General features: G+C 49.7%; 112 protein-coding genes and 4 tRNA genes (2 of these 116 cut by a window edge). 84 read left to right on the top strand and 32 right to left on the bottom strand.

What is annotated here, in order from left to right; all coding sequences use genetic code 11:
* The 4 genes from IDAT_RS07015 to mutY all read right to left on the bottom strand — a co-directional run.
* Positions 1-899, bottom strand: partial view of a glutamate-5-semialdehyde dehydrogenase gene (locus tag IDAT_RS07015; protein WP_034732233.1) — the 5' portion only. Its footprint begins 355 nt before the window's first position; the window shows 899 of its 1,254 coding nt (coding positions 1-899); the start codon lies at positions 897-899; the stop codon falls past the left edge of the window.
* Positions 896-2,008, bottom strand: coding sequence for a glutamate 5-kinase (proB, locus tag IDAT_RS07010; RefSeq protein ID WP_034732231.1), 1,113 nt, complete (start codon positions 2,006-2,008; stop codon positions 896-898). The genes IDAT_RS07015 and proB overlap by 4 nt, the downstream gene beginning before the upstream one ends.
* A gap of 197 nt (positions 2,009-2,205) precedes the next feature.
* Positions 2,206-2,478, bottom strand: coding sequence for an oxidative damage protection protein (locus IDAT_RS07005; protein WP_034732229.1), 273 nt, complete (start codon positions 2,476-2,478; stop codon positions 2,206-2,208).
* A gap of 40 nt (positions 2,479-2,518) precedes the next feature.
* Positions 2,519-3,565: an A/G-specific adenine glycosylase gene (mutY, locus tag IDAT_RS07000; RefSeq protein WP_051986635.1), complete on the bottom strand. Its 1,047-nt coding sequence runs from the start codon at positions 3,563-3,565 to the stop codon at positions 2,519-2,521.
* 145 nt (positions 3,566-3,710) lie between these two features.
* Between mutY and IDAT_RS06995 the strand changes: the two genes are divergently transcribed.
* Together IDAT_RS06995 and trmB are read left to right on the top strand one after the other, a co-directional pair.
* On the top strand, positions 3,711-4,766 hold the full coding sequence (locus IDAT_RS06995; RefSeq protein WP_034732227.1) for an OmpA family protein: 1,056 nt from the start codon (positions 3,711-3,713) through the stop codon (positions 4,764-4,766).
* Between the two features lie 79 nt (positions 4,767-4,845).
* Positions 4,846-5,595, top strand: a complete 750-nt coding sequence (trmB, locus tag IDAT_RS06990) for a tRNA (guanosine(46)-N7)-methyltransferase TrmB (protein WP_034732226.1) — start codon at positions 4,846-4,848, stop codon at positions 5,593-5,595.
* A 4-nt stretch (positions 5,596-5,599) separates the two neighbouring features.
* Here trmB and hemW read toward each other — a convergent pair whose 3' ends face one another.
* Positions 5,600-6,736 (bottom strand): radical SAM family heme chaperone HemW, encoded by a 1,137-nt coding sequence (hemW, locus tag IDAT_RS06985; protein ID WP_034732225.1) that lies wholly within the window; start codon positions 6,734-6,736, stop codon positions 5,600-5,602.
* The gene (rdgB, locus tag IDAT_RS06980) at positions 6,733-7,329 is read right to left on the bottom strand and encodes an RdgB/HAM1 family non-canonical purine NTP pyrophosphatase (protein WP_034732224.1); all 597 of its coding nucleotides are present in this window, start codon (positions 7,327-7,329) and stop codon (positions 6,733-6,735) included. Before rdgB ends, hemW begins: the two co-directional genes overlap by 4 nt.
* A 72-nt stretch (positions 7,330-7,401) precedes the next feature.
* On the opposite strand from rdgB, the gene IDAT_RS06975 reads away from it, so the two are divergent.
* Positions 7,402-9,129: a potassium/proton antiporter gene (locus IDAT_RS06975; protein ID WP_341871922.1), complete on the top strand. Its 1,728-nt coding sequence runs from the start codon at positions 7,402-7,404 to the stop codon at positions 9,127-9,129.
* Here IDAT_RS06975 and IDAT_RS06970 read toward each other — a convergent pair.
* From IDAT_RS06970 to IDAT_RS06955, 4 genes are read right to left on the bottom strand one after another with little or no spacing between them, the layout of a single operon-like run.
* Entirely contained in the window at positions 9,126-9,566 is a 441-nt protein-coding gene (locus IDAT_RS06970) for a DUF4426 domain-containing protein (protein WP_034732223.1), read from the bottom strand. The two genes, IDAT_RS06975 and IDAT_RS06970, sit on opposite strands and share 4 nt — an antisense overlap.
* Positions 9,567-9,581: 15 nt before the next feature.
* On the bottom strand, positions 9,582-10,106 hold the full coding sequence (locus IDAT_RS06965; RefSeq protein WP_034732222.1) for a YggT family protein: 525 nt from the start codon (positions 10,104-10,106) through the stop codon (positions 9,582-9,584).
* A gap of 12 nt (positions 10,107-10,118) precedes the next feature.
* Entirely contained in the window at positions 10,119-10,946 is an 828-nt protein-coding gene (proC, locus tag IDAT_RS06960) for a pyrroline-5-carboxylate reductase (RefSeq protein WP_034732220.1), read from the bottom strand.
* A 3-nt stretch (positions 10,947-10,949) separates the two neighbouring features.
* Complete coding sequence (locus IDAT_RS06955) at positions 10,950-11,648, bottom strand: YggS family pyridoxal phosphate-dependent enzyme (protein WP_034732219.1); 699 nt, start codon at positions 11,646-11,648, stop codon at positions 10,950-10,952.
* A gap of 51 nt (positions 11,649-11,699) precedes the next feature.
* Here IDAT_RS06955 and IDAT_RS06950 point away from each other — a divergent pair, with 51 nt between their 5' ends.
* The 3 genes from IDAT_RS06950 to tsaD are packed head-to-tail and all read left to right on the top strand — an operon-like array spanning position 11,700 to position 14,957.
* On the top strand, positions 11,700-12,737 hold the full coding sequence (locus IDAT_RS06950; RefSeq protein ID WP_034732218.1) for a type IV pilus twitching motility protein PilT: 1,038 nt from the start codon (positions 11,700-11,702) through the stop codon (positions 12,735-12,737).
* A gap of 2 nt (positions 12,738-12,739) precedes the next feature.
* Positions 12,740-13,882: a PilT/PilU family type 4a pilus ATPase gene (locus IDAT_RS06945; RefSeq protein ID WP_051986634.1), complete on the top strand. Its 1,143-nt coding sequence runs from the start codon at positions 12,740-12,742 to the stop codon at positions 13,880-13,882.
* Positions 13,883-13,931: 49 nt separating this feature from the next.
* Positions 13,932-14,957: a tRNA (adenosine(37)-N6)-threonylcarbamoyltransferase complex transferase subunit TsaD gene (gene tsaD, locus IDAT_RS06940; RefSeq protein ID WP_034732216.1), complete on the top strand. Its 1,026-nt coding sequence runs from the start codon at positions 13,932-13,934 to the stop codon at positions 14,955-14,957.
* On the opposite strand, the gene plsY is transcribed toward tsaD, so the two are convergent.
* Complete coding sequence (gene plsY, locus IDAT_RS06935) at positions 14,954-15,541, bottom strand: glycerol-3-phosphate 1-O-acyltransferase PlsY (protein ID WP_034732215.1); 588 nt, start codon at positions 15,539-15,541, stop codon at positions 14,954-14,956. The genes tsaD and plsY overlap by 4 nt on opposite strands.
* 98 nt (positions 15,542-15,639) lie before the next feature.
* On the opposite strand from plsY, the gene folB reads away from it, so the two are divergent.
* Genes folB through IDAT_RS06920 form a run of 3 tightly spaced genes read left to right on the top strand, consistent with a single transcriptional unit; the run spans position 15,640 to position 17,337 of the window.
* On the top strand, positions 15,640-15,993 hold the full coding sequence (gene folB, locus IDAT_RS06930; RefSeq protein ID WP_034732213.1) for a dihydroneopterin aldolase: 354 nt from the start codon (positions 15,640-15,642) through the stop codon (positions 15,991-15,993).
* Position 15,994: 1 nt separating this feature from the next.
* Positions 15,995-16,546: a 2-amino-4-hydroxy-6-hydroxymethyldihydropteridine diphosphokinase gene (folK, locus tag IDAT_RS06925; RefSeq protein ID WP_244441608.1), complete on the top strand. Its 552-nt coding sequence runs from the start codon at positions 15,995-15,997 to the stop codon at positions 16,544-16,546.
* Entirely contained in the window at positions 16,543-17,337 is a 795-nt protein-coding gene (locus tag IDAT_RS06920) for an undecaprenyl-diphosphate phosphatase (protein ID WP_034732212.1), read from the top strand. Before folK ends, IDAT_RS06920 begins: the two co-directional genes overlap by 4 nt.
* On the opposite strand, the gene IDAT_RS06915 is transcribed toward IDAT_RS06920, so the two are convergent.
* Positions 17,317-18,432 carry a tRNA nucleotidyltransferase/poly(A) polymerase-related protein gene (locus tag IDAT_RS06915; RefSeq protein ID WP_034732210.1) on the bottom strand — a complete coding sequence of 372 codons (1,116 nt, stop codon included), beginning with the start codon at positions 18,430-18,432 and terminating at the stop codon, positions 17,317-17,319. The two genes, IDAT_RS06920 and IDAT_RS06915, sit on opposite strands and share 21 nt — an antisense overlap.
* A gap of 103 nt (positions 18,433-18,535) precedes the next feature.
* Here IDAT_RS06915 and IDAT_RS13550 point away from each other — a divergent pair, with 103 nt between their 5' ends.
* The 3 genes from IDAT_RS13550 to IDAT_RS06900 are packed head-to-tail and all read left to right on the top strand — an operon-like array spanning position 18,536 to position 22,518.
* Positions 18,536-19,975: an ExeA family protein gene (locus IDAT_RS13550; RefSeq protein WP_034732209.1), complete on the top strand. Its 1,440-nt coding sequence runs from the start codon at positions 18,536-18,538 to the stop codon at positions 19,973-19,975.
* A gap of 2 nt (positions 19,976-19,977) precedes the next feature.
* Positions 19,978-20,685: a general secretion pathway protein GspB gene (locus IDAT_RS06905; RefSeq protein WP_034732207.1), complete on the top strand. Its 708-nt coding sequence runs from the start codon at positions 19,978-19,980 to the stop codon at positions 20,683-20,685.
* 57 nt (positions 20,686-20,742) lie between these two features.
* Positions 20,743-22,518, top strand: a complete 1,776-nt coding sequence (locus IDAT_RS06900; protein ID WP_034732205.1) for an acyl-CoA dehydrogenase C-terminal domain-containing protein — start codon at positions 20,743-20,745, stop codon at positions 22,516-22,518.
* On the opposite strand, the gene putA is transcribed toward IDAT_RS06900, so the two are convergent.
* Complete coding sequence (putA, locus tag IDAT_RS06895) at positions 22,515-25,682, bottom strand: bifunctional proline dehydrogenase/L-glutamate gamma-semialdehyde dehydrogenase PutA (RefSeq protein ID WP_034732204.1); 3,168 nt, start codon at positions 25,680-25,682, stop codon at positions 22,515-22,517. The genes IDAT_RS06900 and putA overlap by 4 nt on opposite strands.
* 230 nt (positions 25,683-25,912) lie before the next feature.
* Between putA and IDAT_RS06890 the strand changes: the two genes are divergently transcribed.
* Positions 25,913-27,406, top strand: a complete 1,494-nt coding sequence (locus IDAT_RS06890; RefSeq protein ID WP_034732203.1) for a CYTH domain-containing protein — start codon at positions 25,913-25,915, stop codon at positions 27,404-27,406.
* A gap of 1 nt (position 27,407) precedes the next feature.
* Positions 27,408-30,185 (top strand): bifunctional [glutamate--ammonia ligase]-adenylyl-L-tyrosine phosphorylase/[glutamate--ammonia-ligase] adenylyltransferase, encoded by a 2,778-nt coding sequence (glnE, locus tag IDAT_RS06885; RefSeq protein WP_034732201.1) that lies wholly within the window; start codon positions 27,408-27,410, stop codon positions 30,183-30,185.
* Here the strand turns inward: glnE and lpxL are convergent.
* Complete coding sequence (gene lpxL, locus IDAT_RS06880; protein ID WP_034732318.1) at positions 30,182-31,111, bottom strand: LpxL/LpxP family Kdo(2)-lipid IV(A) lauroyl/palmitoleoyl acyltransferase; 930 nt, start codon at positions 31,109-31,111, stop codon at positions 30,182-30,184. The two genes, glnE and lpxL, sit on opposite strands and share 4 nt — an antisense overlap.
* Entirely contained in the window at positions 31,104-32,462 is a 1,359-nt protein-coding gene (gene tolC, locus IDAT_RS06875; protein WP_034732200.1) for an outer membrane channel protein TolC, read from the bottom strand. Before tolC ends, lpxL begins: the two co-directional genes overlap by 8 nt.
* A gap of 239 nt (positions 32,463-32,701) precedes the next feature.
* On the opposite strand from tolC, the gene nudF reads away from it, so the two are divergent.
* From nudF to IDAT_RS06840, 7 genes are all read left to right on the top strand, one after another.
* Complete coding sequence (gene nudF / locus IDAT_RS06870; RefSeq protein ID WP_034732199.1) at positions 32,702-33,304, top strand: ADP-ribose diphosphatase; 603 nt, start codon at positions 32,702-32,704, stop codon at positions 33,302-33,304.
* A complete protein-coding gene (locus IDAT_RS06865) occupies positions 33,301-33,741 on the top strand; it encodes a DUF1249 domain-containing protein (protein ID WP_034732197.1) in 441 nt (146 codons plus the stop codon). The genes nudF and IDAT_RS06865 overlap by 4 nt, the downstream gene beginning before the upstream one ends.
* Before the next feature lie 76 nt (positions 33,742-33,817).
* Positions 33,818-35,710, top strand: coding sequence for a DNA topoisomerase IV subunit B (gene parE / locus IDAT_RS06860; RefSeq protein WP_034732195.1), 1,893 nt, complete (start codon positions 33,818-33,820; stop codon positions 35,708-35,710).
* A 14-nt stretch (positions 35,711-35,724) separates the two neighbouring features.
* Positions 35,725-37,971, top strand: a complete 2,247-nt coding sequence (parC, locus tag IDAT_RS06855) for a DNA topoisomerase IV subunit A (protein ID WP_211250588.1) — start codon at positions 35,725-35,727, stop codon at positions 37,969-37,971.
* A 60-nt stretch (positions 37,972-38,031) separates the two neighbouring features.
* Positions 38,032-38,763: a 1-acylglycerol-3-phosphate O-acyltransferase gene (locus tag IDAT_RS06850; protein ID WP_034732194.1), complete on the top strand. Its 732-nt coding sequence runs from the start codon at positions 38,032-38,034 to the stop codon at positions 38,761-38,763.
* Positions 38,763-39,122: a ribonuclease E inhibitor RraB gene (gene rraB, locus IDAT_RS06845; RefSeq protein WP_034732192.1), complete on the top strand. Its 360-nt coding sequence runs from the start codon at positions 38,763-38,765 to the stop codon at positions 39,120-39,122. The genes IDAT_RS06850 and rraB overlap by 1 nt, the downstream gene beginning before the upstream one ends.
* A 51-nt stretch (positions 39,123-39,173) precedes the next feature.
* Positions 39,174-40,532, top strand: coding sequence for a GntP family permease (locus IDAT_RS06840; protein WP_034732190.1), 1,359 nt, complete (start codon positions 39,174-39,176; stop codon positions 40,530-40,532).
* On the opposite strand, the gene IDAT_RS06835 is transcribed toward IDAT_RS06840, so the two are convergent.
* Genes IDAT_RS06835 through pepA form a run of 3 tightly spaced genes read right to left on the bottom strand, consistent with a single transcriptional unit; the run spans position 40,527 to position 45,360 of the window.
* Positions 40,527-43,379, bottom strand: a complete 2,853-nt coding sequence (locus tag IDAT_RS06835) for a valine--tRNA ligase (protein ID WP_034732188.1) — start codon at positions 43,377-43,379, stop codon at positions 40,527-40,529. The two genes, IDAT_RS06840 and IDAT_RS06835, sit on opposite strands and share 6 nt — an antisense overlap.
* Before the next feature lie 9 nt (positions 43,380-43,388).
* A complete protein-coding gene (locus IDAT_RS06830; RefSeq protein WP_051986633.1) occupies positions 43,389-43,850 on the bottom strand; it encodes a DNA polymerase III subunit chi in 462 nt (153 codons plus the stop codon).
* A 4-nt stretch (positions 43,851-43,854) separates the two neighbouring features.
* A complete protein-coding gene (gene pepA, locus IDAT_RS06825) occupies positions 43,855-45,360 on the bottom strand; it encodes a leucyl aminopeptidase (RefSeq protein WP_034732186.1) in 1,506 nt (501 codons plus the stop codon).
* 123 nt (positions 45,361-45,483) lie between these two features.
* Here pepA and lptF point away from each other — a divergent pair, with 123 nt between their 5' ends.
* Together lptF and lptG are read left to right on the top strand one after the other, a co-directional pair.
* A complete protein-coding gene (gene lptF / locus IDAT_RS06820) occupies positions 45,484-46,587 on the top strand; it encodes an LPS export ABC transporter permease LptF (RefSeq protein ID WP_034732184.1) in 1,104 nt (367 codons plus the stop codon).
* A 1-nt stretch (position 46,588) separates the two neighbouring features.
* A complete protein-coding gene (gene lptG, locus IDAT_RS06815; protein WP_034732183.1) occupies positions 46,589-47,665 on the top strand; it encodes an LPS export ABC transporter permease LptG in 1,077 nt (358 codons plus the stop codon).
* On the opposite strand, the gene IDAT_RS06810 is transcribed toward lptG, so the two are convergent.
* On the bottom strand, positions 47,662-48,180 hold the full coding sequence (locus IDAT_RS06810; RefSeq protein ID WP_034732182.1) for an RDD family protein: 519 nt from the start codon (positions 48,178-48,180) through the stop codon (positions 47,662-47,664). The two genes, lptG and IDAT_RS06810, sit on opposite strands and share 4 nt — an antisense overlap.
* 199 nt (positions 48,181-48,379) lie before the next feature.
* Between IDAT_RS06810 and IDAT_RS06805 the strand changes: the two genes are divergently transcribed.
* The 12 genes from IDAT_RS06805 to dnaB all read left to right on the top strand — a co-directional run bounded on the left by IDAT_RS06805 (position 48,380) and on the right by dnaB (position 57,514).
* Positions 48,380-48,466: transfer RNA gene (locus IDAT_RS06805), tRNA-Leu, on the top strand.
* A 202-nt stretch (positions 48,467-48,668) separates the two neighbouring features.
* A complete protein-coding gene (rnr, locus tag IDAT_RS06800) occupies positions 48,669-51,029 on the top strand; it encodes a ribonuclease R (protein ID WP_034732181.1) in 2,361 nt (786 codons plus the stop codon).
* A 9-nt stretch (positions 51,030-51,038) separates the two neighbouring features.
* Entirely contained in the window at positions 51,039-51,791 is a 753-nt protein-coding gene (rlmB, locus tag IDAT_RS06795) for a 23S rRNA (guanosine(2251)-2'-O)-methyltransferase RlmB (protein ID WP_034732180.1), read from the top strand.
* Positions 51,742-52,236, top strand: a complete 495-nt coding sequence (locus IDAT_RS06790) for a hypothetical protein (RefSeq protein WP_156099494.1) — start codon at positions 51,742-51,744, stop codon at positions 52,234-52,236. Before rlmB ends, IDAT_RS06790 begins: the two co-directional genes overlap by 50 nt.
* Positions 52,237-52,363: 127 nt before the next feature.
* Complete coding sequence (gene rpsF, locus IDAT_RS06785) at positions 52,364-52,735, top strand: 30S ribosomal protein S6 (RefSeq protein WP_034732178.1); 372 nt, start codon at positions 52,364-52,366, stop codon at positions 52,733-52,735.
* A 25-nt stretch (positions 52,736-52,760) separates the two neighbouring features.
* Positions 52,761-53,069 (top strand): primosomal replication protein N, encoded by a 309-nt coding sequence (priB, locus tag IDAT_RS06780; protein ID WP_425277392.1) that lies wholly within the window; start codon positions 52,761-52,763, stop codon positions 53,067-53,069.
* Positions 53,070-53,079: 10 nt separating this feature from the next.
* Entirely contained in the window at positions 53,080-53,307 is a 228-nt protein-coding gene (gene rpsR / locus IDAT_RS06775) for a 30S ribosomal protein S18 (RefSeq protein ID WP_006956988.1), read from the top strand.
* A 43-nt stretch (positions 53,308-53,350) separates the two neighbouring features.
* Positions 53,351-53,803 (top strand): 50S ribosomal protein L9, encoded by a 453-nt coding sequence (rplI, locus tag IDAT_RS06770; RefSeq protein WP_034732177.1) that lies wholly within the window; start codon positions 53,351-53,353, stop codon positions 53,801-53,803.
* Between the two features lie 136 nt (positions 53,804-53,939).
* Positions 53,940-54,494 carry an RNA polymerase sigma factor gene (locus IDAT_RS06765; RefSeq protein ID WP_034732176.1) on the top strand — a complete coding sequence of 185 codons (555 nt, stop codon included), beginning with the start codon at positions 53,940-53,942 and terminating at the stop codon, positions 54,492-54,494.
* Positions 54,487-55,017 (top strand): hypothetical protein, encoded by a 531-nt coding sequence (locus IDAT_RS06760; RefSeq protein ID WP_034732174.1) that lies wholly within the window; start codon positions 54,487-54,489, stop codon positions 55,015-55,017. Before IDAT_RS06765 ends, IDAT_RS06760 begins: the two co-directional genes overlap by 8 nt.
* A gap of 15 nt (positions 55,018-55,032) precedes the next feature.
* Positions 55,033-55,986 carry a DUF4097 family beta strand repeat-containing protein gene (locus IDAT_RS06755; protein ID WP_034732173.1) on the top strand — a complete coding sequence of 318 codons (954 nt, stop codon included), beginning with the start codon at positions 55,033-55,035 and terminating at the stop codon, positions 55,984-55,986.
* A 115-nt stretch (positions 55,987-56,101) separates the two neighbouring features.
* Positions 56,102-57,514, top strand: a complete 1,413-nt coding sequence (gene dnaB, locus IDAT_RS06750; protein WP_034732172.1) for a replicative DNA helicase — start codon at positions 56,102-56,104, stop codon at positions 57,512-57,514.
* A 9-nt stretch (positions 57,515-57,523) separates the two neighbouring features.
* Here the strand turns inward: dnaB and zur are convergent, their stop codons facing one another.
* Positions 57,524-57,964, bottom strand: coding sequence for a zinc uptake transcriptional repressor Zur (gene zur, locus IDAT_RS06745; protein WP_034732170.1), 441 nt, complete (start codon positions 57,962-57,964; stop codon positions 57,524-57,526).
* Positions 57,965-58,026: 62 nt separating this feature from the next.
* Here zur and IDAT_RS06740 point away from each other — a divergent pair, with 62 nt between their 5' ends.
* The 24 genes from IDAT_RS06740 to IDAT_RS06625 all read left to right on the top strand — a co-directional run bounded on the left by IDAT_RS06740 (position 58,027) and on the right by IDAT_RS06625 (position 78,279).
* Positions 58,027-59,619, top strand: coding sequence for an amidase (locus IDAT_RS06740; RefSeq protein WP_034732169.1), 1,593 nt, complete (start codon positions 58,027-58,029; stop codon positions 59,617-59,619).
* Positions 59,620-59,705: 86 nt separating this feature from the next.
* Positions 59,706-60,767, top strand: a complete 1,062-nt coding sequence (dusA, locus tag IDAT_RS06735) for a tRNA dihydrouridine(20/20a) synthase DusA (protein ID WP_081909782.1) — start codon at positions 59,706-59,708, stop codon at positions 60,765-60,767.
* Between the two features lie 156 nt (positions 60,768-60,923).
* A complete protein-coding gene (locus IDAT_RS06730; protein WP_156099493.1) occupies positions 60,924-61,199 on the top strand; it encodes a hypothetical protein in 276 nt (91 codons plus the stop codon).
* Positions 61,200-61,417: 218 nt separating this feature from the next.
* The gene (locus IDAT_RS06725; protein ID WP_034732311.1) at positions 61,418-62,608 is read left to right on the top strand and encodes a dipeptidase; all 1,191 of its coding nucleotides are present in this window, start codon (positions 61,418-61,420) and stop codon (positions 62,606-62,608) included.
* A 294-nt stretch (positions 62,609-62,902) separates the two neighbouring features.
* A complete protein-coding gene (gene rpsJ / locus IDAT_RS06720) occupies positions 62,903-63,214 on the top strand; it encodes a 30S ribosomal protein S10 (RefSeq protein WP_008488677.1) in 312 nt (103 codons plus the stop codon).
* A 38-nt stretch (positions 63,215-63,252) separates the two neighbouring features.
* A complete protein-coding gene (gene rplC, locus IDAT_RS06715; RefSeq protein WP_034732166.1) occupies positions 63,253-63,897 on the top strand; it encodes a 50S ribosomal protein L3 in 645 nt (214 codons plus the stop codon).
* 18 nt (positions 63,898-63,915) lie between these two features.
* The gene (rplD, locus tag IDAT_RS06710) at positions 63,916-64,521 is read left to right on the top strand and encodes a 50S ribosomal protein L4 (RefSeq protein ID WP_034732165.1); all 606 of its coding nucleotides are present in this window, start codon (positions 63,916-63,918) and stop codon (positions 64,519-64,521) included.
* Positions 64,518-64,820: a 50S ribosomal protein L23 gene (rplW, locus tag IDAT_RS06705; protein WP_034732164.1), complete on the top strand. Its 303-nt coding sequence runs from the start codon at positions 64,518-64,520 to the stop codon at positions 64,818-64,820. The genes rplD and rplW overlap by 4 nt, the downstream gene beginning before the upstream one ends.
* Before the next feature lie 14 nt (positions 64,821-64,834).
* Positions 64,835-65,659 carry a 50S ribosomal protein L2 gene (gene rplB / locus IDAT_RS06700; protein WP_034732163.1) on the top strand — a complete coding sequence of 275 codons (825 nt, stop codon included), beginning with the start codon at positions 64,835-64,837 and terminating at the stop codon, positions 65,657-65,659.
* Between the two features lie 16 nt (positions 65,660-65,675).
* Positions 65,676-65,954, top strand: a complete 279-nt coding sequence (rpsS, locus tag IDAT_RS06695; protein ID WP_026860408.1) for a 30S ribosomal protein S19 — start codon at positions 65,676-65,678, stop codon at positions 65,952-65,954.
* Positions 65,955-65,965: 11 nt separating this feature from the next.
* On the top strand, positions 65,966-66,298 hold the full coding sequence (rplV, locus tag IDAT_RS06690) for a 50S ribosomal protein L22 (RefSeq protein ID WP_026860407.1): 333 nt from the start codon (positions 65,966-65,968) through the stop codon (positions 66,296-66,298).
* Positions 66,299-66,308: 10 nt separating this feature from the next.
* A complete protein-coding gene (gene rpsC, locus IDAT_RS06685) occupies positions 66,309-66,995 on the top strand; it encodes a 30S ribosomal protein S3 (RefSeq protein WP_034732162.1) in 687 nt (228 codons plus the stop codon).
* Between the two features lie 11 nt (positions 66,996-67,006).
* Entirely contained in the window at positions 67,007-67,420 is a 414-nt protein-coding gene (rplP, locus tag IDAT_RS06680) for a 50S ribosomal protein L16 (protein ID WP_034732161.1), read from the top strand.
* A complete protein-coding gene (gene rpmC, locus IDAT_RS06675; protein WP_034732160.1) occupies positions 67,420-67,611 on the top strand; it encodes a 50S ribosomal protein L29 in 192 nt (63 codons plus the stop codon). Before rplP ends, rpmC begins: the two co-directional genes overlap by 1 nt.
* Entirely contained in the window at positions 67,611-67,874 is a 264-nt protein-coding gene (gene rpsQ / locus IDAT_RS06670; RefSeq protein WP_034732157.1) for a 30S ribosomal protein S17, read from the top strand. The genes rpmC and rpsQ overlap by 1 nt, the downstream gene beginning before the upstream one ends.
* 131 nt (positions 67,875-68,005) lie before the next feature.
* Positions 68,006-69,973, top strand: coding sequence for a BCCT family transporter (locus tag IDAT_RS06665; RefSeq protein ID WP_034732156.1), 1,968 nt, complete (start codon positions 68,006-68,008; stop codon positions 69,971-69,973).
* Between the two features lie 9 nt (positions 69,974-69,982).
* Positions 69,983-71,383, top strand: coding sequence for a porin family protein (locus IDAT_RS06660; protein ID WP_034732153.1), 1,401 nt, complete (start codon positions 69,983-69,985; stop codon positions 71,381-71,383).
* 94 nt (positions 71,384-71,477) lie between these two features.
* Complete coding sequence (locus IDAT_RS06655; RefSeq protein WP_081909781.1) at positions 71,478-73,499, top strand: NADPH-dependent 2,4-dienoyl-CoA reductase; 2,022 nt, start codon at positions 71,478-71,480, stop codon at positions 73,497-73,499.
* Complete coding sequence (locus tag IDAT_RS06650) at positions 73,496-74,329, top strand: PHP domain-containing protein (RefSeq protein WP_034732152.1); 834 nt, start codon at positions 73,496-73,498, stop codon at positions 74,327-74,329. The genes IDAT_RS06655 and IDAT_RS06650 overlap by 4 nt, the downstream gene beginning before the upstream one ends.
* Positions 74,330-74,347: 18 nt before the next feature.
* A complete protein-coding gene (locus tag IDAT_RS06645) occupies positions 74,348-74,977 on the top strand; it encodes an L-threonylcarbamoyladenylate synthase (protein ID WP_034732150.1) in 630 nt (209 codons plus the stop codon).
* A gap of 3 nt (positions 74,978-74,980) precedes the next feature.
* Positions 74,981-75,835, top strand: coding sequence for a segregation and condensation protein A (locus IDAT_RS06640; protein WP_051986632.1), 855 nt, complete (start codon positions 74,981-74,983; stop codon positions 75,833-75,835).
* On the top strand, positions 75,816-76,418 hold the full coding sequence (gene scpB / locus IDAT_RS06635) for an SMC-Scp complex subunit ScpB (RefSeq protein ID WP_081909780.1): 603 nt from the start codon (positions 75,816-75,818) through the stop codon (positions 76,416-76,418). The genes IDAT_RS06640 and scpB overlap by 20 nt, the downstream gene beginning before the upstream one ends.
* Complete coding sequence (gene rluB, locus IDAT_RS06630; protein ID WP_034732148.1) at positions 76,415-77,272, top strand: 23S rRNA pseudouridine(2605) synthase RluB; 858 nt, start codon at positions 76,415-76,417, stop codon at positions 77,270-77,272. The genes scpB and rluB overlap by 4 nt, the downstream gene beginning before the upstream one ends.
* The gene (locus IDAT_RS06625; RefSeq protein WP_034732139.1) at positions 77,269-78,279 is read left to right on the top strand and encodes an agmatine deiminase family protein; all 1,011 of its coding nucleotides are present in this window, start codon (positions 77,269-77,271) and stop codon (positions 78,277-78,279) included. The genes rluB and IDAT_RS06625 overlap by 4 nt, the downstream gene beginning before the upstream one ends.
* On the opposite strand, the gene IDAT_RS06620 is transcribed toward IDAT_RS06625, so the two are convergent.
* The gene (locus IDAT_RS06620; RefSeq protein WP_034732136.1) at positions 78,254-78,961 is read right to left on the bottom strand and encodes an SIMPL domain-containing protein; all 708 of its coding nucleotides are present in this window, start codon (positions 78,959-78,961) and stop codon (positions 78,254-78,256) included. The two genes, IDAT_RS06625 and IDAT_RS06620, sit on opposite strands and share 26 nt — an antisense overlap.
* 80 nt (positions 78,962-79,041) lie before the next feature.
* Between IDAT_RS06620 and IDAT_RS06615 the strand changes: the two genes are divergently transcribed.
* The 9 genes from IDAT_RS06615 (at position 79,042) to IDAT_RS06575 (ending at position 86,391) form a co-directional block, all read left to right on the top strand.
* On the top strand, positions 79,042-79,530 hold the full coding sequence (locus IDAT_RS06615) for a regulatory protein RecX (protein WP_051986631.1): 489 nt from the start codon (positions 79,042-79,044) through the stop codon (positions 79,528-79,530).
* A gap of 82 nt (positions 79,531-79,612) precedes the next feature.
* Positions 79,613-82,213, top strand: a complete 2,601-nt coding sequence (gene alaS, locus IDAT_RS06610) for an alanine--tRNA ligase (protein WP_034732135.1) — start codon at positions 79,613-79,615, stop codon at positions 82,211-82,213.
* Positions 82,214-82,399: 186 nt separating this feature from the next.
* A complete protein-coding gene (gene csrA, locus IDAT_RS06605) occupies positions 82,400-82,591 on the top strand; it encodes a carbon storage regulator CsrA (protein ID WP_034732133.1) in 192 nt (63 codons plus the stop codon).
* Between the two features lie 182 nt (positions 82,592-82,773).
* Positions 82,774-82,866, top strand: a tRNA-Ser gene (locus tag IDAT_RS06600).
* A 20-nt stretch (positions 82,867-82,886) separates the two neighbouring features.
* A tRNA-Arg gene (locus IDAT_RS06595) sits at positions 82,887-82,963 on the top strand.
* Positions 82,964-83,001: 38 nt separating this feature from the next.
* Positions 83,002-83,078, top strand: a tRNA-Arg gene (locus IDAT_RS06590).
* A gap of 111 nt (positions 83,079-83,189) precedes the next feature.
* Positions 83,190-83,444 (top strand): OadG family protein, encoded by a 255-nt coding sequence (locus IDAT_RS06585; RefSeq protein WP_034732131.1) that lies wholly within the window; start codon positions 83,190-83,192, stop codon positions 83,442-83,444.
* Positions 83,445-83,458: 14 nt separating this feature from the next.
* Positions 83,459-85,255, top strand: coding sequence for a sodium-extruding oxaloacetate decarboxylase subunit alpha (gene oadA, locus IDAT_RS06580; RefSeq protein ID WP_034732129.1), 1,797 nt, complete (start codon positions 83,459-83,461; stop codon positions 85,253-85,255).
* Positions 85,256-85,260: 5 nt separating this feature from the next.
* On the top strand, positions 85,261-86,391 hold the full coding sequence (locus IDAT_RS06575) for a sodium ion-translocating decarboxylase subunit beta (RefSeq protein WP_034732126.1): 1,131 nt from the start codon (positions 85,261-85,263) through the stop codon (positions 86,389-86,391).
* A gap of 172 nt (positions 86,392-86,563) precedes the next feature.
* Here IDAT_RS06575 and IDAT_RS06565 read toward each other — a convergent pair whose 3' ends face one another.
* Positions 86,564-88,591 (bottom strand): response regulator, encoded by a 2,028-nt coding sequence (locus tag IDAT_RS06565; protein WP_051986630.1) that lies wholly within the window; start codon positions 88,589-88,591, stop codon positions 86,564-86,566.
* 164 nt (positions 88,592-88,755) lie between these two features.
* On the opposite strand from IDAT_RS06565, the gene gshA reads away from it, so the two are divergent.
* Together gshA and IDAT_RS06555 are read left to right on the top strand one after the other, a co-directional pair.
* Positions 88,756-90,363, top strand: coding sequence for a glutamate--cysteine ligase (gene gshA / locus IDAT_RS06560; RefSeq protein ID WP_051986629.1), 1,608 nt, complete (start codon positions 88,756-88,758; stop codon positions 90,361-90,363).
* A gap of 2 nt (positions 90,364-90,365) precedes the next feature.
* The gene (locus IDAT_RS06555; RefSeq protein WP_034732114.1) at positions 90,366-90,986 is read left to right on the top strand and encodes a transglycosylase SLT domain-containing protein; all 621 of its coding nucleotides are present in this window, start codon (positions 90,366-90,368) and stop codon (positions 90,984-90,986) included.
* Between the two features lie 15 nt (positions 90,987-91,001).
* On the opposite strand, the gene IDAT_RS06550 is transcribed toward IDAT_RS06555, so the two are convergent.
* Both IDAT_RS06550 and IDAT_RS06545 read right to left on the bottom strand, forming a co-directional pair.
* Entirely contained in the window at positions 91,002-92,303 is a 1,302-nt protein-coding gene (locus tag IDAT_RS06550) for an HlyC/CorC family transporter (RefSeq protein ID WP_034732113.1), read from the bottom strand.
* A 95-nt stretch (positions 92,304-92,398) separates the two neighbouring features.
* Entirely contained in the window at positions 92,399-93,187 is a 789-nt protein-coding gene (locus IDAT_RS06545; protein ID WP_034732112.1) for a cytochrome C assembly family protein, read from the bottom strand.
* A gap of 154 nt (positions 93,188-93,341) precedes the next feature.
* Here IDAT_RS06545 and ffh point away from each other — a divergent pair, with 154 nt between their 5' ends.
* From ffh to tyrA, 6 genes are all read left to right on the top strand, one after another.
* Positions 93,342-94,715 carry a signal recognition particle protein gene (ffh, locus tag IDAT_RS06540; protein ID WP_034732111.1) on the top strand — a complete coding sequence of 458 codons (1,374 nt, stop codon included), beginning with the start codon at positions 93,342-93,344 and terminating at the stop codon, positions 94,713-94,715.
* 106 nt (positions 94,716-94,821) lie between these two features.
* A complete protein-coding gene (gene rpsP, locus IDAT_RS06535; RefSeq protein WP_034732110.1) occupies positions 94,822-95,070 on the top strand; it encodes a 30S ribosomal protein S16 in 249 nt (82 codons plus the stop codon).
* 21 nt (positions 95,071-95,091) lie between these two features.
* Positions 95,092-95,622, top strand: a complete 531-nt coding sequence (gene rimM, locus IDAT_RS06530) for a ribosome maturation factor RimM (RefSeq protein ID WP_034732109.1) — start codon at positions 95,092-95,094, stop codon at positions 95,620-95,622.
* Positions 95,622-96,392 carry a tRNA (guanosine(37)-N1)-methyltransferase TrmD gene (trmD, locus tag IDAT_RS06525; RefSeq protein WP_034732107.1) on the top strand — a complete coding sequence of 257 codons (771 nt, stop codon included), beginning with the start codon at positions 95,622-95,624 and terminating at the stop codon, positions 96,390-96,392. The genes rimM and trmD overlap by 1 nt, the downstream gene beginning before the upstream one ends.
* A 20-nt stretch (positions 96,393-96,412) precedes the next feature.
* The gene (gene rplS / locus IDAT_RS06520) at positions 96,413-96,772 is read left to right on the top strand and encodes a 50S ribosomal protein L19 (protein ID WP_034732104.1); all 360 of its coding nucleotides are present in this window, start codon (positions 96,413-96,415) and stop codon (positions 96,770-96,772) included.
* A 100-nt stretch (positions 96,773-96,872) separates the two neighbouring features.
* Complete coding sequence (gene tyrA, locus IDAT_RS06515; protein WP_034732103.1) at positions 96,873-98,018, top strand: bifunctional chorismate mutase/prephenate dehydrogenase; 1,146 nt, start codon at positions 96,873-96,875, stop codon at positions 98,016-98,018.
* Here tyrA and IDAT_RS06510 read toward each other — a convergent pair.
* The gene (locus IDAT_RS06510) at positions 97,968-98,348 is read right to left on the bottom strand and encodes a response regulator (protein WP_034732101.1); all 381 of its coding nucleotides are present in this window, start codon (positions 98,346-98,348) and stop codon (positions 97,968-97,970) included. The two genes, tyrA and IDAT_RS06510, sit on opposite strands and share 51 nt — an antisense overlap.
* A 91-nt stretch (positions 98,349-98,439) precedes the next feature.
* Here IDAT_RS06510 and IDAT_RS06505 point away from each other — a divergent pair, with 91 nt between their 5' ends.
* Positions 98,440-99,063 carry a cytochrome b/b6 domain-containing protein gene (locus tag IDAT_RS06505; RefSeq protein ID WP_034732099.1) on the top strand — a complete coding sequence of 208 codons (624 nt, stop codon included), beginning with the start codon at positions 98,440-98,442 and terminating at the stop codon, positions 99,061-99,063.
* 1 nt (position 99,064) lies between these two features.
* On the opposite strand, the gene IDAT_RS06500 is transcribed toward IDAT_RS06505, so the two are convergent.
* Positions 99,065-99,529, bottom strand: a complete 465-nt coding sequence (locus IDAT_RS06500) for a c-type cytochrome (RefSeq protein WP_034732096.1) — start codon at positions 99,527-99,529, stop codon at positions 99,065-99,067.
* Positions 99,530-99,693: 164 nt separating this feature from the next.
* Between IDAT_RS06500 and IDAT_RS06495 the strand changes: the two genes are divergently transcribed.
* The 4 genes from IDAT_RS06495 (at position 99,694) to IDAT_RS06480 (ending at position 106,199) form a co-directional block, all read left to right on the top strand.
* Positions 99,694-102,786, top strand: a complete 3,093-nt coding sequence (locus tag IDAT_RS06495) for an amidohydrolase family protein (protein ID WP_034732094.1) — start codon at positions 99,694-99,696, stop codon at positions 102,784-102,786.
* A gap of 2 nt (positions 102,787-102,788) precedes the next feature.
* Positions 102,789-104,072 (top strand): amidohydrolase family protein, encoded by a 1,284-nt coding sequence (locus tag IDAT_RS06490; RefSeq protein ID WP_034732092.1) that lies wholly within the window; start codon positions 102,789-102,791, stop codon positions 104,070-104,072.
* A gap of 152 nt (positions 104,073-104,224) precedes the next feature.
* Positions 104,225-104,530 (top strand): STAS domain-containing protein, encoded by a 306-nt coding sequence (locus tag IDAT_RS06485; RefSeq protein ID WP_034732091.1) that lies wholly within the window; start codon positions 104,225-104,227, stop codon positions 104,528-104,530.
* 22 nt (positions 104,531-104,552) lie between these two features.
* A complete protein-coding gene (locus IDAT_RS06480; RefSeq protein WP_051986628.1) occupies positions 104,553-106,199 on the top strand; it encodes an ATP-binding SpoIIE family protein phosphatase in 1,647 nt (548 codons plus the stop codon).
* Positions 106,200-106,203: 4 nt separating this feature from the next.
* Here the strand turns inward: IDAT_RS06480 and IDAT_RS06475 are convergent, their stop codons facing one another.
* Entirely contained in the window at positions 106,204-106,536 is a 333-nt protein-coding gene (locus tag IDAT_RS06475; RefSeq protein ID WP_034732088.1) for a translation initiation factor, read from the bottom strand.
* 94 nt (positions 106,537-106,630) lie between these two features.
* Here IDAT_RS06475 and cysB point away from each other — a divergent pair, with 94 nt between their 5' ends.
* Positions 106,631-107,605, top strand: coding sequence for an HTH-type transcriptional regulator CysB (gene cysB / locus IDAT_RS06470; RefSeq protein WP_034732084.1), 975 nt, complete (start codon positions 106,631-106,633; stop codon positions 107,603-107,605).
* 2 nt (positions 107,606-107,607) lie between these two features.
* On the opposite strand, the gene IDAT_RS06465 is transcribed toward cysB, so the two are convergent.
* The 3 genes from IDAT_RS06465 to pabB are packed head-to-tail and all read right to left on the bottom strand — an operon-like array spanning position 107,608 to position 110,913.
* A complete protein-coding gene (locus IDAT_RS06465) occupies positions 107,608-108,981 on the bottom strand; it encodes an L-serine ammonia-lyase (protein WP_034732082.1) in 1,374 nt (457 codons plus the stop codon).
* A 16-nt stretch (positions 108,982-108,997) separates the two neighbouring features.
* Positions 108,998-109,594: a CoA pyrophosphatase gene (locus IDAT_RS06460; protein WP_034732079.1), complete on the bottom strand. Its 597-nt coding sequence runs from the start codon at positions 109,592-109,594 to the stop codon at positions 108,998-109,000.
* Positions 109,591-110,913 carry an aminodeoxychorismate synthase component I gene (gene pabB, locus IDAT_RS06455; RefSeq protein ID WP_051986627.1) on the bottom strand — a complete coding sequence of 441 codons (1,323 nt, stop codon included), beginning with the start codon at positions 110,911-110,913 and terminating at the stop codon, positions 109,591-109,593. The genes IDAT_RS06460 and pabB overlap by 4 nt, the downstream gene beginning before the upstream one ends.
* 120 nt (positions 110,914-111,033) lie before the next feature.
* On the opposite strand from pabB, the gene IDAT_RS06450 reads away from it, so the two are divergent.
* Both IDAT_RS06450 and rmuC read left to right on the top strand, forming a co-directional pair.
* Positions 111,034-112,545 carry a fumarate hydratase gene (locus IDAT_RS06450; RefSeq protein WP_034732077.1) on the top strand — a complete coding sequence of 504 codons (1,512 nt, stop codon included), beginning with the start codon at positions 111,034-111,036 and terminating at the stop codon, positions 112,543-112,545.
* On the top strand, positions 112,538-113,818 hold the full coding sequence (gene rmuC, locus IDAT_RS06445; RefSeq protein WP_034732074.1) for a DNA recombination protein RmuC: 1,281 nt from the start codon (positions 112,538-112,540) through the stop codon (positions 113,816-113,818). The genes IDAT_RS06450 and rmuC overlap by 8 nt, the downstream gene beginning before the upstream one ends.
* 27 nt (positions 113,819-113,845) lie before the next feature.
* On the opposite strand, the gene rimO is transcribed toward rmuC, so the two are convergent.
* Together rimO and IDAT_RS06435 are read right to left on the bottom strand one after the other, a co-directional pair.
* Positions 113,846-115,201, bottom strand: coding sequence for a 30S ribosomal protein S12 methylthiotransferase RimO (rimO, locus tag IDAT_RS06440; protein WP_051986626.1), 1,356 nt, complete (start codon positions 115,199-115,201; stop codon positions 113,846-113,848).
* 4 nt (positions 115,202-115,205) lie between these two features.
* Positions 115,206-115,343, bottom strand: the 3' portion of a protein-coding gene (locus tag IDAT_RS06435) for a S1/P1 nuclease (protein ID WP_034732073.1). 684 nt of this gene lie beyond the right edge of the window; only the last 138 of its 822 coding nucleotides appear in the window; its start codon lies off the right edge, out of view — the gene reads right to left on this strand; it ends in the stop codon at positions 115,206-115,208.

Below are 115,343 nucleotides of genomic sequence, written 5' to 3'. Positions count from 1 at the left end.
TTATCGAAATAATCAGCAGACGCTTTATCACTATGAATTTTCACATGCTTTTCAGCCAGCGCTTGCGCGACTTTAGGCATGAATTCAGCGGCAATAGCTTGATGTACAAGTAAGCCTTCTAGTGCGTTACAAACACCCGTGCGTTGGGTTTTACCATTCAGCAAAATGGCCAGCGCTTTGTCTTGATCTGCAGCTTTATCCACGTATAAATGACAAACACCTTTATAGTGTTGAATTACTGGGATTTTGCTGTTGTCGCTGACAAAGTGAATGAGGCCTTCACCGCCGCGGGGAATCACCAAATCAACGTATTGATCTTGCTGCATTAAGTCCATCAGCAGTTCACGATCTGGGGTCGGTACTACAGTGATCACATCTTCTGGAAGATCGCTTTCGCGTAATGCCTGATGCAATGCTGCAGCGATAGCTTTACTACTCTCAATCGCTTCACGACCGCAGCGCAAAATGACCGCATTGCCCGATTTGAAACACAATGCGCCGGCGTCGGCGGTTACGTTTGGACGGGCTTCGTAAATCATGCAAATCACACCGAGCGGGATGCGCATTTTTTCTACTTTGATGCCATTCGGACGCTCATTAAAAGGCATTCTTTCGCCGACCGGATCTTGGAGTTCGATGATCTCTTCAATCGCGGTTGCCATACCTTCAATACGTTCAGGGTTAAGTTGTAGGCGATCAAGCATTGCTTCAGAGAGCTGCTTGTCACGGCCAGCCTCCATGTCTTTTTCGTTCACCGCTAAGATTTCATCGCGGTGGCTACGGATGGCATTGGCCATCTTTTGTAGAACAGCATTTTTTTCGGCAGTCGTTAAATTGGCGACTGCACGTGCCGCAGTTGCAGCACGTTTGGCAATTTCAGTAGCTACGGAGTTACTCATTCATCCTCCAATATCATTAAGTCGTTACTTTCGATGACTTCTGTAATCGGGCTGTAGCCATATTGCTCAGCAATACTGCTAGCTTCTTGTCCTTTGATATGTAACAGCTCATGCGAGCTGTACTGACAAATCCCTTTGGCAATAGCTTCGGCACTTTCGCCGTGGCGAATAACCACCGCATCACCGCGATTAAAGTCACCTTGAACATCAACAATACCTGTGGTTGTTAGCGGCGCGCCTTTAATTAAGGCTTGCGCAGTAGCTTCGCTCACCACAATCTCACCTTGTGAAATCAAGGTGTGACGCAACCAATGCTTCTTGTTGCTCATTGGGTCTTGCTGCCGCTTAAATAGGGTTCCGGGGTTCTCACCTTGTAATAGCAATTCGAAGGTTTCACCCTTGCGACCGTTCACAATATAGGTGTCGATACCATGCGAGGTAGCTTTCTCCGCTGCCTCAATTTTGGTACGCATACCGCCCGTCGCGATTTTGTTGGTGGTGCCTCCAGCCAGCGCAAAGATCTCTTCGGTAATCGTATCAACCTCGGGTATCTTTTTCGCATCTGGTTTGACCCGGGGGTCGGCATCAAAAAGACCATCAATGTCCGAGCAAATGAAGAGCGCATCGGCATCAACCAGTGTTGCCACCATCGCGGCAAGGTTGTCGTTATCGCCGACTTTCATTTCATCGGTTGCCAAGGCGTCATTCTCGTTCACGATTGGCAATACACTGTGTTCTAACAATGTGTGAAGTGTGTTACGAATACTGACGTAACGCGCACGATCGCGCAAGTCACCATGTGTCATCAATACTTGCGCACATGGAAAGTCAAAAAAGCGTGACCAGTTTGCCATCATGTCGTTTTGACCGACGGCCGCCATAGCTTTTTTCACGGTGACTGGAATCTTGTCGCTGTCGTAACTGATATGCTTGCGGCCGGCAGCAGCACTGCCTGATGATACCAGCACAACCTCTTGGCCGCGCTCGTGGCACTCGATAATAAATCGAGCTATCGCAAGTAAATATTTAGTGCTCGTTCCTGTGTCGTCTGGCGCAATCAACGCACTGCCTACTTTTACAACAGCCCGCTGCCAGGAAGGCATTTTCATAGTGGCTCCCTCTTGAAAAATTCGTTTGTATACTAACAGAATTGCGGAGGTGACTCCAGTTAACAGGTATAAGTTTAGCTTATGCTGATCATACGAAGGTTAAATTTAGGAAATATTAACGAGGATGTAAAAACAGTAGGGTTAAGCAGCGGCGTCAGTGCTGAGCCGCTGTTGGGCAGGAAAGCTCGTAAACTAAATTAATTACTAGGTGGCGTGTAACCTTCTATTTCGACGTCTTTACCCTCGAACAAGAAAGCCGTCATCTGTTGCTCGAGAAAAGCGCGATCGTTAGGGTCCATCATATTAAGACGTTTTTCGTTGATGAGCATGGTTTGCTTTTTCTGCCACTCACCCCACGCTTGCTTAGAGATATTCTCAAATATTTTTTGGCCTAACTCGCCAGGATAAAGTTGAAAGTCTAAACCTTCAGCCTCTTGCTTTAGATACTGACAGAATACGGTACGACTCATAACGACCTCATAATAGATAAACTTAGCGCCATTTTACGCGCTATTCAGAAGACTGACAAACTAGCTTACGCGCTTGGTTGTTGAGAAACTTCGCGATTGGTGCTGGTAATCCATATTGTTCAAGGTCTCGCCAAGCGATACGCTTGCCGCTGATGTTGCTATTTGCAGTTAGGTAGACTTGCGCAGCCAGTTTGTAATGCGTGAAGGTATGCTTGAACTCCGCCTGTGGTGCCTGCGCATTAGGTGCTGATGGCAGTTCTGGTAAACACCAGAGTGAGGGCCAAATGCCGGTTGCAGAGCGTTGCTCGAGTAAGACGCCATCAGCGTTCGCGTCAAGGACAAAGTAACCTGGTTTAGTTGGCGTCTTTTTACTCTCAGCTCGTTGCGGAAATCTCTCGGTTGCTTGATGAGCTCTCGCCAAGCACACATCAGCAAGCGGGCATTGTTCGCACAATGGGCGCTGGGGTTTACAAATAGTCGCGCCCAAATCCAGTAAACCTTGGGCGAAGCGTCGAGCAGAGGCTAGTGGCTTATAAACCTCAGCAAGTTGCCAAAAATGTTTATCATCAGTCGCCTTATTGACCAAAAACGGCAACATAAAGAGTCTGGCAAATAAGCGTTTTACGTTGCCATCAACGATAGCCGCCGGTTGGTCGAAGGCAAATGCTCGTATGGCACCGACCGTGTAGGGACCTATGCCGGGAATTTCGCGCAGCTCGTCAGCTTGGTGCGGCAATTGTCCTGCATACTGCGCAACGACGGTTTGCGCTGCAGCATGCAAATTACGGGCGCGACGATAGTAGCCAAGGCCTTGCCATAACTGCATGACAGTTTGTTCGTCGGCTGCCGCCAGGGCATGAAAACTGGGGAGTGCGTTGAGCCAACGCTGGAAATATGGAATGACCGTACTCACCTGGGTTTGCTGGAGCATCAATTCACTGACCAAAACATGATAGGGATCACCTGCTTGTTGCCATGGCAGATCGTTGCGCCCATGTTGCACTTGCCACCTTACAACCCGATCAGTGAATCTCTCGGGTTGGATACAAGCTTTTGCTTTCTCGATAAAACTTTCAGAATGAGTCATGATTATTGTTGCAATAGAGTTGTGCTTGAGGGAATTTTGTAAAAGTCATGTAAACCCCCAATAATTTGGGAAAAAACAAGGAAAAATCGCGCATTTCGTATATACTAAGCGTTAATTAATTCATAGGGAAATTAAGGAGCATCTCGTGAATCGTATCGCCGTAATTTCATTAGCAGTAGTCGCTGGCCTCTCAGCAGTCGTTCCTGCTTACGCTCAGGATACCAATGAAGGCCATTGGTGGGTCGGCCCGCGCTTGGGTCCTTTAGGTACTGATTCTGATCGTGTTGCGATCGACAACAATCAGTTACGTACGTTTGATGGCGGATTCGATAGTGCTTTTTATGGTGTAGAAGCAGGTTTCCAATTCACTCCAGAATGGGGCTACCGTGTTTACTACGATTACATTCGTGGTGACCTAGAAAACGCCGACACCGCTGACGGCCGTATTTTCGGTATCGACATGATGTATAACTTCACCAACAACGTGTACGGTACTTTAGGTATCAATAACACCGAAATCGGTGATGTGTCGAACCGTTTCTTACGTGTTGGAGCGGGTTACCGTGAACAGCTGAACAATGACTGGCAGTTGTTTGTTGAAGGTGGTGTGCAACAGAACGATGGTGATTTGACTGAATTCTTGTTGATGACTGGCGTACGTTACTTCTTTGGTAAAGCAGCACCAGCACCAGCTCCGACGCCAGAGCCTGAGCAAGCTGTGGTAGTTGATTCAGATGGTGATGGTGTGCCAGATAATCGCGACCGTTGCCCAAATACGCAGCCTACTTACAAGGTTGATGCGTACGGTTGTGTGATGTATCAAAACGAAACCATCACGCACGAGCTGATGATTAACTTTGCGTTCGATTCAGCGCAGATTCCAGCAGGTGAAAAAGATGAGCTGCAAGAGACTGCAGACTTCTTGAAAGAGTTCCCGCAGTTGGATATCCGCATCGAAGGTCACACTGACAGCGTGGGTACAGTGCAGTACAACCAAGGCTTGTCTGAGCGTCGTGCGAAATCTGTCGGTGATAGTCTGATTAAAGACTTTGGTATCGAGCAAGATCGTGTGAGCACTGTAGGTTACAGTGAAAACCGTCCACTGGTCCCAAATGATTCACCAGAGAATCGTGCGAAAAACCGTCGCATCGAAGCGAAAATGTCTGTCACCAAAGAAGTACCGGTGAAAGAAGACAATTAATTTTTCGTAGTGCTAAGAAAAGGCGCGCTAAGTTCAGCTTAGTTGCGCCTTTTTTGTCGTTTTAGAGACTTTAAAAGTTATGACAGACGAGAAGCAAGCCACTTACACTCAAGCGAACCTTGCAGAAGCTCAAGAAAAAGGTCGCTATATCCGTAAGATACGCAGTTTTGTTAAGCGCGAAGGTCGCTTAACTAAAGGCCAAGAAGCTGCATTGCAGCGTAGCTGGCCACTAATGGGACTGACCCATGAAGCCGGCGTAGTCAATTTCAATGAATGCTTTGGACGCGAAGCCGACACCATAGTCGAAATTGGCTTTGGGATGGGGCATTCGTTGGTCGCCATGGCAGCAGCGGCACCAGAAAAGAACTTTATCGGCATTGAAGTGCATCGTCCAGGTGTCGGTGCCTGTTTGATGGCTGCCGAAGCGCAGCAGCTGACGAATTTGCGCTTGTATGAACATGATGCCGTTGAGGTTTTTGACGATTGCTTTGTCGATAATTCCCTGGCGGGAGTGCAGGTATTCTTTCCTGATCCATGGCATAAAAAGCGTCACCATAAACGTCGACTTATTCAGCCTGAGTTTGTTGAGACGTTACGGAAAAAACTCCGTATTGGTGGTGTACTGCACTTAGCAACGGATTGGCAGAATTATGCAGAGCATATGTTGGAAGTAATGCAAGCAGCCGAAGCTGCTGGGCACTGGCAAAATCTATCGCCAACCAATGACTATGTGCCGCGTCCTGAAGAGCGCCCATTGACCAAGTTTGAACGCCGCGGCGAACGCTTGGGGCACGGTGTTTGGGATCTGAAGTTTGCGCGTAAAGCCTAAATACTCACACCATTTCGTCAAGAATCGAGTTTAAAAACCGCCGGCCTAGGTCGGTGGTTTTCCACGCTTCATTTTGCTCAACTACAAGTCCTTTTGATATGGCTGGCGCCAAAGCTTGCTGCGCAACTGACAACGCCAAGCCCGTGCGCTCGGTAAACAATTGCTTTTGCATCGGCTCATTGAGGCGCAGCAGGTTCATAAAGAACTCAAACGGGAGTTCACTGGCGGCAACCTCCCAAGTCCGATATCGCAGTGGGCGTGTAAGATCGAGATAGCCCTGCGGATGCTTGATCTTCTCGCAGCGCATAATCCGTTGTTCATCTGCTAGGGTGATTTTGCTATGAGCCCCACAACCAATACCGAGATAGTCACCAAATTGCCAGTAGTTGCGATTGTGGCGACTTTGATGCCCCGGCTTTGCGTAAGCGCTGACCTCATAGTTTTGATAGCCCGCGGCCGCTAATTTTTCATGCCCACGTTGGTAAATTTCCCATAAAACTTCGTCATCAGGAAGTCGTGGTGGGCGGCTGGCGAACGAGGTATTCGGCTCGATCGTCAGCTGGTACCAAGAGATGTGGGGTGGCTCAAGGGCTATGATGCCATCTAAATCTGCCATCGCAGCGGCAACCGTCTGTTCCGGCAGTCCGTGCATCAGATCTAAATTGAAGCTACGCAGCACCAGCGTGCGCGCATGTTGCGCTGCAGTGATCGCTTGTGCAGGATCGTGAATGCGGCCTAATTGCTGTAGCTGCGTGGCAGCTAAACTTTGTACTCCAATCGACAAGCGATTGACGCCAGCGGCTACAAAGCCGGCAAAACGCGCTTGTTCGAAGGTCCCCGGATTCGCCTCAAGCGTCACTTCGCAATCGTCGCTGAGTGTTAGCTGTGCCGCGATACCATCAAGTAGTCGCGCTATTGCTGCTGCGGAGAACAAACTTGGTGTGCCACCACCAATAAAAATACTAGTTATTGGGCGGGCTTGAGCCCACTCGAGATCGGCGCGCAAATCATCCAGCAGCCGGTTGACGTAAGCTTCTTCAGGGATGTCATGCTTCAATGCGTGCGAATTGAAATCACAATAGGGGCATTTTTGAATACACCAAGGTACGTGCACATAGAGCGCGAGCGGTGGTAGCTTCATGCGCCGTGTTCCAGGAGCTGCTGCAGTTGTCGTAGCGCCTGACCACGGTGCGAGAGCTCGCGCTTACGGTCCGCGCTAAGTTGCGCTGCGGTACAACCTTCGCTAGCGACGTAAAACAGTGGGTCGTAACCAAATCCTTTATCGCCACTAGGTACAGTGGTGATGATGCCACGCCAACGACCGTGACAAATGATCGGGGTGGGGTCTTCCGCATGTCGAAGAAATGCCAACACACAATGGAAACTTGCGCCGCGTTCGGCTTCGTCAACGCCCTGAAGCGCTGTGAGTAATGTGTCGATGTTGTCTTGATCTGACGCATTGGGGCCGGCATAACGCGCCGAATAAATCCCAGGCGCTCCGCCCAACGCGTCGACTGCTAATCCGGAATCGTCAGCCAAGGCTGGTAACCCAGTTATACGTGCCGCGTGACGTGCTTTTAAAATAGCATTTTCGATAAAAGTGAGGCCGGTTTCTTCAGCTTCTGCAAAATTCCATTCTGCCTGTGGCCGAACATGCCACTGAAAAGGCAGCAATAGTTCGGTAAACTCACGGATTTTTCCCGCATTTCCAGTTGCTAAGACAACTTCTTGCATGACAGCTTTACTCGTTTTAGGCACAATGGATGCATTATAAAGGATGCAGCGCCTCGACCAAAGGAGAAACCTGTGGCGGATTTGACCAGCGTGATGTTACTCATGGGCTCCTTGCTACTTGTCAGTATTCTGGCAGCAGTGGTCTCATCACGCTTGGGCGCGCCGTTACTCTTGGTATTCATGATTGTCGGCATGCTAGCCGGCGAAGAGGGCATCCTCGGGATCGAGTTTAATCAGCCGGAAATTGCATTCTTTATCGGCTCACTGGCGTTGGTCATCATTATTTTTGATGGCGGTATGCGTACTAAGAAAGAGCGCTTTCGGGTTGCCTTGTGGCCCGCTATTAGTCTTGCCACACTTGGCGTTGCCCTGACCTGCAGTTTAACTGCCGTCGGTATTGTCTACTTATTTGATATCCCTTGGCCCATGGCGTTGCTAATGGGCGCTATATTGAGTTCCACCGATGCCGCGGCGGTCTTCGGTATTTTCCAGTCACAAAACCTGAAGATCAAACAGCGGGTTGCCTCAACCCTTGAAATTGAATCGGGCACCAACGATCCGATGGCGGTCATTCTAACCATGACCATGACCAGCTTAATTGCGAGTGCCGAGGTATTCTCGTTTGCCGCTGTCAGTTTAGAGGTGCTGCAACAATTGCTAGGGGGCTTACTCGGAGGTTGGCTAGGCGGCAGAACTTTTGTCTGGATGGCACGCAAAATCACTGTGCAGTTTAGTTTCTTTCCTTTGCTGGCTGCTGCCAGCGCAGTAGTCGTTTTCGCACTGACCTCAACCCTTGGTGGTAGTGGCTTTTTAGCTGCTTATTTGATGGGGTATGTCATCGGTAATGCGCGATTACCGCAGCTGGTACATATTTTACAGGTACAAGATGGTTTAGCTTGGTTAAGTCAAATCATGATGTTTCTGATACTTGGCCTGCTGGTGACACCATCACATTTGATGGATAACTTGGTGTTGGCGCTAAGTGTCGCCGGGGTGATGATCTTCTTAGTGCGGCCGTTAGCAGTATTTTTGAGTTTGCTACCGTTTTCATTCCCAATTAAAGAGCAAGTTTTTATCAGTTGGGTAGGTTTGCGTGGTGCAGTGCCGATTATTCTCGCTCTCTATCCGTGGTTGAGTGGCCTGCCCGACCAAGAGTTATTCTTCGATATTGCCTTTGTCGTGGTACTGGTATCTTTGGTATTGCAAGGCTGGACTATTGTGCCGATGGCGCGTTGGTTGAAGCTTGAAGTTCCTGCTGAAGCTGAGCCTGATCGACGCATGCCGCTCGATCAAGTCGGCAGCGAAGAGCCTTTAGAGTTGTGGTCGTATCAAATTACCGAGCGTTCACCAGCTTGCGACCATGCCTGGCATGAGCTGCGTTGGTCAGTACCACTGGAGTTTGTGGGTCTAGTGCGAGCAGGGCAGTGGTTACGTCCCAGTGAACGTCCACAGTTACGCGAAGATGACAAGGTATTGGTCGTCGCGCAAGTAAAGCATATTGATGAAATCAGTCGGGTTCTTTCAGCCGGCGGGAAGGCGCGCTCGTTAAATGCGACAGACTTCTTCGGTGATTTCACTTTGAATGGTAATTTGTCATTGGCAGACATAGCTGCGTTCTATCCGCTTGGGGAGCTAGACGAAAAACTGCAAAGCAAAACGCTGCACGACTACTTTTCGTATAAATTCCATCGGCGCATGGTGGTAGGGGATCAGTTGGTGCTCGGTCAGGTCCAACTCACTATTCGTGAGTTGGACGAGCAAGATCAAATCGCTAAAGTTGGTGTGAAGCTGTTAGATTAATTGCGCCAAAATTCGTCAGAGAAACGCAGCTCTTGAGTTTCCCCATCTTTTTTGATGGTGATAAAAAAGCGTAAGGTTTCGAGGTTAGTGAAGCGAGTTTGCGCAATATAGTACACCGCAGCGCCCTCCACGACTTCTTGGAAGTCTAAGCGTTGCTGTACGCTTAGAGGATTCATTGCATAGCCTTCAAGCGATACCCGTTGCGCCGGCTTCCCTGCGGTTTCCGCTGCTAATACCGCAATATTGAGGGTGGCGAGTGTATCACTACGCTCAAGATTGTATTGTCGAGCAATCTCGGGCTGCAGGAAGGTAGAGTTAAAGGCATTGTAATGCACTTCCCACGGGCCTAAACGTTTGCTTTGTTCAGCCTGTGCGACATTAATTGTCGCACCAAGACAGAAGCTCACTAATAGGAATAACTTGGCTAAAGTACGCATGAGTACCCTCGATGATTAAACCCGAAACACGATCATCAGTGCCTGAATGACAATGATGAGTACCAACACCGAAAGGTCAAGCCCGCCCATTGGCGGAATAATACGACGAATCGGTGCTAAAAATGGCTCAGTTAACTGTGCTAACAAAGCTGTCATCGGATTATAGCCCTGCGCAAACCAGCTTAATAAAGCCCGAATCAAGACAATCCAAAACAACAACCAAAGGAACTGACCAATGGCGGACATCACTGCCAAGTACAGCAAGTCAATCCAAATGAACGGATAGCCATGGACTGCACTAAGGGTCACAAATTTTGCGAGGCTCACCACGAAGACCAGCAATAGGGTTGCTAAGTCCCAGACACCAACGGTGGGGATGATGCGACGTAACGGCTTAACCAGAGGGTCGGTGATGGTTACGACAAACTGACTCAGTGGGTTATAAAAGTCGGCGCGCGCTGCCTGTAACCAGACACGTAAAATTACCACCATCAAATACAGCTCGAAAATAGTGATAATGAGAAAGTTTATAAGCTCCATTCGCTTGTTCCTTTAAAACAATTCGGCCATTTCTTGATTGCGTTTTACTGCAGCTTTGACCGCATCTGCTGAGATTTTATCAATATCATAAGCTTGATATTGCTCAATACCTTTGGCGGTAGAGCCACCTTTACTGGTAACTTGTTTACGCAAATCTTCTAATTCCAGTTCGCTGTGAATTGCCATTTCCGCTGCACCAAGTGCCGTCTGTTGTACCATTTGTCGCGCTTTATCACGATCAAAACCAAGCGCAACTGCAGCTTTTTGTAAGCTCGCCATAAACTCAAAAAAGTAAGCTGGACCACTTCCGGCTACAGCGCCGAGAATATCCAGCTCGTCTTCATCACTAACCCAAAGGGTGGCACCGACACCATCAAAAGCGGTGGTGATAAAACTCTTATCACTGTCATCGACACGGTCATCGGCAACGAGGCCAGACATCCCTTTGCCTACTAAAGAGGGCGTATTCGGCATCACTCGAATCATCCGAATGTCATCGCCAAGATACTGGCGATATTTACTGATGCGAATTCCCGCGGCGATGGTAACGATGAGTTTATCGGCTAAATGAGCCACCTGTTCACGCAAAGCGGCACAGACATCAGCCATTAATTGCGGTTTTACCGCAAGCACTATTACGTCAGCTTTGTTAGCAACTTCGGCGTTATCTTGCGAAGTATGCACGCCAAGCTCAGCGGCGATTTTCTCGAGTTTACCCGGGCTAGGGTTACTGACAAAAATTGCGTCGGCAGGATAGCCACTTGCGACCATTCCACCGACGATGCTTTGCGTCATATTACCTGCACCGATAAAAGCGATAGTGCGATGCTGAGTTGTCATGAATTACTCCTTTTTGCTTGCTCGAGCGCCAAATAGTGCAGTACCTACGCGTACCATGGTTGAGCCCGCGCCGATAGCCGCGGTAATGTCTTGGCTCATGCCCATTGAAAGTGTATCAACACTTTCATATTGGGATGATAATGCAGAAAACAACCGCTGCATGGCGTTGAAGCTCTGTTGTTGTTGCGCTTCACTTGCATGCGCAGCCGGAATCGTCATGAGTCCGCGTAGCGTTAGGCGGTCGGCGGCGGCAATCTCCGCGGCTAAGGCCGCTACTTCATCTGGTGCAACGCCAGATTTACTTTGTTCATCGTCAATGTTGACCTGAATCAAAACTTGTAATGGCGGTAACTCTGCCGGTCGCTGTTCGTTGAGTCGGCGAATAATTTTGCTACGATCTACACTTTGTACCCAAGCAAAATGGGCGGCGATATCGCGGGTTTTATTGGACTGAATAGGGCCAATAAAATGCCAGACAAGGGCGTCAAGGTCGGTCAGCTGTTGCTGCTTTTCTAACGCTTCTTGTAAATAGTTTTCGCCAAAGTGTCGCTGTCCCACCTCATAGAGCTCACGGATTGCACTAGCAGGCTTGGTTTTGCTTACAGCTAACAATTGCACCGATTCTGGTCTACGATTGTGTTGATTGCAGGCGCTTTCGATCTGCTGGCGGACTTCTTTTAAGCGCTCAACTATGCTATTCATTGGACTCTGGCTCATTGCTAACACTCACTCATAATAAAAAAGAGAAAGCGTATGGATATTACTGAGTTACTGGGCTTCGCCGTTAAACATAACTCGTCGGACTTACATTTATCAGCGGATTCACCGCCTATGATACGTGTCGATGGGGACGTTCGTAAAATCAATATTCCATCTTTGTCACATAAACAGGTGCAAGAGTTGGTTTACGACATCATGAATGACCGACAACGGAAAGAATACGAGCAAAATTTGGAATGCGACTTCTCATTTGAAGTTCCTGATTTAGCGCGCTTTCGGGTCAATGTTTTTGTCCAAAATAGAGGCTGTGGTGCGGTATTACGTACCATCCCGAGTGAAGTTTTAACGCTAGAGCAGTTGGGTGCGCCTGAGATTTTTAAAACTATTGCCGATCAACCGCGAGGGTTGGTGTTAGTGACTGGGCCAACTGGCTCGGGTAAGTCAACCACGCTCGCCGCGATGGTAGATTTCATTAATGAAAGTAAGCATCATCACATACTGACCATCGAAGACCCGATCGAATTTGTGCACCGCAATAAGCAGAGCTTGGTTAACCAACGTGAAGTGCATCGTGATACCCACAGCTTTGCTAATGCACTGCGCTCGGCCCTGCGGGAAGACCCTGATGTAATTCTCGTTGGTGAGATGCGTGACCTTGAAACCATTCGCTTGGCGATGACAGCAGCTGAAACGGGCCACTTGGTGTTTGGTACATTGCACACCACCTCGGCACCAAAAACCATTGACCGTATTATCGATGTGTTCCCCGGTGACGAAAAACCTATGGTTCGTTCCATGCTTTCAGAATCCTTACGTGCGGTTATTTCACAAACACTGTTGAAGCGTGTTGGTGGCGGACGAGTTGCGGCCCACGAAATCATGATCGCGACCCCAGCGATCAAAAACCTTATTCGTGAAGATAAAGTCGCGCAGATGTACTCGTCAATTCAGACGGGTGCTGCGCACGGTATGCAGACACTTGACCAAGGTCTGCTAAACTTATTGAATCAAGGCTTAGTTTCGCGTCTCGAGGCGCGCGCAAAAGCTGCTAACAAAGAGGCGTTCAAGTAGTTATGGCGCAAGAGGATAAGCGAGGAACAACTATGTTGCTCAACAAACTACTGCAAATCATGATCGAAAAGAACGCTTCAGATTTGTTTATTTCGGCAAACCTGCCACCAAGCGCCAAAATCAATGGTGAACTACGTCATTTGACCGAGCAGAAACTTTCGGAAGAGGGCGCGTTGGACTTGGTGAAAGATGCGCTCGGTGAGAAACACCACGATGCGTATTTTAAAGATCATGAAGCGAACTTTGCGATATTCCGTGAGGGTATCGGCCGCTTCCGGGTCAGCGCATTCTGGCAACGGCAACGCGCCGGTATGGTTATTCGTCGTATCGTCACCGAAATACCCACCGTGGAAGAACTCAAGTTACCTGAAGTTCTTACCAAACTGATCATGGCAAAGCGCGGCCTCTTTCTGGTTGTGGGTGGCACGGGTACCGGTAAATCAACGAGCTTGGCAGCATTGCTGGGTTACCGAAATCAGCATTCGCGTGGCCATATTATTACCATCGAAGATCCGATTGAATTCGTGCATGAGCATGGCAAATCTATGGTCACCCAACGTGAAGTTGGAACCGATACGGAGAGTTTTGAAGCGGCGCTGAAAAGTTCATTACGACAAGCGCCGGACGTTATTTTAGTCGGTGAGATACGCTCGCAAGAAGTCATGGAATATGCACTCACCTTCGCTGAAACCGGTCACCTATGCGTGGCTACTTTGCACGCCAATAACGCGAACCAAGCGATAGAGCGGATCATGCACATGGTGCCAAAAGAGAAAATCGGCAAATTGATGTTCGACTTGTCGTTGAACTTGCGCGGTATTGTCGCACAGCAATTGATTCCGACCGTTGACGGTGGGCGCTTAGCTGCCATTGAGGTGTTGCTCAACAGCCCTATCGTGGCGGAGAAAATTGCCACCAACGATATGGGTGAAATCAAAGAGATCATGGCGAAGTCGCGAGAACTGGGTATGCAAACCTTCGACCAAGCTCTTTTTGACCTCTACAAAGCTCGCAAAATCACCTTTGAGGATGCATTGCGTCATGCTGATGCACCAAACGATTTGCGCTTGAAAATTAAACTTAGCGGCGAGAGTCGTCCCGGTGAAGAAGGCCCACTTAAAGGTGTGACTGTAGATTTCGAGTAACTTCGAGTAAACTATCGCTCTTTTATAAGTGCGGTAGTACGAGGTTTTCATGCGCGTTCTCGGAATCGAGACATCTTGTGACGAAACAGGCATTGCTATTTACGATACCGAGCAAGGCCTGTTAGCCCATCAGTTGTATTCCCAAGTCAAATTACATGCAGATTATGGCGGCGTGGTGCCAGAATTGGCATCGCGCGACCATGTGCGGAAAACCCTACCACTCATTCAAGCTGCTCTCAGCGAAGCTGAGCTAACGAGTGCCGATATTGATGCTGTTGCCTACACCGCGGGACCTGGTCTAGTTGGCGCCCTACTGGTTGGCGCCTGTATTGGCCGGAGCCTAGCTTTCGGCTGGCAGGTTCCGGCGATAGCCGTGCATCACATGGAAGGCCACTTGCTGGCGCCCATGCTCGAAGATAATCCTCCAGCATTTCCGTTTATCGCACTACTCGTTTCTGGTGGCCATACGCAATTGGTGCGCGTTGATGGCATCGGTAAGTATGAATTACTCGGTGAGTCTGTTGACGATGCTGCTGGCGAAGCGTTTGATAAAACTGCCAAATTGATGGGGCTCGATTATCCCGGTGGGCCGCGATTGGCCGCTCTGGCAGACGGTGGACAGCCCGGTGTTTATAAATTTCCGCGGCCGATGACTGATCGACCCGGTTTAGATTTTAGCTTTAGCGGCTTGAAAACCTTCGCGGCAAATACTATCGCCGCGGCCGATGCAAGTGAGCAAACGCGGGCGGATATTGCTCGAGCCTTCCAAGATGCAGTGGTGGATACTTTGGTGATTAAATGCCGACGCGCCCTAGAAGCGACCGGTTTAAAGCGTCTCGTGGTTGCCGGAGGGGTGAGTGCCAACAAAGCTTTGCGCGAGCAACTACAGGCGTTTACTCGGCAGATAGGCGGACAGGTGTACTTTCCGCGGCCTGAGTTTTGTACCGACAATGGGGCGATGATCGCATTTGCTGGCGCGCAACGCCTGCTTGCAGGTGAGCAAGTGGATATAGTGATTAGGACCTTTCCGCGTTGGCCATTAGAGCAGCTACAAACCCCAGCAAACGCCGATTAACGACGGCGCATGCGTTGCTCGTGACCCTGGCGCAGACGCGATATATTGGCTTGGTGGCGCCAGATGATAAGTATTGAAATCATAATCACAGGCACCGTGTATTGCGGCTTAATCCAATAGGCATAAAATGGTGCCAAAGATACGGTAATGATTGCGGCCAACGAGGAGACGCGGCTGATACGAAATACCACGAGCCAGGTGGCGATGAGTAATAGCGCCATTTCCCAAGCGACCGGAAACATTGCGCCTAAGGCGGTTGCAACGGCTTTTCCACCGCGAAAATGAAAATACAGCGGGAAAATGTGACCGAGGCAAGCAGCAACTGCGATCATGCCCAGGAATAAGGGTTCGATACCAAGAAAGTAGGAGCCCCAGACCGGCACCATACCTTTGAGAACATCAAAAAATAGCGTTAGAAATGCTGGGACTGCGCCACCCATACGATATACGTTGGTTGCACCTGGATTATTGGAGCCATGTTGGCGCGGATCGGGCAAGCGAAACAGTTTGCAGATAAGTACCGCACTGCTGATGGAGCCAAATAAGTAGGCGACAATGATGGCGAGAACAATTAATGCACCCATGAGGTTTTTTTTCCGGCGCGCTTTCCGTTACTATGCAAAGCCATAAGCATAAGCGCTTTGGCGTCAAATTTCTATGCTGATAAATAGAGTAGGGCAGAATGGATAAAGTGTTCGTAAAAGGCTTAAAGACCGCCGCCTATATTGGTGTGTACGAATGGGAGCACGAGCAGCCGCAACCATTGCTTTTTGATCTGACCATGCTGTGGGATCAACGTGCAGCTGCAGCCGCCGACGATATTCAACTTGCATTAGATTACGATAGCTTGAGTAAAGCCGTAGTGCAGTTGGTTGAAGCACGTCCACGGCAACTGATCGAAACCGTCGCAGAAGAAGTTGCTGAATTGATTCTGAGCGATTTTGCCGTCACTCAAGTGACAGTCACAGTTTATAAGCCGCAAGCGGTCGCTGCTGCTGAAACTGTTGGTGTTGAAATAACCCGACAGCGCAACTGATATGGCAATGACGCAGGTATTTCTTGGGCTTGGTAGTAATCGCCAACGTCGGCAGCACATGCAAGCTGGCCTTCGCGCTTTGCACGATCGTTTCGCCAGCCGTCAGCGACCGATGAAAGTTGCGCGCATGTATGAAAGCGCGGCGGTAGGTTTTGACGGCCATGATTTCTACAATACTGTAGTTGGATTTCATACCGATTTACCGCTTACTGCTCTGAGTGAAGTGTGCAAGCAAATTGAGCGAGCGAACGGTCATCCATCCTCTTTGCCCAAATACAGTCCGCGGACCCTCGATATTGACTTGTTGCTTTATGGCGACTTAGTTTGCGCCAAGCCGATTCAATTACCTCGCCCCGAGGTTTTGTTTAATGCTTTTGTGCTGTGGCCGCTAGCCGAACTAGCGCCAAGCTATAAGCATCCTGAAACTCAGCAAAGCTTTGCAGAAATTTGGCAGAATTTTAATAGCGAGCAGGTGTTAAAACCGATAGAATTTCGCTATCCAGCACTACCTTATTTGATCACCCCCGAGAGCGACAAGGAAGCGGCATTTTGAGTACGTTCGAAGCAATTATTTTAGCTTTAATACAAGGCCTTACCGAATTTCTTCCAATCTCAAGTTCCGCTCACTTGATCTTGCCGTCGCAATTGCTCGGTTGGCAAGATCAAGGTCTTGCCTTTGACGTCGCTGTACACGTGGGCACCTTGGCCGCGGTCATGTTTTACTATCGCAAAGAAGTCGGCGAATTGCTGGTGGGCTGGTTTGCTAGTTTTTGTGGTCGCCATTCGGCCGCTGGTCGTATGGCTTGGTTTTTGGTTTGGGCGACAGTGCCGGCTGGGCTTGCGGGGTTGTTCGGCAACGACATCATTGAAAATTATGGACGCTCGGCACTGGTCATTGCCAGTACCACGATTCTCTTTGGCGTACTACTGTGGTTTGCCGATAGCAGAGCCAGCGAGCGCTCATCACTTGACAAACTCACGTTGCGACAGGCATTGCTGATCGGCATCGCGCAGGCTGTTGCGCTGATCCCGGGCACTTCGCGTTCAGGTATTACTATGACCGCTGGTTTATTGCTGGGCCTAACGCGTTCGGATGCTGCAAGATTCTCATTTCTGTTATCGATACCAGTGATTCTGCTAGCGGGTGGTTACAAAGGCTTACAACTGGTGCAGCAGACGGCACCAGTTGCTTGGGACCTCGTCGCAATCGGCACTTTGGTCGCTTTTGTTTCAGCTTATGTGTGCATCAAACTGTTTTTACAAGTAATTGAGAAAATGGGCATGCTGCCATTTGTGATTTACCGTCTACTTCTTGGCGTTGTTTTACTCTGGATCTTCCTCTAACGCATTACTAATAGCAGCGGCTCTGGCGCGGCTGACCGCTGCGCCGATTGCTGGGCCTTGGAGAGTTTCACCACGCTGTGCTGCGGCCGCAATCACCTCACCGGCATGCACCGCAACGGCTGCTGCATAGGCTCGCTGCAAACGTTCTAGCGTCGCCTCGCTAACACCTTGCAGTTGCCACAACTGCCGCAGCTTTTGCCAACGTTCTGGACAGCGCCAACAATCTGCTTGGTGCAAACAGTTAGCGAACAAGTCACTCGCTGCAACATCGTGGTGCTGTGCATGACAACGCTGGGCGATAAGTGCTAATGCCCGCCATTCATTGGGGACGCGTAGACGCGCACAAAACTGCTCAATTTGTGTTTCAGTTAGTTCCGCCATGAGTAGTAAAAAGACTTGTTCAGACTGTTGTTCTGGCACTTCGGGATAGCGCGCTTCAAGCCTTTGCAATAATGTGTCGTCGGCAAGCTCTGGATACCACTGGGTCAGTGCGTCAACATTGGCTAATACGGAAAAATAGACCCAAGGACGTGACGTATTCAGCGCTTTTACGGTTTCATGCCAGACCCGTTCATTAGCTAAGCTCGCCAGCTCGCCATCGGCACTTATCTGCTGCATCAGTGCCAAGGTTTCACTGGCGATATAGAAACCATCCTTAGCGAAGCGAGCAGCGAAGCGTGCCACTCGCAACACCCGTAGTGGATCCTCAACAAACGCCGGCGAGACGTGACGCAGACAACGTTTCGCGAGATCCGAACGGCCACCATAAGGATCAATCAATTGACCATCACTGGCTTGGGCGATTGCGTTAATGGTGAGATCACGGCGCAGCAAGTCCTGTTCCAGCGTGACATCTGGCGCTGCATGCACGCTAAACCCGGTATAACCGACGCCCTGTTTGCGTTCGGTACGTGCCAGTGCATATTCTTCGCCAGTCTGCGGGTGTAAGAACACCGGGAAGTCTTTGCCAACTTGCTGAAATCCCTGCGAGAGCATTTCTTCGGCAGTGGCGCCTACGACCACATAATCACGTTCAGTGACCTGTTTGTTCAAGAGACTATCGCGAACTGCTCCACCAACAAGATATATTTGCATCGGTAAACCCTTTTAATTTTAGTTGATGATCGCGAATGACTAGCCCTGATGCAAGTCAATCGTTACACTGACTTTAGTTTCATTTAGCGAAGTTCAACAAATTATGTATCTGAATTACTTTGGATTACAGACAGAGCCTTTTTCGATTGCGCCTGATCCGCAATTTTTATACATGAGCGAGCGCCACCAAGAGGCCTTGGCACACCTCAGTTATGGCCTGCAAGGTAGCGGCGGTTTTATTTTATTAACCGGTGAAGTGGGGACTGGTAAAACTACCGTATCAAGGGCTTTACTTGAGCAGTTGCCGGAAGCAACTCGCACTGCGTTCATCCTCAATCCCATGCTGAATGAAACTGAATTATTGGCCACCTTGTGTGATGAATTTGGCATTCGCTACGCTAAACGTAATATCACTAACAAGAGACTCACCGACAAACTGCAAGAATTTTTGCTCACGGCTCATGCCGCGGGCGAACAGTGTGTAGTGTTGATTGATGAAGCTCAGCATCTACGCTCGCAAGTGCTTGAACAATTGCGCCTATTGACCAACCTTGAAACTAACCAGCATAAGTTGTTGCGGGTGATTCTGATCGGTCAACCTGAATTACAGGACTTGCTGCGTCGCCGTGAGTTACGGCAATTAGCCCAGCGCATCACCGCGCGTTATCATCTCTTACCGTTGCAAGCTGCTGACACCCAGCGTTACATCAACTATCGCTTGCAGGTAGCTGGCGCGCAGCGAGAGTTATTTGATAACGCAGCGTTAAAGCTGGTGCATTATTACAGTGAGGGCATTCCACGCCGGCTGAACTTGCTCTGCGATCGCGCGCTACTTGCCGCATACAACGATCAAGTACAAGTGGTTGGCAAAGCTCAGGTAAAAGCCGCTGCGCGCGAGCTCGACGTGAGTCCCAGCCAAACACCGCGGCGCATGTCCATCGCCTTAGTGACAACAATGGTGATTGCCTTAGTCGGAACCGCAGCCCTGAGTTGGTGGTTCAATAGTTCTGCAAACACGGCAACCACGCTTGCGGCGGCGCAGCCTGTATCCGCTGCAAGTACGCAACAACCCTTGCAGTCGCTGTTACGCGCTTGGCAGCTACCACAACCACCAGCTGACGTTGAACTCTGTCGTTGGCTCGAAGAATATCAACTCGGTTGTGTGCAAGGTCGATTGCGCTTCGATCGCATCAAGGCATTGAATTTGCCGGTGTTGTTGCAGCTGCAAGATGGCGGTTGGCAGGCGGTCACGAGTGAGAGTGCAACGCCTAATGCGAACTGGACCGGTGAATTTTTGGCCGTGTTTCCGTTGCCCCCTGGGTATCAGTTGCGCGCTGAAGATACCTATCAACGCTGGTTGGGTGAACAGTTACGGCAAACCACAGCGCAACAGCAAGATTCTTTGGCTGAACTCGTGACGGCGCTACAGCAACAACATGGCTTGCCGGTGTCAGGCGAACTTGATGGGCTTACCTTGGCGTGGTTGACCAGTCACCATACCGATTTTGGCCCGCGTCTAGCGATGCAGCAGGAGCAACAATAGCTATGTCTTCCGTGTTAAAAGCATTACGCCAACAACAGTCCAAATTCATTCCGCAACAGCAAGCGATTGCATTGGCACCCGCGCATCAACGTATTGCGCCGGTAACGCGTTGGATACCTTGGCTAGCGGTCCCGGTTGCGGCTTTGCTTGGCTGGTTTGCAGTGGGATGGTTTATGGCTCCGGCGACGCCGCTGGCAGAGCAACCACAAACAGCATCCGCACCAACTTGGCGACTCGGGGAACCGACTCGAATCCGTCAGGTAGAGCTAGCCACCGTAATCTCAACCGAGGTGGTAGAGGTTGATACGGATCGGCCTTTACCTAGCTCAACACCAGAGCCTGAGCCTTCACCAGTGAATGAGCGTGGCGTTGATCTTGAGCAAGTCCCCGCAGATTTGCTCGCGGCCTTTGATCAAGCGGTGGCAGCAACAGGGGGCGGTAACGAGACGCTTGCAGATAACTCGATCGTGCCGCAACTAAGTGCTCTGTCCCAGCAATTTCAGCGACAAATACCTTCCTTTAGTTACGATGCGCATCAGTACTCTTCACGCGCCGATAGTCGCTTCGTATCGCTTGCTGGGCAACGCTTATGGCAAGGTGATCAATGGCAGGGAATACAGGTGCTTACGATTGCTCCGAATCATGTCGTGCTGGCTTATGGCAACACAGCTTTCCGGCAACCGGCATTACAGGACTGGACAAGACCTTAGGAACTTGGTATTAAAACACCTGTTTAAATCTTCTGTTTGATTTAGTTGAGGTGTTGTATGGCTGATTACCGAGTTCCCCGTGAGGACATCCAGTTCTTATTGCAAGACGTTTTTCATGTTGACCAAGATTGGGCGCGTTTCTCACAACTTGCTGAAGTTGATATGGAAATGGCTTTGGCAATTGTCGATGAAGCAGCAAAACTCGCAGAAAACCAGATTGCGCCTAATGCGCGCGCCGCCGATGAAGAAGGCGTAAAGTTCGCTAACGGCCAGGTCACGACGCCACAAAACTACAAAGAAAACTTCAAACAGTTGGCCGAAGGCGGCTGGGTGGGCGTCACCGCAAACCCAGAATATGGTGGCATGGGTCTGCCCAAAGTCGTTTCAGCGCAGTACGAAGAGATCTTGTGCGCAGCCGATATTTCGTTTTCGCTCTATCCGGGCCTTACTGCCGGTGCCATTATCACCATCGATCAGTATGCCTCTGATGAACTGAAAGACCTTTATTTACCTCGCATGACGTCAGGTCAGTGGACTGGCACCATGTGCTTGACCGAACCTCATGCAGGTACTGATTTAGGTATTATCCGCAGCAAAGCCGAACCGCAAGCAGATGGGAGTTATGCTATTTCAGGCACCAAAATATTCATCACTGGTGGTGAACACGATCTGACCGAGAATATTGTCCATTTGGTGCTGGCGAAATTGCCGGACGCACCCGCTGGTAGCAAGGGCATTAGCTTGTTCTTAGTGCCTAAATTTTTGCCAGATGCTGATGGTAATGTCGGTGAGCGGAATCAAGTGCATTGTGGCTCAATTGAACACAAAATGGGGATCCATGCTTCTGCTACTTGTGTGATGAATTTTGACGGCGCTAAAGGTTGGCTCGTTGGTGAGCCACACCAAGGTTTACCAGCGATGTTCACCATGATGAACTATGAGCGTTTGGGTGTGGGTATTCAGGGACTTGGCGCTGCCGCGCGGTCGTACGTGAATGCGCTTGAATATGCACAAGATCGGATTCAAGGTCGTGGTGCCAAAGCAACCCGCCAGCCAGAAAAAGAGGCGGATCCTCTTATCGTGCATGGCGATATCCGTCGTATGTTGCTCACTATGAAAGCTTTTGTTGAGGGCGGTCGAGCGTTCTCGACCTATGTTGGGCAACAGCTGGATATCGCTAAGTACAGTGATCACCAGCAAGAGCGAGAACGGGCCGATGCTCTGGTCGCGTTGCTCACGCCGATTGCGAAAGCATTTATTACTGACACTGGGCTGGAAGCTACCATTCTTGGTCAGCAAATCTTTGGTGGGCACGGCTATGTGCGTGAATGGGGGCAAGAGCAACTGGTGCGCGATTGTCGGATTGCACAAATCTATGAAGGAACCAACGGTATCCAAGCACTAGACTTGTTGGGTCGTAAAGTTGCCGGCTCACGTGGTCAGCTATTGCAGCCGTTGCTCGAAGACATTCAAGCGTTGCTGGCAGAGCCGCAAGCTGAGCTTGCTAAAGAGTATGAGCAATTGGGTGAAGCAGTGAAGCTGGTCGCCAGCGTGACTGAGCAGGTACTGACCAAAGTCGCTGCGGATGAGAACATCGTCAATAGTGTTGCGGTCGAATACCTACATTTGATTGGTTATGTCACTTACGGCTATTTGTGGTTGCGTATGGCCAAAACTGCACAACCTTTGACTGCCGAGCGTCCGTATTTAGCAAGTAAAGTGAAAACTGCGAAGTTCTATATGGCGCGCCTGTTGCCGCGTATCCAAGGTTTGGCCGCCGCCATTAACGACGGCAGCCAATCATTGTACTTACATGAACTGGGTGATTTTTAATCACCCAGCGAAAGTAAGGTAGCGTTGCCACCAACAGCAGTGATGTTGTTGGTGCGCGTTTTCTCGGTAACGAAGCGCGGCAGATAGTGTGGTCCGCCCGCTTTTGGACCGGTTCCTGATAGACCACGACCACCAAATGGCTGTACGCCCACCACTGCACCTATTTGGTTACGGTTGATATAAACGTTACCAACATCAATCCGGCGAGCCACATCAGCAGCAAAGGTTTCATTGCGGCTGTGGATGCCAAAGGTCAAGCCAAAGCCTGTCGCGTTAATGCTATTGATCACTTCATCAATCTTATCTGCTGAATAACGGATCACGTGCAGAATTGGACCGAAGTTCTCTTTCACTAACTGATTAATGCTATCGATTTCAATCGCAGTAGGAGCCACGAATGTACCACCGTTGGTGTAATCTGGCATTGGTGCACGCGCGATCAAACGACCGGCCTGTGAAATATCGTTCACATGCTGTTCGAGACTGTGCTTCGCAGCGCCGTCGATGACTGGACCGACATCGGTTTCGTGCAACATGGGGTCGCCAACTTTTAACTCTGCCATGGCGCCTTTGAGCAGTTCAATGACACGATCCGCGATGTCATCTTGCACGAACAAGACGCGTAACGCTGAACAGCGTTGACCGGCACTCTTGAAGGCACTGGCGACAATATCCGTCACTGCCTGTTCAGGCAGGGCGGTTGAGTCGATGAGCATGGCGTTTTGGCCACCGGTTTCGGCAATCAACGGGGCGATGGTCGAAGTGCGTGCTGCGAGCGCGCGGTTAATTGCCTGTGCGGTGTAAGTAGAGCCAGTGAAGCATACACCACCAATATCTTCTTGGCTGGTCAAGAACGAGCCCACCTCGGCACCACTACCTGGCATGAAGTGTAATACATCACCTGGGATACCGGCGTCGAGCATGAGCTGGACGGCGCGGAACGCGATGAGGCCGGTTTGCTCTGCTGGCTTGGCGATGACACAGTTACCGGTGACCAGTGCTGCAACAACTTGACCAGTGAAAATGGCGAGAGGGAAGTTCCATGGGCTAATACAGATGAAGGTGCCGCGACCTTCAACTGATAACTCGTTGGTTTCACCTGTGGGTCCTGGCAACTTAATGCGCTCACCCATGAGCTTACGCGCCTCAACTGCGTAATAACGGCAGAAATCGACCGCTTCACGCACTTCGTCGATACCGTCCTGTAGGCTTTTACCAGCTTCCAAAGTACACAGCGCGATCAACTCTTCGCGATTAGCTTCCATTAAGTCAGCGAATTTCTCGAGCGCTTGGGCGCGGATTTCGACATCAGTATCACGCCAGCGACGATAAGCAGCATTCGCGCTGTTTAGCGCTTGCTCAGCTAAGGCTTTATCGCCCCAGCAAATGGTACCGATATTACGGCTAGTTTCCTGTGGGCTATGAATCGCTACTTGGTGATGTGCGGTGACCACATCGCCATTGACGATAGGACCGCCTTGCCACTGTTTGTCACGGTATTGCTGCACCGCAGCAATAAAGTCATCTGCTTGAGAATGAATGTTCATGTTCAATCCTAACGAGTTCTTCCGATCGCCAAAAATCTGCGTCGGTAGTGGAATTTTGGTGTTTGCTAAGGTTTCGTACTTAGCAATGGTGCGCATTGGGTGCTTGATCAGTTCGTCAACTGGCGTCGCTGGGTCGACCAGTTTGTGCACGAATGAGGTGTTCGCACCGTTTTCTAACAGACGTCGGACCAGGTACGGTAACAGGTCTTTGTGGGCGCCAACTGGCGCATAAATACGCACGGTCACGTTCGGGTCTTCTTGTAACAGCGTATCGTACAGGTCATCACCCATGCCATGGAGGCGTTGGAACTCGATGCGACGTTGATACTGCTCGTTGAGGTGACGAATCGCAACCACGGTTTGTGCGTTATGGGTGGCGAACTGTGGATAAATGGCACCGTCAGTTTGCTCGCACAACAAATAATGTGCGCAGGCGAGGTAACTTACGTCAGTGCTTGCTTTGCGGGTGAAGACCGGGTAACCGGTCAAGCCATTTATTTGGCACAGCTTGATTTCGCTGTCCCAATACGCACCTTTGACCAAGCGCACTGGAATTTCATCACCGCATTCTTTTGCTAACGCAGTCAGCCATACCAGGGTCGGCAATGCGCGTTTTGAATACGCCTGAACAACAAGACCGAAGCGTGGCCAGCCTTTACAGACACCACTGCGATAGACTTTCTCGAACAGTTCCAGCGAGAGTTCGTGGCGGTCAGCTTCTTCCGCATCGATGGTAACGCCAACATCGGCTTGTTTCGCTAACTTCACCAAGTCGGTCAAACTTGACGCCAGCTCGGTGAGTACGCGCTCGTGGTTGGCCGACTCATAGCGTGGGTGCAGCGCCGAGAGCTTGATCGAGATGGTCGGTCGTGGTGCTTTCGGGTTGTTAAACTTCTCTTTCGCGACCACTTGAATTGAGTTGACGTAATCATCGAAGTAGCGACGCGCATCTGCACCGGTAAGGGCCGCTTCGCCAAGCATATCGTAGGCATGAGTGTAGCCTTTATCGCGGTTGGCGCGGCTATTTTTCAGCGCTTCCTCAATGGTGCGGCCTAACACGAATTGTTTACCCATAATGCGCATCGCGGTATAGGTCGCTTTACGCACAATCGGCATACCCAAACGGCGCGTCAAGCGGCGGAACACACCGCGCGGCGTTTCCATGGGTTGACCGGTGGGATTGATCACTGCATTAGTAAGTGCCAGTCCCCAAGTGCCAGAGTTCACCAACCAAGATGAGCTCTCACCCATGTGCTTTTGCCAATCACCGCCAGACAGACGATCTTGAATCAATGCGTCAGCGGTGCGCGCATCAGGGATACGCAGCAGGGCCTCGGCCAAACACATCAGAATAATGCCTTCTTTGGTATCTAAACTGTACTCTTGTAAGAATGCATCGACACCACCACCGTCAGCGCGCTCGCGCACGGTTTTGACCAGTTGCGCGGAACGTTCGGTTACAGCGTCGAGGGTCGCATCATCACTCGGTACCAGTTGCATCAGCTCCTGCAAATACGCGTCTTCATCAACCAAATAGTTGTCGGTAATCGCGCGTTGCAAAGTGCCAAGGTCGGCACCGCTATACTGAGCCGTAAGTACTTCACTGGCTTTGAACATAGCATCTCCTGTAGGACTCAGCCATACGGCTAAATAGGGACATTTTTCGCGCGCCAGTATATGCCTTTTTTAGTGCGCGTAAAGCCCATACAATCAACTTTTTCTAAAGTTTCCTTAGGCCGCCACGGTGCAACTTTTGCGCAGCGCTGTCAAGCCTTGTCGAGTTGACCAACAGCCTACCTGCGAGTACCTTAGACAAGCGTAAAACAATCATTGTAAAGAGAGCCGTTGTGAGTCAAGAAATCGAACTAAAACTGTTAGTTGAAGAAGCATCTGCTGATAAAGTGATAGCGCTATGTCAGAGCCTAGCGAAACAAGTCGAGATGACCGAGATGCATCTCAGTAACAGTTACTTTGATACCGATGACTTACGCCTACGGCAGCATGATATGGGGCTGCGTATTCGTCAACGGGGCGAACAACGAGAGCAGACCATTAAATTAGCCGGTGAAGTGCTTGGCGGCATGCATAGCCGCCCTGAGTACAACGTTCCTACCGCGAGTGATAAACCCGATCTTACGCTGTTTGATGAAGCGATTTGGCCAGAGGACTTTCCATTTTTTGATATCAACCGCGACTTAAATGAACTCTTCACCACTGACTTTACCCGTTCCCGTTGGCGCATTCCCAGTGCCGATGGCGTGATAGAACTGGTCTACGATCGCGGCAGTATTCGTGCTGGTGATACAGCACAAGCCCTCGCTGAAGTCGAGATCGAAGTTCAAGAGGGAGCTGATGTAAACGACGCCTACAAACTGGCGCGTCGCTTTATCACCCGACTCAACGCCCGTTTAGGCAGTCTAAGCAAAGCCGCACGCGGCTATTTGTTGGCGGGCAAGTCAGTGTTGGAGCCCTTTACCCATGCGCATTTTGTGCAGCAACGTCCAGATGATGATGTTGGCACTGGACTCTATCGTGCGCTCGGCTATGCGTTGCAATATTGGCAACACAACGATGCGTGTTTAGCGGCGCAACCGAGTGTGCGGGCGGTCGCAGGTATTACTGATGGCATCCGCTTAAGTAAAGTCGTATTACAGCAATTGCAAATGCTCGAAATTGATGTCAGTGACCACATTATGCGCCTTGATCAGATGCTTGGACACTTGGGCTGGTTGAGTCGTTATGATGGCCTCATCGAGTTGACGGCGGAAGACGGGGCTTATCATCGGGCGTTGAATAATTATCCGAAACTGTATGAAGAGATTGTCGAGCAACAGCAGCACGCGGTGCAGTTAGAGCTCGTGCAAAGCCTCAGTATTCGCGATGATTATCAATTAACTTTGCTCGAGCTTGGCGCCTTATGTCACCAGCAGCCACGCCACGAACAGTTGATGCAATTGCCGCTCAAGCAATGGGCCGCGCAACGCTTACGTGAGGATTGGCAAAGCGTGGTGGATGCCTTTAGCCGCGATGGCGAATTGAAACCTGAGTACTACTTGAAGCAACTCTCGCTGCTGCAAGCGTCGCTGCAACTAGGCTACTGTGTTGGCTTTCTGTTCGATGCTGAAGATCGTGAAATGTTTCGCTCGCCTTGGCAGGATATGGCCCGCGGGATCCGCGAAATTATGGCGTTAAAACTGTTACGTGAAGCCATCAAGGATAACGATGACGCGCAACCGGAGAAGCTATTAAATTGGCAAGCCGTGCAGTTGGAGTCGTTGCTCTATGCACTCGAATTGTCACGCAAAGCGGCGTTAAAGCAAGAGCCGTATTGGTTGACCTAAGATGACAGAATCGCAGTTGTTGCAACGCATAGATACCATAAGTGCTTTTGTTGCTCGCGTACGTGAGCAACAACCTGATGCAGTCACATTCGATGCACAAGGGAAGATTCGCATTCCTACGGTCAGCTCCTATTTAAGAGAATTACAAAACTTAATGTCTGAAGCTGTGAATGAAGCGAGCGCTCAAAGTATTCTACGACGTACTCGCGAGCGTTGGTTTGCAACGCTTGCGGCCGCCGACCTTGGCGACCAGATTGAATTACCTACCATGCTCGAACACATTAGTGCCGCAGCCGATGCACTTATCACGGTCGCGCGTGATTGGGCAATGCAGTCGCTGGTCGAGCGCTACGGTACGCCACTCGATAGCAATGGCAATGCGCAGCAATTGATGATCATTGGAATGGGTAAGCTCGGTGGCCGAGAACTTAATTTTTCATCCGATATCGATCTGATTTTTTGCTATCCCGAACGAGGTGAGACTGACCATCCGCGCAAACCCGTTGAAACAGATGTGTTCTTTACCAAGCTAGTACAGGCTGTGGTGAATTTACTCGATACAGTCACCGGCGATGGGCGGGTATTTCGCGTCGATCTGCGGTTACGGCCGTTTGGCCAATCTGGGCCTGTGGTCACCAGTCTTGCGGCGCTTGAATATTACTACCAAGAGCAAGGCCGCGACTGGGAACGTTACGCCATGGTCAAAGCACGATTGATTGGCGCTACTGCGGCACAGCAGAAGCAGTTGCAACAACTGTTACGTCCCTTTGTTTATCGCCGCTACATAGATTTTTCAGCCATCGATGCCTTGCGTAAGATGAAAAACCTTATCACCCAAGAAACGCGACGCCAAGGCGTGCAGGACAATATTAAATTGGGGCCAGGTGGCATTCGCGAAGTCGAGTTTATTGCACAAACCTTCCAGCTCATTCGTGGTGGTCAAGAGCGGCAATTACAGACGCAAAGTCTGTATCAGGCCTATGCGGCGATTACCGAGTTAGAGCTCTTGCCAGCGGCTACGGTCAACACTTTGCTTGAGGGCTACGGATTCTTGCGTAAGCTTGAGCATGTGTTGCAGCAGCTTAACGATGAGCAAACACAGACATTGCCGACCGAAACGGATAAGCAAGCGCGCGTGGCGCTTGCCTTTGGCACGTCATGGTCCGAGTTATTGGCGAAAACAGAAGCGGTTATGGCGATTATTCATCAGCATTTTCGTGATGTGATCGGCGACAACGAGCAAGATGAAGACGATGCGGGGGCCTTGCAGTTGTTATGGCAAGACATGGTCGAGGAAACGACCGCCCTTGATGTATTGCTCGAAGCAGGCTTGAACAAGCAACGCGCGCAGCAAATTTGGCAAGCAGTCAGTGAACTGCGGATGGAGCTACGCAAGCGTGGTAGCGGCCCGCGTGGACGCAAAGCTATGGCGCGTTTGGTGCCTACCTTGCTCCAACGCGCCTTGCCGTTGGCTGATGCCGAAGTGGTGATTGAGCGAGTGTTTGGCGTGTTGCGGCAAATCATGACCCGCACTGCTTATGTCGAATTATTGGTTGAAAATCAGGGCGCGCGTGAGCAACTCATCAAACTATGCCGCGCCAGCTCTTGGCTAGCTAAACATCTAGCGAACTATCCGATTTTGTTGGATGAACTGATCGACCCTCGCCATCTTTATGAGCTGCCTGAGCTGACCGAATACCCAGCCATTGTGAATGAGTATTTGCTGCGCATTCCAGAACATGAAGAAGATCTGGAAGCACAAATGAATGGCTTGCGCCAAGCTCGGCAATCCTGTCAGTTAAAAATCGCGGCGGCTGACATTAGTGGTGCGTTGCCGTTAATGAAGGTCAGCGACCACTTGAGTTACTTGGCCGAAGCGATTATCGGTCATGTGGTGCGACTTGCCTGGCAGCAACTGACCCATAAATATGGTGCGCCCCCTGGGCGGAGTCTTGAAGATACCGGGCTAGCAGTGATTGCATACGGCAAACTAGGGGGGCTGGAACTTAGCTATAGCTCCGACCTCGATTTGGTTTTTGTGACCGATAGCGACTATCAAGGCGAGACGGATGGTGCTAAGCCAATCGAGGTTCAGCAGTTTTATTTGCGCTTGGCGCAACGAATTCTGCACTTGTTTACCACTCGTACCATGATTGGCATTTTGTACGATGTCGATATGCGTCTACGCCCCTCGGGCAAAGCCGGGCTTTTGGTAACGCGACTCGAAACCTATGAAGGCTATTTGCAGGATGAAGCATGGACCTGGGAATTGCAGGCTTTAGTGAGAGCGCGTGCGGTATTTGGTCAAGCATCATTACGTGAGGCATTCAGCACTATGCGCGCGCAACAGTTGTGCCGATCGCGCGATGCTAACAAGTTAGCTGAGCAGGTCGTGACCATGCGTGAAAAAATGCGCACACACAAGTTACAGCAAATTGAAGGTCAAGCTTTCGACTTAAAGCAAGGTGTTGGGGGAATCACTGACATTGAATTTTTGGTGCAGTTTCTAGTACTCCGTTATGCAGCAGAATACCCTGAACTCACCACCTGGACAGATAATGTACGTATTCTGGAACAAGTGGCAAAACTCGACTTGTTGCCTGCAGAGCAAGCGAATCAATTGATTGCAACTTATGTACGGTGTCGAGAATGGCTGCATCAACTCGCGCTCGATGACCGTGGTAATGTGACGCACCAGCCGGTAGTAAAAGAACGGAAAGTGGTCACCGAGGCTTGGCAGCATTGCTTCGCTGCCGTGCTCGAAGGTCACAAGGATTAACGGCGATAAAGGTCGGGGTCGCTCTCGTTAGGTCGTGTTTTGAAGCGTCTATGTACCCATAAATATTGCTCAGGGCATTGCATGACAGCGTACTCGACCATTTGATTGACGCGAGTAACATCGGCCACATCATCGCCCGTCGGAAAGTTCTCAAACTCAGGGTAGAACGTCATATCGTAGCCGCTACCGTCGTCACGACGAAAGCAAGTGACAGGCAATACCGCACAATTTTCATGCGCCGCAAATAACAGCGTACCGGTTGTGGTACTGGTCTGTTCAACGGCAAAAAAGGGGGCGAACACGGTGCGGCGTCGACCGTAATCTTGGTCCGGCAAATAACCAGCGATTTCACCCTGAGCGATAGCTTCCATCATACTGCGCACATCGGTACGTGGGATCATATATTTATTCGAACGCCCACGTCCGCGAGTTTGCAAAAACTCCATTACCGCATTGTTGTGTGGGCGGTAGAGGCCCACTGCGGGTTGCACAAAACCGTGCAAGCGCGCATGCACTTCAAGGCTTAGAAAATGAAACAGCAACAACAGCACACCTTTGCCTTCTTGCAAAGCTGCCTCGAGGTGCTCAACGCCGTGTACATGTAATTTGCGGCGAATGCGCCAGTCTGGCCACCACCAGGCCATGCCCGTTTCAAAAAATGCGACGCCAGTATTTTTCATATTTTTGGCAACGAGCTTTTCGACCTCAGCGGCCGTTTTATCAGGAAAGCACAGCTCAAGATTTCGCCGAGCGATATCTGCACGGCGCGGCACGAATTTGTAAAAGAGGTTACCAAGACCACGGCCCATAGCGAGCTGCCACCGATACGGTAACCAGGAGATCAAATAAAGAAGGCCGACCCCTAACCAGGTCAGCCAATACTTAGGAAGTAAAAACCTTGCTTCGAACTTCGGTTTCTCAATTATTTTCATTAATTAGACTTGCGTTAATTGCCATCAGATCTTGTTCACTGATCTTACCTGAAGCTTGCTGCAGTGTCAGTGATTGACGGATGTAATTATAACGCGCAGTCGAGAGATTACGACGAGCATTGTAGAGGTTACGGGTACTATCAAGTACATCTACGATGGTACGAGTACCGACTTCGAAACCAGTTTGCGTCGCTTTCAAGGCAGATTCTGCAGAAACGACAGCTTGTTCAAGTGCACGAATTGTTGAAATTGAAGCGACCACGTCATAAAAAGCGTTACGCACTTCACGCTCTACACTGCGGCGGGTAAATTCCAACTGTTGGCTGCTTGCAACATAGTTAGCACGTGCTTGCTCAGCTTGTGATGAAGTACGGAATCCACTGAAAATAGGGACATTCAAAGATAAACCAATCGATGAACTGTCCATTCGCGGAGTGTCGTTAGTGCGACCTAGTACCTCGCTTTCACTATCTGAAGTGCTGAAACTACCCGACAGTGAAACACGCGGGTAATGCCCGGCTAAGGCAAGATCAATTTGCTGGTCAGAAATTTCGACGGCGACGCGTTGGACCAGTAACTGTAGGTTTTTGTCTTCAGCCGTGGTGACCCAACTGTCAGCAGCTTCTGGCGATGGCGAGGTTGGCGAAAAGGACTCGGTATCAAGTCTTGCCAAGTCTTCGTGGTACCGACCGGTGATTTCACGTAGGCCTTCTTGTGCGATTTCGACAGCGTTACGAGCTTGAATTTCGCGCGCGACAGCTTGGTCGAACTGTGCTTGTGCTTCATGTACATCGGTGATGGCTGTAAGACCAACAGAGAAGCGTTGTTTGGTTTGCTCAAGCTGGCGTTCAATGGCGCGCTTTTCAGCTTCGGCAAATTCGAGGTCATCCATACGCTCAAGTACCGTGAAATAAGCGTTTACGACTCGGATCATGAGCTGTTGACGTTCATTCAAATAGTTGACTTCTGCTTGATATGCACGCTTTTCAGCGATTTGTGTTTGCTCCCAAGTGGCTTTGTTGAACACCGTTTGGCTTAGGTTTACTCCCGCGTTCCACCCAGTTGAGGCTACATCGTACAGAAAGATGTTACCGCCGCTATCAAAATTAAGCGTTTCGCGAGTAGAGCGGTTGTAGCCAGCCTCGAAGCCTAGTTGTGGCCACCAATCGGCCTCGGCGATATTGAGTCCTTGCCTAGCCGCTTCACGTTGCGCTTCGGCTTGTTTCAGTGTTGGATCATTTTGTAGGGCAAGTTGGAAAACTTGTGCGAGGTCATCAGCGTATACTACAGAGCTACCTGCAGCGAAGGTAAAGCCGATAACAGCAGAAAGAATCGTTTTTTTCATGAGTTCAGTGGTCCTGAATGGTTGTTCTGGCTCAAATGACCGTTGCTAATTTTGTTTGGTATTTTACATACACAATTGAATGATTACTAGCATACTCCGATGGCTTGTCGGATTCATGCTTTCAGTTGCAACAGAAATCGGTTAAATGTAACCAATTATGAGCAAATCGTGCGAATTTACTGTCGCTTATTTATTTTAGTAGATTCTAATATACGGAATCAAAAGACAAAAGGTTTACAGTGCAAAAATTTAATCATCAAGATTTTAAGATTATAGAACGTGAATCGATACGTGAGGGGTTTTTGAGTCTTTATCGCTACCGCATTCAGCATCGTTTGTTTGCCGGCGGTTGGTCAGCGGTTTTTGATCGCGAATTAATGGAGCGTGGGCATGCGGTAGTGGTTTTACCCTATGACGTGCAGCGCGATTGTTTGGTGTTACTAGAACAATTTCGCATTGGCGCACTTGAGCAACAAGACTCACCTTGGTTACTTGAATTTGTGGCCGGTATGATTGATCCAGGCGAGACCGCTGATAGTGTTGCCCATCGCGAACTCGAAGAAGAAGCCGGCTTGCAAAGCGCTAAAATGCACTATGCAATGACCTACTTGTCGACGCCTGGCGGCTGTAGTGAGAAAATTTCGGTTTATGTGGCAGAAGTGGATAGTAGCAAGGCCAGCCGTCACGGTGGCCTCGCCACCGAAAATGAGGATATTTTAGTGCATGTGTTACCGCGCAGCGAAGTCATTGCTTTGCTAGAGCAAGGAAAAATTAACAACGCTGCAAGTGTCATTGGTCTACAATGGTTACAACTTCATTTGGAGCAGCTCAAAGCAGCATGATTAAAGATGTCAAACGCCAACGCTATCAATTTGACTTAGCGGCCTTGCAACGCTTGGCCGCCGTCAACTATGCAGCACTGCTTAAAGTGGTTGCACAAATGAAGCAAGGCGGTGAGCGCTTGATCAAGGTAGGGCAGCATTTACATTTTCGCGTCGCGGTGTTGCAACGTGCTCCCTACACCACGGACATTCGCATTAAACAACAAGCTTTGAATAAACAGCTACCGGGGTTAGTGGAAGCTGAACTTGAAGTGCGTTTGTATCATGATGCGCAACTGGCCGAAGTAACTCGGAGTCAGCACGTGCAGCGTTTACAGCCTGTCTACCAACAACCCAACCCAGCTATGCATCAAAGTAATGAAAAATTTCAAGTGAATAAATTTCTGCAGGAATGGCTCGAACTTATTCGCGAACGCGGACTTGCCACCGAATACTAGCTTGAGTTTATGCTCGTCCTGTAACAGTATATGAGCATTCTATAACTACAATTCTTGTCACCGAAAAGAAGAGCGCATGTCAGACTATAAAGCAGATGCGATAGAGGTCCTCAATGGCCTCGAGCCGGTGCGACGCCGCCCCGGCATGTATACGGACACCACCCGTCCTAATCACCTTGGTCAAGAAGTCATCGACAACAGTGTCGATGAAGCGTTGGCGGGCCATGCTCAACAAATCATTGTAACTTTGCACCCCGATCAATCCTTGGAAGTTGAAGATGATGGTCGCGGTATGCCGGTCGACATCCACCCTGAAGAGGGAGTTCCCGGCGTTGAATTGATCATGACTAAATTGCATGCCGGCGGTAAGTTTTCGAATAAAAGCTACAACTTCTCTGGTGGTTTGCACGGCGTAGGTATTTCCGTGGTAAACGCTCTGTCAACGCGCGTCGATATCAAGGTTAAGCGCGACGGCCAAGTTTATGAGATGGCTTTCGAGCATGGCGATAAGGTCAGTGAGCTCACCGTTACTGGCACGGTTGGCAAGCGCAACACAGGTACCAGCGTGCATTTTTGGCCTGATGCCAGCTATTTCGACTCGGCTAAGTTCTCGGTAACCAAACTAACCTATTTGCTGCGCGCCAAGGCTGTTTTATGTCCCGGCCTGAAAATTATTTTCCGCAATTTAGTCGATAACAGTGAACAGAGCTGGCAATACGAGGACGGGTTACGTGACTACTTAGTTGAAGCCGTAGAAGAATTGCCGACCTTGCCAGAAGAGCCCTTTATTGGGAGCTTCAAAGGCAAAGAAGAAGCTGTCGATTGGGCTGTTACCTGGTTGCCTGAGGGAGGCGAGGGGATTGCTGAAAGCTACGTGAACTTAATTCCGACCCCACAAGGCGGTACTCACGTTAACGGCCTACGGCAGGGGCTGCTAGATGCGATGCGCGAGTTCTGCGAGTTTCGTAACTTACTCCCGCGTGGCGTGAAGCTAACGCCAGAAGATATTTGGGAACGTTGCTGCTTTATTCTGTCGGTGAAGATGCAAGACCCGCAGTTTGCTGGACAAACCAAAGAGCGTTTGTCCTCTCGGCAAACCGCAGCTTTTGTTTCGGGTGTAGTGAAAGATGCATTCAGCTTGTGGCTAAATGAACATACTGAACAAGCCGAACAACTTGCTGAACTGTGTATCAATAACGCCCAACGTCGTATGCGGGCGAGTAAAAAAGTAGTCCGTAAAAAAGTTACACAAGGTCCACCGTTGCCGGGTAAGCTCACGGACTGTGCAAGTCAAGATACTGCCCGTAGTGAGTTGTTTTTAGTGGAAGGTGATTCCGCCGGCGGCTCGGCGAAGCAAGCGCGGGACCGCGACTTTCAGGCCGTGATGCCACTGCGCGGTAAGATTTTGAATACCTGGGAAGTAGAATCCGATCAAATTCTTGGATCACAAGAAATCCATGATATTTCGGTTGCCCTTGGCGTCGACCCTGACTCTGACGATTTAGAAAAACTGCGTTATGGCAAAATCTGTATTCTTGCTGACGCGGACTCCGATGGCTTGCACATTGCCACGCTGCTCTGTGCCTTGTTCGTAAAACATTTTCGCGCCTTGGTTGACCATGGCCATATTTACGTGGCGATGCCGCCACTTTATCGAATCGACGTCGGTAAAGAAGTTCACTATGCACTCGATGAAGATGAGAAGCAGGGCATTCTGGATCGAATTGAGGCCGATAAACGCAAAGGCAAAGTCAACGTACAACGCTTTAAAGGGCTAGGTGAGATGAATCCGCTGCAGTTACGCGAAACCACAATGGATCCAAATACGCGACGCTTGGTGCAGTTAACTGTGGATGACGTAGAGGCAACCCAAGAATTGATGGATATGTTGCTCGCTAAGAAACGTTCTGGCGATCGCCGTGATTGGCTTGAGAGCAAGGGTAACCTTGTCGACTTGGCAGAGTTGTAAGGAGAAATACGAGCATGTCGATGGATACCAACATTGTCGAACGCATTCCGCTACGCCGTTTTACTGAAGACGCGTATCTAAACTATTCAATGTACGTCATTATGGACCGCGCCTTGCCACACATTGGTGACGGTCTGAAGCCGGTGCAACGGCGGATCATTTATGCCATGTCGGAGCTAGGGCTATCGGCGCTAGCGAAATATAAGAAATCAGCGCGTACGGTCGGTGACGTGCTCGGTAAATTTCACCCGCATGGTGACAGCGCTTGCTATGAAGCTATGGTGCTGATGGCGCAACCGTTTTCATATCGGTACCCGCTGGTTGACGGACAAGGTAACTGGGGCTCTCCCGATGATCCCAAATCCTTTGCTGCGATGCGCTACACCGAAGCGCGGTTATCGCGCTTTAGCGAGGTACTACTTAGCGAGTTAGGGCAGGGAACCTCAGATTGGGTGCCCAATTTTGATGGTACTATGAAAGAGCCGCGGATACTGCCGGCTCGTTTGCCTCACATTCTACTTAATGGCGTCACCGGTATTGCGGTTGGTATGGCGACGGATATTCCGCCGCATAATGCACGTGAGGTCGCTCATGCCTGTGCGTTGCTGCTGGAAAAACCAAGCGCTGATTTAACTGAGATCATGGAGCACTTGCGTGGTCCAGATTACCCGACTGATGCTGAAATCATCACGCCGCACGATGAAATCGTGAAGCTCTATGAGTCAGGTCGCGGAAGTATCCGGATGCGTGCCAAATATGCACTGGAAGACGGAGAAGTGGTGATTTATGCGTTGCCACATCAAGCATCGGGCGCCAAAGTGCTAGAGCAAATCGCCGGGCAAATGCAAGCGAAGAAATTGCCAATGGTATCGGATTTGCGTGATGAGTCCGACCATGAAAACCCTACGCGCTTGGTCATTGTACCGCGTTCCAATCGGGTTGATATTGAGCAAATGATGCAACACTTGTTTGCGACTACCGACCTCGAGAAACAATACCGCGTTAACTTGAACATGCTCGGCCTAGATGGTCGTCCACAAGTAAAACCGATTCTGAACGTTTTGCAAGAGTGGCTGCAGTACCGTCAACAAATAGTTGTGCGCCGCTTGCAGCATCGCCTAGATAAAGTGCTGGCACGCTTGCACATCTTAGAAGGTTTGCTGATTGCGTATCTGAATATTGATGAAGTGATTGCCATCATTCGTTATGAAGATGAGCCAAAAGCTGAGTTAATGAAGCGCTTCCAACTGACCGAAACCCAGGCTGAAGCAATTCTTGAGTTGAAATTACGGCACTTGGCGAAACTCGAAGAAATGAAGCTTAAAGGCGAACAAGACGAGTTAGAGAAAGAGCGCGAGCAGCTTGAATTATTATTAAGCTCTGATCGTCGTCTGAAAACGCTCATGCGCAAAGAAATTCTAGCTGACGCTGAGAAGTATGGTGATGATCGCCGTTCACCGCTCGTCGAGCGCGAAGAAGCCAAAGCACTCAGCGAGCGTGACTTGACACCTGCTGAACCGGTTACCGTGGTGCTGTCGCAAAAAGGTTGGGTCCGTGCCGCCAAAGGACACGATGTTGATGGTACTAGCCTCGCCTATAAATCTGGCGATAGTTTCTTAGCCAGTGCACAAGGCAAGAGTAATCAACAAGTGGTGTTCCTCGATAGCTCTGGTCGTAGCTTCTCCTGTGAAGCGCATTTGTTGCCTTCGGCACGCACGCAAGGTGAGCCATTAACTGGGCGTTTTAGCCTCGTTTCCGGTGAAACCATTGATCAGGTGATGATGGCTAAAGATGAGCAGCGTTATTTGTTAGCCTCTGATGCGGGCTACGGTTTTGTTTGTAAATTTGCTGATTTGGTGAGTCGTAATAAGAACGGTAAAGCTATCTTAAACCTGCCAACGGGGGCGAAAATTTTGCCACCGAACAAAGTTGAGTCACTTGAGAATGACATGTTGGTGGTCGTCTCTAATGAAGGTCGAATGCTAATCTTCCCAGTTGCCGATTTACCTGAATTAGCCAAAGGTAAGGGCAATAAGATGATAAGTATTCCGGCGCTGCGAGCACAATCTCGCGAAGAGTACGTAGTAGCAACCAATGTAGTGCCTGCAGACGCAGCGATTACCTTACTTGCGGGTAAGCGTAAGCTGACGTTGAAACCAGCAGACCTTGAGCATTATCGCGGTGAGCGCGGACGTCGTGGCAACAAGTTACCGCGCGGTTTACAGCGCGTCGATGCGATTGTGGTCGAAAGCCAAGACTGATCGGACGTTTTTTTAGTGTAAAACAGGTATACTAGCGAGCTGCAATCATAAGGAGACTGCATGCTCGCTGTTGTACGTATATTTTTATTAGGTCTGTTTATTGTTCTATCCGCTGTTATTGGCGTTATTGCCTGTGCTTTACGGCCATTTCATCCTAACAACACGCCGTTTTGGGCGCACTGGTACGGGCGCATGCACCGTATTTTGGGTGTTGAGCTCGAAATTCGTGAGCCTGAAGGGATCGAGGATAAAGGCCCATACGTCTACATCGCGAACCATCAAAATACCTATGATATTTTCACCCTCAGCCGAGCAATGCCCAAACGTTCGGTGAGTATCGGCAAGAAAAGCCTTAAATGGATCCCCTTTTTCGGTTGGTTGTATTGGCTGGCCGGTAACATTCTTATCGATCGCAAAAATACGGGTCGGGCGCGCGGCACCATTGATCAGGCAGCACAAGCGATTCGCCAGAAAAAGATCTCGGTGCTGTTGTTCCCAGAAGGAACACGAAGTTATGGTCGGGGATTACTGCCGTTTAAAACTGGCGCTTTCCGCACCGCACTGCAAGCGGAAGTACCAATCGTGCCGATCTGTGTGTCGAATCTACACGGGCGGATAAAACTGAATCGTTGGAATAACGGCAAAGTGATCATTGAGATGCTTCCCGCCATTGACACCTCAGGCTATTCTGGTGACAGTGTGCGCGCGCTGGTAGCAAAATGTCATGAAGCGATGCGTAGCAAAATTAGCGAACTTGACCATGAACTGGCGCTTGCCGAGGAGTCAAAGTAATGACTATGAGTAAAGAAGAAATTCAACAACAAACAGCCGAAACTATCGCTGCATTGTTAGACGATGGCGCGCCTGCAGATGCTGATTTTCCGATTGAGCATCACCTGGCGAGTCCGGACTTTACCAAGCTAGAGAAAGCCGCTGTAGAACTAGTTAAGGTTGGTTTCCACGTTGATGATGCCGACGAGTTCGAGCTCGACGATGGCACGCGGTGGTTCGCATTTGCGGCGCTTAGCGAATTGCCGTTGGATGAAGCGCAACTGATTGAACAAGCGCAACAAGTGAATGATATTGCCAAAGCTACCGGGGTCGAATACGATGGCTGGGGCACGTATTACGGTAACGACGAAGAAGAATAAAGCAGTCAGCACGTTGCCGAGCCCCCAATAACAATAACAAGGGGCGTAATCATGATTGCAGATTTAGGTCTTATTGCCGGCGTGGCGCTACTTATTTGGTTGGCGCTGCGCGGTGTCAACATCCTGCTCGCGGTGCTGCTGTCGATTTTATTGATCGGTCTTACCAACAGCATTCCCATCGCCGATGTTTTTCTTCAACACTTTCCATTTGGCGCTTCTGGCGCATTTAGCTTTGCTGGCAACTTCCTTCTTTTGTTTCTATGTGGCGGTTTGTTTGGACGCGTCATGGCCACTAGCCATGCGGCTCAAGGTGTCGCTATGGGCATTGCCCGACGGCTTGGTCAACGGCAAGCCTTGTGGATCGCGATGCTCGTTTGTGCATTGTTAACCTACGGCGGTGTAGTGGTTTTTGTCGTGATGTTTACCATGTATCCGATTGGCGTCACCTTGATGCGCACGGCAAACATTCCAAGACGCATCTATGCCGCTGCTATCGCGCTAGGTGCGGGCACTTTTACCATGACAGCGTTACCGGGAACGCCTTCTATTCACAACGTCATCGCGGCTCGTAGTTTGGGTACGGACCTCTTTGCCGGTGGTTGGCTAGGAATTGTTGCGGCCTTAGTGATGATGTTTGTCGGTATGTGGTATCTACAGTGGCAATGGCGTCGCGCTGTTGCCAATGGAGAAAACTATGTAGCCAACGATAAAGATCAACAAATGGCAGCGTTAGCGCCCAGCGATGATGCCAACCTACCGAGTCTAATGCGGTCAATTGCCCCTGTGGTAATTGTGTTAGCGACCATAGTGCTACCACGACTGCTGCAAAGCTTTGGTTTGACCTATGAATGGCAGAGCTTTGCCGCCGGTCAACCGGTATTATGGGCGAGTTTTGCCTTATTAGTCGGTAGCTTGAGCTGTTGGTTATTGTTTGCACCGTTGCGAGGACAGTTTGTCACTGCAGCAGGGCGCGGTGTCGATGATGCGATGCTGCCCTTGATCAATACCGCCGCGGTAATTGGCTTTGGTGGCGTAGTGATTCAAACTAGCGGTTTTCATGAGTTTGCCGGTTGGTTGCTTGGCTTAGAAATACCTTCGTTGTTGTCCGTTTTTGTTTCGGCCAACTTGATTTCCGGGGTGACTGCTTCGGCGTCTGGTGGCCTACAAATCTTTATGTCGAGCCTCGCTCCAGAATATCTAGCGGATGGGGTGGCGCCGGAGTTATTGCATCGGATTGCTAATCTAGCTGCGGGTGGCTTAGATTCGCTGCCGCACTCGGGGGCAGTGATTGCGCTGTTTACGCTGATGGGGTTGAGCCACAAAGAAGCCTATAAAGACATCTTTGTGGTCACCGTACTGATTCCAATGCTTGCTGCATTAGTGGCAGTGGTTGCGGCGCTGCTATTATAGCGCCGCAATTTTTGCCCGTTGTTGCTGTAATTGCTGCAGCGTTTCTTCGGCGTTTTGCAGCTTCTCGCGTTCTTTTGCGATAACCTCTGCTGGCGCTTTCGCAACGAAGTTTTCGTTACTTAACTTACGCGCAAACATAGCAACTTCTTTCTCTGCTTTTTCCAGTGCCTTATCGAGCCGCGCCAACTCGGCCGCGGTATCGATGAGACCCGCCATTGGAATATGAATCTCCATACGTCCAACTAGCGCGGTTGCTGAAGCCGGAGCATCGTCAACCGTCGCTAGAAACTCTAGTGACTCTAACTTTGCCAAAGCACTCAAGAAGTTGGCATTTTGCTCCAACCGCGCTCGTGCAGTGTCGTCGGCATTGGCAATCAATACCGGCAATGGTTTGCTTGGTGATAGATTCATTTCGCCGCGAATATTGCGGATCCCAACAATCACTTGCTTTAACCATTCCATATCGTCACGGGCATTCGCAAAGCGTTCAGGTTGTGGCTGTGGGTATGCCTGTAACATGATAGTGTCGCCGTTAGCGCCAGCAAGCGGGGCAACACGCTGCCAAATCTCTTCAGTGATAAATGGCAGCAGCGGGTGCAATAAGCGCAAAAGCTGCTCGAGAATAGTCACCAGAGTATTGCGCGTGCCACGTAACTCAGCTTCAGAGCCGTTAAACAGCACAGGTTTGGTCAGTTCCAGATACCAGTCGCAGAACTGATTCCAAGTGAACTCATAAGCAATCGCCGCAGCTTGGTCAAAACGATAGTTATCGAGCGCATGGCGGAACTGCTTCGCCGTATCGTTAAAACACTCAATGATCCACTGGTCGGCAAGCGAAAGTTGCAGTTCACCACCTTGCACCCCGCAATCTTGCTCTTCAGTGTTCATAAGCACGTAGCGACTTGCGTTCCAGAGCTTGTTACAGAAGTTCCGATAGCCTTCGAGGCGCTTCATGTCCCAGTTAATGTCGCGTCCAGTTGAAGCCAGTGCGGCAAGGGTAAAGCGCAACGCATCGGTACCATGCGCGGTGATGCCTTCAGGGAATTGTGCTTGAGTGCGTTTGGCAATTTTTGCTTCGAGCTGTGGCTGCATCATGTTGGCCGTGCGTTTCGCCACCAAGGTCTCGAGGTCGATACCGTCAATCATGTCGAGTGGATCCAGCACGTTGCCTTTCGACTTCGACATCTTTTGTCCTTCTTCGTCACGGATCAAACCGGTAACGTAGACGGTTTTGAACGGCACTTGCGGTTTGCCATTCTGGTCTTTCAAGAAGTGCATGGTCATCATGATCATGCGCGCCACCCAGAAGAAAATGATGTCAAAACCTGTAACTAGCACATCAGTCGGGTGGAAGGTGCGTAGGTCGTCTGTGTCTTCCGGCCAGCCCAAGGTAGAGAAGGTCCAAAGGGCTGACGAAAACCAAGTATCCAAAACGTCATCGTCTTGGCGCAAATTTACATTTGCATCCAAATTGTTTTCAGCGCGTACTTCTGCTTCATCACGGCCGACGTAAACGTTGCCATTATCATCGTACCAAGCAGGAATACGATGTCCCCACCACAGTTGGCGTGAAATACACCAGTCTTGGATATCGCGCATCCAAGCAAAATACATATTCTCGTATTGTTTTGGCACAAACTGGATGTCGCCGTCTTCTACTGCTTTAGTGGCGACTTCAGCAAGCGGGGCGACGCGCACATACCATTGATCGGTCAGATGTGGCTCAATTGGCACACCGCCACGGTCACCATATGGAACTTTGTTGGTATGCTGTTCGACTTTGTCGAGTAAGCCGGCAGCTTCAAAGTCAGCGACCACTTGTTTACGCGCATCGAAACGATCTAAGCCTTGATAGGCTGCTGGCAAGGTACCATCGAAGCCATCAATAGCATCAATAGCTTCACCGGTTGCAGTGTACAAACCTGCTTGCCGACGCACTTTGGCGTGATCATCAAGCACCGCAATCATCGCCATTTGATGTCGTTTGCCAATTTCATAGTCGTTAAAGTCATGGGCCGGGGTGATCTTCACGCAACCGGTACCAAACTCTTGATCGACATAGCTGTCGGCAATAATAGGAATGCGCCGATTCACCAGTGGCAACTCGATAAACTTACCTACTAAAGTTTGGTAGCGTTCATCGTCAGGGTGCACGGCGACACAGACGTCACCGAGCATGGTTTCAGGGCGTGTCGTCGCAACCACTAGGTAATCTTTACCATCCGCAGTTTGCGCGCCGTCCGCAAGTGGATAACGCAAATGCCAGATATGACCTTGTTGCTCTTTGTTCTCCACTTCGAGGTCAGAAATTGCGGTTTGCAACTTCGGATCCCAATTGACCAAACGCTTACCACGGTAAATTAAGTTCTCCTTGTGTAAGCGCACAAAGACTTCTTTAACCGCGTTCGATAATCCTTCGTCCATAGTGAAACGCTCACGGTCCCAGTCGACCGAGTCACCGAGGCGACGCATTTGGCTGGTGATAGTGCCACCGGACTGCGCTTTCCACTCCCACACTTTCTCGATAAAGTCATCCCGACTCATATCTGTGCGGTTGATGCCTTGTGCCGCCAACTGCCGCTCGACTACCATTTGGGTAGCGATACCAGCGTGGTCTGAGCCTACTTGCCAGAGCGTGTTGTGACCATCCATCCGCTTGTAGCGGGTGAGAGTGTCCATGATGGTATGCTGAAAAGCATGTCCCATATGTAAGCTGCCGGTCACGTTCGGCGGTGGAATCATAATGCAGTAGCTGCTGCCCTGGCCGGAGGGTTTGAAATAACCTGCCTGCTCCCATTTTTCATAGAGCGCTTGCTCAATAGCATGTGGCGAATACGTTTTGTCCATGCGAAACCTTCACGACGTTAATGAATTGGTTGTTGCTAATTCTACCGCGTTTACGGTACTCAGGTTAACGCCTTGCTGGCGATACCATTTAAATCTTTCACGCGCTAATTGACGCTGCGCGTCAGCACTAGGTACTTGATCGATGATCAACTGTGCCCCGGCAAATTGCGGGGCGGTTGGCATTAAGTTGACAATGACTTTGCAGCGTCGCGTCGCAACCGCTGCCTCAGGCCAACAGAGCTCAACCGGTGCGCCTTGCGGTGGTCCTTCGCCGGCTAGGTTGTGTGGGATAAAAGCATCTGCAGGGCGTTGCCAGAGTAATTCATCCAGCGCTTCAGCTTGCGCTTTATCGGCGCACCATACGCGCACGCTTCCAAGCTCACGCCAACGTTCGGCGATTACTTGGCACAATAACGGCAGTTGCTGCTGTTCGGCAACGCCATCCATGACGTAGAAAATGCCGTGTACCATAGGCTTAATCCTGCTGCCCAGAACCAGCGCGGTTCAAGAGAAATTGCGTTAACAGCGGCACCGGACGCCCAGTTGCGCCTTTTTTCGCGCCGCTGCGCCAGGCGGTACCCGCAATATCCAGATGCGCCCAATGATACTTCTTGGTAAACCTTGATAAGAAGCAAGCAGCGGTAATAGTGCCGGCGTCACGCCCACCGAGGTTAGCCATATCGGCAAACGGGCTCTCCAGTGCTTCTTGATATTCATCCCATAGCGGTAAGCGCCATGCCCGATCACCACTTTGTTCCGCCGCGCTCAGTAATTCATGAGCTAACGGGTTGTGACTACTCATGAGACCACTGGCATGGTGACCAAGGGCAATGATACAAGCCCCAGTTAAGGTCGCAATATCAACCACAGTGTCTGGATTGAAACGCTCAACGTAAGTGAGTGTATCGCACAGCACGAGACGACCTTCCGCGTCGGTATTCAGCACCTCTACGGTTTGTCCGCTCATGGTCGTTAGCACATCACCAGGACGATAGGCTTTACCGTCAGGCATGTTTTCACAGCCGGCGATAGCGCCGATGACATTGATCGGCAGATTCAGCTCCGCTAAGGTCTGCATCGCACCCAAAACAGAGGCTGCGCCACCCATGTCGTATTTCATTTCGTCCATGTTGGCTGACGGTTTGATAGAAATACCACCGGCATCAAAGGTGAGACCCTTGCCGACTAACACGATCGGCGCTACGTCAGCTGCCGCGCCTTGGTAGTGCAATAACGTGAGCACTGACTCATGTTCTGAACCGCGCCCGACCGCAAGATACGCATTCATGCCAAGCTCCGCCATCTGCGCTTCGTCGACGGCGCTGAATGACAGCTTGTCGTAATGCTCCGCCATTTGTTCGGCTTGCTCGGCTAAGTAGCGTGGCGTACAGATGTTCGGTGGCATATTGGCAACGTCGCGACAGACATTCATGCCTTTACTTACGGCCAAACCGTGTTGAATTGCTTTTTCGCCCACTGGGAGTTCGCGCCTTGTTGGGACGTTAAATACCAGCTTGCGCAATGGCCGACGTGGCTCTTCCTTGCGCGTTTTTAAATGGTTAAAAGTGTATAAACCAGCTTGTGCTGCTTCGACCGCTTGACGGACTTTCCAGTAGGTATCACGACCTTTAACATGCAGCTCACTGAGAAAACAAACCGCTTCCATTGAACCTGTTTCATTCAAAGTATGAATGGTTTTCTCGATAATTTGTTTATACTGACGTTCATCGAGTTCACGTTCTTTCCCACAGCCGACGAGCAAAACGCGCTCGCTGAGAATGTTAGGAACGTGGTGGAGCAGTAAAACCTGTCCGGCTTTGCCTTCGAGATCACCGCGACGAAGAAGGTTGCTGAGATAGCCTTCACTGACTGCGTCGAGTTGTTCAGCCACACCAGATAAACGGCGTGGTTCAAAGACTCCAACGACGATACAGGCAGAACGTTGTTTTTCCGGACTGCCGCTTTTGACGCTAAACTCCATAGGTGCTCCTGTTTTCTGCGGTTGACAGGGTAGGGCTGCCATAGAATAATTCTTGGTAAAACGACAAGTTTACTGAAAAATTGCGTATTTTCCAGCAAAAACCAAAGTTAAGAGTGGTCACTAGTGCGTATATTCCGCTATTTAATGCGAGAAACCTTTAAATCTCAGATCGCTGTTTTAGCGGTCTTGATGACCATTTTTGTCAGCCAAAAATTTGTTCGAGTGCTCGCTGACGCCTCAGCAGGCGAAATCCCCGGCGAATTGGTGATCAAATTACTCGGTCTAAATCTGCCCGCACTGGCGGCGTTGATCCTTCCATTGAGTCTCTTCTTGGGTATTTTGCTTGCCCATGGCCGCATCTACGCGGACAACGAAATGACAGTTTTGCATGCCTGTGGGGTCAGTGAGTGGTATGTCACGCGCGTGACCTTGGTGTTAGCAACGATCCTTGCCATTGTCACGGCAACCCTAACTTTGTGGTTGGTGCCTTGGTCGCTCGAGCAAGAACGGCAAGTCGAAGAACGCGCGCGTTCCGATACAGGGCTTTCGGTCATTATGCCGGGGCGCTTCCAACAAGCGAGTAACCAGAAAGCCGTTATTTTCGTGCAAGGCCTCACCGAGACCGGCGAGCTGGATGAAGTTTTCGTTGCCCAGTCATTGCGGGATGAGAATAATCGTGTGATTGGCGGTAGTGTCGTCATGGCCGATACCGGCAACGTGGTAGCGAATGAAAGCGGTTCACAACAGCTGGTATTGAATCGCGGTACGCGTTATGCCCGCAGTGGAGAAGATAGCGATTATCAGGTCATGGAGTTTGGTAATTACCAGTTACAGATCAAAGAACAAGAGGCGACGGAGTACATTCGCAAATTAGAAGCCTATGAAACTACCGAGTTGTGGCAAGAGAATAATCCTGAAGCGGCGGCTGAATGGCAGTGGCGTGTTGCAATACCGCTAGCAATGCCGCTATTGACGCTGATTGCGGTACCTCTAAGTCGGGTTAATCCACGTCAAGGCAAGTTTGCGCGCATGACACCGGCACTGCTGATTTATCTAGGTTACTTCTTATTGCTAATGGCAGCACGTTCAGCGGTCGCTGATGGAGCTATTCCGGCGTGGATAGGACTGTGGTGGATTCATGTGTTGTTACTGCTCTTTGGTCTTATTCTGGTGGGCAAAGGCCGGCCGTTTGGTTTGCGTTTGTTAGCGCAGTTGCGGAGGTCGTAAGATGCTGAAATTTACCATTCTAGACCGCTACATTATGCGCTCAGTGTTAGTGACTTCGTTACTGAGTTTGGCCGTGTTAGCTGGCTTGTCATCCTTAATTCGCTTTGTTGAGCAGCTTAAATCAGTTGGGCGCGGCACTTATTCGGTGGCAGAAGCAGGTTTGTTTGTGCTGTACAGCCTACCGCGCGATATTGAAGTGTTTTTTCCCATGGCAGCTTTGCTCGGCGGCCTTATCGGTATGGGGATGTTGGCGAGCAACTCGGAGTTAGTAGTGATGTTAGCTGCGGGGCGTTCACGCTTGAACATTGTTAGCTCGGTGATGAAAGCGGCCGTGGTGATGATGCTGGCGGTAATGGCGATGGGCGAGTGGGTCGCTCCGCAAATGGAAGCGCAGGGGCGGGAACTTAGAGCTTCGGCAATTTCTGGTGGCAGTTTGATCTCCGCGCAACAAGGGGTATGGGCTAAAGATGGTGCCAACTTTGTCAATATCGCGGAAGTTGAAGACACAGGACGACTGCGCGATCTAACGGTTTACGAGTTTGGTGCGCAGCGGCAACTTACCTCTGTGTTATTTGGCGCCACGGCAGTGTTTCAAAATGGTCAGTGGGTGCTGAGCGGGGTTACGAAAACGCAATTCTCGCTAGAAAAAATTGATCAAGAGAATCTTCCTCGGTACGTTTGGGAGTCGTCTCTGACCCCCGATAAACTGGGTGTCGTGACGGTAAAGCCAGAGGCACTATCGATATCAGGGCTGCTTGATTATCTGGATTATTTATACGCCAACCAACAAGCGAGCGAACGTTATGAGCTGGCGCTCTGGCGTAAATTACTAGCACCACTCACCGTGGCTGTGATGTTGCTGGTGGCGTTGTCATTTATTTTTGGTCCACTGCGTTCAACCACGATTTGGGCGCGCATTATACTTGGTGTTGTGACTGGCTTTGGTTTTCACGTCAGTAACGAAATATTCGGCCCCTTAGCGCAGGTCTATCAGTTACCTCCAGTGGCAGGCGCTGCCCTACCAAGTTTGCTGTTTGCCGGCGCGGCGCTATGGCTGATGCAGCGCCGCGGAAGCTAGCGTAGTTCTTTCCAGTAATACAACTGATTCGCTTCTTTCGAGAGAGTAACCATTTCAGTACCGGCCGCGTAATCATGCCAGGCGCGGCGATTTTTGAAGTCGACGAGGACCCATAAGTTACCGATGCCGAATGCGCACGTAAGCACACGTACTAAGGCTTGCTTTTTGGTGATCAGGGAACCATCGCGTTGCTGCACCTTCAAGCGCCATGCGCGCATCCCCAGTGTTTGCCCACTGCGATACCAAAACCAGCCAAAAAATAGACCTAAAATTCCGATAATATAGAGACTGTAAAGTGGGGAACTATTCAGCCAAGCGGCATGATCCATCCCCGCTGGCAAAGTGACTGCACCCGTTGTGGTTAATAAAGCCGCGAACCCCAATGCGAGACCTGAGGCCAACATAATAATAGCGACGGCCACTAGTAAGTCGTAGACCCACGCAGCTAAGCGCCGCCAAAATGAGGCACTTGGGAATGTAGCGTGTAATTGTTGCGAAGCACTTTGTGAGCTCATGACCACTCCGAGAAAATCTAGGCTTAATGATTATCCTTGATGGTCGCCGAAGAGGCAAGAAAAGCACCTTCGAGTATGGTAATAGTGCAGATTTGCTCATGTTTTAGCCGAACAGTTAAAATCCCAATAAATTTTCTTGATCGGAAACTTAGCTTGCGTATAATGCCTCGCACTACCGACACACAAGTCAAATCTTCAAGCCGAAGTGGCGGAATTGGTAGACGCAGCGGATTCAAAATCCGCCGCTGGTAACAGCGTGGGGGTTCAAGTCCCCCCTTCGGCACCATTAAAATCAATATCTTAAACATAACCCATCTATTGTGAGCTGTTAAAACTAGCTGGTATACACTGGTATAGTTTGACCAACGCTTGGTTTACATCTTCTAAAGCTTGTTACCATCCTGTGCATGCGGTGTTTATCGCAATTCTCTGTTATGCTTAAGCACATCGGAAACACACGAATCAACGTGAGTTTACCTCGAGGTAATATGACTAAAGAAAAAAATCAAGAAACGCACGAACAACCTGAATACGAGGTTGAGATTCCGTCGCGCGAACAACTGCTAGAGGCGGTCGAAGCACGTCTCAAGCCAACCACGTTCGAAGAAATTATTGAGCGCTTCAAATTGACCGATGAGCGTCAACACATCGGCGTTAAGCGCCGCCTTCGCGCAATGGAGCGCGACGGACAGTTAATCTATACCAAGGCGAATGCCTACGGCTTGCCAAGCCGCATGAATTTAATCAAAGGTCGCATTATTGGCCACCGCGATGGCTTTGGTTTCTGTAAACCGGACGAAGGCGGTGCAGACTTATTCATTTCACCGAATCAGATGTACACCGTAATGCACGGTGATCGCGTGCTGGTGCAAGAGCAGGGCAAAGACAGCAAAGGGCGCCGTGAAGGGCGCATCGTACGGGTCATAGAACCCCGTGAAGGTAATATTGTTGGGCGCTTCTTTATTGACCACGACCTTGGTGTTGTGGTGCCAGACGATAGTCGCCTGAATCAAGACATTCTAGTGCCTGAAGAAGCGCGGAATGGCGCTCGGCATGGGCAGATTGTGGTGGTCAAAGTCACCCACCGGCCGAACCGCAGGACGAGCCCTATTGGTGAAGTGGTTGAGATACTGGGTGAACATATGGCGCCGGGTATGGAAATCGAAATCGCCATTCGCGAGCATGATATTCCAACTGAGTGGAGTGCCAAAACGGAGCAAGAAGTTGCCCGTGTCGCCGAAACTGTGCCTGAAGAAGCTTATGCGGATCGTATCGATTTACGCGCTTTGAAACTTATCACCATTGATGGTGAAGATTCACGCGACTTTGATGATGCTGTCTGTGCCGAACGCGAAGGTGATGGCTGGCGCTTATGGGTGGCAATAGCGGATGTTAGCTATTACGTGCGACCTAATACAGCGCTCGATAAAGACGCGCTAGAACGCGGTAATTCGGTTTATTTCCCGAATTTCGTAGTGCCAATGCTGCCCGAGAAACTGTCGAACGGTTTGTGCTCACTCAATCCGGATGTCGATCGGTTGTGTATGGTAGCCGAAATGAAAGTTTCAGCTCATGGCAAGTTGCAACACAGTAAGTTTTATCCGGCAGTTATGAAGTCTCATGCCCGCTTAACTTATACTAAGGTTGCGGCGATGCTCGATGGCGATCCGAAGTTACGTCAAGAGTATGACCACGTGCTAAGTAACGTGGAAGAGTTGCACAACTTGTTCAAAGTATTGAAACGTGCCCGCCAAGCGCGTCATGCTATTGAATTTGAAACCTTAGAAACGCGGTTTATTTTCAATGCTGAGCGCAAAATTGAAAGCATTGAGCCAGTGCGCCGTAATGTCGCCCACACTATTATTGAAGAATGCATGATTATGGCCAACGTGGCCACCGCGCGGCTAATTGAAGAGCACGACGAGGCCGGAGCCTTGTTCCGTGTGCATGAGCCACCAGCAAGTGAGCGTCTTACCAATTTCCGCAGTTTTTTAAGTGAACTTGGGCTGACTTTGAAAGGCGGTGACGATCCGAGTCCCGCTGATTATGCCGAAGTGCTTGAACAAGTGCGCGAACGGCCTGATGCTGAGCTGATTCAGACCATGTTGTTACGGTCGATGCAGCAGGCCGTTTATAGTCCTGATAATGCCGGACATTTTGGCTTGGCACTTGACGAATATGCCCACTTTACCTCGCCCATTCGGCGCTATCCGGATTTAGTTTTACACCGTGCTATTAAGTCGCTGTTGAAAAAGCAGCAAGGTCCGAGCAAGGCCTTGGAAGGAGCTTGGATGTACCCGGATGAGCAACTTGATGAACTCGGCGAACATTGCTCAATGACAGAACGCCGCGCTGATGACGCGACCCGTCAGGTTGATGAGTGGCTTAAGTGCGAGTACATGCAAGACCATATTGGTGAAGAGTTCGGAGGTGTCATCGCCTCGGTCACCAATTTTGGTCTATTTATTCGTATCGACGATTTGCACATTGATGGTTTGATTCACGTAAGTAGCCTAGATAACGATTACTATCATTTTGATAATGAAAAACACTTGCTGATCGGTGAGAATAGCCGCCGCGTCTATCGTCTTGGTGATAAAGTTCGCATTCGCGTTCGCAGCGTCAACCTTGACGAACGGAAAATCGATTTAGCGCTACTTGCCGCCGAGAGTCCTGCCGGCAAAGACCGTATGGCGGGTGGCTGGAAAAAAGATGAAGCTGCTGGCGACAAAGCTGGACAACAGCCGCCACGGAAAAAGAACAAACAGCAAAAGAAAGCTCATGTCAAAGCCAAGCGCGCGAAAGTTGAAGCCAAGCGCAAAGCAATGAAAGGCAAAAAGAAAAGGTAACTCGGTCGTATGAGTAAGAAAGTAATGGTTTTCGGCTTACATGCAGTGCGAGCGCTGTTGGAACGTCATCCAGAGCGCATCATTGAAGTATTTGCGCAGCGTGAGCGTCAAGATCAAACCCTACAACAACTGATTCAACAGGCGCAAAAACTGGGCTTGCGCGCACAGTTTGTGCCGAAGCAGACGCTTGATAAGAAAGCCGAGGGTGGCAATCATCAAGGGGTTATTATCGTTGCTCAAGAAGCCCCCTTACTAAGCGACAATGACCTGCCTGATCTCATCGCGAAATATCAAGGTCGACCGTTATTTCTGGTGCTTGACGGCGTCACCGACCCGCACAACTTAGGCGCTTGCTTGCGTACGGCTGATGCGGCCGGGGTAACGGCTGTAATCGTTCCCAAGGATAAATCTGCCAGTCTTAATCCGACGGTACGTAAAGTTGCCTGTGGCGCAGCGGAAACCGTGCCATTGGTGCAAGTCACTAATTTGGCTCGGGCCTTGAAGCAGTTACAGGAATTACAAGTGTGGGTAATGGGGACCGCTGGTGAAGCCGAGCAATCCGTTTATGCAGTCGATTTAACGGGACCCGTCGCCTTAGTCATGGGGGCAGAGGGCGACGGTATGCGCCGCCTCACTCGCGAAACCTGTGACGAACTGATCAAGATTCCATTGCTAGGAACAGTTTCGAGCCTGAACGTATCGGTGGCAACCGGTGTTTGCTTATTCGAAGCTGTGCGCCAACGTCAAACTGCTCAAGGGTAACCCAGTGAAGAAAATGCCATTACTGCGCTTACGTCCGATTATTCTATCCGTTATCGTGATGGTACTGTTGGCCTTGGCATGGTTGCCTACCGGTGAATTTGCGCCAGGAGACCGCACCAACAAACCACAGCTTTATGTTAGTTACGAAGCGGCGACTACGCCTGAGCTTGATGATGTAATTTTTGATGTGCAACAGCGCATTGAACAACGCCATGAGTGGCGCATAGTTGAGCAACCTGCTGCTTACGCATGGCAATTGACCGTACGTGTAGAAGTGGCTGAGCAGTTAGTGATTAACGGTCGTCTAGCGACGCCACAAGCAGCGTCCGAGCAACGCTTCAAAGTACAGGGACCGCCCGCTGCCCAAGGAGCATTGCCAGAGCAATTTGTGAAAGTACTGATTGATCTCGTCGAAAATGGCGAAACAGCCCGCGCTGGCTTGTGATCGGGCGAAAAATCAGCTACACTCCCGCCGCTTAAATCAGTCTGATGTTAATTCACTAAAAGAAAGCGTTCCTTGCTGCTGCGGTGTGACTGAGCCAATCAGTAGCTATGAACCATAAGGAGCAGAAATGCGTCATTATGAAATCGTATTCATGGTCCATCCGGACCAGAGCGAGCAAGTACCTGGTATGATCGAGCGCTACAGCGACACGATCAAACAAGGTAACGGCACCATCCACCGTCTGGAAGACTGGGGCCGTCGTCAATTGGCTTACCCAATCAACAAGTTGCACAAAGCACATTACGTGTTGATGAACATTGAAGCGTCAGCTGAAGTTGTCGAAGAGTTGGAAACAGCTTTCCGTTACAACGATGCAGTGCTACGCAACATGATCATGCGTAAAAAAGAAGCTGTGACTGAAGCGTCTCCTCTGACTAAGAAAGAAGAGCGTAAAGGTGATAGCCGCAACGAAGAACAAGACGATAACGAAGCAGCGTAAGCTGGTTTGCTAACGTCAACCTATTGTGGAATTGAGTAATAAGTTTGAATTAGGTGGGGTGTTATTACAGCCACCGAAAGTCACACAAAGTCCAGCCGGAATTCGCCATGTGCGATTTATGCTCGAACATCGTTCGCAGCAATACGAAGCAGGACTCCCGCGTAACGCGTATGTTCGCATACAAGTCGTGATTAGCGGGGAACTCGCTCAGCAATGGGAACCTGATTTGACCGTTGGGATGCAATTACAAGTCAGTGGTTTTTTACACCGTGTAGAAGATCGCAATGGTAACCCCAGACTTGTGCTACATGCCCAGCAACTTGTGAAGATTTGAGGAGACCATCATGGCTCGTTTTTTCCGTCGCCGTAAATTCTGCCGTTTTAAGGCTGAAGGCGTAAAAGAGATTGATTACAAAGATATCGCTACTCTGAAAAACTACATCACTGAGAGTGGCAAAATCGTTCCTAGCCGCATCACTGGCACTTCTGCGAAGTACCAGCGTCAGTTGGCGCGTGCCATCAAACGTGCACGTTATTTGTCGTTGCTGCCTTACACTGATTCACATCAGTAAGCCGGCATCGCGAACGATCTCAGAAACTCAGAGGTAGCGAACAATGGAAATCATTCTATTAGACAAAATTGCCAACTTAGGTAGCTTGGGCGACCAAGTATCTGTTAAGTCTGGCTATGCACGTAACTTTTTGTTCCCACAAGGTAAAGCAGTTCCTGCAACCGACGCGAACGTAAAAGCATTCGAAGAACGCCGCGCAGAATTAGAAGCGAAAATCGCTGCTGATTTGGCTGCTGCTGAACAACGTGCAGAAAAAGTAAACGCACTTGACCCAGTTGTCATCAGCTCTAAAGCTGGTGACGAAGGTAAATTGTTTGGTTCAATCGGTACGCGTGACATCGCTGATGCAGTAACTGCTGCAGGCGTTGAAGTGCAGAAGAGCGAAGTATTGTTGCCAAACGGTACCTTGCGCGAAACTGGCGAATACGAAATCGAATTGCACTTGCATGCCGACGTATTCGCAACCGTGAAGTTGCAAGTAGTTGCTGCTGACTAATTAGTCTAGCAAACCGCTAACAGAAGCCGCAGTCTGGAAACAGATTGCGGTTTTTTTTTTGCTTTTTTTCAGCACGCTGTAAACCTTTGACAGAGAATCTGCGACTCATCTAGCAAGAACAAGAAAGGGATGCGATGTGACGGCACAAGTTTTAACCCACAATAGCTTTCAGGACCCTGATACGGATCTGGTCATGGCAGCAGCGAACGGCAATATCAATGCCTTTCAGCAGCTTTTCGAGCGTCACCAACGCAAGATCTACGCATTGGTTTGGCGCTTGGCCGGTGACAACGCGATGGCAGAAGACCTGACCCAGGAAGTCTTTATTAAGCTATGGGACGTGATAGATAGCTTTCGTGGCGAAAGTAAATTCAGTACTTGGCTGCATACGGTTGCGACGCGCGTGGCCATAAGTGAATTACGTAAGCAGCGGAATTGGCAACAATTACAACTGACGGACGCGAGCGATTATGCCGAACAGCTATCGCACGATGAAGCTCCTGACTTAGGGACGCTTGACCGACTGATGCTGCGGTTGCCGCCACAGACCCGTGCAGTGTTTGTCTTACATTGTATCGAAGGACTGCGACACGAAGATGTCGCGCAAGAATTAAATATAGCGGTGGGCACCAGTAAAGCACAGGTGCACCGCGCGCGAACGATGTTAGAGGAGTGGTTAAGCCATGAGTAAACAAGTACCGCAACAGTCGCTTGACCAGTTGATTACTGCGGCTCGAGAGGGTGATGTGCAACCGACTCCAAGCCGGGACTTATGGGCGGGCATCGAGCATCACTTGCAGCGTCGCGTAGCTGCCAAGCCGCAGCGTCGTTCTTGGCTTGCGTTCACTTGGGCTACGGCAGCTTGTTTGGTGTTAGCGGTCGGTGGCGTAACGTTTTACGGAATGCAATCACCGCAGTTGGCGCAGCAAGCTCCACAAGTTGCTTTGCTAACCATGTTAAACCAGCAACATGAGCAACAGCGACAGCAGTTAGTCACGCATTATCAAACCGTTGGCATGCAACAAAGCAGTGACTACGTTGATGCAGAGTTGCAACAACTGCGCACCAGTATTCAAACGGTCAGCGCACAGCTCGTGGCTGAACCCGATAATCAAGCGCTGTGGCAATTACTACAGTGGCTGTACGACAAAGAGCTCGAGCTTTTGTCGTCTCAATTTACCGTTAGCAACAGTAAACAACTGCAACAGATTTAAACGAGGAAAACGACCATGCAAACATTGAATAAAGTTATGCTAACTGCAGCCTTAAGCTTAGTGATGCTGCCAGCTCAAGCCAAACAAGAGAGCGTCGATCAACGCCTGCAAGTGCCGAGTAACGTCGTGGTGAGTGTCGACAACTTGCGTGGTGACATCGATATTTTAGGTGCTGACATTGATTACGCCGATGTCAAAGGCAAGCTTGACGAATACGCGACCGGCTTCATCTTTGAACTAAATGGCAGCAATTTGACCATCAAGGTTGAGATGCCCGAGCGCGGCAATTTTAGCGGTGATGAAGAAACAGAACTCACGATTCGTTTACCGCTATCAGCCATGTTAGAGGTGAACGGTGTTTCGACTGACTTTGACGTGAAAAACTTCAGCAGTGATGTGCGGGTCAACACGGTCAGTGGTGACATCGAGGCGGATGATTTGAACGGCCGTATTCGCTTAAGTACAGTGAGTGGCGACGTTGATGGCGAACGCCTAGCCGGTGAGGTTGATTTAAAAAGCGTCAGTGGTGATGTTAGCGATGAAGAGAGCCAAGCAACCCGTGTCTCCTATCGCTCTACTAGCGGCGATGTGACGGCTGATACAGTGGCACGCCATGTAACCGCTGAGAGTGTCTCGGGCGATGTGAAGTTACACCTGCAAGAAGTTGATACGCTGCAAATTAAGTCGGTGAGTGGAGATGTCGAGGCCCGCACAGCACTTGCTGCACATGGTCGTATCGAAGCCAACTCAGTCAGCGGTGATGCAAAACTCACTTTAACTGGTGCGGTCAATGCGCGTATCGAAGCTGAAGTGAGCGGCGGCGGTAGTATCGAAAATCGCCTCAATGATGCACGCGTTGATGAATCAGAGTGGGGCATAGGTGCCTCACTGACAACAGAGTTAGGTGACGGTTCGGCACGGGTGGAACTTACCAGTATGAGTGGTGACATCGTATTGCAGAAAAACTAAGCAAGCCATCCGAGTAATTGACAAAGTAGAGGCGGATCGCAGTGCGATCCGCTTTCTTATGTCGCCAGCTTTTTGTATAGTCTTACCCATTCGTCGTTAATTACCTGAGAGTCGCATGGCCGCAAATCGCCCCGAGAAAAAATCCCGTTCTGACGCTAAATTAGCGGCAATGAAAACACCGCCGCATTCAATTGAAGCTGAACAATCGGTATTGGGCGGCTTGATGCTGGATAATCAGGCGTGGGATAACATCGCGGGCGAGATCATCGCTGATGATTTTTACCATCGTGGTCACAAGTTGATCTTCCAAGCCATGCACCGCCTTACCGAGCGCAACCAACCGATAGACTTAGTGACCGTATCGGAAGACCTTGAGAGTGCCGGCGAATTGCAAGATATTGGTGGCTTTGCCTATCTAGGGGAAATTGCCAAGAACACACCCAGTGCCGCAAACATTCGAGCGTATGCGCAAATTGTCCGTGAACGCGCGGTGCTGCGGGAAATGATCGCGGTGTCGAACGAAATCACCGAGTCATGCTTTGATACACAGAATCGGACTAGCCAAGAATTATTAGATTTTGCTGAGCGCAAGGTTTTTAATATTGCCGAAAAGCGCATGAATAATGATGATGGACCGCAGGCGATTGCTCCGATTTTGCAGCGTACGGTGGATCGTATCGACGAACTGAGTCGGAGTAAGGACCCCAATGGTGTTACCGGTAAGGCGACTGGATTTGCCGATCTCGATGACATGACCGCGGGCCTGCAACCGTCAGATTTGATCATTGTCGCGGCGCGACCATCTATGGGTAAAACCACCTTCGCGATGAACTTAGTCGAGAACATCGCACTTAAATACAAAGAACCTGTATTAGTCTTTAGTCTCGAAATGCCAGCGGAACAAATTATCATGCGGATGATGGCATCGCTGAGTCATGTCGACCAGACGCGGGTGCGCAACGGTCGCTTAAAGGAAGAAGATTGGAGCCGTATTGCTTCAACTATTTCGATTCTAAAAGAACGTAATAACATTTTTATTGATGACTCTTCAGGCTTAACACCAAACGAAGTACGCTCGCGAGCGCGGCGTGTCTATCGTGAGCATGGAGGTTTATCTATGATTATGGTCGATTATCTGCAGTTGATGACGGTGCCTGGAATGTCAGAAAACCGTACCTTAGAGATTGCCGAAATTTCACGCTCGCTTAAGGCCTTGGCAAAGGAACTCAATGTACCTGTGGTGGCATTGTCCCAGCTCAACCGCTCGCTGGAGCAACGCTCCAACCGTCGACCCGTTAACTCGGATTTGCGTGAATCTGGCTCTATTGAGCAGGACGCTGACGTGATCATGTTTATCTATCGCGACGAGGTCTATCATCCTGAGACAGAGTACAAAAATATTGCCGAAGTGATTTTAGGCAAGCAACGGAATGGACCTATTGGCACTGTGACCTTGAAGTTTCAAGGTCAATTCTCGCGCTTCGATAATCTTGCCAAGCATGAAATTCCCGATGGTCCCGACTATTAACCGACCCGCTTAAACGCAGTTACTGCAAATGCCGTGGGCTTCGATGGTTTGTGTTTCGACCCGGAAGCCATGGTCCTCGGCTTGTTTGCGTAGCGCGTTATAGACACCTTCCGATTGAATCTCTTGCACTGTGCCACAGCTGTCGCAAATTAACATTTGTACCGGATGCTGGTGGTCGAAATGGCTGCACAGTACGTAACTGTTCGACGACGAAATTTTGTGTACGAAGCCTTGCTCTTGTAAGAAATCAAGAGCGCGATAGATCGTTGGCGGTTTCGCGTTAGGAACCGCCGCTTTCAGCTTGTCGAGCAGGTCATAGGCACCAACGGCACCAGATTCGCCAGCGAGAATTTCAAATACTTCGCGGCGGGCAGGAGTCAGCCTAGCACCACGTTGTTCGCAGAGCTTTTCGGCTTTGGTAATCAATCGAGCGGTTTCTTTTGTCGTCATATCGCAAAGTTTACCACGCGAATAAACTATAGGATAGACTCAAGATAAAGAGGAGCATAACAATGACAACAACCCAACTAAAAGCACGACGCAATCGCCGTCGGTTACTGATCACCTTATTCAGCGCGGGACTTGCGTGGCAAACTCAAGCTATCGCAGCGCCGGAATTTGATTTTCGCGAGGTAACGGTCGAGCAGTTACAAAGTGCGATGGACTCAGGCGAGCTAACGGCCGAACAAGTTGTGCGCCATTACTATCGGCAAATCGCTCAACACAATCGTCGTGGCGCCGATTTACGTGCTGTTAATCAGTTATTGCCGTTGGACGAGGCGCTTGCTATTGCGCGGCAACTGGACGCGGAGCGTGCTGATGGCTCCACGCGTGGTCCATTGCACGGCGTTCCAGTTCTGTTAAAAGACAATATTGATACTGCAGACGGTTTGGCAAATACCGCAGGCTCATTACTATTGAAAGATCATCAACCGAGCCAAGATGCATTTTTAGTTAAGCAACTGCGCGCGGCTGGAGCAATCATTATAGGTAAAGCTAATTTGAGTGAATGGGCAAACTTTCGCTCCACAGCATCAAGCTCAGGCTGGAGCAGTATCGGCGGGCAAGTGAAGAACCCATTTGATACCACTCGCAGTCCTTGTGGCTCGAGCTCAGGCTCTGCCGTTGCAGTAAGTGCGAACTTAATCCCGTTAGCGGTCGGTACTGAAACCGATGGCTCGTTGGTTTGCCCAGCGGCGATTAACGGCATCGTCACCATTAAGCCTACGCTCGGTTCGGTGAGTCGCAGTGGCATTATCCCGATTTCACACAGTCAGGACAGTGCTGGACCTATGGCACGCAGCGTCAGTGACGCGGTCTACATGCTTGAGGCTATGCTCGGCGAAGACGCTGCTGACAGTGCAAGCTACAGCGTAAGCATCGATTATTCTGCTCATCTAAAAGACGATGGCCTCGCCGGTAAGCGCATTGGCGTGATGCGCGAATTGACCGGGTATCACGCCGGCCTTGATATGGTCTTCGAAGGGCAGTTGCAGGTGCTGGTAAACGCTGGGGCTGAATTGGTTGAGGATGTTAGCTTCAGCAATGGTCGTAATTGGGGCCAAGACGAATTTACTGTGCTGTTACATGAGTTTAAATATGACATGGCCGCCTACCTCGCGCAGCATCCAAAGTTGGCCTATCGCAGTTTAGCCGATTTAGAAGCTGCCAATAATGAACAAGCAGATGCGGTTATGCCGTTCTTTGGCCAAGAATTATTCACGATGGCAAACGCCCGCACCGATGAGCAGCAAGAGGAATACGAAGCTGCGCGAGAGCGCGCGAAACAAGCTGCCGGTAAAGACGGAATCGATGCGACTTTGGCTGAATATGAAGTAGATCTCTTGGTTGCTCCGACCACAGCGCCAGCGTGGAAAATTGATCTAGTCAACGGTGACCACTATTTAGGTTCAGCAAGTTCACCAGCTGCAGTTGCCGGCTATCCGCACATCACCGTGCCAATGGGCTTTGTACAGCATCTGCCAGTAGGCATGAGCTTTTTTGCCGGAGCGAATAGTGAAGCTGTGTTGATTGAAGCTGCTTATGCTTATGAACAGGCGAGTCAGCAACGGCGCGCACCGGCGCTGATGCCGCGCAGTCATTAACCGCTGTCGTTACTTGCAAAGCAGAGCTGAAACCGTAGAATACGCGCTCCGCTTTTGCTGCTTCATCGAAGCTTAGGTTGATAGAAATGAATGATGTATCGACAACTCGTTTAGTTACGCCAAGTATTGCCATTGCGCCAATGCTTGACTGGACGGATCGCCACTGTCGGTATTTTCATCGGTTATTTACTGAAAAAACCGTGCTTTTCACTGAAATGGTAACGACTGGCGCCATAATACACGGTAAGTACGACCATCTCACTTTCGATCCTGCAGAACAACCGGTGGTATTGCAGCTTGGCGGCAGTGATCCGCAGGCAATGGCGGAGTGCGCAGCGCGAGCCTATGAGCGTGGCTACCAAGCCGTTGATATCAACGTTGGCTGTCCATCGGATCGAGTTAAAAATGGTAGCTTTGGTGCTTGCCTGATGGCCGAACCTGAAACGGTCGCGGCATGCGTAGCAGCAATGCAAAAAGCGGCGCCTGGGTTGCGAGTGTCGGTAAAAACGCGCCTTGGTATTGACGAGCATGACAGTGACGCATTTCTTTATCGTTTTATCGACACCATTGCTGCCGCAGGCTGTCAGTACCTGACGCTACACGCACGTAAGGCGTGGCTGAATGGTTTAAGTCCAAAGCAAAATCGCGAAATACCACCGTTGCAATATGAGCGCGTCTATCGTGCTAAGCAACGTTATCCGGATCTTCACATCATGATTAACGGCGGCATTACGACTGCTACCGATATAGTGAACCACTTAACCCAAGTTGATGGTGTAATGATCGGTCGCGAAGCCTACCAAAATCCTGCGTTCTTAGGATGTTTCGACGCGCTATTAACGGATCCGACAACCGTGCCGACTGCACAAGTGGCGAGTTTCGCCGAACAAGTGCAGGTGGTTGAACAGATGATTCCTTATATCGAGTCCCACCTGCAACAAGGTGGGCGTTGCTGGCATGTGGCACGGCATATGCTAGGCCTATTCCAAGGCCAGCCGGGCGCCAAACGCTGGCGTCAGCACCTCAGTCAACAAGGGCCGCTAGCGACGGACGCCGAGCAATTAATGCGTAATGCGTTGGCTTTAGTACTGGTCGAACGTGAAAAATTTGACCAACGAATAGCGGAAATGACGAACGAGTCAATTTAGCTAAACACCTCTTTATACCATCTGCAGAAATTAAAATTACTTATAAAACAGTAGTTTGTAATTTATTTTAAAAGTTGGCACAACCTTTGTATTACTCCTTGCGACTTAACTAACAACCAGTTCGTAGTCGGTTGCTTTAACCCACGTAAGGAGAACATGATGAAAAAGGTAATTGCAGGTTTAGCATTGGTAGTAGCTTCATTTTCAGGTACGGCAGCAGCTGACGGTATGTCACTTGAAGAAGCGCTAGCGAATTCGTTAAAGGCGCAAACAGCGCAAGTCAAGCAGCAGATCGTGCAGCAAAACAAAAGCGGTTACGACTATGCATTGGCTGCACTTCAGCACCTTGCTCCGCAGCGCTATGTAGTGATCGCTCAAGTGGCAGCTACTGAGCAACGCAAGCAGGACAAAGTGCAATCGCGTGGAGAGTAAACCATGCTTAGCAACACCGCCATTTGGTTAGTGATTCTTACCCTCGCACCTGTAGTTAGTACAGTCGTTGCAGGTGCGGTCGTTGCGATAAATCATGCGGTTAACGCATCAAACACGGGGTGATTTTCGCGCGGAGATTATGCTAGTCTGCTGTACACAACAACAACTAGAATTATCTCATCGAGGAAGCCCCCGTGAACAAATTTGCATGGTTAGGAATGGTCAGTGCCGTAAGTCTGGCTGTTACCGGTGCGCTAAACGTACAAGTAAGCGCCCAAGAATACACTGCTAGCGACAAAGCGAAGCAAATTGCGCAAGACAATATGTTGATCGACACCCACATTGATGTGCCTTATCGCATTGCCAATCTGTGGGAAGATGTCACCCAAGCCACCGCCCAAGGTGAATTTGATTATCCGCGTGCAGTCGAAGGCGGCTTAAATGTCCCATTTATGTCGATTTATATTCCTGCCCAGCTAGAACAAACCCCAGGCGCCAGTAAGCAGCTCGCGCATCAACTGATTGATAGTATGGAAGCCTTAGCATGGCGTGCGCCGGATAAATTTGCCATGGCTTACACCGTCGCCGACGTTGAAAAGCAGTTCGAGCAAGGGCAAATTTCGATTGCTCTAGGGATGGAAAACGGCTCACCGATGGAAGGCGATATGGCCAACCTGAAAGAATTCTATGAGCGTGGCATTCGCTACATTACATTATCGCACTCATTATCAAATCACATCGCTGACTCGTCCTACGATATTCGTCGGCAGTGGAATGGCCTCAGCCCGTTTGGCAAAGAGCTGGTGGTTGAAATGAACAACATCGGCATGATGATCGATATTTCTCATGTCTCAGATGATGCCTTTTGGCAGACCTTAGAAATTACCAAAGCACCAGTCATCGCATCGCACTCTTCGTTACGTCGTTATACCCCAGGTTTTGAACGCAATATGAGCGACGACATGATCAAAGCGCTGGGTGAAAATGGTGGCGTGATCATGATTAACTTTGGTTCGACTTTTGTTACGCAAGCGGCCAACCGTTACCGCGACATGATTAACCAACAAATCGAGCAAGTGAAAGAACAGTACGGCGAAGACAGTGAAGAAGCCAAAACGCGTATTGCCGAACTGCAAAAAGACAATCCATTTCCATTTGCCACCCTTGAGCAGGTGCTTGATCATATCGACCATGTGGTCGAACTTATTGGCATCGACCATGTGGGCATAGGCTCCGACTATGATGGTGTGGGTGATTCGCTGCCGGTGGGACTCAAAGATGTCTCAACTTATCCAAATCTAATTCAGGGTTTACTCGATCGCGGCTACTCGGAAGCCGATATTAAGAAAATCATGAACGAGAATCTGCTCCGCGTCTGGCGCCAAGTCGAAGACTACAAAAAGCGTTAATCGTCAATCGTGACTCGTTAGGGGGAGGTTTTAATATTCTCACCCTAACGATGAGCGAAGCGGTCGAATAACGAGTAACGCTGTTGCTTTTAGCTCATTTCCGTGTATAATTCGCCGCCACAGTTGTTGATCCCCAAAGCGGGGACAACCTCTGGAAGTTAGGTAACCACAGCAATCCCGATAGGGGATTGAATGTTGATTCGTTGGAAAGACCTCGCCCGGTATGCTGCCAGGGTGGCGGTTTTTTTCTGTGCTCTTTTTTAAATGCTCTTTATTTTGAGGCTTTGATTTTTTATGGCTAATCAAAGAATTCGGATTCGACTGAAAGCGTTCGATCACCGTCTGATTGACCAGTCAACTGCAGAAATCGTAGAAACTGCAAAACGCACTGGTGCTCAGGTACGTGGTCCAATCCCTCTGCCTACGCGCAAAGAACGTTTCACCGTGTTGATTTCTCCACACGTGAACAAAGATGCACGTGACCAGTACGAGATCCGTACCCACAAGCGTCTGATCGATATCATGGACCCTACTGACAAGACAGTTGACGCGTTAATGCGTCTCGACCTTGCAGCTGGCGTTGATGTACAGATCAGCCTAGGTTAAGCGGGCAGTAATAGGATTACACACGAGAGGTTTTAACAATGGCTATTGGTCTAGTCGGTCGTAAAGTAGGAATGACACGTGTCTTCCAAGAAGACGGCGCTTCTGTACCTGTTACTGTGATTGAAGTGACTGCTAACCGTGTGACTCAGGTTAAAACTGAGGAAACAGACGGCTATCGTGCGCTTCAAGTAACAACAGGCGACAAAAAAGCGAACCGCGTAAACAAACCAGCTGCTGGTCACTTTGCGAAAGCAGGTGTTGAAGCAGGTCGTGGTCTCTGGGAATTCCGCCTAGAAGACGGCGAAGGTGATGATTTCGCAGTAGGTTCTGAAATCACCGTAGAAATTTTTGCGGACACCAAAAAAGTAGACGTTACCGGTATCTCTAAAGGTAAAGGTTTCCAAGGTGCTATCAAGCGTTGGAATTTCCGTACTCAGGACGCAACCCATGGTAACTCGTTGTCACATCGTGCACCGGGTTCTATCGGTCAAAACCAGTCTCCTGGTCGGGTATTCAAAGGCAAGAAAATGGCAGGCCAAATGGGTAACAAACAAATTACCGTACAAACGCTAGACGTAGTACGTGTAGACGCTGAGCGTGGTTTGTTGCTGATTCGTGGCGCTGTCCCTGGTGCTACTGGCGGTGATGTCATCATCAAGCCAGCAGTCAAGGCTAAGGCGTAACGTCTGAGGAGAATGGTGATGGAATTAACATTAAAAGACGCAAAAGGCGCTCTTGAAGTTTCCGAAGCTACCTTTGGACGTGAGTTCAACGAAGCTTTGATTCATCAGGTAGTCGTTGCTTATGCTGCTGGCGCCCGTCAGGGTTCTAAAGCACAAAAGACGCGTTCTGAAGTATCTGGCGGTGGCAAAAAGCCATGGCGTCAGAAGGGTACTGGCCGCGCTCGCGCAGGTACTATCCGTAGCCCAATCTGGCGCTCTGGTGGTACTACTTTTGCAGCAAAACCACGCAGCCACGACCAGAAAGTAAACAAAAAAATGTACCGCGGTGCGATGAAAAGCATCTTGTCTGAACTGGTTCGTCAAGACCGTTTAGTCGTGGTAGAAAGCTTTGGTGTTGATGCACCAAAAACCAAAGATTTGGTTGCTAAGCTGAAAGCAATGGAACTGAACGACGTGTTGATCGTGACCAAAGAACTTGATGAAAACTTGTTCTTGGCTTCACGCAACTTGCACAAAGTTGACGCGCGCGACGTACAGGGCATTGACCCAGTAAGCCTGATTGCTTTTGAGAAAGTTTTGATGACTGCGGACGCAGTGAAGCAACTTGAGGAGGTATTATCATGATGCGTGAAGAACGTTTACTCAAAGTGATTCTTGCTCCTCACGTTTCTGAGAAATCAACTGTTGCAGCTGAAACTGCGAACACGGTTGTTTTCAAAGTTGCTAAAGACGCTAACAAAGCTGAAATCAAAGCGGCAGTTGAGAAACTGTTCGAGGTTGAAGTTGAAGGCGTTCGCACTGTCAACGTGAAAGGCAAAACCAAACGTACCGGTATGCGCTTCGGTAAGCGTAGTGACTGGAAAAAAGCGTATGTCACCCTGAAAGAAGGTGCTGACATCGACTTCGTCGGCGGCGCTGAGTAAGAGGAGGAATTCACATGGCATTAGTTAAGTGTAAGCCTACGTCTCCAGGTCGTCGCCACGTCGTTAAAGTGGTTAACGAAGACCTGTACAAAGGTAAACCTTACGCGCCTTTGTTGGATAAAAACAACAAGAAAGGCGGTCGTAACAACAACGGTCGTATTACTGTTCGTCACATCGGCGGTGGTCACAAGCATCACTACCGTATGATCGACTTTAAACGTACCAAAGACGGTATCCCTGCGAAAGTTGAGCGTTTGGAATATGATCCAAACCGTTCAGCAAACATCGCATTGGTTCTGTATGCAGACGGTGAGCGTCGCTACATTCTTGCCCCTAAAGGCTTGAAAGCTGGTGATTCTGTACAGTCTGGTTCAGATGCACCGATCAAAGCGGGTAACACCTTGCCACTGCGCAATATCCCAGTAGGTTCGGTTGTACACGCTATCGAAATGAAGCCTGGTAAAGGTGCTCAGCTGGCACGTTCAGCTGGTGCTTACGTACAGGTTTTGGCTCGCGATGGCAACTACGTGACGGTACGTATGCGTTCTGGTGAAGTTCGCCGGATCCCATCGGACTGCCGTGCAACCATCGGTGAAGTCGGCAACGCAGAACACATGCTGCGTCAATTGGGTAAAGCTGGTGCGAAGCGCTGGCGTGGTGTTCGTCCTACCGTCCGCGGTGTGGCGATGAACCCAGTTGATCACCCACACGGTGGTGGTGAAGGTCGTACTTCAGGTGGTCGTCATCCGGTTACTCCTTGGGGTACACCGACTAAGGGTTATAAGACCCGTAAGAACAAGCGTACTGATAAATTCATCGTACGTCGTCGCACTAAATAAGAGTTGAGGATTAAACATGCCACGTTCTCTTAAAAAAGGTCCATTTATCGACCTTCACCTGCTGAATAAGGTGGAGAAAGCGTTGGAAGCCGGGGACAAGAAGCCTATTAAAACTTGGTCTCGTCGTTCAATGATTATCCCTGATATGATCGGCCTTACAATCGCTGTTCATAACGGTCGCCAGCACGTACCAGTTTTCGTTTCTGACGAAATGATTGGTCACAAGCTTGGTGAATTTGCACCAACCCGCACTTATCGTGGCCATGCCGCTGATAAGAAAGCCAAGAAACGCTAAGGAGAGTTAAGATGGAAGCTATTGCTATTCATAAGTTTGCTCGCCTGTCTGCGCAGAAAGGCCGGTTGGTAGCTGACCAAATTCGCGGTTTGCCAGTAGCGAAAGCGCTGGACATTCTGAACTACAGCCCGAAAGACGCAGCTGGTCTGCTGAAAAAGGTGCTGGAGTCAGCTATCGCGAATGCTGAACACAACGAAGGCGCCGACATCGACGAGCTGAAAGTTGCAAAAGTAATGGTTGACGAAGGTCCTACCATGAAACGCATCAAGCCTCGTGCGAAAGGTCGTGCTGATCGTATCTTTAAGCGTACCAGCCACATTACTGTGGTTGTTTCAGATAGCTAGGAGATAAGTTATGGGTCAGAAAGTACATCCTAATGGTATTCGCCTAGGTATCACCAAACCATGGAATGCAACCTGGTTCGCGAATACAAAAGATTTTGCCGACAACCTGCACAGTGATCATCAGGTTCGCCAAATGCTGCAGAAGCAACTGAGCAACGCTTCAGTTTCTCGCATCGTTATTGAGCGTCCTGCAAAAAGTATCCGTGTGACTATCCACACTGCCCGTCCAGGCGTAGTGATTGGCAAGAAAGGCGAAGATGTTGAGAAGCTGCGTCAAGCGGTTTCTAAATTGACTGGCGTGCCAGCGCAAATCAACATCTCTGAAGTTCGTAAGCCAGAATTGGATGCACAATTGGTTGCTGAAAATATCGCTGGTCAGCTAGAGCGTCGTGTCATGTTCCGTCGTGCGATGAAGCGCGCGGTACAAAACGCAATGCGTCTTGGCGCCAAAGGTATCAAAGTGGAAGTTAGCGGTCGTTTAGGCGGAGCAGAGATTGCTCGTTCTGAGTGGTACCGTGAAGGTCGCGTACCGTTGCACACCTTGCGTGCAGATATCGATTACGCAACTGCAGAAGCTAACACCACTTACGGTATTATCGGTGTAAAAGTTTGGGTCTTCCGTGGTGAAGTACTGGGCGGTATGCCAGTCGAAGAAAAGCCACAAGCTCCAGCTAAACGCCCTAAAGGCCGTAAGTAAGGAGAAACTAAATGTTACAACCAAAGCGTACAAAATTCCGTAAGGTTCACAAGGGCCGCAACCGTGGTCTGGCGCAAGCAGGTAACAAAGTTAGCTTCGGTACTTTCGGTTTGAAAGCTGTTGACCGTGGTCGTATGACTGCGCGTCAAATCGAAGCGGCTCGTCGTGCCATGACGCGTCACGTGAAACGTCAAGGTAAAATTTGGATCCGCGTGTTCCCTGACAAACCAATTACTCAGAAGCCTCTTGAAGTGCGGATGGGTAAAGGTAAAGGTAGCGTGGAGTACTGGGTAGCTCAAATTCAGCCAGGTCGTGTCCTGTATGAAATCGACGGTGTTTCGGAAGAGTTGGCGCGTGAAGCGTTCGACCTTGCGGCACGTAAGCTGCCATTCAAAACCATCTTTGTATCTCGGACGGTGATGTAATGAAAGCGAACGAACTGAATGAAAAAACCGTTGAGCAGCTGCAAGAAGAATTGCTGGGTTTGCGTCGCGAGCAGTTTAACCTGCGTATGCAAGCAGCTACTGGTCAGCTGAATCAAACTCACATGTTGAAGCAAGTGCGTCGTGATATCGCACGTGTGAAAACTATTCTGAATCAGAAGGCAGGTGCGTAATGGCTGAAGAAAAACGTATTCGTACTCTGCAAGGTCGTGTCGTTAGCGACAAGATGGACAAGTCTATCGTTGTAGCTATCGAGCGTCGTGTGAAGCACCCTGTATATGGTAAGTACATTACCCGTACAACTAAACTTCACGCTCACGACGAAGACAACTCATGTAAAACTGGCGATACCGTGATTATTCGCGAAACGCGTCCAGTATCCAAGACCAAAAATTGGGCATTAGTTGAAATTGTAGAGCGCGCAGAAGTTATCTAATTTAGATAGCGAAACGCTTAAAAAAGGCCTCCAGCATTGGGGGCCTTTTTGTTTTGTTGTGATCGAAACTCGCAACTCACGCATAACCCTCTATAATTAATGGAAAATCACACCAACTGGGAGTATCGAGCATGGATTCGAGCGAGAAAGCCCGTCTTAATCCCCCCGTGTTTTACAGCGCTGCGGGACTCATCTTTATCATCTTATTATTTTCAAGTATTTTCCCTGACGCCGCAGCTGGCACTTTTGACAGTATTCAGTCAGCAATAATTGAGAATGCCAGTTGGTTCTATGTAACTGCGGTCGCGATTATTTTGCTGTCAGTCGTCTACTTAGGCTTTTCGCGTTTTGGCACCATTAAATTAGGGCCTGACCATTCAAGCCCGGATTATTCCAAGATCACTTGGTTTTCGATGTTGTTTTCGGCAGGTATGGGCATTGGTCTCATGTTTTTCGGTGTTGCCGAACCAGTGATGCACTTTCTAGCGCCTCCGGTGGGTGATGCAGGTACCGTGGAAGCTGCGCGGGAAGCAATGAAAATCACTTTCTTCCACTGGGGTCTGCACGCTTGGGCAATCTATGCCATTGTGGCTTTGATTTTAGCGTTCTTTGCGTACCGCCATGGCTTACCCCTAACGCTTCGTTCGGCGCTTTACCCACTTATCGGAGAGCGCATTTACGGCCCTATCGGTCATGCGGTTGATGTGTTTGCGGTTATCGGTACCGTGTTTGGGGTAGCGACCTCGCTTGGTTTCGGGGTAGCGCAGGTCAACTCAGGTTTAGGCTATTTGTTTGATATTCCAGTCTCGACCATGGTGCAAGTTGGCTTGATCATCGGTGTGACTGGGCTTGCGATTATTTCGGTGACGACCGGCTTGGATAAAGGTATTCGCCGACTTTCCGAACTTAACATGGGCCTTGCAGTGCTGTTGTTATTGTTCGTACTTATTGCTGGCCCTACGGTATTTTTACTGCAGGCCTTTGTGCAAAACACCGGTGCATATGTCTCAGAAATTGTGGGTAACACCTTCAATTTGTTCGCTTATGAGAAAACTGATTGGATTGGCGGCTGGACAGTCTTTTATTGGGGCTGGTGGCTAAGCTGGGCGCCATTTGTCGGTTTATTTATAGCACGGGTATCGCGGGGCCGCACGATTCGTGAATTTGTGCTGGGCGTGTTGTTAGTGCCAGCCGGCTTTACGTTAATGTGGATGACGTTCTTCGGTAACTCAGCTATCGACATGATTCTGAACCAAGGAGCGGACCAACTCGGTGAGTTAGTGCAAAATGATACGCCAGTCGCACTATTTGCGTTCTTAGAGCAGTTTCCTTTTAGCACTTTCTTGTCCGGTTTAGCCACCGTCATGGTGATTGTTTTCTTTGTCACATCATCGGATTCTGGTTCCATGGTGGTTGATATGCTTTGTTCTAACGGCCGTGATGACACACCCGTATGGCAGCGTATTTTCTGGGCGAGTGGCGAGGGCGTCGTTGCCATCGTACTGCTCTTAGCCGGTGGTTTGGGAGCGTTACAAACTATGGCGATTGCCGCGGCATTGCCGTTTACCATTATTCTGATGATCACAACCTTTGGTTTGATAAAAGCCCTACGAGTGGATGTGCACAAAAAGGATGCACTGCAGAATAATTACCTGACGGCATCTGCGCTAAGTAATAAGAATTGGCGCGAACGGCTGCACAACATCATTGACTTCCCGAGTCGCCAAGTTGGACAGCGGTTCCTGCAACAAGTCGTCAAGCCGTCGTTTAATGAGGTTGCCGAAGAGATGCGCAGTAGCGGTTTGACCGTCAATTTGACCACAGATGATACCGACACTATTGAATTTAGGGTGGTGCATGGCGATGAAATCGACTTCGTTTACCAAGTTCATCTGGTCAGTCATATTCAGCCAGCTTTCATTCATGCTGAATCTGATCCACAAGACGTCAGTGAAGAACAAAAATACTATCGCGCGGAAGTTCACTTGCGGGAAGGCGGCCAAGACTACGATATCTTGGGTTGGTCGCGTGATGCAGTGATCGGTGATGTGATAGATCACTATCATAAACATATGCACTTTTTGCATGTTTTACGGTAAGGAGTCACCATGAAAAAGCATGTTTTAGCCCTAACTATTGGCGCGCTGTTGAGCGCGCCACAGGCGTTTGCGCAAGACTCGCAAACGCAAGGGGAGGTCACTGCTGCGCAAGTAGAGCAATTGCTTGAGCAAATGCAGCAGTTGCAGCAACGCGTTGCTGAATTAGAACAACAATTAGCGCAACAGCAAGCTGGTGCAGAAACACAACAAGAAGCGAGCGAAGCAACAACAGCTGTGGTTGCGGCAGAACCACGTACAGCACCGGTGGTTAGGCAACGGGACTCTAATAATCGTGAGTTGCGCGCGCGCCTTGAACGCTTAGAAGAAGAAGTCGATGCTGCACAAAACGCGCCGATTGAGATTGGTGGCGCAGTGCGGGCCCAATACGTTTGGGAAGACTACAACGACGGCAATAAAGATCGCGGTGGAGACTTCGATTTTGACTTGTTACGGATCGATTTTCGCGGTGAGATTGGCGACGTGATTTTGTCTGCTCAGTATCGTTGGTTCCAATATATGGAATCGGTGCAGCACGCGTGGGTGGGCTACAACTTCGATGAAAACTGGCAGGGGCAATTGGGCATCACCAAAGTGCCCTTTGGCGTGACGCCGTACAATTCCAATAGCTATTTTTTCAGCACCAATTTTTATGTTGGACTTGAAGATGATCACGATGCTGGGGTGAAACTGCGCTACCGTGATCCCGAGTGGGACTTTGACATCGCCTTTTTCAAAAATGACGAAAGCGGTGGCGTTGATGGCTTCACCAGTGCTCGTGAAGACCGCTATGCCTACGATCCGCTGGGCGTGCGTCTCAGTGACGAGGGAATTTACGATACCCCGACGCTGCAAGTTGCAGAAGCCAACAGTTTTGCTGCGCGGGTCGCGCGCAAGTATGCACTGAGTGATGACAGTAGTTTCGAGTGGGGCTTATCAGGTCAGTTCGGCCAAATGAACGACGGGGTAGATAATGTCGGCGACCGCTATGCACTTGCTGCTCACGGTGTCTACAGCATCGACCGCTGGACCTTCACCGGCCAGTTTACCCAGTACGAATACGACATGGACATGGCAAATGAGGGGATTGTGGTAGGTGCTTATGCCTTCTATGACACTATTCCTGCGAAAGCAGATTTGTACAATTTTAACATCGCTTACAGCTTGCCAGTGCAACTGGGGCCGATTACCAACCTGACGTTTTATAACGACTACAACGTTATGACGAACAAGACCGGTGATCTTGAAGATACCGTCATGAACGTTTTAGGCGTTGCCGTCTCCGCCGGTGGACTTTATACCTACTTTGATTTGGTCACAGCAAAAAACCAGCCCTTCGCAGGTGGTACTCTGGCGGGTAACTCAAGCGACTACAATACGCGCTTTAACATCAATATCGGCTATTACTTTTAGTTAAGCCATGATGATTTCGCTGCTTGGACTTGCTGCCAAGTGGCGAAATCAGTACATTGGATAAATTCAAACGGTCGTTTAAGTTGAGGTTACAGTGACAACTCCTTACCCACATCTGCTCAAGCCCTTAGATCTCGGCTTCACCCAGTTAAAGAATCGCGTTTTAATGGGGTCGATGCATACCGGATTAGAAGAAGAAAAGCATGGTTTTGACAAGCTGGCGGCATTTTACGCAGAGCGTGCCAAAGGAGGCGTAGGGCTGATTGTTACCGGTGGCATTAGCCCCAACTTTCGCGGACGTGTGCAACCCTTTGGTGCGGAACTGAGTAAATCTTGGCAGGTGAAGAAGCACCGCAAAGTGACTGATGCTGTGCATCAGCACGGCGGTAAGATTTGTATGCAAATTTTGCACACTGGGCGCTACGCTTTTCATCCGTTTGCAGTGGGTCCAAGTGCCATTCGTGCGCCGATTTCTAAGTTCACGCCAAAAGCTATGTCGGAACGCCAAATTCGTACTACCATCAAGCATTTTGCGCGGTGCGCTAAGCTTGCCCAAAAAGCTGGTTACGATGGGGTGGAAGTGATGGGTTCCGAAGGCTATCTGATCAACCAGTTCTTATGTCCACGTACCAACAAACGCACCGACCAGTGGGGCGGGAGTTTTGAAAATCGTGCGCGCTTAGCATTAGAAATTATGCGTGCAGTGCGCGCGGCGGTAGGCCCTGAATTTATCATTATTTATCGCTTATCCATGCTCGATTTGGTGCCTGAGGGGCATGAGTATGACGAAGTGGTGAAACTGGCGAAGCAAATTGAAGCAGCCGGTGCGACTTTAATCAATAGTGGTATCGGTTGGCACGAATCGCGGGTTCCGACCATTGTCACCTCGGTGCCACGCGCGGCATTTAGTTGGATTACAGCAAAGTTACGCGAGCAAGTGAAGATTCCTGTAGTGGCAGTGAATCGGATAAATACTCCGGCCATCGCTGAAAAGATTTTAGCGGCTGGTGAGGCCGACATGGTTTCGATGGCGCGGCCGTTGCTAGCCGATGCCGCCTTCGTTAATAAAGCCGCCGCCGATAAAGCGGAGCGAATCAATACCTGTATCGCGTGTAATCAAGCCTGTTTAGACCATGTATTTGAAAACAAACGAGCAAGTTGTTTGGTCAATCCGCAAGCCTGTTATGAGACTGAACTGGTAATGAAGCCGGTGACGGCGAAAAAACGCATCGGTGTGGTCGGCGCCGGACCAGCTGGGTTAGCCTTCGCTTGTTACGCTGCCGAACGGGGTCATGAAGTTCACCTATTTGAAAGCGCCAGTGAAATTGGTGGGCAATTTAACTACGCCAAGCAAATTCCTGGAAAAGAGGAGTTCCACGAGACCATTCGTTACTTCAGCAAGCGACTGCTAGACACTGGCGTGCAAGTCCATTTGAATAGCCGCCAAGATACTGAGTCGTTGGCGCAGCAAAACTTTGATGAGGTTGTTTTGGCAACCGGCGTGGTGCCACGCGCGATTGACATTCCTGGTCATGACCATCCGAAAGTGTTGGGGTACTTAGACGTCTTGCGCGACCATCGGAGCGTCGGTAAAAAAGTAGCGCTGATCGGTGCCGGAGGTATTGGATTTGACGTTGCCGAATACCTCAGCACTGAGCACTCGCCAACGCTTGATGTTGCCGAATGGTCAGCCATTTGGGGCGTTGACCACGACTATGAAACACGCGGCGCATTACGTCCACAAAAGCAAGAATCATCACCACGAGAAATCTGGCTGTTGCAGCGTAAAACCAGCAAAGTAGGTAAATACCTCGGTAAGACCTCAGGCTGGGTTCATCGCGAGACGTTAAAGAAAAAAGGCATCCATATGGTGCCTGGCGTGACCTACAAACGGATCACTGACGAAGGTTTTTGGATTGAAGTGGATGGCAAAGAGCAACTACTAGAAGTTGACCATGTTGTCGTTTGCGCGGGACAACTACCGCTGCGTGAACTGTACGACGCGCTCAAAGAGAAAGGGCAAAGTGTGCATTTGATTGGTGGCGCTGACGTAGCCGCCGAATTGGATGCGAAGCGCGCTATTCGTCAAGGTGCTGAATTGGCAGCACAGCTATGACGACATTGTATGACTTACATTGTCATAGTCATTTCTCCGATGGCGAATTAAGCCCGGCAGACCTGGTTGAACGGGCAGTTGTTAAAGGGGTGACGCACTTGGCGCTGACTGACCACGATACCGTCGCAGGTCTCGAGGTAGCGAGCGCTCACATCAGCGCGCAACAATTACCGTTAGAATTGATTAATGGGGTCGAGATTACTTGTCAGTGGCAGGGTTTTGAAATCCATATCGTCGGGCTGAACTTCGCCGCTGATCATCCAGCTTTGGTTGGGCTCTTAACCGAGCAGCAACAACTGCGCCGACATCGTTACGAACAGATGTTGGCGAAGCTGCATAAAGCGGGCCTTGAAGTGGCACCACCGCTGGCCGCAGAACTTACTATGCCAACCCGCAAGCACTTGGCTGAGGCACTAGTTGAGCAGGGGTTTGTAAAAGACTTCGAAAGTGCGTTTCAACGATTTTTGGGGAAAGGCCAGCAAGCATACGTGCGAACGGAATGGGTGAGCATTGAACGAGCGATAGCGGCGCTGCAAGCAGCAGGTGGCTGCGCTGTACTTGCCCATCCGCATGCCTATCGACTCAGTAACAAATGGTTGCGTCGGTTGTTAACAGAAGCCAAAGCATGGGGGCTTGATGGTGTCGAGGTCGCAATTAGTCAACAGCGACCTGGTGATCGCTTAGCATTAGCGACAATGGCGCAAGATGTTGGCTTAAAAGCATCTGTGGGCTCTGATTTTCATGGACCTCGACCATGGCGTGAACTCGGTAAAAATCTTTGTTTACCACCGGCGCTTGTGCCAATATGGCAGCATTGGACGCCAGCATAAGACGCAAACAAGTAAACTATGAGCCAATATTTCACGATTCACCCGGAAAACCCGCAAGATCGATTGATTAAACAAGCCGCGCAACTGCTGCAACAAGGCGGAGTGTTGGTGTATCCGACTGACTCTGGTTACGCCATTGGCTGTCGTATCGGTGACAAGAATGCGCTCGAGCGTATCTGCCGCATTCGTGACATCGACAAGGATCACAATTTCACTCTCATGTGTCGTGACCTCTCAGAATTGTCGACCTATGCGCGCGTTGATAACACGGCGTTTCGCTTGTTGAAGAACAACACTCCAGGCTTGTACACCTTTATTCTTAAAGGTACTAAAGAAGTACCTAAGCGCCTACTCAATCCAAAACGTAAAACCATCGGTATCCGGGTCACCGATGACCCTATCACTACCGCGCTGCTCGAAGCCATTGGTGAGCCCATTATGTCGACCAGTCTGGTGCTTGGTAACAACGACTTTGCTGAGTCAGACCCGTATGAAATTCAAGAAAAATTGGAACATCTAGTGGATGGTATTATTGATGGGAATCACCGTGGCGAAACACCTACAACCGTGATTGATTTGGCCGACGATCGGGTCCAAATTACACGCGTAGGAGCCGGCGATATCGCGCCATTTGAACACCTAACATGAGCCATGGCTGAACAATCTTCTGCACCACAACAACAATCGTTACCGCTAGGTTTCGTCCGCGGCGAACCGGTTATTGAAAAGCCAGAAGATCTCTATATTCCCCCTGATGCACTTGAACTCATTCTGGAAAGCTTCTCCGGTCCGATGGACTTATTGTTATATTTGATTCGTCGGCAGAAGCTCGAAATTACCGAATTACCTATACTACCCATCACGCGACAGTACATGGAATATGTCGAGATGATGAAAGAGTTAAAATTAGAGTTGGCAGCCGACTATTTAGTCATGGCTGCCATGTTGGCCGAAATCAAAAGCCGCATGTTACTGCCACGTCCGCCAGCGGAAGAAGACGATGAGCACGATCCACGTGCCGAATTAGTCCGCCGTCTGCAAGAATACGAGGCGATTCGTACCGGTGCTGGTTATTTAGACGAAATGCCGCAAACCGGGCGCGATCACTTTGTTGCACAGGTAGCAACCGATGCCCGCGAGTTGGTGAAGCAGCAGTTACCAGACATCGCCCTAGCCGAATTAGCGGTGGCTTTCGCCCACGCGATGGCGCAGGCAGAACTGCAAAATCATCATCAAATTCAACGCGAGCGTTTATCGACCCGAGAACGTATGAGTCGCATTCTCGACTTGTTACAAACCAAACAACGCTTAAGATTTGCCGAACTGTTTGAAGCAAAAGAAGGTAAACAAGGGGTGGTGGTGAGTTTTCTTGCAGTCCTAGAACTGGTCAAAGAAAGCCTGATCGAAGTTGTGCAGGTTGACGCTTTTAGTGAAATTCATGTCAGCATTCATGGTAGTCGTCATGGAACTTCGGGAGAGCAGAGCTATGCAGAACCGCCAGCTTAAACAGATTTTAGAAGCGCTGTTATTTGTTGCCGAGACGCCGATGTCCATTGCGCAACTTAGCGACTATCTACAGCAGCAGGGCATGGATGTGACCCGCAAGCAGGTACGTGAGTTACTAGCAGAACTTCAGACCGATTACGCTGAGCGAGGCGTGCAATTGCAGGCCGTTGCATCCGGTTACAGATTTCAGACGCGCGCCGAATTAGGTGGTATAATCGCCGGTCTTTGGCAAGAGAAGCCGCCACGTTATTCGCAAGCGTTATTAGAGACCCTTGCTCTCATCGCGTATCGACAACCCATTACCCGTGGCGATATCGAAGAAATTCGTGGTGTAAGCGTGAGCTCGCAGATCATGAAGACCTTGCAAGAACGCGGATGGGTCAAGGTGGTTGGACATCGCGAGGTGCCTGGACGCCCGCAACTTTATGCCACCACAAACGAGTTTTTGGACTATTTTAATTTACAAGATTTATCTGAGTTACCTGCGATTCCTGAGCCACCAGTAAAGGCGTCGCATACAGGACCAGTTACTCAAGTAACAACCGCTGAGACAGCGACCGAAGAGAGTGAAAGTACCCCATGAGTGAAAAGTTACAAAAAGTTCTCGCCCGTTCTGGCCATGGCTCGCGCCGTGAATTAGAAACGTTGATAGCGGCGGGACGCGTGAGTGTCGATGGCAAAGTCGCCACTTTAGGCGAGCGTATAGATGCCGACGCAAAAGTGCGTATCGATGGTCGCGAAGTAACGATTAAGCCACCTGAAGACGTGGTCTGTCGTGTATTGATGTATCACAAGCCAGAAGGTGAGCTGTGCACACGCAAAGACCCAGAAGGTCGCCCCACGGTTTATGACCGTTTACCGCGGGTGCAGGGCGCACGATGGGTCGCGGTAGGGCGCTTAGACGTCAACACCTCGGGTTTGTTACTGTTTACCACTGACGGTGAGCTGGCGAATCGACTGATGCACCCAGGTCATCAAATTGAGCGCGAATATGCCGTGCGAGTATTCGGTGAAGTCACTGACGAAATGATCAAGAAATTACAAAAAGGTGTGCAGCTGGAAGACGGCCCTGCGGCCTTTAAAGAAATCAAACGCGGTGGTGGTGAGGGTATGAATACCTGGTTCCGCGTCATGTTAACTGAAGGGCGTAATCGCGAAGTACGTCGCTTGTGGGAATCGCAAGGTGTTACCGTGAGTCGCTTAATGCGGGTTCGGTACGGTAATATCCGACTCGAGCAAGGCCTGCCACAAAGTGGTTGGGGCGAGCTACCACTCGAGCAAATTAATTATTTACGGCAACTTGTTGGCTTACCTCCAGAACAGCGCAGTTTTATTGATCCGCGTAATCAAGAATCGCGGCAGAAACGTTATGCACGCGCACGCCGTAATCAAGCGAAACGCCTGCAAAATGCGAAGCAACAACCTCGACGCAAATGAAGTTACTTGCCGATTGGCAATGTCACGGTCCACTCCTAGCGCTGTGGCCTTACCGCAATGATGTTTGGCGGGCCGATGCTTGGCCCGCGCAACAAGCTATTCTGACGCTTCTTCGCGCGCTGGCGCCATATCACTCGGTGCGCTTAGGCGTACATCCGCCGCAACTGCACAATGCTCTGGCACTTGTCGCAGGCGATCTTGAAGTTCTCCCAATCAGCTATGACGACGCTTGGGTGCGCGATATTGCACCGTTTTGGCTGACCGAGTCGAGTGGCGTAACGGCACTCATCGGGCAGTTCACCGGTTGGCATGGTATTCATTCAGTGATTCAGCGCGACCAACAGTTTGCGCGTAAGTTAGCAACGCAAATGCGGTCACGATATCGTAGGCTCCCCTTGGTGATTGAGGGCGGAATGCTAAGTACCGACGGTGCAGGTACCGCCTTAGTACACCGTAAAAGTCTCACGCAACGTAATCCTGAGCTTGGCTGGCGCGCGATAGAGCGTATTTTAAAGCGAGCATTGGGGCTGCATAGAGTCATTGCTATCGACCACGCCTTGTCAGCTGACGAGACCGGTGGCCATGTCGACAATCAAATGCAGTTCGTGGATGCAAAAACTTTGGTTTATGCGCCTAGTGCACAAGACCCATCGTGGAATAAGGAACTTGCTGACTTGCTGGCGCAAGCGTGGGCGGCTGAATATCGTTGGCTCGAGTTACCGCCGGTGCAGGCCATCCAAGATCAACGCGACTGCTATTTTGATGTGCAGCGTCATAGCGGTGCGATGCCGCGAGGGGTTCAGCCGTTACTTTGCAGTTACGCCAATTTACTTAGGTTGCCAAAGGTGATTGCGGTGCCCCAGTTTGGCCTAACAAGCGATGCCGATGCCGTTCGCATTTTGCAAAAGGCTTTTCCGCAACTTGCGGTGGTGGCAATTCCAGCGCTGGAGTTTGTCAGAGGGGGCGGTGGCCCCCACTGCCTTACTCATTGCTTGCCGCAAGCGTAAAAGTTACGTTCACTCGCGCTTGCACCTGCTGTTCGCCCGGTAAGCTTACACTCGCACTATCTGCTGCTTGCGCAACGCGGTAGCGTACTTCCGGTTGCTGTGGCTGCGAGTTCTCTTGAATACTTTGTACGGTCATCACGCGCATACCTGCTGCGGCTGCTAATTCTTCGGCTTTCGCTCGCGCGTTGCGTACCGCTTGGGTTAATGCTTGTTGATAAAGAGCATCACCGTTACTCACTTCAAAGCGCGGTTCATTGACATTATGCACACCGTTATTCAAGGCGTGTTCGATGAATTCGCCATGTTGTTCAGCTACGGCAAAGTCGACTGTCATTCTCCGTGATACTTGATAACCACTTAACTTTTGTTCGCCGTCGTCGTAGTTGTAACGCGGATAGATACTAATCGCGTAGGACTGAATCGCCTTATCTTCAACATTCTGGCTGCGTAGATACTCAATCAATTCAGCGGTGATGCTATCGACTTCTGATTTGAGGGTTGGGATATCCATGCCCATGCGTTGCACAGATAACTCGACTTGCACCCGATCCGGAATTGCATTTACCTCAGCTGTGGCGTTCACATTTAAGGTCGATGGCGCTGCGGTCGTTGTTGTCATTGGCTGACATCCGCTTAGGGTTACTGCTGCAACTAACGCAAAGAGTGGGAGAGTACGTTGCATAAGGGCTTCCTTTTCACTTGTAGGGTTTTTACTATGAGTCTGATTATAGGAAATAATTCACTCGCATGAGGGTAAATAACGTGACAAATGACGCTGACCAACAAACAACGGAAGAACAGCAGCAGGCGGAAGAAGCGGTGGTGCGTCTACTCGGTCGCCGCGAACATAGCGCTCATGAGTTGCGGCAAAAATTACGCCAGCGCGGTTTTACCGAACCAGCTATTGCTTACGCGTTGGGCAAAGCACAACAACAGGGTTGGCAATCGGACGCACGTTACGCTGAAATTTGGTTGCGCAGTGAACTCAACAGTGGTAACGGTTGGCTGAAAATCAAGGCGAAGGCTCAAACTAAGGGTATCGCTGAAGATACGTTGCAGCAAGCGTTGCACGAAGCCGCTCCTGATTGGCAGGAAATATGCTTCGACTATGTTTTGCGTAAGTTTGGCGAAACACCGCCAACTGACCGCTCAAAGCGCGACAAAATAATGCGACACTTGCTGAATCGTGGCTTCCGTTTTGACGAAATAAACAACGCACTAAAACGTCAGCAAGATGGCGACGACTACTAGTCGAGAGCCCCTATTCATGGTAGTCTTGCGCGCTAAATAACCGAAAGTTTTCACATCGAAAAGTTGTCGTAGGGAAGAATTCATGAGTATGACCAGCGCGCAAATCCGCGAAGCGTTTTTGGCTTATTTTGCTGAGCGAGGCCACCAACGTGTTGCTTCAGCTTCGTTGATTCCAGGAAACGATCCCACCTTGTTGTTCACCAATGCAGGCATGGTGCCGTTTAAAGACGTATTCTTGGGCGATGAGCAACGCGATTACAAGCGCGCTACTTCGTCGCAGCGCTGTTTACGCGCCGGTGGTAAGCATAACGATTTAGAAAACGTGGGTTACACTGCGCGCCACCATACTTTTTTCGAAATGTTAGGCAACTTTAGCTTTGGCGACTACTTCAAGCGTGAAGCTATTCAATACGCTTGGGAATTTCTTACCGACGTTCTGCAGTTACCGAAAGAAAAACTTTGGGTGACCGTGTTCACCGAAGACGACGAAGCTTATGACATTTGGGCGAACGAAATCGGCGTGCCAACAGATCGAATTTCGCGCATCGGTGCTAAAGATAACTTCTGGGCCATGGGCGATACCGGTCCATGCGGGCCGTGCTCTGAAATTTTCTACGACCACGGTGAGGAAGTCTGGGGCGGACCACCTGGGACACCCGAGGAAGATGGCGATCGCTATATCGAAATCTGGAACCTCGTTTTCATGCAATACAACCGGCAAGCCGACGGTGAATTAAAGCCATTACCAAAGCCGTCGGTAGATACCGGTATGGGACTGGAACGGATTGCCGCGGTGTTGCAGCACGTGCACAGCAACTATGAAATTGACTTGTTTCAAGCTCTTATTAAAGCTGCTGCAGAAGCAACAGGTGTGAGTGATTTGAATAGTAAGTCACTGCGCGTGATCGCCGACCACATTCGCTCTTGCAGTTTTCTTATTGCCGATGGCGTGCAGCCATCGAATGAGGGACGTGGCTATGTTCTGCGTCGCATAATTCGTCGTGCAGTACGGCATGGCAATATGCTGGGTGCACAAGGGGCGTTCTTCCATAAGTTGGTGCCAGCACTGGTAGCACAAATGGGCGCAGCATACCCTGAGTTGGTCGAAAAGCAAAAAGTCATCACCGATGCTTTGCTGCGGGAAGAAGAGCAGTTTGGAAAGACGCTTGAACGTGGCCTTGCTATTTTGAATGATGCGTTAGCTGATTTGACTGCGGATGTTATTCCGGGCGAAGTGGTATTTAAACTTTATGACACCTACGGCTTCCCTGTTGATTTGACCGCGGACATTGCCCGCGAAAAAGGGCTGACAGTTGATGAAACAGGGTTTGAGCAAGCGATGGAAGCACAACGTAAGCGTGCGCAGCAAGCATCGCAGTTTGGTGTTGATTACAACGAGCGTTTGAAGTCTACGCAACGCTCAGAATTTACCGGCTACACCGAGGTGCAAGGTACTGCTGAGGTGGTTGAATTGTTTGCCGATGGCCAGCAAGTACAAGAACTCAGCGCCGGGCAACAAGGTGTAGTGGTGTTATCACAAACGCCTTTCTACGCGGAAAGTGGCGGTCAGATAGGTGATCGTGGGCGCTTAGTGGTGAACGGCGGAAGTTTCCTTGTCGAAGATACACAATACATTGGCAAAGCTATTGCGCACCATGGTAAAGCCGAAAGTACATTGAAAATCGGTGACCGAGTGACTGCCGAAATTGACGCCGAGCGACGAGCTGCGATCAAGCGCAATCATAGTGCGACCCACCTGGTGCATGCAGCTTTGCGCAATATTCTCGGCGAGCACGTCACCCAGAAAGGCAGCTTAGTTACCGCCGAGCGTCTACGTTTTGACTTTTCTCATTTCGAGGGTTTAAAAGCTGAGCAAATCGATGCGATTGAGCGCCAAGTTAACGAAAACATCATTGCCAATCACGAACTCGCAACGGCCTTGATGCCAATCGAAGAAGCTAAGCAAGCTGGCGCCATGGCACTGTTCGGCGAGAAGTACGACGATCAAGTGCGCGTGGTGCGCATGGGCGACTACTCGATGGAATTGTGCGGTGGTACCCACGTGCAACGCACTGGTGATATCGGTAGCTTCCGCATCGTCAGTGAAGCTGGTATTGCCTCTGGGGTGCGCCGTATTGAAGCTGTTACGGGGCTGGCGGCACTCGCATTTGCCCAGCAACAGCAGCAGCTGTTACGTAAAAGTGCGGCACTATTGAAGGCTGAGCCAAATCAGCTACCCGAGCGTTTGCAGCAGCAGCTCGACCGTAGCAAGGCGCTTGAGCGTACTATCGCTGAGTTACAACAGCAGATGGCGGCACAAGCCGGTGGCAGTCTGGTTGACAATGCCGAAATTATTGCCGGTCATAAAGTGATCTTGGCACAACTCGATAGCGTAGAAAGTAAAGCTCTACGCGGTATGGTTGATGATCTTAAAAACCAGCTCAACAGCGGTATCGTGGTACTTGCTGTCGCAAACGACGGCAAGGTGAGTTTAATTGTGGGCGTTACCAAGGATTTAACCAGTAAGGTAAAAGCCGGTGATGTGATTAATGTTGCTGCAGCAGAAGTCGGTGGCAAGGGCGGCGGGCGTCCTGACATGGCGCAAGCTGGTGGTACTGAAGTCGCCAACATCGGTGCTGCGCTGGCAGCGGCAAAACGTCGGATTGAGGAGTTATTGCGGTAAAGCGCACCAATTCTCATTCATGCATCGGTAATCAAGCTGTCATGCTGCAGATTTCCTTGCTAGAATATTTGTTGTATGACATCTGGTGATGTTTCATGCAACATAATGAGTATAAAAGCAGGCTGGTCGTGTGGAGTTTCTCATGGATGCCCACACATAAAGAAGAGTAGGGAAGGAGCAGATAACATGTTGATCTTAACCCGTCGAGTGGGTGAGACCTTAATGATCGGTGATGAGGTCACAGTCACGGTATTGGGTGTCAAAGGGAATCAAGTGCGCATTGGAGTGAATGCGCCCAAGGATGTCTCGGTGCACCGTGAAGAGATTTATATGCGCATTCAGGCAGAGCAAGACGATAAACCTGAATCGTCAGAGTAATCAAGTAGCACCTGAAAAGCTGATGCTTGGCATCAGCTTTTTCGATCGTTAAAAGCGTAAAACAAACGCTTCTGCAGTTTTTTTGTGCGAGATGTTTAAAATTCCCACAAACGGACTTCAAATCAGAAAAAATCAATTGACATTATTGGCTGTGCCATTAGAATGCAACGCCACAAGTAAGCGGTGAGGTGGCCGAGCGGCTGAAGGCGCTCCCCTGCTAAGGGAGTATAGGGTTTGTAGCTCTATCGAGGGTTCGAATCCCTCCCTCACCGCCATTTGCTTACTTGTCAGCAACGCACTCGTAGCTCAACTGGATAGAGTACCTGGCTACGAACCAGGCGGTTGGAGGTTCGAGTCCTCCCGAGTGCGCCATTTGCTGAATATTAGATACTACTAGAAAACCGATATGCGCACTCGTAGCTCAACTGGATAGAGTACCTGGCTACGAACCAGGCGGTTGGAGGTTCGAGTCCTCCCGAGTGCGCCATTTCTCTGATTTATACCTCTTATACACCTTTGTTGCACTAACCCCTTATAAAGTTGTGTTATTCTGCTTTTAAGTTACGCTTAGAACAAGCTCTTAAAGCGCGGAGATAGCATGCAAGAACAACTCTTCGAAGCCTTCAGTATTATGGTGACCGGTATGGTGACCGTATTCGTATTCTTAGTATTACTAATGGCAGCAATGCTGGTGTTAAAGCGTTTTGCCGCTGAGCCGTTCGACGCCGAGTCGAATGCGATGAAAGCTGCTGCAACCCCCACGCCCATTCAATCTGCTGATGATACGCAACGTCTTGCAGCAATCACCGCTGCCGTGCATGCGTATCGCCACGATCATGAATCAGCCGAGTAAGAGGAGTACCACGGATGAGTAAACCTTTGTTGTTAACTGAATTAGCCTTTCGCGACGCCCATCAGTCGTTATTAGCTACACGTTTTCGCTTAGACGATATGCTGCCAATGGCCGCCCAACTTGATGAAATGGGTTATTGGTCGATGGAGTCATGGGGCGGTGCAACCTTTGATTCATGTATACGCTATTTGGGCGAAGACCCGTGGGAACGCATTCGCGAAATCAAGAAAGCGATGCCAAAGACACCCCAGCAAATGTTGCTGCGCGGACAAAACTTGCTCGGCTATCGTCACTATGCTGATGACGTGGTGCGACGTTTCGTTGAGCGCGCCAAAGAGAATGGTGTCGATGTGTTTCGTATTTTCGATGCCATGAACGATGTCCGAAATCTCAAGACCGCTATCAAAGCGGCAAAAGAAGTAGAAGGGCACGCGCAAGGTACAATGTCTTATACGGTAAGCCCAGTCCACACTCTTGAAAAGTGGGTGGCCATGGCCGAAGAGCTCGCTGATTTAGGTTGTGACTCTTTGTGTATTAAGGACATGGCTGGATTGCTACGTCCGCAAGCTGCGCATGAGTTAATTTCTGCGTTGAAAAAGGCAACTAACTTGCCGATTGCTATGCAATGTCATGCCACCACAGGCTTGAGTACAGCAACTTATCAAAAAGCGATCGATGCTGGCATTGACATGCTCGATACGGCGATTTCGCCGTTGAGCATGACCTACGGTCACACGGCAACTGAGACCATAGTGGCAATGACGGAAGGTACCGATCGCGACACGGGTATGGATTTAGAAAAATTTGCGCCGATTGCCGATCATTTCCGCGCCGTGCGTAAAAAGTATGCGCAGTTTGAAGGTTCGCTCAAAGGTGTTGATGCGCGTATTTTGATTGCGCAAGTACCGGGTGGCATGCTGACTAACATGGAGAATCAGCTACGCGAACAGAATGCCGCGGATAAATTTGATGAAGTACTAGCCGAAATCCCGCGGGTACGTGAGGACCTTGGTTTCATTCCGTTGGTCACACCAACGTCACAAATTGTCGGTACGCAAGCTGTATTAAACGTGCTTAGTGGCGAACGCTACAAATCGATTTCAAAAGAGACTAAGGGCGTGCTATGTGGTGAATATGGTGCTACTGCAGCACCGGTGAACAAAGAATTACAAGCTAAAGTGCTGGAAGGTAAGGATCCTATCACCGTGCGCCCAGCTGATCTAATCGATGATGAGCTAGATAAACTGACCGCCGAGCTGCGTGAACACGCCAAGGAAAAATCTTTACGACTTGCCGAACACGAAGTGGATGATGTGCTCACCTACGCACTGTTCCCGCAAATTGGTCTTAAATTCCTCGCGAATCGCGACAACCCAGATGCCTTTGAGCCAGTTCCAAGCGCTGATGCCGCTGCTGCAACATCACAACAGCCAACTGAACAAGCAAAAGCCTCAGCGAAGAGTGGGGCAGCTGTTTACGATGTCAAAGTGGACGGCAAATTGTTTACTGTTGAAGTAGGTCCCTCTGGGAGCGTAAGCGCGAGTGAAACAGCTCCTACCAAGTCGCAAGAAACAGCAACCGAGACCTCTTCAGGAAACAGCGAAAGTGTCGCCGCGCCGCTTGCCGGCAATGTGTTCAAAGTGCCGGTAAAGGTAGGACAACAAGTGGCGGAGGGTGATGTCTTAGTTATCCTTGAAGCGATGAAAATGGAAACTGATATCCGCGCTGAGCGTGCTGGCAAAATCACCGCTATTCAAGTGAGTGAAGGCGACAGCGTCAGTGTTGGCGATCCTCTCGTGAGCATGGAGTAAGCTTTATGGAACGCTGGGAAGTACTCTGGCAGAGTACCGCACTGTCCGCGTTCACGTGGGGACAGGCGGCGATGATGATCGTCGGTGCAGTGTTGCTGTACCTGGCGATCGTGAAAAAGTTTGAGCCACTGTTACTGTTGCCTATTGGTTTCGGCGCTGTGCTTGCTAATATCCCCTTGGCAGGCTTTACCGAGCCGGGCGGTATGCTCTATTACATTTACGCCGTGGGTATCGATACCGGGGTATTCCCGCTATTGATTTTCATGGGGGTAGGTGCGATGACTGATTTCGGGCCCTTATTGGCGAATCCTCGTACGCTGTTATTAGGTGCAGCTGCGCAGTTTGGTATCTTTGCGACCTTATTTGGCGCTATTGCCCTCAACGGGTTGCCGGGGTTCGCTTTTAGTCTCAAGGATGCAGCGGCAATATCTATCATTGGTGGTGCCGATGGTCCAACTGCGATTTTCTTAGCCTCGAAATTAAGTCCTGATTTGCTGGGCGCGATTGCGGTTGCTGCATATTCCTACATGGCATTAGTACCTATTATTCAGCCGCCAATCATGAAAGCGCTGACAACTAAAGCCGAACGTGCGGTCAAAATGGAACAGTTGCGCCAAGTTGGGCGTCGTGAAAAAGTTTTATTCCCACTCGCAGTATTGTTGTTGACCCTATTGTTTTTACCTACAGCAACCCCCTTAGTCGGGATGTTCTGCTTAGGTAATTTGATGCGTGAAGCTGGAGTCGTCGATCGTCTGAGTAAAACTGCACAAAATGAATTGATTAATATCACGACTATTTTCCTAGGGTTGGCAGTCGGCTCAAAATTAAGTGCGAGTGAGTTTCTCAGCGTCCAAACGCTGGGTATTTTAGGGCTTGGTGCAGTTGCCTTTGCGGTAGGTACAGCCTCGGGTGTGTTAATGGCTAAACTGATGGCACGCTTCAGTAAATCGCCTATCAACCCGTTGATTGGCGCTGCTGGCGTATCGGCCGTCCCGATGGCGGCGCGAGTGGTAAACAAAGTCGGACTCGAGGCGAACCAGAGCAACTTCTTGTTGATGCATGCGATGGGGCCAAATGTCGCAGGCGTGCTCGGTTCAGCTGTTGCCGCGGGTATTTTGCTGGCACTTGTTGGTTAAAACTGGCGGCCGCTAAACCAAAGCAGCAGGGTGTATATAATCGCGATGAAAACGCTGACAATAAGGATGTAAAGAAAGCCTTTACGGCCTTGTTTCAGCGTTAGATTGTTGGCTTGTAGGAACAGCCACCAGAGTACGCCAAGTACCAAAGGTATTAAAAATAGATAGCGGATCATGATTGCTGTTTTCGCTCCATCCAAAGTTTTAAATCAGTTGCTGCAAGCATCGCTTGCTCTAATAAGGGGGCAAGTCGGGTAATATTATCAGCGACTTGGTCAAGTTCGTTATTTTTCATTGCGCGTTCGAGTTGAGCGGCAAGCTTACCCACCCCGATTAAGCCTAAATTTGCCGCCGCGCCTTTGAGTGAGTGAAAAAAGCGTCGTGCTTCTTCATGTTGGCCTTTACTCAAAAAGTCGACTACGCGTTGCGGAGCTTGTTGGTAACTCTCAAATAATCGCGTTACTAAACTAACATATAAGTCGATATTGTGGTTCAAGCGTTCCATTGCTGCTTGAAAATCGATATCGTGGTGCAGTGGATAGTTGATGCTCGGGCTGCTTTGCGTCGCGTCATCGTTGATGGCTAAGGTGTTGTTCAGATCGCGGCGGCACCACTTTTGCACGGCTTGTTGCAGCATAGTCTCATCAATAGGTTTGGCGATATGGTCTTGCATTCCCGCTGCGCGCGAACGCTCGACGTCTTCAGCCGCACTATTTGCTGTCATGGCAATAATCGGTAATTGCTCGTATGAGAAGTTGGTACGAATCGCTTTTGTCGCTTGATAGCCATCCATTACTGGCATTTGAATATCCATCAATACCATGCCGTATTGGCGTTGTTCGGTGAGTGCCACGGCTTCACCGCCATGGGCGGCGACATCAACCTGCAAGCCCATATGTTCCAGCATTTCTTTAGCGATGTGTTGATTGATGTCGTTATCTTCGACTAACAGCACACGGCAACCGTTGTGCCCGGTTCCTAAAGGTGCAGTTGTTTGTGGATCTTGGCTCACAGTGAGGGCAAAAACTTTCGCTAAACTGCGCAAAATTGCGTAGCTGGTATAAGGCTTCAGCAGGTGTTCTTTAACGCCTTGTTGGCGGGCTTTTTCAATCAACTCTGCGGCATGATAACTGGTTGCTAAAATACATTTAGGGGCTTGTTCTTGCAGATTTACCTGCTCGCAGAACTCGAGTCCGGTCATGCCTGGGAGTTGCCAGTCGACAATACACGCATCTACTTGAAGTTGCGCTAAGGCCTGTAAAGCATCTTCAGCAGTTCGAAAACTATGGGTTTTAATTTGTAGGCTACGGAGCACGTCTGTGACCATTTCACGCGTAGTTAAATTGTCCTCAACCACCATAACAGTTTTGTCTTTTAAAGCCGTGAGCACATTATCGGGAATGCGCTCTTCAAGCGGCTGCTGCAAAGGCAACTGCAGTTCGATGAAAAAGGTGGTGCCTTGGCCTGGACTACTAACGACCCCAATACCGTGCTCGTTCATTTGCTTGACGATGCGCTGACTGATGGCTAAACCAAGTCCGGTACCGCCGTATTTGCGGGTGGTCGAGGTATCGGCTTGAGTAAATGCTTGAAACAACCGATTGCGTTGCTGTTCATCCATGCCAATTCCGGTGTCGGTCACCGATAGGCGCAAATAGAGATCGGTCTGGGTTTGGTCTAACTTGTTCACCGACACCACAACTTCACCATGGTCGGTAAATTTGATGGCGTTGCTGACCAGGTTCACTAAAACCTGGTTCAGCCGTAACGGGTCACCTATTAACTTGGTCGGAATTGTGGGCGGAATGTTAATGATGAATTCAAGATTCTTATCGTGCGCCCGGTAAGCAAACAAGTCTGCCAAATTACCGAGCACTTGCTCCAAGTCGAAGGGGATTCTTTCAATGTTGAGCTTATTAGCTTCAAGTTTCGACAAATCAAGAAGATCGTTAATGATACCTAAGAGGATCTTAGAGGAACCTTCGATGGACTTTAGGTAACCGCGTTGCTTGTCTGAGAGTTCGGTTTTCAAACAGAGTTGCGTCATTCCGAGAATGGCATTGATAGGCGTACGAATCTCGTGACTCATGTTGGCGAGAAACTCGCTTTTCGCTGTATTCGCTGCTTCGGCAGCAGCTATTGCCTGCTCGAGCTCGGCAACAATACGTTGATGATCGTCAGCGTTTGAATTCTCGGCCATAGCGCTACTTTATCCAATGAAACGTGAATTCATGATGCCACGATAGCGCTACAACGCCAAGTTATCTTAGCCGTTATAAATAGACTGAGATCATAGACGTAGCAGCGTTTTATCAGTAAGCTTTGTCGACAACTTTTCGATTCGTTTATGAAACAGGAGCGAGTTTGCAAACTTCTTTGTTAAAGACGCTAGATGTCCTGGCGAGCCGTCAGGATGCAAACGCTGTTCGCTTGCTACAACGCGGAATTGAACGTGAATGCTTGCGGATCACCGAGACGGGTCACTTAGCCGCTACTCCGCACCCAGCGGAATTAGGTAAAACCCTTACGCACCCGCACATCACCACTGATTATGCTGAGATGCTGTTAGAGTTTATTACCCCAGTTGCGACTGATATCCAAGTTACACTCGACCAGTTAAGCGATATTCATAGCTACACGTACAGATACATGGGCGATGAGCTGATGTGGCCCTTGAGTATGCCCTGCGTGGTAGGCGACGCCAGTGATATTCAAATTGCGCAATATGGTGATTCGCACAGCGGTCGTATGAAAACATTGTATCGCGAGGGGTTAACGCGTCGTTATGGTGGCGCTATGCAAATTATTGCTGGCGTTCATTACAACTTCTCGGTACCCGATGCCATGTGGCAGGCTTTAGCTGCAAACCAGCAACGCCAAGTCGACGCTGAGTTTGTATCTGAGCAATACTTCGGCATGATTCGCAATTACAAGCGCGTGTGTTGGATTATTCCTTATTTATTTGGGGCCTCACCGGCGTTGTGCCAGTCGTTCCTCAAGCATACTGATACTGATATAGAGTTAAAACCGCTGGGTAAGGGCACAGTTTACCGTGAATACGGTACCTCGTTGCGTATGAGCGACTTAGGCTACACCAACAAAGAGCAGGCCGACTTACGGATCACCTACAATTCGCTATACGATTATGTCCAGCGCTTGCGCCGTGCAATAACTACGCCGTCGCAACGTTTTTCGGCGATTGGGGTAAAAACTGAGCAAGCTGATGGCAGCATCGATTACCAGCAGTTGAATGCCAATATTTTGCAAATTGAGAACGAATTTTATTCGCCGATTCGGCCAAAACGAGTGGCTAAAAATGGCGAAACACCTACCCAAGCATTGGAGCGGGGCGGCGTCGAATACATCGAAGTCCGCGCACTTGATGTCAATCCATTTAGTCCTGTTGGTATCACTGCTGAGCAAATTCGTATGCTCGATTTAGTGTTGCTGTATTGTCTATTGACCGAAAGCCCAGAGTTAGACTGGGATCAACAGTTGGTGACTGAACGCAACTTTACTAAAGTGGTGTTGGATGGGCGCAACCCACGTTTGACGCTTGATGATAATGGTTACGATCGACCCATTGCTGATTGGTTGGAGGCAATTTTTGCCGATCTACAACAGATCGCAAAGTTCTTGGACGGCGATGTCGGCAACGCTTATCAACAAACCGTCAGTGAACATTATCCGATGGTGTTGAATCCCGAACTGACCTTATCCGGGCAGCTGTTGCGTATTTTGCGCGATGAAAATATGGATAACAGCCACTTAGGTATGCGCTTAGCAAAGGCCTATCGGACTGAACTCAGTCAGCCGTTACGTTACTTTAGTGAAGCAGACTTTGCGGCTTGGCGCGATGCTTCAATTGCCGAGCAGCAACAACGCGAACAACAAGACGCGAAGACTTCCTTTGCGGCTTATCTTGATGCTTATTTTGCTAAGGCTGCAGTAGCCGGACAGCGCGGTAGTTAAATATGGCGTTGGCGGTGAAACCTGTAGTTCTTGCGGCAAGTCTGATGCTGTTAGCGGGATGCGCTTCGGCGCCGCCTGAGCAGCCAGAGGACTTGTGCGAAATCTTCTATGAAAAGCGTGATTGGTATGACGCCGCAGCGGACATGCGTGAGCGTTGGGGCGTGCCCATTCAAATTCCTATGGCCATCATGTATCAAGAAAGCTCATTTAAACATGATGCCGTGCCGCCTCGTGATTATTTACTGTGGATCATTCCTTGGGGACGGGTGAGCAGTGCGTATGGTTATTCACAAGCGAAAACGCCTACTTGGGACGACTATGAACGCGAAACAGGTAACAGCTGGGCTTCCCGCGACTCCTTTGAAGATGCGATTGATTTTATGGGCTGGTTCATAGACAAAAGCCACCGAGTTAACGGTGTCTCCAAATGGGACGCTTATGCCCTTTATTTGAATTATCACGAGGGCTGGACCGGTTATCAACGTGGCACCTATCAATCCAAAGCTTGGCTCAAACGCACCGCGCAGCGAGTTAAGGAGCGTGCCGGACGTTACGGTGCGCAGTTGCGACAATGCGAGGATGATTTGCAGAAAGGTTGGCTGTGGCGGCTATTTTTTGATTAAACCGTGCGCACCAACCTAATCAAACAGATTTTGCTGTTCTAAATGACGGGACTCGAAGGGCAAAAAGCGCACCTGCTTGACCATACTTTCACTGCTTTCGATGATCTCCAAGGCATACCCCTCGATGCGCATGCACATCGGCTGTTGTGGGATATCGCCAAATAGCTCAATAATCAAGCCACTGACAGTTTTCGGACCATCGGTGGGCAGCTCCCAGTTCAACTCTTTATTCAGATCTCGTAGGTTAGCATTGCCCTCAACCAGCAACGAGCCGTCATCTTGGGGTTTCACCAAGTCACTCGGCGCCGGTGTAATGCTGGTGGTAAAATCACCTACGATCTCTTCCAAGATGTCTTCTAGGGTCACTAACCCTTGAATGTCGCCATACTCATCAACAACTAGGCCAATGCGTTCTTTATTGTGCTGAAATTTCAATAGCTGCACGTTAAGCGGTGTACCTTCCGGAATGTAATAGATTTCACGAGCGGCGCGGATCAACTCAGCTTTGTCCGTATCGCTGTTGGTCTTGGTGACAATTTGCATAATGTCTCGGGCATGCAAAAAGCCAATAGCGTCGTCAATCTCACCCCGATACAACAACAAGCGCGTATACTGTGCTTGTGATAGCTGTTTAATAATGGACTTAAAATCATTCTGCACGTCGATGCCGCTGATTTCAGAACGCGGGATCATCACATCCTCTACGGTGACTTTTTCAAGATCCAGAATACTTAGCAGCATATCTTGGTGGCTGCTTGGAATCATTGATTGTGCTTCGTTGACTACGGTGCGTAGTTCTTCCGAGCTCAATGCGGCGTGACCTAAGGTGTTATTCGGATTCACGCCGATAATGCGCATGAAGCCATTGGTAATAAAATTAACACCCACGACAACCGGATAGGCGATGGTCAACAAGGGTTTTAAAATAAATGAGCTTGGAAAAGCAACTCGCTCCGGATGCAATGCGGCGATAGTTTTTGGCGTTACTTCAGAAAAAATAAGTACCAAAATGGTTAGGCCGAAGGTCGCAATGGCAATACCGGCATCACCGAACCAGCGAATACACAACACTGTAGCAATCGCTGAAGCAGCGATATTGACCAAATTATTACCAATAAGAATCAAACCAATTAAGCGGTCCGGGCGGTCCAACAGGTACTGCACACGTTTGGCACCGGCATGGTTTTGTTGCGCTAAGTGGCGCAGGCGATAGCGATTGATCGACATCATGCCGGTTTCAGAGCCTGAAAAATACGCCGATAGAAGAAGTAATAGACCCAAGATAATAAGTAGGGTCGACGTCGCTATCTCGTCCAAGAAGTGTACCTATGATTTATACATGAGTGCCTAATTTAATCAGATGGTCTGACAAGTCAAGCGTTGCAAGCAGAATTGCTGATTTAGATAACCTCTCAGCCCAATAAAACATCGCGCACGAACCGACTACCGAAATAGCCAAGACTGAGGACAACGCTCGCGACCACACTTAGGATCACCAAACCACGTCCGCGTACTTGCCAGATGCCATGTGCCAGCACCACCGCAAGATACAGCGCAGCAGCTAGTGTGCTGAGAATTGTTTTATGTGCTTGGCCCTGCGCAAACATGTTTTCGAGAAACACAAAACCACTGCCAAGCGCGATAAACAATAATAACGTACCTGCACTAATGAGTCGGAAAAAGTAACGTTCGACCACCATCAAAGGTGGCAGGTAACTGGTAAGCGCGTTCACGCGATGATTTTTTAATAGAAAGCTTAGATACAAAAGTTGTACGGCGTATAAGGTCGCTAGCATAAGAATTGCATAGGCAACGAGACTGAGGACAATATGAATAACCAAACCGTGGGAGTTGGCAATGCTGGCACCCCAGTCTGCCGGGCTAGCGATGAGAATGACACAGCTGACTGCAGCAAATACGTAAATGACTGGGCGCAAAATCAGTCCGCTATTGCGCTTGACGCGGACCAACGAAAACAATGCTAACAAGAAGGCTACGCTGCTTAAACTGCTGGCGACATTCAGATGATCGAAAGCGTCTGCGGCTAAATGTTGCCACAGCAGAAAACCATGCAATGCTACAGCTGCTAACGCCATCCACCAACTAGTGGCATGGGTCGCTCCGGTGCTGCTTAGCTGACGCCACAGCAATATTGCACTGGTAAGGTACAGCAATAATGTGAGACTAAGTAAAACCAGCATGTAAAATCCTGTATTCGCAAGCGTTAACCAAGGCAAGGATGATCAGTATATGCATTGTCGCAAGGAAACCCAATAGGATCAGGAAACTTTGCTTGAATTACGATATAATCGACGCCAGATCATATACAGCTAGCTGTTAAATGGATAATCACTGATGTTTGAGAATCTTAGCGAACGTCTCTCGCAGTCGTTGAAAAATATTACCGGTCGTGGGCGTTTAACCGACGACAATATCAAAGATACTTTACGTGAAGTGCGGATGGCTCTACTTGAAGCTGACGTAGCTTTACCTGTGGTGCGTGATTTTATTGCCCGGGTGAAAGAGCGTGCGGTCGGCACTGAAGTCAATAAGAGTCTAACGCCCGGGCAGGTGTTCCTGAAAATTGTACAACAGGAACTAGAGCGGGCCATGGGCGACGGTAACGTCCCGCTCGATTTAGCCACCCAGCCGCCGGCTGTTATTCTGATGGCTGGTTTACAGGGTGCTGGTAAAACTACCAGTGTCGGTAAATTGGCGCGCTATTTACGTGAAAAGCAAAAGAAAAAAGTGCTAGTGGTTTCCGCTGACGTATATCGTCCGGCGGCCATCAAGCAGCTAGAAACTCTCGCCAATGAAGTCGAGGTTGAATTCTTTCCGTCGACTACTGAGCAACGTCCGGTAGATATTGCCAACGCGGCTATCAGCCACGCGCGCAAGAAGTTTATCGATGTGGTGCTAGTAGATACCGCCGGTCGCCAAGCGATTGATGAAGCGATGATGGCGGAAATAAAAGAGTTACACGCGGCCATTAAGCCGGTGGAGACGCTGTTTGTCGTGGATGCGATGACGGGCCAGGATGCCGCGAACACCGCCAAAGCGTTTAGCGAAGCTTTACCCTTGACCGGGGTGGTGCTGACCAAAACTGATGGTGATGCACGCGGCGGTGCGGCGCTATCGATTCGTCACATCACCGGCAAGCCAATTAAATTCTTGGGGGTTGGTGAGAAAAACACCGCTCTCGAGCCGTTCCATCCAGAGCGCGTAGCATCACGGATTTTGGGAATGGGCGACGTGCTGTCGCTGATCGATGAATTAGAGCAAAAAGTCGATCGCGCAAAAGCTGAAAAAGTTGCGAAAAAGGTAATGAAAGAAGGCAAGTTCTCACTTGAGGACTTCCGTGAGCAACTGGCGCAAATGCGCGAGATGGGCGGCATGATGGGGTTAATGGATAAACTCCCAGGCATGGGTAAAATGACCAGCCAAATGAAAGGTCAAATGGATGACAAAATGACGGTGCGCATGGAAGCTATTATTAGTTCGATGACACCTAAAGAGCGTGAATTCCCTGATTTAATTAAGGGGTCACGCAAACGTCGTATCGCTGCTGGCTCTGGCACTCAGGTGCAAGACGTCAATCGCTTACTGAAGCAATTCATGCAAATGCAGAAGATGATGAAGAAGATGAAAGGCGGCGGTATGGCAAAAATGATGCGTAGTCTCGGTGGCATGGGGGGTAAATTACCCCCGGGGATGTTCCCCAAAGGCTAGAGAATACTTGCATTGAGCAGAAAAATCGGTAGAATTGCCGAGCCCTTCGACCCCGGTCGGAGGTTTTTCTATTTACTTAACATTAAAAACTGTATCGAGGAACGTAATGGTAACCATTCGTTTACAACGTGGTGGCGCGAAAAAGCGTCCATTCTACCAGATGGTAGTGACCGACAGTCGCAATGCCCGCGACGGTCGTTTCATTGAAAATGTAGGTTTCTTCAACCCGATCGCTCGCGGTCAAGAAGAAAAACTACGTGTTGATTTGGATCGTGTTGACCATTGGATTGGTCAAGGCGCAACCGTTTCTGAGCGCGTAGCGAAACTTGTTAAAGATGCGCGTAGCGCAGCTTAATTGACGTAAGTTTGGGTAACGATGACGCAGACTCCTGAAATCGTAGTGTTGGGCCAATTGGGCGCAGTTTACGGCGTAAAAGGTTGGCTGAAAGTTCAAAGTTACACCGATGACGTTGAAGCCATATTTGATTATCACCCTTGGCAAATTCGCAAACAGGGTAAAGTGCAAACAGTTGAAGTCGAGGAATGGCGTCGACACAATAAAGGACTGATTGCCAAATTGGCTGGGGTTGATGACCGTGATGCTGCTCATTTATTAACGGGCGCAGATATCGAGATTCAAGCCGACCAGTTACCAGAATTGCCAGAGGATGAGTTTTACTGGCGCGATCTGATTGGTATGACCGTAGTGAATACTGACGGTTATAACATGGGAGTCGTAGACCAGTTGATGGCCACAGCATCGAATGATGTGATGGTGGTGAAAGCGAACAGCAACGACGCATTTGGTCGATCAGAGCGTTTGATTCCGTTTATTCAGAGTCAATACATTCAAACGGTCGACAGAGAAAACAAACGCATCGTTGTCGATTGGCCCTCGGACTTTTAATGGCTGAACAGCTACAGGTCGGCGTGATTACGCTGTTTCCTGAGATGTTTCAAGCGATTACCGAGCATGGTGTGACAGCGCGGGCAGTACGCGATGGATTACTGACTATTCAGTTGATTAATCCTCGTGACTTTACCCACGATAAACATCGCACTGTGGATGACCGTCCTTATGGTGGCGGACCTGGAATGCTAATGATGGTGCAACCGCTGACTGATGCGATTGCCGCAGCCAAGCAACAGGTAGGGGCCGATGCCAAGGTGATTTATTTATCACCGCAGGGTCGCAAACTTGATCATGTTGGTGTGAGTGAGCTCGCCGAACGTGACAAGTTCATCCTAATCGCCGGTCGCTATGAAGGCATCGATGAACGAGTGATAGCTCGACATGTTGATGAAGAATGGTCGATTGGAGATTACGTGTTAAGTGGTGGCGAGTTGCCGGCAATGGTCATGATTGACAGTGTCGCGCGGTTAGTCCCCGGAGTGTTAGGGCATAGCGCCTCGGCTGATGAAGACTCGTTTGCTGATGGCTTACTAGATTGCCCACACTATACACGACCAGAAATTTTAGATGGTGAGGCGGTACCGCCGGTATTGTTGAGCGGTAACCATGAACAAATTAGACGCTGGCGTTTGCAACAGTCGCTTGGGCGAACTTGGTTGCGACGTCCAGATTTGTTAAATAACCTAGCTCTGACTGACGAACAGCGTCAGCTACTTGATGAATTTATTCATCAGTATCAGGCCGACGCAGACGCGGGTAGTTAATCTAGGCAAGTGAGGCTAACATGGCAAAAGTAAGTCAGAATTTGATCAAAGCGATCGAAGACGAACAAATGAAAAAAGACCTTCCGGACTATGCTCCGGGCGATACAGTGGTCGTTAATGTTAAGGTAGTTGAAGGTAACCGTGAGCGTCTTCAGGCATTTGAAGGTGTGGTTATCGCGAAGCGCAACCGTGGTTTGCATTCTTCATTCACGGTTCGTAAAGTGTCTAACGGTGAAGGCGTTGAGCGTACATTCCAAGCGCACAGCCCACTGATTGACAGCATCACAGTGAAGCGTAAAGGTGCGGTTCGTCGCGCTAAGCTTTACTACCTCCGTGAGCGTTCAGGTAAATCTGCACGTATTCGCGAGAAGCTGTCTTAAGCATCACGCACTTGAAAAAACCCGCCAATGGCGGGTTTTTTTATGCCTAAAATCAGGCACAATGGGGATTAGCACATCTTTCAAGTAGTAGGACACAATCATGACAGTAGACAGCCAAGCAAGATTACAGCAATTACGTGAAGCCATTGATGAAACTGATAACGCGCTGCTGCAACTGCTCTACCGTCGTCGTCAACTTGCTGCAGAAGTAGGGGTGGTCAAACGTCATCTCGGCCAGCCGTTATTTGTGCCTGAGCGTGAAGCGCTATTGATTGAAGCTCGCCGACAAGAAGCACAACAATTGGGCCTTTCTCCTGATTTGATTGAAGATGTGTTACGACGGGTTATACGCGAGTCGTACTTGCAGCAGCAAGCGGCTGACGTTCATCTTGAAGACAAAGTGATTGTCGTCGTTGGCGGTGCAGGTGCGCTTGGTGGCTTGTTTGCTGAACGCTTTGGTGAAGCTGGCGCTGATGTGCGAGTACTCGATCGAGATGATTGGGGTGCTGCCGAGACACTCTGTAAAGACGCCGATTTAGTTTTGGTAAGCGTACCCATAGCACTTACGGAGTCGGTTATCGAACGCCTGCCTAAGCTGCCCGAACATTGCATTTTAGCCGATGTTACCAGTATCAAAAGTAAGCCATTGCAACAGATGCTCGATCAGCATTCAGGTCCGGTCGTGGGGTTACACCCAATGTTTGGTCCGCAAGTCGCAACCCTTGCCAAGCAGCTTATTGTGGTGACCGCCGGACGCGCAGCAGCGGAATATCAGTGGTTACTTGATACGCTTAAACGTTGGGGTGCACAGCTATACGAAACATCGGCCAAACGTCATGATGATGCTATGGGCTTCGTTCAAGTTATGCGCCACCTCTCGACTTTTGTGTATGGCGCGCATTTGGCGAATGAGAATGCGGATTTACAGGAGTTGCTCGATCTGAGCTCGCCGATTTATCGGTTGGAACTGATGATGGTCGGCCGCTTGTTCGCGCAAAATGCCGAATTGTACGCAGACATTATTCTTGCCCACCCAGAAAACTTCGCCATGATGCGCCGTTATTTAGCCACTTTTGATGCCGTTTTACGGCAGTTAGAAAATGGGGATAAACAAGATTTTGTATCAAAATTCGCCGAAGTTAGCGCTTATTTCGGCGATTTTTCGCAGAGATTCCTCGAGGATAGCCAACGTTTGTTAGCGAGTGCCGGCGATTCGCATCAACTCAGCCAAGTCGCTCGGAGCTAATGGTTTTTGCAGAAGGTGATTGATACCGGCAGCTTGACACTCAGCCTCATAGTCAGCCGGTGGATTACCAGACACCATGGCGGTAAGTGGTGTGTTATCACCCAATTCAGCGTGTACCTTGCAGTAAAGCTGTACACCATCAAAATCAGGTAGTTGATGATCTAGTAGAACTAACTGAGGGCGTTGTTGCATGATCACGTCAAAGGCTTCGCCCCCAGACTCGGCAGTAAGGATTTCTGCCTCTTGAAAATGGCTTAGCATTGCTCGCATGACTTCGAGTGAAATAAAATCATCGTCCACTATCAACACTTTAACGCGTTTGTCTGTCATATCTGCCTCCAAATACCAATACGTTGTAAGATATCAAAGCCAACGTTGTTTTACGAATAACGAATAACGAATAACGAATCACGGAGTCGTCATGAAGATTTGGGATAGTTTTATACGTGGTTATCATTGGCTACTCGTCATTGGTATCGCCGCACTGTGGTGGACCGCAGACCAAGGCATGATGGACTGGCATATGCGTATCGCCTTTGCCGTTGGTGGCTTGTTAGTGACACGCTTGGTGTGGGCCCTAGTGGGCAGCGAGAATGCGCGATTCAGTGCCTTTGTGCGCGGCCCGCGACGGGTTGTTGAGCACCTCAAGCACCTAAAAGACCGTGACTATCAACCACAAAATACGCACAACCCTGCAGGTGGTTGGGCGGTTCTGCTGCTGTGGTTGCTACTCGCTTTGCAAGTGGGCACAGGGCTGTTCACGACCGACGAAATATTCTTCTCTGGGCCGCTCGCATCTCTAGTAAGTAGCGACATGCAAGGGCAATTAAGTGATTTGCATGAGATCAACTTTAACGTACTGTTAACCGTTATCGCGTTGCATGTGGTGGCAATTTTAGTGTACCGACTTAAGGGCATCAACTTGCTTAGCGCAATGGTTCACGGCAAGCGTGATAATGTTAGCCAACCACGTTTAGTGAATGCGCTGTGGGCATGGGCGCTAGCGATTGTTATTATCGCCAGCACCTATTATTTTTGGTGGTAGTTTAATCTTTGTACTGATCGTGACAGCCTTTGCAATTCTTAGCTGCGGTCATAAACGCACCACGGATTTCGCCTTGGTCACCAGACTCAGCAGCTGCTAGTAAATTGCGTGCGTCAGCTTGCAGTTGCTCAGAACGCTCTTGAAAATCATCCCAATTGTCCCAGATGGCCGGCAGGGCGTCGGTGTTGTTACCTGGCATCGCACCCTCATGAGTAAAGCCAGACCAAGGTACTGCGGTCATATTCGCGAACACTTCTGCGCGCTCAGTGAAGATGGCTAAATCAAATGGCATATCACCTTTGATCATGTCACCCATGTAGGCAAAATTGTTTTGCATCACTGAGAACGCTTTTTGGCGGTATTCAACGGCTTTGTCCGCATCGTTAAATGCATGCTGGGCAACAACGCTTGCACTAGACACGGCAACAGCCGTTAAAACTACAACTTTTATAGACTTTAAAAACATCGTTTAGACTCCTTGTAGTGGATGCTTTAAAGATAATACAACGCTTCAACGAGATAACTACGCTGTTTATCCCTTATTAGATTGCGTTCACCTAATCTCTCGTCTTAATGTACGCTAGAACAGTGATTTTTGTAAAAACATAACAATCTAGAAAGGGGACGCCGATGATTAGCAGTAACCGCCTCAGCAAGTTGGCGGTAGCGATGTGTGCAGCGCTGCCAGCGCTAGCCTCAGCATCGCAGACCACAACTGTGCAAGGGTTGCATGACAACTCATCCGATTATGTCGCGTTACAGAACGCGACCATTATTACCGAACCAGGGCGCGCATTAGAGAATGCCACCTTGGTGATTCGCAACGGTAAAATCGAACGCATCAATGAAAACAACCGTGCGCCAGATGGCGCGCGGGTCATCGATGTGTCCGGTCATACAATTTATCCGGGTTTTATCGATGCCTACAGTAATTATGGTGTCGCCCAACCTGAAAAAGCGCAGCGTGGGCCATGGTTTTCGACACGTCCGCAATATAACAACAAACGTGAAGGCGGTAATGCGAGCAACGACGCTATCCATGCTCATGAAACTTGGGTAGATACCGCGGCGAGCGACAGTAAAACTGCTGAAAGCTACATTCAGCAAGGTTTTACCGCAGTGCAAAGTGCACGTTTGGACGGCATTTTCCAAGGCCAAGCGGTGACGCTTTCACTGGCTGACAAAATTGCCAATGATGTGATTTATCGCGCCCAGGCACAACACTTTGGTTCTTTCGATAAAGGCAGCTCACAGCAGCAATATCCGAACTCATTGATGGGCTCTATTGCACTGATTCGACAAACCTTGTCGGATGCTCAGTGGTATGAACAAGCTTATGGTAAAGATGCCTACCAAGGCAGCCCAGTTGAATATAACGCAGCACTCGCCGAGTTAGGCCCGATTGAGCAAGAAGGTATAGTGTTTAAAGTAAGCGATGATAAATCGCTATTACGCGCTCAAGCTGTGTTTAGCGAGTTTGATGTGCCAGTGACCTTCGTTGGCTCGAACTATGAATATGCGCGCCTCGATGCAGTAAAAGCAACCAATGCGAAGTTGATTCTGCCACTAGATTTTCCTGCTGCGCCAGAGGTATCTGGAGTCACCGACAGCCTAGACGTTGACTTAGCCGATTTACGCCACTGGGAACGCGCTCCAGGTAACGCAGCTGCGCTTGCGAGTGCCGACATCGACTTCTCGTTTACGTTGCACCAGCTACAAAAAGCCGGTGATTTTTGGCCTAATCTGCGTAAGGCCGTACAACATGGCTTAGACAAAGATCGTGCTTTAGCTGCACTGACAACAATTCCTGCGCAGATCGCTGGCGTCAGTGACAAAGCTGGTAAGATTGCGCCCGGTTACATGGCTGACTTTGTAATTGCCGAAGGTGACTTGTTCACTGATGGCACCATTAAATCAGTGTGGTTACAGGGGCAGGAGAAAGAACTCGCTCCGTTGCGTCAGGCTGACTTCAATGGCAGCATCGTGGCGGATATTGCCGGCCAAAGCGTAACCTTTGAGCTCAAGGGTGATGAGCGCGTCGGCGGCGAAGTTAAAGTCGGTGAAAGTAGCAGCAAGTTACGTAGTGCACGTCGTGACGAGGGTAGTCTTTCTTTCGTTGCCAACGCCAACTTAAATGGTAATGACGGCGTTTGGCGCTTTCAATTAGAGCAGACTGCTGAGCAAAGTTTTGCCGGTGTTGCCATAGGTCCAAACGGTAATGAGGTGCGCTTCAACGGCACGCGTTCGGAGACAACTGCAGACACCGCAACTACGGAAAATAGTCCAGCTGAACGTGTTGAGTACGTCAGTCGTCTAACCTATCCGAATGTCGCTTATGGGCATGATGGCTTGCCAGAGCGCCAAAACGTGCATATTAAGAATGCGACGGTGTGGACAGCAGATGAAGCCGGTGTTTTAGAAAATACCGACATTTTGATTCGTGACGGTGAGTTCTATCGCATAGGTGAAGATTTACGCACGCCATCAGGTTATACCGTGATTGATGCTACAGGTATGCATGTGACGCCGGGGATTATCGACGAGCACTCGCATATTGCAATCGATCAGGGCGTGAACGAAGCTTCTGAAGCTATTACTTCGGAAGTTCGTATCGGTGATGTCGTCAACCCTGACGATATTCACATTTATCGTTCACTCGCTGGCGGTACCACCATGGCGCAGTTGCTGCATGGTTCAGCGAACCCAATTGGCGGTCAAGCACAAGTCATCAAATTGCGCTGGGGTGCGACTGCGGATCAAATGAAATTTGATGCAGCGCCACCATCGATTAAGTTTGCGCTTGGTGAAAACGTCAAACAAAGCCGCTATCCATCTTGGTTAAGCTCGCGTTATCCGCAAACGCGGATGGGTGTTGAAACCTTGATGCGTGACGGCTTTACCGCCGCACTCGAATATCGTGCAGCGCAAGAAGCCTATCGTAAACTGAGCCGTAGTGAGCGGGAAAAAGTTGCGCCACCGCGTCCAGATTATCGTTTGAACACCTTACTGGAAATTCTCGACAAAGAACGCTTTGTGCATGCGCATAGTTACGTGCAATCAGAAATCCTGATGCTGCTGCGTTTAGCTGAAGACTTCGACTTCACTCTGACCACCTTCACGCACATCCTTGAAGGGTACAAAGTGGCGTCGGAAATGGCGAAACATGGCGCCGGCGGTTCTTCGTTTGCCGATTGGTGGGCTTACAAATTCGAAGTCTATGATGCGATTCCGCAGAATGCGTGTTTGATGGCTGAGAAAGGCGTACTTACATCGATTAACTCTGACAGTAATGACTTACAGCGTCGTTTGAATACCGAAGCGGCGAAATCAGTTACTTACTGTGGTATGTCAGAGCACGAAGCATTACAGATGGTCACTTTGAATCCTGCTAAGCAGCTTAAGATTGATCAGTACGTGGGCAGTATCAAAGAAGGCAAACATGCCGACTTCGTGCTGTGGAACAACCACCCACTGAGTTCTTATGCTCGGGTCGAACAAACGTGGATCAACGCCCGTAATTTCTTTAACCGTGAACGTGATGAACAACTGCGTGCCGAGCTGCAAAGCGAGAAGCAAGCATTGATTCAGAAAGTATTGGCTGACCCTGCAGCACAAAATGGCGCTGCTAACGGTTACAAACGTGAACAACCAGCGTGGCATTGCGATACTGAACACGACACCTGGTTAGGCACCTTCACTGCACACGCCCACGGAGGACACTAATCATGAAAAAGCTAGTATTAGCAGCGATGGCTGCCACCGTGACGCTCAGTGCGGCAGCCCACGACATCGTACCTGGTGAAGCGCAGCAACAACCCATAGTGTTGCAAGGTGGAACCTTATTTACCATTACTGACGGCGTTAAAACAGATACTGACTTACTGTTGGTAGACGGGAAAATCAGTGCTATCGGTCAAGATCTCGAAGTACCCAGTGATGCACAGGTGATTGACGTGAGTGGTAAGCACATTTACCCAAGCGTTATCGCTTTGGACACCACCTTGGGCTTGACCGAAATTGAGGCGGTTCGCGCGACTGAAGATAGCAATGAAGCCGGCGATATTACCCCTGAAGTCAGTGGTCACGTTGCGTTTAACCCAGACTCAGAAGTAATTCCAACCATCCGCTATAACGGTGTCACCCATGCGCAAATCGTTCCACAAGGCGAACTCATTGCCGGACGCTCAAGTTTGCTTCAACTTGATGGTTGGACCTATGAAGACATGGGCGAACGCCTCAATGTAGGTGTGCATGTGAACTGGCCGCGAGTAGGTATCAGCACCTCTTGGTGGGAAAGTCGTTCACCAGAGGAACAACGCAAAGCCAACGCTGAAGCACGCAAGCATCTCGAGCGCGCATTCGTGCAAGCGAAAGCCTATTACGATGCCAAGCAAGCGGGTGAGTTAGAAGGCACCGACTTACGTTGGGAAGCAATGCTCGGCCTGTTCGACGGCTCGTCAACTTTGTTTGTTCATGCCAATGATCAACGGCAAATTGAAGAAGCAATGGAGTTCACCAGCGAATATGGTTTTGATTGGGTGTTAATGGGCGCGCGTGATGCTTGGCGCATCGCCGACCAATTAGCCGAGGCCGAGGTGCGGGTCGTTTATGGGGCACCTTATGGTCTACCTACACGCCACGATGAAGGCTTTGATCAGGCTTTTGCTACACCAGCAGCACTTGCTGCAGCTGGGGTCGACTTCGCAATCAGTTACCCTGGTTATTGGGACGTGCGGAATTTACCTTTCGCTGCCGGTAATGCGGTTGCTTATGGACTTGATAAGGATGCTGCCTTAGAAGCCATCACCTTAGCTCCAGCGAAGTTTATGGGAGTCGACAACGAGGTGGGTTCCTTAGAGGTTGGTAAGCAGGCTACCGTTGTCGTTTCGGCTGGTGACTTACTTGACCCAATTGGACAGAAAGTTGAGATGATGTTTATTGAAGGTCGTTTAGTCGACCTGAACAATCGCCATCTGCAACTCTATAACAAGTATAAGCAAAAGCCTTAAGGCATTTGTTAACAAAAAGGCCGATGCGAAAACATCGGCTTTTTTCTTTGTGTTTTCGTGTAAATATAAGCGCAAACGCTTGTGTTTCTTGAGTTCTGTTGGCACTATCTACACGACTCTAATCTAATAATAACAACTGAAGTAGGTGCGTAATGTCGGTAATCCGTCATTTATCGAACGATGGTAAAGAGCTAACTATCTCTATTCATGGGAAGTTTGACTTTAATCTGGTCAATGACTTCCGTCGCGCATACAGCTCCATTGGTGATGAGAAACCATTGGTCTACATTGACCTACGTGAAACGGAATATTTAGATAGTTCAGCGCTAGGGATGCTGTTAAATATGCGCAAAGCGCTTAGTGACAACGTTCGCGGTATTCACATCATTAATTGCCGCCCTGAAGTCAAAAACATTTTAGACATCTCGCGCTTCGATAAATTGTTTACTATCGAATAGCTCGCCACTTGAGGCAAGGCATATGCTGAAGCCGTCACAACAATACGTAATCGATGTTTATCATGACGATAGCGCTATGGCTCATGCGCTGGTGTCGACGATTAAGCAATTGCGTCTAACCAAACGTATTCGCGAGCACGCCATAGAGCGCTGGCATGCGCAGTTACAGCCTACTCATACAACTCTTGTAGTGACCGAACAGCCTACCCTTGAACTCTTGGTGGCGCTCAATTGTCCGCAACAGTTATTAGTGATTCCGCAAACCTATAAATTTCCTCGGCATCGGCATTGGCAGGGCGATTACTTGCGTTGGCCCGCGCGTGTCCCCGAATTGATGCATCGCTTGCAACTCACGGTGAGCAACTTCAATATGCAACGCCAGTTGAGTGCTGTACGCGAGAGTTTGGTTTGGCATACCCAGCGGGTCGAGCGCGAATACGAACTTATTGAGCACATTTTTCGGAACGCATTGAGCCGCAATTTTCTTGAATACCAGCACATTCGAACCTTGGTCGCGCCAGCGGCAAAGTTTAATGGTGATCTGTGCCTAGTAGCCCCCGGACCCTTGGGTAATCTTTATGTGATGTTAGCTGATTTCACCGGTCATGGCTTGGCTCCAGCAACCGGTGCACTGCCGCTTTCCCAAGCCTTTTTTGCAATGGCGGATCGCAGTGTTGCGATCGCTGAAATGGTAACCGAGTTTAACTATAGGCTTCATCATTTATTACCTCATGAGATGTTTTGTGCCTGCATTGTGTTGGAGCTTTCGGCTAACGGTGAGCGGCTAAGTTACTGGAACGGGGGCATGCCGCCGGCCATTGTGTACTCCACTACGGGCGAAATAAAACATCAATTACATGCACAGCACTTGGCTCTCGGGGTGCTAAGCAACGACGAGTTTGATCAACAAGTCTCCACTATCAAAACCACAAGTACTGACTGTATTGCGTTGTATACCGATGGCGTGATTGAAATGCTCGGGCAGAATCGCGAGTTTTTTGGCTTAGACGCGTTGCAAGCACTGCTACAGAAGTACCCGAACCCAACACAATTTGAGCAACTGGTTGCTAGTTTGGAGAAGTTTCGTGGCACCCAACCGCTGCAGGATGATCTATCACTTGCAGTGTTGCAGTGCTGCCCCACCGGCCTTGCGTTACCTGAGGTGCAGACTGAATTACAGTCGTTACCTTTCACCTTTGCGACAGAGTTGCATCCAGTCGACCTGCAGAGGGTCGACGTAGTAAGTACCATTGTTGGCTTGCTAAGTCGCTTGCCAGCGTTGCATGGGCATCGTACGACGCTCTATTTGCTGCTGGCAGAGGTATACAATAATGCGCTTGAGCATGGCTTGCTGAGGCTTGATTCGCGTATGAAGAACGATCCAGAAGGCTTTGCGTATTACTACCAATTGCGCGCTGAACGCCTCGCGGCCTTAACTTCGGGCAGTGTCACTATTGCCCTGACTTATGACCACAGTCGTCATTATTTGACTTGCTGCGTGCGCAATAGCGGAGCGTCTTGGCAGTTACCGGAGCAGTTAGGTACTTTCGATCAAAGTCAGCCGTACGGACGCGGCCTCGAGTTGTTACAGCAACTTGCTGAACGTCTCGAATGGCGGGATGAAGGACGCGAAATTGAGTTCGGTTATCAGTTACCCCCGCGTTTGTAGTCGCTCAACCACCCGCAAGTTTAACTTTAAAACCCTGTTGCTCTAAGAATTGTTGAGCGGCGCTTCGTTGGTCACCTTGTAATTCAATAGTACCGTTTTTGACACTGCCACCGACGCCACAACTTTTTCGTAACTGTTGCGCATAGTCGCGCAATAAATTTTCCTGTTGCGGTAGGTCGAAGATCACGGTAACACCTTTGCCTTTGCGCCCTTTAGTCTGGCGTTGAATCCGCACGGCTTGGCTTTTATCAATCTGCACTGTTTCTGATGCGGTTTCAGTGCTGGTCTCAGTAGCGCGAAAACCAAGATTTTGTAATTGTTCAGATAAGCTTGACACAAAAACCTCGTGATTTACTCTTGGAATAAATAAGCAACGTGTTATATATTTTTCGAATAAGTAATCGAAACGACTTCACCGAACGAGTGCCCTTATGAAATTACAGCAACTACGCTATATCGTCGAAGTATTAAATCATAATCTCAATGTTTCAGCGACAGCTGAGAGCTTATTTACCTCGCAGCCGGGAATAAGTAAGCAAGTGAGAATGCTCGAAGATGAATTAGGCATTCAAATTTTTGAACGTAGTGGCAAGCATCTCACTCAGGTGACGCCGGCGGGGCAAGAAGTGATAGCCATTGCGCGTGACATTCTCGCTCAAGTTGACGGTATTAAAGCGGTTGCTAGTGAACATACGCAACCCGATCAAGGTAAGCTTCATATTGCCACTACCCACACCCAAGCACGTTATGCATTGCCGAGTAAAATAAAGCTATTTATGGAGCGCTACCCGAAAGTATCATTGCACATGCACCAAGGCTCACCTGAAGCTATTAGTGCCGCTGCGGCAAAAGGTAAAGCGGACTTTGCGATTGCAACCGAGGCGCTGCATCTCTATCAAGATTTAATTATGCTGCCTTGCTACCACTGGAACCGTTCGATAATAGTGCCTCGTGGGCACGCGTTAGCGGCTGAGAGTAAAGTGAGCATTGAAGCGCTCGGTGCACAGCCCATAGTCACCTACGTACACGGTTTTACCGGACGTTCTGAACTCGATAAAGCCTTCAGTCAAGCCGGTATTGAGCCGAATGTGGTGTTTACCGCAACGGATGCTGATGTCATCAAAACTTACGTGCGGGCAGGGCTTGGTGTAGGTGTAGTTGCCACTATGGCCTATGACCCGAGCGTCGATGGTGACTTAGTCGCATTACCAGCAGAGCATTTATTTGCGCCAAGTACTACCAAGATTGGTTTTCGTCGTGGCACCTTTTTGCGTGGTTATATGTACGATTTCATCGAGACGTTCGCACCGCATTTGACCAAGCCAAAAGTAGAAGAGGCGATGCAACAGCGTACGCAGGACGCGGTCGACCACCTCTTCAAAGATCTTGAATTACCGCTACTGTAGTTTTAGCACTCGATAATATTAACCGCGAGACCGCCGCGTGCGGTTTCTTTATATTTAGTTTTCATATCGTTGCCGGTATCCCACATGGTCTTGATGACCTTATCCAGCGATACTTTGTGGTCACCACTACCACGTAAAGCTAGGCGGGCAGCGTTGATGGCCTTGATGGCACCCATGGCGTTGCGTTCAATACAAGGCACTTGTACGAGCCCCCCAACTGGGTCGCAGGTGAGACCGAGGTTGTGTTCCATACCAATTTCAGCAGCGTTTTCAACGTTACTCACGTTGCCGCCCATCAATTCAGCGAGTGCTCCTGCGGCCATTGAGCAGGCAACCCCGACTTCGCCTTGGCAACCGACTTCCGCACCACTGATGGATGCGTTTTTCTTATAAAGAATACCGATGGCAGCCGATGTTAATAAAAATCGTACAACGGTTTCTTCGTCGAGTGGCGCAATGAACTTATCGGCATATTTCAGCACTGCTGGAATGATACCCGCGGCACCATTGGTGGGCGCAGTAACAACGCGGCCACCCGCCGCATTCTCCTCATTTACGGCGAGGGCGAATAGATCGACCCAGTCCATGGTTTGCATAGGGTCAGCCGAACGTTCGTTTTTCAGGCGTTGATAGAGACCCGGTGCACGGCGCCGCACTTTGAGCCCACCTGGCAAAATACCTTCAGTCTTTATGCCGCGGTCAATACATTCGTCCATGGTGCGCCAAATATGCATAAGGCCTGCACGAATATCGGTTTCACTGCGAAATACTTTTTCGTTGGCCAACATCAATGAACTAATCCGCATGCCATGCTCGTTACATAACTCGAGCATTTCCGCCGCACTATCAAATGGATAGGGGATGGGTTTCGACGATTGTTCGATGGCTTCTTCGAGGGTGTCGTCAAAGTCGGCATCGCGCACGATAAAGCCACCACCGATAGAGTAGTAAAGGTCTTTGAAAATTACCTCATCACCATTGTAGAGCTTGAGCTCCATCGCGTTGGCATGACGGGGCATGGTTTTGCGACGGTGGAACGTAATGGCGCCTTCTCGCGGAAACTTAATTTCGTGCTTACCCAACAACTTCAAGCGTTGGGATTTTTCGGTTTCCGCTAAAAACTCATCTACCTTGGTGCTGTCGACGGTTTCCGGCTGTTCGCCGGCGAGCCCTAAAATAACGGCCTTACCGGTACCATGGCCTTTACCAGTTTGGCCTAATGAACCAAACAATTCGACTTTGATGCCAGTCGCTTTGGTTAAACCCACAGCTTTGTCGGCGGCATGCAAAAATTCGTAAGCCGCGCGCATCGGGCCAACGGTGTGTGAGCTTGAAGGGCCAATGCCTACTTTGTAGATATCGAAAACACTAATCATAAATTTTGTTGTAAACCTATTCGTTAAGAGAACGATAAAGCGAGTGACGCTCAGGATACACGTGATCGGCTAATTCTCGCAAAATTCCTGCCGTCGCACCCCAGATATTTCTATGCTGATATGGAATAAAGTATACGCGATCGTACAAGAAGCGCTGCATCCGATAAGCGAAATGCCGTTGTTGATGCAGGACATGTGCAACCGGAACCGTGAAAATTTCAGCAACTTCATTCGGATCCGCTCGCAACGGCGCGGGCGGATGAATGAAGCCGACGTAGGGGCGAATGATGAAATTACTGATAACGGGGTAGTCTTGTAACTGTCCGATACATTCAACCGCATCGCGCGGCAAGCCGATTTCTTCTTCAGTTTCGCGTACCGCGGTTTCCCAAAGACTGCCATCATCAGGTTCTTGGCGGCCGCCGGGAAAGCTGATTTGTCCCGCATGATGGCGTAAAGATGACGCGCGTTGTGTGAGCACCAACTGCAATTCATTATCACGTTCCCACAACGGGATCAGCACCGCAGCTGGGCGAAAGCGTTTAGGGATAACCCGCGGCGCTTGGCGCGGCGCATGCAGTTGAAAGCGGTGCAAAAATTCTTCACGAGTCATGCGCCGACCTCGGTTGCAGCCAGCACGGGTAATATTTTCGCTACCTTGTCGAGAGTTTCTTGATACTCAGCCGCGACCTCTGAGTCGACCACTAAACCACCACCGGCCCAACAGTGAATGCGCGCATCACACGCCACTAAGGTGCGAATGGCGATACTGGTGTCGGCAGCGCCATGCTGCGAAAAGTAGCCGAAGCTTCCGCAATAGAAACTGCGGCGATGAGGCTCTAATTCGTCGATAATTTCCATCGCGCGAATTTTCGGCGCACCGGTGATTGAACCGCCTGGATAACACGCAGCTAAAAGATCGAGCGCGTTGCTGTGAGCCGGTAACTGACCCACAACAGTACTTACTAGGTGATGCACAGCCGGATAGCTTTCAATCGCAAACAAGGTCGGAACCTGCACTGAACCTGGTTCACAGACGCGGCTCAAATCGTTACGCAGTAAATCGACGATCATGACATTTTCAGCGCGATCTTTGCTAGCACTTTGGAGCTCATCCGCCAGTCGCTGATCTTTAATCGGATCGCTATGGCGGGGACGTGTGCCTTTGATCGGCTTGGTTTCAACCTGCCCCGCCGCACTGACGCGCAAAAAGCGTTCAGGAGAGTGACTTAATAAAGCTCCTTGCGGCAGTCGTAAAAACGCCGAGAAGGGCGCTTGATTGGTCGCTCTTAAACGTTGGTAGGCAGTCCATTCATCGCCTTGATAGGGAGCACTAAAGCGCTGCGCAAGATTGATTTGATAACAATCGCCTGCTTGTAGGTAGTCTTGAACTTTGCTGAAGCGTTGCCGGTAGCCTTCGGCGCTTATGTTGCTTCGCCAAGCAGCGGTAAGTGCGAAGTTCTCGCGCGGTACTGCAGGTTGTTGGTCGCAAGTCTGCCAAAATTGGCGCCAATGTTGCTGAGTTTCAGCTGCAGAGAGCAGCCATGTTTTGCCTGATTGGCGTTCGCGAATCAAGGCATTGTGATAACACCCTACGGCTAAGTCGGGTAGGGTAATGTCGGCAACCGCTTGATTAGGTAGTTGTTCCAGTGCGCGTCCGGCATCATAGCTAAAAGCGCCAGCCAAGCCACCTTGAAACGGCAACTCCTCCGGTCCTTCATAAGTAGGGATTTGTGCCAATAGCTGGGTTAAATGATGCGGCCAATCTGCGGCTAAGGTAACCACCTGCTCTGGCTGCCAAAAAATAAAGTCATAATGACTTTTAGGATGCCCACAGCTATCCAAAAATAGCGCCCAAGGCTGTTCGGCGATGGCGCCAAACAAGTCAGCAAAAGGGCGCTTGAGTTCGATTGTTTGAGCAACGATTGGCACAGCTTTTGACTCCAAAAAATATCTTGGCATAGCTTAACACAGTGCATGCTAAAACTGGTCAGCGCGGAGCGAAAACGCTATGATAGCGAGCAATCGTAACCCGTTGATGTTGAGGTAGACATGGCCGTTATTCGCCAAGCTGATTTTATCGAAAGTATTGCCGATGCGTTGCAATACATCTCTTATTATCACCCATTAGATTTCGTACAAGCGCTGGAGCAAGCGTACCACCGTGAACAGAGTGAAGCGGCGAAAAATGCGATTGCGCAAGTGCTCACTAACTCGCGCATGGCCGCGCAAGGGCACCGTCCGATCTGCCAAGACACAGGAATCGTGACCTGCTTTGTGAAAGTAGGAATGGGAGTGCAATGGGATAAAACAGACTTAACCGTTCAACAGATGGTTGATGAAGGCACTCGCCAAGCGTACACAAATCCTGACAACCCGTTGCGTGCATCGATTGTCGCGGATCCTGCCGGCAAACGTAAAAACACTGGTGATAACACACCAGCTGTAGTGCATATCGATATGGTGCCGGGCGATCAGGTTGAAGTTATGATTGCCGCAAAAGGTGGCGGCTCTGAGAATAAGTCGAAGATGGTCATGTTGAACCCGAGTGACTCGATCGCTGATTGGGTGGTTGAGACCATGCCTAAACTCGGTGCCGGTTGGTGCCCGCCCGGTATGATTGGCTTAGGTATTGGTGGTACTGCGGAGAAATCTGCAGTATTAGCAAAAGAAGCCTTGATGGATCCGGTGGATATTCAGGAGTTACTTGACCGTGGTCCGCAAAATGCCGAGGAAGAGTTGCGTCTAGAAATCTATGAGCGCGTCAACAAGTTAGGAATTGGTGCACAAGGTCTCGGTGGCGTGACTACCGTAATGGATGTGAAAATTAAATCAATGCCAACCCATGCCGCGTCAAAACCTGTAACCTTGATTCCAAACTGTGCAGCAACGCGCCATGCACATTTTGTACTTGATGGATCGGGTCCAGCTGATTTGCAACCACCAAAACTCGAAGACTGGCCTGACATAACCTTTGAGCTTGGTGATGATGCCCGTCGCGTCAACCTTGATGAAATCACTCAAGCAGATATTGAAACGTGGAAGACCGGTGAAACCGTGTTGTTGTCAGGCAAAATGCTGACCGGCCGTGATGCCGCGCACAAACGCATCAAAGATATGCTAGATAATGGCGAAGAACTGCCTGTCGACTTCACCAATAAGTTTATTTATTACGTGGGGCCAGTCGATCCTGTCGGTGATGAAGTTGTCGGGCCGGCAGGTCCAACAACGGCAACGCGAATGGATAAGTTTACGGACATGATGCTGGAAAAAACTGGTATTTTGGGCATGATAGGTAAAGCGGAGCGCGGGCCAGCAACAGTTGCCAGTATTAAGCGACACAAAGCCGTGTATCTGATGGCGGTAGGCGGTGCTGCCTACCTAGTTGCTAAAGCAATCAAGAAAGCGCGTGTGGTTGGTTTCGAAGATCTCGGGATGGAAGCGATTTATGAATTCGAAGTCGAAGATATGCCGGTGACCGTTGCTGTCGATAGCACGGGTGAGAATGCGCACGAGACCGGCCCGGCAATTTGGCGAGTGAAGTTGGCAGCCGCTGATGCTTAGTCTGGAGCTGTGGCAATGGTTAACGGCTGGCGCTGCCGCGCTAGTCGTTGGCGTAATTTTGGCGTGGCTGTGGCAGCGCCCAAAGGTGCAACAAGTAGCGCAACTTGAGCAACGGCTGAAGCAAGCAGAACAGTTGCAGCAGCAGTTACAGCAACAGCGCAGTCAGTTGCAAGCCGATCTAGCGGCGAATCAAAGCAAGTTAGAAAGCACGCTCAAACACGCTGAAGAGAAGCAACGCTTATTAGAAGCTAGTGAAGAGCGCATGAAAAAGGAATTTGAGCGCTTAGCCCAGCAAATCTTTGAACAAAAATCTGAACGTTTGCAGCAAAGCAGCAAGCAATCTCTGGAAATCACCCTAGCACCCTTTAAGCAACAGCTTGAGGCCTTTAAGAAGCAAGTTGAAAGCCAGTATACCGAAGAGTTAAAACAACGCGCTTCGTTGACTACAGAAATCACCTCGCTGAAAGAGCTTAACAAGCAAATGGCCGCCGAAGCAGATGCGCTCACCCGCGCCCTGAAAGGCGATACCAAAACGCAAGGCAACTGGGGAGAGGTGGTACTTGAGCGTATTTTGAATCAATCAGGGTTGCGCGAAGGGCATGAGTACGAAACTCAAAGTCACCATCGTGATGAGGACGGTCGCTCGTTTAAGCCAGACGTAGTTGTACATTTGCCCAACGAGAAAGACGTGGTGATTGACTCCAAAGTGTCACTGGTTGCGTATGAACGCTATTTCAACAGTGATGACGATAAAGCACGTGAGGCAGCGCTAGCGGAACACGTTAATTCATTACGCGCACACATTAAGGGGCTGTCGAAAAAGAACTATCAGCAGTTAGATAGTGTGCGAACGCTTGATTATGTATTGATGTTTATTCCCATTGAGCCAGCCTTTTTGTTGGCGGTCGATCGGGATCCTGAACTCATTCGCCTAGCGCTTGAACACAACATCATGTTGGTCAGCCCGACCAATTTATTGGTGGCGCTACGCACGGTGAATAATATTTGGCAGTACGAGCATCAGAATCGCAATGCGCAAAAAATTGCGGAAGACGCAGGTAAGCTTTACGATAAGTTTGTTGGCTTTATTGAAGACATGCAGCGTATCGGCAACAGTCTTGATACGGTGCGTAAGCATTACGATGGTGCAATGAATAAGCTCTCAAGCGGTCGCGGTAATCTGGTCGGTCGGGTGGAGAAGTTTAAAGAAATGGGTGTGCAATCATCGAAAAAGCTCGATAGCAAACTACTTGATGATGACAGCGACGCCTAAGCGTCGCTGATTTTTAGCCGTTCCAAACTAGCGAACAACGGTTCCCCACAGATCATATTCGTCAGCATGCTCAATTTGCACCTGCACTATATCTCCTGGTTGCACTTCGTATTCGCCATTTAAATACACCAACCCATCGATTTCTGGAGCATCTGCGTAACTGCGACCAATGGCACCTTCGCCATCAACTTCATCAATAAGTACTGCCAAGGTCCGGCCAATTTTCTGTTGCAGCCGCGCTGCGCTGATTTGTTGCTGGACTTCCATAAAGCGCGCGTAGCGTTCTTGTTTCACATCTTCTGGTACTGGATCTGGCAACTCATTGGCTTTTGCACCTTCAACATCCGAGTAGGTGAAACAGCCGACACGATCGAGTTGAGCATCGCGTAAAAACTGCAGTAATTCTTCAAATTCTTCTTCAGTTTCACCTGGAAAACCGACAATGAAGGTGCTGCGAATGGTGAGATCCGGACAGATTTTTCGCCAGTTTTGGATGCGCTCAAGCGTGCGATCAGCCGAGCCTGGACGTTTCATCAAACGTAAAATACGCTTATTCGCATGCTGCAAAGGAATATCCAAATAAGGCAAAATTTTGCCTGCAGCCATGAGTGGGATGACATCATCCACTGACGGATAAGGATACACGTAATGAAGGCGAACCCAGATCCCGAGCTTACCGAGCGCTTCACAAAGCTCAAGCATACGGGTTTTAACCGGTTGGCCGTCCCAGAAGCCAGTCTTGTGCTTGACGTCAACACCGTAGGCGCTCGTGTCCTGAGAGATAACCAGTAGTTCTTTAACACCAGCATTAGCGAGTCGTTGCGCTTCTGCCAAGACATTGCCGACCGGACGACTGACCAGATCTCCACGCATGGATGGAATGATGCAGAAGGTACAGCGATGGTTACATCCTTCAGAAATCTTGAGGTAAGCAAAATGTCGAGGCGTTAGTTTTACTCCAGTTTCTGGAACCAAGTTTTCAAAGGGTGCACGTTCCGGCTTAGGTACGTATTGATGCACATGCCCCATCACTTCTTCATAGGCATGCGGGCCGGTAATCGCTAGAACATTGGGGTGTACTTCACGAATTTCATCGTCCTTCGCACCTAAACAGCCGGTTACAATGACTTTACCGTTCTCGTTCAGTGCTTCGCCGATCGCATCGAGTGACTCTTGAACCGCGCTATCGATAAAGCCACAGGTATTTACAATCACCATATCGGCGTTGTCGTAGCTGTTCACGATATCGTATCCCTCAGTGCGTAACTGGGTCAAAATACGCTCGGAATCGACCAGGTTTTTGGGGCAGCCTAAGCTCACGAAACCTACTTTCGGCTGGCGCGACGCTGCAGCATCTTCAGGGATATAATTTTCAACTGTCATAAAGTTACTCGGCGTCCGCAAAAACGTTATTTAAATAAGCTGCGATGCGCACACCGCCTTGTTGCAAGCGTTGCTTCATCACTGGCGTGTAATTATAGACATAATCCCAACTCAAACTTGTCTCATCGGCCGCAGGGTAGAC

The sequence above is a fragment of the Pseudidiomarina atlantica genome (assembly GCF_000753735.1).
Classification (GTDB): domain Bacteria; phylum Pseudomonadota; class Gammaproteobacteria; order Enterobacterales; family Alteromonadaceae; genus Pseudidiomarina; species Pseudidiomarina atlantica.
This window is presented reverse-complemented; position numbering and strand designations above follow the sequence as displayed.

What these genes read in the sequence shown, in the direction of transcription:
- proB (WP_034732231.1), bottom strand. Translation starts at nt 2,008, where the DNA reads ATGAAAATGCCTTCCTGGCAGCGGGCTGTTGTAAAAGTAGGCAGTGCG.
- IDAT_RS07005 (WP_034732229.1), bottom strand. Translation starts at nt 2,478, where the DNA reads ATGAGTCGTACCGTATTCTGTCAGTATCTAAAGCAAGAGGCTGAAGGT.
- mutY (WP_051986635.1), bottom strand. Translation starts at nt 3,565, where the DNA reads ATGACTCATTCTGAAAGTTTTATCGAGAAAGCAAAAGCTTGTATCCAA.
- trmB (WP_034732226.1), top strand. Translation starts at nt 4,846, where the DNA reads ATGACAGACGAGAAGCAAGCCACTTACACTCAAGCGAACCTTGCAGAA.
- hemW (WP_034732225.1), bottom strand. Translation starts at nt 6,736, where the DNA reads ATGAAGCTACCACCGCTCGCGCTCTATGTGCACGTACCTTGGTGTATT.
- rdgB (WP_034732224.1), bottom strand. Translation starts at nt 7,329, where the DNA reads ATGCAAGAAGTTGTCTTAGCAACTGGAAATGCGGGAAAAATCCGTGAG.
- IDAT_RS06970 (WP_034732223.1), bottom strand. Translation starts at nt 9,566, where the DNA reads ATGCGTACTTTAGCCAAGTTATTCCTATTAGTGAGCTTCTGTCTTGGT.
- IDAT_RS06965 (WP_034732222.1), bottom strand. Translation starts at nt 10,106, where the DNA reads ATGGAGCTTATAAACTTTCTCATTATCACTATTTTCGAGCTGTATTTG.
- proC (WP_034732220.1), bottom strand. Translation starts at nt 10,946, where the DNA reads ATGACAACTCAGCATCGCACTATCGCTTTTATCGGTGCAGGTAATATG.
- IDAT_RS06955 (WP_034732219.1), bottom strand. Translation starts at nt 11,648, where the DNA reads ATGAATAGCATAGTTGAGCGCTTAAAAGAAGTCCGCCAGCAGATCGAA.
- IDAT_RS06950 (WP_034732218.1), top strand. Translation starts at nt 11,700, where the DNA reads ATGGATATTACTGAGTTACTGGGCTTCGCCGTTAAACATAACTCGTCG.
- IDAT_RS06945 (WP_051986634.1), top strand. Translation starts at nt 12,740, where the DNA reads ATGGCGCAAGAGGATAAGCGAGGAACAACTATGTTGCTCAACAAACTA.
- tsaD (WP_034732216.1), top strand. Translation starts at nt 13,932, where the DNA reads ATGCGCGTTCTCGGAATCGAGACATCTTGTGACGAAACAGGCATTGCT.
- plsY (WP_034732215.1), bottom strand. Translation starts at nt 15,541, where the DNA reads ATGGGTGCATTAATTGTTCTCGCCATCATTGTCGCCTACTTATTTGGC.
- folB (WP_034732213.1), top strand. Translation starts at nt 15,640, where the DNA reads ATGGATAAAGTGTTCGTAAAAGGCTTAAAGACCGCCGCCTATATTGGT.
- folK (WP_244441608.1), top strand. Translation starts at nt 15,995, where the DNA reads ATGGCAATGACGCAGGTATTTCTTGGGCTTGGTAGTAATCGCCAACGT.
- IDAT_RS06915 (WP_034732210.1), bottom strand. Translation starts at nt 18,432, where the DNA reads ATGCAAATATATCTTGTTGGTGGAGCAGTTCGCGATAGTCTCTTGAAC.
- IDAT_RS13550 (WP_034732209.1), top strand. Translation starts at nt 18,536, where the DNA reads ATGTATCTGAATTACTTTGGATTACAGACAGAGCCTTTTTCGATTGCG.
- IDAT_RS06905 (WP_034732207.1), top strand. Translation starts at nt 19,978, where the DNA reads ATGTCTTCCGTGTTAAAAGCATTACGCCAACAACAGTCCAAATTCATT.
- IDAT_RS06900 (WP_034732205.1), top strand. Translation starts at nt 20,743, where the DNA reads ATGGCTGATTACCGAGTTCCCCGTGAGGACATCCAGTTCTTATTGCAA.
- putA (WP_034732204.1), bottom strand. Translation starts at nt 25,682, where the DNA reads ATGTTCAAAGCCAGTGAAGTACTTACGGCTCAGTATAGCGGTGCCGAC.
- glnE (WP_034732201.1), top strand. Translation starts at nt 27,408, where the DNA reads ATGACAGAATCGCAGTTGTTGCAACGCATAGATACCATAAGTGCTTTT.
- tolC (WP_034732200.1), bottom strand. Translation starts at nt 32,462, where the DNA reads ATGAAAAAAACGATTCTTTCTGCTGTTATCGGCTTTACCTTCGCTGCA.
- IDAT_RS06865 (WP_034732197.1), top strand. Translation starts at nt 33,301, where the DNA reads ATGATTAAAGATGTCAAACGCCAACGCTATCAATTTGACTTAGCGGCC.
- parE (WP_034732195.1), top strand. Translation starts at nt 33,818, where the DNA reads ATGTCAGACTATAAAGCAGATGCGATAGAGGTCCTCAATGGCCTCGAG.
- parC (WP_211250588.1), top strand. Translation starts at nt 35,725, where the DNA reads ATGTCGATGGATACCAACATTGTCGAACGCATTCCGCTACGCCGTTTT.
- IDAT_RS06850 (WP_034732194.1), top strand. Translation starts at nt 38,032, where the DNA reads ATGCTCGCTGTTGTACGTATATTTTTATTAGGTCTGTTTATTGTTCTA.
- rraB (WP_034732192.1), top strand. Translation starts at nt 38,763, where the DNA reads ATGACTATGAGTAAAGAAGAAATTCAACAACAAACAGCCGAAACTATC.
- IDAT_RS06840 (WP_034732190.1), top strand. Translation starts at nt 39,174, where the DNA reads ATGATTGCAGATTTAGGTCTTATTGCCGGCGTGGCGCTACTTATTTGG.
- IDAT_RS06835 (WP_034732188.1), bottom strand. Translation starts at nt 43,379, where the DNA reads ATGGACAAAACGTATTCGCCACATGCTATTGAGCAAGCGCTCTATGAA.
- IDAT_RS06830 (WP_051986633.1), bottom strand. Translation starts at nt 43,850, where the DNA reads ATGGTACACGGCATTTTCTACGTCATGGATGGCGTTGCCGAACAGCAG.
- pepA (WP_034732186.1), bottom strand. Translation starts at nt 45,360, where the DNA reads ATGGAGTTTAGCGTCAAAAGCGGCAGTCCGGAAAAACAACGTTCTGCC.
- lptG (WP_034732183.1), top strand. Translation starts at nt 46,589, where the DNA reads ATGCTGAAATTTACCATTCTAGACCGCTACATTATGCGCTCAGTGTTA.
- IDAT_RS06810 (WP_034732182.1), bottom strand. Translation starts at nt 48,180, where the DNA reads ATGAGCTCACAAAGTGCTTCGCAACAATTACACGCTACATTCCCAAGT.
- rnr (WP_034732181.1), top strand. Translation starts at nt 48,669, where the DNA reads ATGACTAAAGAAAAAAATCAAGAAACGCACGAACAACCTGAATACGAG.
- rlmB (WP_034732180.1), top strand. Translation starts at nt 51,039, where the DNA reads ATGAGTAAGAAAGTAATGGTTTTCGGCTTACATGCAGTGCGAGCGCTG.
- rpsF (WP_034732178.1), top strand. Translation starts at nt 52,364, where the DNA reads ATGCGTCATTATGAAATCGTATTCATGGTCCATCCGGACCAGAGCGAG.
- rpsR (WP_006956988.1), top strand. Translation starts at nt 53,080, where the DNA reads ATGGCTCGTTTTTTCCGTCGCCGTAAATTCTGCCGTTTTAAGGCTGAA.
- rplI (WP_034732177.1), top strand. Translation starts at nt 53,351, where the DNA reads ATGGAAATCATTCTATTAGACAAAATTGCCAACTTAGGTAGCTTGGGC.
- IDAT_RS06760 (WP_034732174.1), top strand. Translation starts at nt 54,487, where the DNA reads ATGAGTAAACAAGTACCGCAACAGTCGCTTGACCAGTTGATTACTGCG.
- IDAT_RS06755 (WP_034732173.1), top strand. Translation starts at nt 55,033, where the DNA reads ATGCAAACATTGAATAAAGTTATGCTAACTGCAGCCTTAAGCTTAGTG.
- dnaB (WP_034732172.1), top strand. Translation starts at nt 56,102, where the DNA reads ATGGCCGCAAATCGCCCCGAGAAAAAATCCCGTTCTGACGCTAAATTA.
- zur (WP_034732170.1), bottom strand. Translation starts at nt 57,964, where the DNA reads ATGACGACAAAAGAAACCGCTCGATTGATTACCAAAGCCGAAAAGCTC.
- IDAT_RS06740 (WP_034732169.1), top strand. Translation starts at nt 58,027, where the DNA reads ATGACAACAACCCAACTAAAAGCACGACGCAATCGCCGTCGGTTACTG.
- dusA (WP_081909782.1), top strand. Translation starts at nt 59,706, where the DNA reads ATGAATGATGTATCGACAACTCGTTTAGTTACGCCAAGTATTGCCATT.
- IDAT_RS06730 (WP_156099493.1), top strand. Translation starts at nt 60,924, where the DNA reads ATGATGAAAAAGGTAATTGCAGGTTTAGCATTGGTAGTAGCTTCATTT.
- IDAT_RS06725 (WP_034732311.1), top strand. Translation starts at nt 61,418, where the DNA reads ATGGTCAGTGCCGTAAGTCTGGCTGTTACCGGTGCGCTAAACGTACAA.
- rpsJ (WP_008488677.1), top strand. Translation starts at nt 62,903, where the DNA reads ATGGCTAATCAAAGAATTCGGATTCGACTGAAAGCGTTCGATCACCGT.
- rplC (WP_034732166.1), top strand. Translation starts at nt 63,253, where the DNA reads ATGGCTATTGGTCTAGTCGGTCGTAAAGTAGGAATGACACGTGTCTTC.
- rplD (WP_034732165.1), top strand. Translation starts at nt 63,916, where the DNA reads ATGGAATTAACATTAAAAGACGCAAAAGGCGCTCTTGAAGTTTCCGAA.
- rplW (WP_034732164.1), top strand. Translation starts at nt 64,518, where the DNA reads ATGATGCGTGAAGAACGTTTACTCAAAGTGATTCTTGCTCCTCACGTT.
- rplB (WP_034732163.1), top strand. Translation starts at nt 64,835, where the DNA reads ATGGCATTAGTTAAGTGTAAGCCTACGTCTCCAGGTCGTCGCCACGTC.
- rpsS (WP_026860408.1), top strand. Translation starts at nt 65,676, where the DNA reads ATGCCACGTTCTCTTAAAAAAGGTCCATTTATCGACCTTCACCTGCTG.
- rplV (WP_026860407.1), top strand. Translation starts at nt 65,966, where the DNA reads ATGGAAGCTATTGCTATTCATAAGTTTGCTCGCCTGTCTGCGCAGAAA.
- rpsC (WP_034732162.1), top strand. Translation starts at nt 66,309, where the DNA reads ATGGGTCAGAAAGTACATCCTAATGGTATTCGCCTAGGTATCACCAAA.
- rplP (WP_034732161.1), top strand. Translation starts at nt 67,007, where the DNA reads ATGTTACAACCAAAGCGTACAAAATTCCGTAAGGTTCACAAGGGCCGC.
- rpmC (WP_034732160.1), top strand. Translation starts at nt 67,420, where the DNA reads ATGAAAGCGAACGAACTGAATGAAAAAACCGTTGAGCAGCTGCAAGAA.
- rpsQ (WP_034732157.1), top strand. Translation starts at nt 67,611, where the DNA reads ATGGCTGAAGAAAAACGTATTCGTACTCTGCAAGGTCGTGTCGTTAGC.
- IDAT_RS06665 (WP_034732156.1), top strand. Translation starts at nt 68,006, where the DNA reads ATGGATTCGAGCGAGAAAGCCCGTCTTAATCCCCCCGTGTTTTACAGC.
- IDAT_RS06660 (WP_034732153.1), top strand. Translation starts at nt 69,983, where the DNA reads ATGAAAAAGCATGTTTTAGCCCTAACTATTGGCGCGCTGTTGAGCGCG.
- IDAT_RS06650 (WP_034732152.1), top strand. Translation starts at nt 73,496, where the DNA reads ATGACGACATTGTATGACTTACATTGTCATAGTCATTTCTCCGATGGC.
- IDAT_RS06645 (WP_034732150.1), top strand. Translation starts at nt 74,348, where the DNA reads ATGAGCCAATATTTCACGATTCACCCGGAAAACCCGCAAGATCGATTG.
- IDAT_RS06640 (WP_051986632.1), top strand. Translation starts at nt 74,981, where the DNA reads ATGGCTGAACAATCTTCTGCACCACAACAACAATCGTTACCGCTAGGT.
- scpB (WP_081909780.1), top strand. Translation starts at nt 75,816, where the DNA reads ATGCAGAACCGCCAGCTTAAACAGATTTTAGAAGCGCTGTTATTTGTT.
- rluB (WP_034732148.1), top strand. Translation starts at nt 76,415, where the DNA reads ATGAGTGAAAAGTTACAAAAAGTTCTCGCCCGTTCTGGCCATGGCTCG.
- IDAT_RS06625 (WP_034732139.1), top strand. Translation starts at nt 77,269, where the DNA reads ATGAAGTTACTTGCCGATTGGCAATGTCACGGTCCACTCCTAGCGCTG.
- IDAT_RS06620 (WP_034732136.1), bottom strand. Translation starts at nt 78,961, where the DNA reads ATGCAACGTACTCTCCCACTCTTTGCGTTAGTTGCAGCAGTAACCCTA.
- alaS (WP_034732135.1), top strand. Translation starts at nt 79,613, where the DNA reads ATGAGTATGACCAGCGCGCAAATCCGCGAAGCGTTTTTGGCTTATTTT.
- csrA (WP_034732133.1), top strand. Translation starts at nt 82,400, where the DNA reads ATGTTGATCTTAACCCGTCGAGTGGGTGAGACCTTAATGATCGGTGAT.
- IDAT_RS06585 (WP_034732131.1), top strand. Translation starts at nt 83,190, where the DNA reads ATGCAAGAACAACTCTTCGAAGCCTTCAGTATTATGGTGACCGGTATG.
- oadA (WP_034732129.1), top strand. Translation starts at nt 83,459, where the DNA reads ATGAGTAAACCTTTGTTGTTAACTGAATTAGCCTTTCGCGACGCCCAT.
- IDAT_RS06575 (WP_034732126.1), top strand. Translation starts at nt 85,261, where the DNA reads ATGGAACGCTGGGAAGTACTCTGGCAGAGTACCGCACTGTCCGCGTTC.
- IDAT_RS06565 (WP_051986630.1), bottom strand. Translation starts at nt 88,591, where the DNA reads ATGGCCGAGAATTCAAACGCTGACGATCATCAACGTATTGTTGCCGAG.
- IDAT_RS06555 (WP_034732114.1), top strand. Translation starts at nt 90,366, where the DNA reads ATGGCGTTGGCGGTGAAACCTGTAGTTCTTGCGGCAAGTCTGATGCTG.
- IDAT_RS06545 (WP_034732112.1), bottom strand. Translation starts at nt 93,187, where the DNA reads ATGCTGGTTTTACTTAGTCTCACATTATTGCTGTACCTTACCAGTGCA.
- ffh (WP_034732111.1), top strand. Translation starts at nt 93,342, where the DNA reads ATGTTTGAGAATCTTAGCGAACGTCTCTCGCAGTCGTTGAAAAATATT.
- rpsP (WP_034732110.1), top strand. Translation starts at nt 94,822, where the DNA reads ATGGTAACCATTCGTTTACAACGTGGTGGCGCGAAAAAGCGTCCATTC.
- rimM (WP_034732109.1), top strand. Translation starts at nt 95,092, where the DNA reads ATGACGCAGACTCCTGAAATCGTAGTGTTGGGCCAATTGGGCGCAGTT.
- trmD (WP_034732107.1), top strand. Translation starts at nt 95,622, where the DNA reads ATGGCTGAACAGCTACAGGTCGGCGTGATTACGCTGTTTCCTGAGATG.
- rplS (WP_034732104.1), top strand. Translation starts at nt 96,413, where the DNA reads ATGGCAAAAGTAAGTCAGAATTTGATCAAAGCGATCGAAGACGAACAA.
- tyrA (WP_034732103.1), top strand. Translation starts at nt 96,873, where the DNA reads ATGACAGTAGACAGCCAAGCAAGATTACAGCAATTACGTGAAGCCATT.
- IDAT_RS06510 (WP_034732101.1), bottom strand. Translation starts at nt 98,348, where the DNA reads ATGACAGACAAACGCGTTAAAGTGTTGATAGTGGACGATGATTTTATT.
- IDAT_RS06505 (WP_034732099.1), top strand. Translation starts at nt 98,440, where the DNA reads ATGAAGATTTGGGATAGTTTTATACGTGGTTATCATTGGCTACTCGTC.
- IDAT_RS06500 (WP_034732096.1), bottom strand. Translation starts at nt 99,529, where the DNA reads ATGTTTTTAAAGTCTATAAAAGTTGTAGTTTTAACGGCTGTTGCCGTG.
- IDAT_RS06495 (WP_034732094.1), top strand. Translation starts at nt 99,694, where the DNA reads ATGATTAGCAGTAACCGCCTCAGCAAGTTGGCGGTAGCGATGTGTGCA.
- IDAT_RS06490 (WP_034732092.1), top strand. Translation starts at nt 102,789, where the DNA reads ATGAAAAAGCTAGTATTAGCAGCGATGGCTGCCACCGTGACGCTCAGT.
- IDAT_RS06485 (WP_034732091.1), top strand. Translation starts at nt 104,225, where the DNA reads ATGTCGGTAATCCGTCATTTATCGAACGATGGTAAAGAGCTAACTATC.
- IDAT_RS06480 (WP_051986628.1), top strand. Translation starts at nt 104,553, where the DNA reads ATGCTGAAGCCGTCACAACAATACGTAATCGATGTTTATCATGACGAT.
- cysB (WP_034732084.1), top strand. Translation starts at nt 106,631, where the DNA reads ATGAAATTACAGCAACTACGCTATATCGTCGAAGTATTAAATCATAAT.
- IDAT_RS06465 (WP_034732082.1), bottom strand. Translation starts at nt 108,981, where the DNA reads ATGATTAGTGTTTTCGATATCTACAAAGTAGGCATTGGCCCTTCAAGC.
- IDAT_RS06460 (WP_034732079.1), bottom strand. Translation starts at nt 109,594, where the DNA reads ATGACTCGTGAAGAATTTTTGCACCGCTTTCAACTGCATGCGCCGCGC.
- IDAT_RS06450 (WP_034732077.1), top strand. Translation starts at nt 111,034, where the DNA reads ATGGCCGTTATTCGCCAAGCTGATTTTATCGAAAGTATTGCCGATGCG.
- rmuC (WP_034732074.1), top strand. Translation starts at nt 112,538, where the DNA reads ATGCTTAGTCTGGAGCTGTGGCAATGGTTAACGGCTGGCGCTGCCGCG.
- rimO (WP_051986626.1), bottom strand. Translation starts at nt 115,201, where the DNA reads ATGACAGTTGAAAATTATATCCCTGAAGATGCTGCAGCGTCGCGCCAG.